74 protein-coding genes and 3 pseudogenes (2 of these 77 running past the window's edge) are annotated in these 115,343 nt (G+C 72.4%); 31 read left to right on the forward strand and 46 right to left on the reverse strand.

What is annotated here, in order from left to right; translation table 11 throughout:
- The 6 genes from ACZ4Z1_RS08075 to ACZ4Z1_RS08100 all read left to right on the forward strand — a co-directional run.
- On the forward strand, positions 1-753 hold the 3' portion of the coding sequence (locus ACZ4Z1_RS08075) for an oxygenase MpaB family protein (protein WP_468485732.1). 144 nt of this gene lie to the left of the window's left edge; the window shows 753 of its 897 coding nt (coding positions 145-897); its start codon lies off the left edge, out of view; it ends in the stop codon at positions 751-753.
- Positions 754-882: 129 nt separating this feature from the next.
- A complete protein-coding gene (locus ACZ4Z1_RS08080) occupies positions 883-3,783 on the forward strand; it encodes an alpha/beta fold hydrolase (protein WP_468485733.1) in 2,901 nt (966 codons plus the stop codon).
- A gap of 89 nt (positions 3,784-3,872) precedes the next feature.
- Entirely contained in the window at positions 3,873-4,799 is a 927-nt protein-coding gene (locus ACZ4Z1_RS08085) for an NAD-dependent epimerase/dehydratase family protein (RefSeq protein ID WP_468485885.1), read from the forward strand.
- 25 nt (positions 4,800-4,824) lie between these two features.
- Positions 4,825-6,246 (forward strand): methyltransferase, encoded by a 1,422-nt coding sequence (locus ACZ4Z1_RS08090; protein WP_468485734.1) that lies wholly within the window; start codon positions 4,825-4,827, stop codon positions 6,244-6,246.
- A 118-nt stretch (positions 6,247-6,364) separates the two neighbouring features.
- Complete coding sequence (locus ACZ4Z1_RS08095; protein ID WP_468485735.1) at positions 6,365-7,555, forward strand: FAD-dependent oxidoreductase; 1,191 nt, start codon at positions 6,365-6,367, stop codon at positions 7,553-7,555.
- 490 nt (positions 7,556-8,045) lie between these two features.
- On the forward strand, positions 8,046-8,417 hold the full coding sequence (locus tag ACZ4Z1_RS08100; RefSeq protein WP_468485736.1) for a hypothetical protein: 372 nt from the start codon (positions 8,046-8,048) through the stop codon (positions 8,415-8,417).
- A 31-nt stretch (positions 8,418-8,448) separates the two neighbouring features.
- Here ACZ4Z1_RS08100 and ACZ4Z1_RS08105 read toward each other — a convergent pair whose 3' ends face one another.
- The 3 genes from ACZ4Z1_RS08105 to ACZ4Z1_RS08115 are packed head-to-tail and all read right to left on the reverse strand — an operon-like array spanning position 8,449 to position 10,095.
- Entirely contained in the window at positions 8,449-8,655 is a 207-nt protein-coding gene (locus ACZ4Z1_RS08105; RefSeq protein ID WP_468485737.1) for an alpha/beta hydrolase, read from the reverse strand.
- A gap of 16 nt (positions 8,656-8,671) precedes the next feature.
- On the reverse strand, positions 8,672-8,845 hold the full coding sequence (locus ACZ4Z1_RS08110) for a hypothetical protein (RefSeq protein WP_468485738.1): 174 nt from the start codon (positions 8,843-8,845) through the stop codon (positions 8,672-8,674).
- Positions 8,842-10,095 carry a serine hydrolase domain-containing protein gene (locus ACZ4Z1_RS08115; protein ID WP_468485739.1) on the reverse strand — a complete coding sequence of 418 codons (1,254 nt, stop codon included), beginning with the start codon at positions 10,093-10,095 and terminating at the stop codon, positions 8,842-8,844. Before ACZ4Z1_RS08115 ends, ACZ4Z1_RS08110 begins: the two co-directional genes overlap by 4 nt.
- Positions 10,096-10,350: 255 nt before the next feature.
- Between ACZ4Z1_RS08115 and ACZ4Z1_RS08120 the strand changes: the two genes are divergently transcribed.
- Positions 10,351-11,964 carry an amidase gene (locus ACZ4Z1_RS08120; RefSeq protein ID WP_468485740.1) on the forward strand — a complete coding sequence of 538 codons (1,614 nt, stop codon included), beginning with the start codon at positions 10,351-10,353 and terminating at the stop codon, positions 11,962-11,964.
- A 273-nt stretch (positions 11,965-12,237) separates the two neighbouring features.
- Here ACZ4Z1_RS08120 and ACZ4Z1_RS08125 read toward each other — a convergent pair whose 3' ends face one another.
- On the reverse strand, positions 12,238-12,660 hold the full coding sequence (locus ACZ4Z1_RS08125) for a MarR family winged helix-turn-helix transcriptional regulator (RefSeq protein ID WP_468485741.1): 423 nt from the start codon (positions 12,658-12,660) through the stop codon (positions 12,238-12,240).
- A gap of 176 nt (positions 12,661-12,836) precedes the next feature.
- Here ACZ4Z1_RS08125 and eno point away from each other — a divergent pair, with 176 nt between their 5' ends.
- From eno to ACZ4Z1_RS08145, 4 genes are all read left to right on the forward strand, one after another.
- Positions 12,837-14,144: a phosphopyruvate hydratase gene (gene eno, locus ACZ4Z1_RS08130; RefSeq protein WP_468485742.1), complete on the forward strand. Its 1,308-nt coding sequence runs from the start codon at positions 12,837-12,839 to the stop codon at positions 14,142-14,144.
- 334 nt (positions 14,145-14,478) lie between these two features.
- On the forward strand, positions 14,479-15,327 hold the full coding sequence (locus ACZ4Z1_RS08135; RefSeq protein ID WP_468485743.1) for an endonuclease/exonuclease/phosphatase family protein: 849 nt from the start codon (positions 14,479-14,481) through the stop codon (positions 15,325-15,327).
- 124 nt (positions 15,328-15,451) lie between these two features.
- A complete protein-coding gene (locus ACZ4Z1_RS08140) occupies positions 15,452-16,126 on the forward strand; it encodes an alpha/beta hydrolase (RefSeq protein ID WP_468485744.1) in 675 nt (224 codons plus the stop codon).
- Positions 16,127-16,151: 25 nt separating this feature from the next.
- On the forward strand, positions 16,152-16,493 hold the full coding sequence (locus tag ACZ4Z1_RS08145; protein WP_468485745.1) for a hypothetical protein: 342 nt from the start codon (positions 16,152-16,154) through the stop codon (positions 16,491-16,493).
- A gap of 364 nt (positions 16,494-16,857) precedes the next feature.
- Here the strand turns inward: ACZ4Z1_RS08145 and ACZ4Z1_RS08150 are convergent, their stop codons facing one another.
- From ACZ4Z1_RS08150 to ACZ4Z1_RS08175, 6 genes are all read right to left on the reverse strand, one after another.
- Positions 16,858-17,943, reverse strand: coding sequence for an NAD(P)-binding domain-containing protein (locus ACZ4Z1_RS08150; RefSeq protein WP_468485746.1), 1,086 nt, complete (start codon positions 17,941-17,943; stop codon positions 16,858-16,860).
- Positions 17,944-18,094: 151 nt separating this feature from the next.
- Entirely contained in the window at positions 18,095-19,303 is a 1,209-nt protein-coding gene (locus ACZ4Z1_RS08155; RefSeq protein WP_468485747.1) for an LLM class flavin-dependent oxidoreductase, read from the reverse strand.
- Positions 19,300-20,466, reverse strand: a complete 1,167-nt coding sequence (locus ACZ4Z1_RS08160) for an ABC transporter substrate-binding protein (protein WP_468485748.1) — start codon at positions 20,464-20,466, stop codon at positions 19,300-19,302. The genes ACZ4Z1_RS08155 and ACZ4Z1_RS08160 overlap by 4 nt, the downstream gene beginning before the upstream one ends.
- A gap of 75 nt (positions 20,467-20,541) precedes the next feature.
- Entirely contained in the window at positions 20,542-21,300 is a 759-nt protein-coding gene (locus ACZ4Z1_RS08165) for an ABC transporter ATP-binding protein (protein WP_468485749.1), read from the reverse strand.
- Positions 21,273-22,157 (reverse strand): ABC transporter permease, encoded by an 885-nt coding sequence (locus ACZ4Z1_RS08170; protein ID WP_468485750.1) that lies wholly within the window; start codon positions 22,155-22,157, stop codon positions 21,273-21,275. The genes ACZ4Z1_RS08165 and ACZ4Z1_RS08170 overlap by 28 nt, the downstream gene beginning before the upstream one ends.
- A 243-nt stretch (positions 22,158-22,400) precedes the next feature.
- Positions 22,401-22,484 carry a putative leader peptide gene (locus ACZ4Z1_RS08175; protein WP_358970165.1) on the reverse strand — a complete coding sequence of 28 codons (84 nt, stop codon included), beginning with the start codon at positions 22,482-22,484 and terminating at the stop codon, positions 22,401-22,403.
- A gap of 166 nt (positions 22,485-22,650) precedes the next feature.
- Here ACZ4Z1_RS08175 and ACZ4Z1_RS08180 point away from each other — a divergent pair, with 166 nt between their 5' ends.
- Both ACZ4Z1_RS08180 and ACZ4Z1_RS08185 read left to right on the forward strand, forming a co-directional pair.
- Complete coding sequence (locus ACZ4Z1_RS08180) at positions 22,651-23,073, forward strand: YjbQ family protein (RefSeq protein WP_468485751.1); 423 nt, start codon at positions 22,651-22,653, stop codon at positions 23,071-23,073.
- Between the two features lie 532 nt (positions 23,074-23,605).
- Entirely contained in the window at positions 23,606-24,250 is a 645-nt protein-coding gene (locus ACZ4Z1_RS08185; protein WP_468485752.1) for a hypothetical protein, read from the forward strand.
- 68 nt (positions 24,251-24,318) lie between these two features.
- On the opposite strand, the gene ACZ4Z1_RS08190 is transcribed toward ACZ4Z1_RS08185, so the two are convergent.
- The 3 genes from ACZ4Z1_RS08190 to ACZ4Z1_RS08200 are packed head-to-tail and all read right to left on the reverse strand — an operon-like array spanning position 24,319 to position 29,227.
- The gene (locus tag ACZ4Z1_RS08190) at positions 24,319-25,749 is read right to left on the reverse strand and encodes an MFS transporter (RefSeq protein WP_468485753.1); all 1,431 of its coding nucleotides are present in this window, start codon (positions 25,747-25,749) and stop codon (positions 24,319-24,321) included.
- Complete coding sequence (locus ACZ4Z1_RS08195; RefSeq protein ID WP_468485754.1) at positions 25,746-27,758, reverse strand: PEP/pyruvate-binding domain-containing protein; 2,013 nt, start codon at positions 27,756-27,758, stop codon at positions 25,746-25,748. The genes ACZ4Z1_RS08190 and ACZ4Z1_RS08195 overlap by 4 nt, the downstream gene beginning before the upstream one ends.
- A complete protein-coding gene (locus ACZ4Z1_RS08200) occupies positions 27,755-29,227 on the reverse strand; it encodes an ATP-grasp domain-containing protein (RefSeq protein WP_468485755.1) in 1,473 nt (490 codons plus the stop codon). Before ACZ4Z1_RS08200 ends, ACZ4Z1_RS08195 begins: the two co-directional genes overlap by 4 nt.
- Before the next feature lie 382 nt (positions 29,228-29,609).
- Here ACZ4Z1_RS08200 and ACZ4Z1_RS08205 point away from each other — a divergent pair, with 382 nt between their 5' ends.
- Entirely contained in the window at positions 29,610-30,917 is a 1,308-nt protein-coding gene (locus ACZ4Z1_RS08205) for a PAS domain S-box protein (protein ID WP_468485756.1), read from the forward strand.
- A 74-nt stretch (positions 30,918-30,991) separates the two neighbouring features.
- Here the strand turns inward: ACZ4Z1_RS08205 and ACZ4Z1_RS08210 are convergent, their stop codons facing one another.
- Complete coding sequence (locus ACZ4Z1_RS08210; protein WP_468485757.1) at positions 30,992-33,337, reverse strand: FUSC family protein; 2,346 nt, start codon at positions 33,335-33,337, stop codon at positions 30,992-30,994.
- Positions 33,338-33,633: 296 nt separating this feature from the next.
- Here ACZ4Z1_RS08210 and ACZ4Z1_RS08215 point away from each other — a divergent pair, with 296 nt between their 5' ends.
- Positions 33,634-34,299 carry a SpcZ gene (locus ACZ4Z1_RS08215; protein WP_468485758.1) on the forward strand — a complete coding sequence of 222 codons (666 nt, stop codon included), beginning with the start codon at positions 33,634-33,636 and terminating at the stop codon, positions 34,297-34,299.
- A 55-nt stretch (positions 34,300-34,354) separates the two neighbouring features.
- Here ACZ4Z1_RS08215 and ACZ4Z1_RS08220 read toward each other — a convergent pair whose 3' ends face one another.
- From ACZ4Z1_RS08220 to ACZ4Z1_RS08240, 5 genes are all read right to left on the reverse strand, one after another.
- Positions 34,355-35,227 (reverse strand): TauD/TfdA dioxygenase family protein, encoded by an 873-nt coding sequence (locus tag ACZ4Z1_RS08220; RefSeq protein ID WP_468485759.1) that lies wholly within the window; start codon positions 35,225-35,227, stop codon positions 34,355-34,357.
- 110 nt (positions 35,228-35,337) lie between these two features.
- Entirely contained in the window at positions 35,338-36,072 is a 735-nt protein-coding gene (locus ACZ4Z1_RS08225) for a hypothetical protein (protein ID WP_468485760.1), read from the reverse strand.
- Positions 36,035-37,090, reverse strand: a complete 1,056-nt coding sequence (locus ACZ4Z1_RS08230) for a GSCFA domain-containing protein (RefSeq protein WP_468485761.1) — start codon at positions 37,088-37,090, stop codon at positions 36,035-36,037. Before ACZ4Z1_RS08230 ends, ACZ4Z1_RS08225 begins: the two co-directional genes overlap by 38 nt.
- 77 nt (positions 37,091-37,167) lie before the next feature.
- Positions 37,168-46,494: an amino acid adenylation domain-containing protein gene (locus ACZ4Z1_RS08235; protein WP_468485762.1), complete on the reverse strand. Its 9,327-nt coding sequence runs from the start codon at positions 46,492-46,494 to the stop codon at positions 37,168-37,170.
- A gap of 2 nt (positions 46,495-46,496) precedes the next feature.
- On the reverse strand, positions 46,497-50,555 hold the full coding sequence (locus ACZ4Z1_RS08240) for a non-ribosomal peptide synthetase (RefSeq protein ID WP_468485763.1): 4,059 nt from the start codon (positions 50,553-50,555) through the stop codon (positions 46,497-46,499).
- A 743-nt stretch (positions 50,556-51,298) separates the two neighbouring features.
- Here ACZ4Z1_RS08240 and ACZ4Z1_RS08245 point away from each other — a divergent pair.
- On the forward strand, positions 51,299-54,331 hold the full coding sequence (locus ACZ4Z1_RS08245; RefSeq protein WP_468485764.1) for a non-ribosomal peptide synthetase: 3,033 nt from the start codon (positions 51,299-51,301) through the stop codon (positions 54,329-54,331).
- A 6-nt stretch (positions 54,332-54,337) separates the two neighbouring features.
- Here ACZ4Z1_RS08245 and ACZ4Z1_RS08250 read toward each other — a convergent pair whose 3' ends face one another.
- The gene (locus tag ACZ4Z1_RS08250) at positions 54,338-55,399 is read right to left on the reverse strand and encodes an ATP-dependent DNA ligase (protein ID WP_468485765.1); all 1,062 of its coding nucleotides are present in this window, start codon (positions 55,397-55,399) and stop codon (positions 54,338-54,340) included.
- An 88-nt stretch (positions 55,400-55,487) separates the two neighbouring features.
- Between ACZ4Z1_RS08250 and ligD the strand changes: the two genes are divergently transcribed.
- Positions 55,488-56,492, forward strand: a complete 1,005-nt coding sequence (ligD, locus tag ACZ4Z1_RS08255; RefSeq protein WP_468485766.1) for a non-homologous end-joining DNA ligase — start codon at positions 55,488-55,490, stop codon at positions 56,490-56,492.
- A gap of 165 nt (positions 56,493-56,657) precedes the next feature.
- The gene (locus ACZ4Z1_RS08260; protein ID WP_468485767.1) at positions 56,658-57,791 is read left to right on the forward strand and encodes an FAD-dependent oxidoreductase; all 1,134 of its coding nucleotides are present in this window, start codon (positions 56,658-56,660) and stop codon (positions 57,789-57,791) included.
- Between the two features lie 36 nt (positions 57,792-57,827).
- Here the strand turns inward: ACZ4Z1_RS08260 and ACZ4Z1_RS08265 are convergent, their stop codons facing one another.
- Positions 57,828-58,745: a hypothetical protein gene (locus ACZ4Z1_RS08265; protein ID WP_468485768.1), complete on the reverse strand. Its 918-nt coding sequence runs from the start codon at positions 58,743-58,745 to the stop codon at positions 57,828-57,830.
- Positions 58,745-59,326: a SigE family RNA polymerase sigma factor gene (locus ACZ4Z1_RS08270; protein ID WP_468485769.1), complete on the reverse strand. Its 582-nt coding sequence runs from the start codon at positions 59,324-59,326 to the stop codon at positions 58,745-58,747. The genes ACZ4Z1_RS08265 and ACZ4Z1_RS08270 overlap by 1 nt, the downstream gene beginning before the upstream one ends.
- Before the next feature lie 295 nt (positions 59,327-59,621).
- Between ACZ4Z1_RS08270 and ACZ4Z1_RS08275 the strand changes: the two genes are divergently transcribed.
- The gene (locus ACZ4Z1_RS08275; protein ID WP_468485770.1) at positions 59,622-60,431 is read left to right on the forward strand and encodes a GH12 family glycosyl hydrolase domain-containing protein; all 810 of its coding nucleotides are present in this window, start codon (positions 59,622-59,624) and stop codon (positions 60,429-60,431) included.
- Between the two features lie 74 nt (positions 60,432-60,505).
- Here ACZ4Z1_RS08275 and ACZ4Z1_RS08280 read toward each other — a convergent pair whose 3' ends face one another.
- From ACZ4Z1_RS08280 to ACZ4Z1_RS08295, 4 genes are all read right to left on the reverse strand, one after another.
- Positions 60,506-61,099, reverse strand: a complete 594-nt coding sequence (locus ACZ4Z1_RS08280; protein ID WP_468485771.1) for a hypothetical protein — start codon at positions 61,097-61,099, stop codon at positions 60,506-60,508.
- Between the two features lie 279 nt (positions 61,100-61,378).
- On the reverse strand, positions 61,379-62,095 hold the full coding sequence (locus ACZ4Z1_RS08285; RefSeq protein WP_468485772.1) for an HAD family hydrolase: 717 nt from the start codon (positions 62,093-62,095) through the stop codon (positions 61,379-61,381).
- A gap of 12 nt (positions 62,096-62,107) precedes the next feature.
- On the reverse strand, positions 62,108-62,599 hold the full coding sequence (locus ACZ4Z1_RS08290; RefSeq protein WP_468485773.1) for an Lrp/AsnC family transcriptional regulator: 492 nt from the start codon (positions 62,597-62,599) through the stop codon (positions 62,108-62,110).
- Between the two features lie 113 nt (positions 62,600-62,712).
- Positions 62,713-64,005, reverse strand: coding sequence for a YeeE/YedE family protein (locus tag ACZ4Z1_RS08295; RefSeq protein ID WP_468485774.1), 1,293 nt, complete (start codon positions 64,003-64,005; stop codon positions 62,713-62,715).
- Positions 64,006-64,644: 639 nt separating this feature from the next.
- On the opposite strand from ACZ4Z1_RS08295, the gene ACZ4Z1_RS08300 reads away from it, so the two are divergent.
- Positions 64,645-66,150: an FUSC family protein gene (locus ACZ4Z1_RS08300; RefSeq protein ID WP_468485775.1), complete on the forward strand. Its 1,506-nt coding sequence runs from the start codon at positions 64,645-64,647 to the stop codon at positions 66,148-66,150.
- 108 nt (positions 66,151-66,258) lie between these two features.
- Here ACZ4Z1_RS08300 and ACZ4Z1_RS08305 read toward each other — a convergent pair.
- Positions 66,259-67,126, reverse strand: a pseudogene (locus ACZ4Z1_RS08305) (MFS transporter); the annotation flags it as partial.
- A gap of 369 nt (positions 67,127-67,495) precedes the next feature.
- On the opposite strand from ACZ4Z1_RS08305, the gene ACZ4Z1_RS08310 reads away from it, so the two are divergent.
- Positions 67,496-68,539, forward strand: a complete 1,044-nt coding sequence (locus ACZ4Z1_RS08310) for a lactonase family protein (RefSeq protein ID WP_468485776.1) — start codon at positions 67,496-67,498, stop codon at positions 68,537-68,539.
- 181 nt (positions 68,540-68,720) lie between these two features.
- Here the strand turns inward: ACZ4Z1_RS08310 and ACZ4Z1_RS08315 are convergent, their stop codons facing one another.
- The 7 genes from ACZ4Z1_RS08315 to ACZ4Z1_RS08345 all read right to left on the reverse strand — a co-directional run bounded on the left by ACZ4Z1_RS08315 (position 68,721) and on the right by ACZ4Z1_RS08345 (position 75,316).
- Entirely contained in the window at positions 68,721-69,590 is an 870-nt protein-coding gene (locus ACZ4Z1_RS08315) for a sirohydrochlorin chelatase (protein WP_468485777.1), read from the reverse strand.
- Positions 69,591-70,070: 480 nt separating this feature from the next.
- The gene (locus tag ACZ4Z1_RS08320; RefSeq protein ID WP_468485778.1) at positions 70,071-71,081 is read right to left on the reverse strand and encodes an N-acetylglucosamine kinase; all 1,011 of its coding nucleotides are present in this window, start codon (positions 71,079-71,081) and stop codon (positions 70,071-70,073) included.
- Positions 71,074-72,144: an LURP-one-related family protein gene (locus ACZ4Z1_RS08325; RefSeq protein WP_468485779.1), complete on the reverse strand. Its 1,071-nt coding sequence runs from the start codon at positions 72,142-72,144 to the stop codon at positions 71,074-71,076. The genes ACZ4Z1_RS08320 and ACZ4Z1_RS08325 overlap by 8 nt, the downstream gene beginning before the upstream one ends.
- A gap of 22 nt (positions 72,145-72,166) precedes the next feature.
- Positions 72,167-72,844: a uracil-DNA glycosylase gene (locus tag ACZ4Z1_RS08330; protein WP_030019129.1), complete on the reverse strand. Its 678-nt coding sequence runs from the start codon at positions 72,842-72,844 to the stop codon at positions 72,167-72,169.
- 194 nt (positions 72,845-73,038) lie between these two features.
- On the reverse strand, positions 73,039-74,136 hold the full coding sequence (locus ACZ4Z1_RS08335) for a WD40/YVTN/BNR-like repeat-containing protein (RefSeq protein ID WP_468485780.1): 1,098 nt from the start codon (positions 74,134-74,136) through the stop codon (positions 73,039-73,041).
- 268 nt (positions 74,137-74,404) lie between these two features.
- Positions 74,405-74,674 carry a GlsB/YeaQ/YmgE family stress response membrane protein gene (locus ACZ4Z1_RS08340; protein WP_468485781.1) on the reverse strand — a complete coding sequence of 90 codons (270 nt, stop codon included), beginning with the start codon at positions 74,672-74,674 and terminating at the stop codon, positions 74,405-74,407.
- Positions 74,675-74,803: 129 nt separating this feature from the next.
- Positions 74,804-75,316 carry a VOC family protein gene (locus ACZ4Z1_RS08345; protein WP_468485782.1) on the reverse strand — a complete coding sequence of 171 codons (513 nt, stop codon included), beginning with the start codon at positions 75,314-75,316 and terminating at the stop codon, positions 74,804-74,806.
- 402 nt (positions 75,317-75,718) lie between these two features.
- Between ACZ4Z1_RS08345 and ACZ4Z1_RS08350 the strand changes: the two genes are divergently transcribed.
- Positions 75,719-76,819 carry an NADH:flavin oxidoreductase/NADH oxidase gene (locus ACZ4Z1_RS08350; RefSeq protein WP_468485783.1) on the forward strand — a complete coding sequence of 367 codons (1,101 nt, stop codon included), beginning with the start codon at positions 75,719-75,721 and terminating at the stop codon, positions 76,817-76,819.
- Between the two features lie 205 nt (positions 76,820-77,024).
- Complete coding sequence (locus ACZ4Z1_RS08355) at positions 77,025-78,479, forward strand: glyceraldehyde-3-phosphate dehydrogenase (RefSeq protein WP_468485784.1); 1,455 nt, start codon at positions 77,025-77,027, stop codon at positions 78,477-78,479.
- Between the two features lie 122 nt (positions 78,480-78,601).
- Here ACZ4Z1_RS08355 and ACZ4Z1_RS08360 read toward each other — a convergent pair whose 3' ends face one another.
- Complete coding sequence (locus tag ACZ4Z1_RS08360) at positions 78,602-78,760, reverse strand: hypothetical protein (protein ID WP_468485785.1); 159 nt, start codon at positions 78,758-78,760, stop codon at positions 78,602-78,604.
- A 98-nt stretch (positions 78,761-78,858) separates the two neighbouring features.
- On the reverse strand, positions 78,859-79,035 hold the full coding sequence (locus ACZ4Z1_RS08365) for a hypothetical protein (protein ID WP_468485786.1): 177 nt from the start codon (positions 79,033-79,035) through the stop codon (positions 78,859-78,861).
- Between the two features lie 513 nt (positions 79,036-79,548).
- Here ACZ4Z1_RS08365 and ACZ4Z1_RS08370 point away from each other — a divergent pair.
- From ACZ4Z1_RS08370 to ACZ4Z1_RS08380, 3 genes are all read left to right on the forward strand, one after another.
- Positions 79,549-80,640, forward strand: a complete 1,092-nt coding sequence (locus tag ACZ4Z1_RS08370; RefSeq protein ID WP_468485787.1) for a glutamate--cysteine ligase 2 — start codon at positions 79,549-79,551, stop codon at positions 80,638-80,640.
- A 147-nt stretch (positions 80,641-80,787) separates the two neighbouring features.
- A complete protein-coding gene (locus tag ACZ4Z1_RS08375) occupies positions 80,788-81,630 on the forward strand; it encodes an SDR family NAD(P)-dependent oxidoreductase (protein ID WP_468485788.1) in 843 nt (280 codons plus the stop codon).
- A gap of 61 nt (positions 81,631-81,691) precedes the next feature.
- A complete protein-coding gene (locus ACZ4Z1_RS08380) occupies positions 81,692-81,904 on the forward strand; it encodes a chemotaxis protein CheB (RefSeq protein ID WP_468485789.1) in 213 nt (70 codons plus the stop codon).
- 67 nt (positions 81,905-81,971) lie between these two features.
- On the opposite strand, the gene ACZ4Z1_RS08385 is transcribed toward ACZ4Z1_RS08380, so the two are convergent.
- From ACZ4Z1_RS08385 to ACZ4Z1_RS08425, 9 genes and pseudogenes are all read right to left on the reverse strand, one after another.
- Positions 81,972-82,211: a chaplin gene (locus ACZ4Z1_RS08385; protein ID WP_361147609.1), complete on the reverse strand. Its 240-nt coding sequence runs from the start codon at positions 82,209-82,211 to the stop codon at positions 81,972-81,974.
- 352 nt (positions 82,212-82,563) lie between these two features.
- Positions 82,564-84,414, reverse strand: a pseudogene (locus ACZ4Z1_RS08390) (glycosyl hydrolase); the annotation flags it as partial.
- A 207-nt stretch (positions 84,415-84,621) separates the two neighbouring features.
- A pseudogene (locus ACZ4Z1_RS08395) lies at positions 84,622-85,074 on the reverse strand (discoidin domain-containing protein); the annotation flags it as partial.
- A gap of 44 nt (positions 85,075-85,118) precedes the next feature.
- The gene (locus tag ACZ4Z1_RS08400) at positions 85,119-86,687 is read right to left on the reverse strand and encodes a glycoside hydrolase family 13 protein (protein WP_468485790.1); all 1,569 of its coding nucleotides are present in this window, start codon (positions 86,685-86,687) and stop codon (positions 85,119-85,121) included.
- 58 nt (positions 86,688-86,745) lie between these two features.
- Positions 86,746-87,627, reverse strand: coding sequence for a carbohydrate ABC transporter permease (locus ACZ4Z1_RS08405; RefSeq protein ID WP_468485791.1), 882 nt, complete (start codon positions 87,625-87,627; stop codon positions 86,746-86,748).
- Positions 87,627-88,577 carry a carbohydrate ABC transporter permease gene (locus tag ACZ4Z1_RS08410; RefSeq protein ID WP_468485792.1) on the reverse strand — a complete coding sequence of 317 codons (951 nt, stop codon included), beginning with the start codon at positions 88,575-88,577 and terminating at the stop codon, positions 87,627-87,629. The genes ACZ4Z1_RS08405 and ACZ4Z1_RS08410 overlap by 1 nt, the downstream gene beginning before the upstream one ends.
- Positions 88,577-89,950 (reverse strand): ABC transporter substrate-binding protein, encoded by a 1,374-nt coding sequence (locus ACZ4Z1_RS08415; protein WP_468485793.1) that lies wholly within the window; start codon positions 89,948-89,950, stop codon positions 88,577-88,579. Before ACZ4Z1_RS08415 ends, ACZ4Z1_RS08410 begins: the two co-directional genes overlap by 1 nt.
- A 139-nt stretch (positions 89,951-90,089) precedes the next feature.
- On the reverse strand, positions 90,090-91,100 hold the full coding sequence (locus ACZ4Z1_RS08420; protein ID WP_468485794.1) for a LacI family DNA-binding transcriptional regulator: 1,011 nt from the start codon (positions 91,098-91,100) through the stop codon (positions 90,090-90,092).
- A 159-nt stretch (positions 91,101-91,259) separates the two neighbouring features.
- Complete coding sequence (locus ACZ4Z1_RS08425) at positions 91,260-91,676, reverse strand: cysteine/serine endopeptidase inhibitor (protein ID WP_468485795.1); 417 nt, start codon at positions 91,674-91,676, stop codon at positions 91,260-91,262.
- Positions 91,677-92,067: 391 nt separating this feature from the next.
- Here ACZ4Z1_RS08425 and ACZ4Z1_RS08430 point away from each other — a divergent pair, with 391 nt between their 5' ends.
- Positions 92,068-92,310: a hypothetical protein gene (locus tag ACZ4Z1_RS08430; protein ID WP_468485796.1), complete on the forward strand. Its 243-nt coding sequence runs from the start codon at positions 92,068-92,070 to the stop codon at positions 92,308-92,310.
- Between the two features lie 58 nt (positions 92,311-92,368).
- Here ACZ4Z1_RS08430 and ACZ4Z1_RS08435 read toward each other — a convergent pair whose 3' ends face one another.
- Complete coding sequence (locus ACZ4Z1_RS08435; RefSeq protein WP_468485797.1) at positions 92,369-95,968, reverse strand: BTAD domain-containing putative transcriptional regulator; 3,600 nt, start codon at positions 95,966-95,968, stop codon at positions 92,369-92,371.
- 442 nt (positions 95,969-96,410) lie between these two features.
- Here ACZ4Z1_RS08435 and fabD point away from each other — a divergent pair, with 442 nt between their 5' ends.
- The 4 genes in view from fabD to ACZ4Z1_RS08455 are tightly spaced (at most 3 nt apart) and all read left to right on the forward strand, a layout consistent with a single transcriptional unit that may run on beyond the window.
- On the forward strand, positions 96,411-97,286 hold the full coding sequence (gene fabD / locus ACZ4Z1_RS08440) for an ACP S-malonyltransferase (protein ID WP_468485798.1): 876 nt from the start codon (positions 96,411-96,413) through the stop codon (positions 97,284-97,286).
- Between the two features lie 3 nt (positions 97,287-97,289).
- Positions 97,290-97,580, forward strand: a complete 291-nt coding sequence (locus ACZ4Z1_RS08445) for an acyl carrier protein (RefSeq protein ID WP_468485799.1) — start codon at positions 97,290-97,292, stop codon at positions 97,578-97,580.
- Positions 97,568-99,562: an asparagine synthase (glutamine-hydrolyzing) gene (asnB, locus tag ACZ4Z1_RS08450; RefSeq protein ID WP_468485800.1), complete on the forward strand. Its 1,995-nt coding sequence runs from the start codon at positions 97,568-97,570 to the stop codon at positions 99,560-99,562. Before ACZ4Z1_RS08445 ends, asnB begins: the two co-directional genes overlap by 13 nt.
- A protein-coding gene (locus tag ACZ4Z1_RS08455; RefSeq protein ID WP_468485801.1) for an SDR family NAD(P)-dependent oxidoreductase crosses the window boundary here: on the forward strand, positions 99,559-115,343 show its 5' portion. Its footprint extends 4,339 nt past the window's final position; the window shows 15,785 of its 20,124 coding nt (coding positions 1-15,785); it begins with the start codon at positions 99,559-99,561; its stop codon lies off the right edge, out of view. The genes asnB and ACZ4Z1_RS08455 overlap by 4 nt, the downstream gene beginning before the upstream one ends.

Here is a 115,343-nt window from a genome sequence, read left to right on the forward strand (position 1 = left end):
TTCCTGCTGCTCCTCCAGGGAGCGCACCCCGGCATCGGAGCCGCGACCCAGGAGCACCCCAATCCCGTGGGCGCCGGGCCGTGGCAGCGGCTCGACCAGCGGATGACCTCCGTGTTCACGCTGATCTTCGGCGGCCCCGCGGCCTTCGCCGAAGCCGGCCGGCTGCGCGAGAGCCACAAGGGCATCAAAGGCGTCGACGGCCACGGCAAGCGCTACCACGCGCTCAACCCGGAGGCCTACTGGTGGGTGCACGCCACCCTCTACCGCGCCCTCGTGCTCTCCCAGCAGTGGTTCGGGCGCCCGCTGAACCCCGCCGACCAGCGGCGGCTGTACGCGGAGTGGCGCCGCCTCGGGCTGATCCTGGGCCTGCGTGAGCATCACATGCCGCCGACGCCGGACGGCTTCGACACGTACTTCGCCACCATGGTCGACGAACGGCTCGGCGACAACCGTACGATGCGCGACCTGCTGAGCATTCTCGACGTGTCCGCCCTGCCGCCGCCGAGCTGGTGGCGGCTGCCCCGGCGGGACTGGCAGCGCCTCTGCCGGACCGCCGAACCGATGGTGTACGCGCTGGTCGTCGGATTCCTGCCCGACGTGCTGCGCGACCGCCTCGGCCTGCGCTGGACACGGGACGACGAACGGCGGCTGCGCCGGTTCGCCGCTGTCGTCCGCACGACGGCGCCGCTGGTGCCGGAGCGCTGGCGGCTGCACCCGGTCGCGTACCGGTTCAAGCACTCGAAGCGTCCGTAACGCTTCCGAGCGGCATCTGGAGAACGTCCGGACAGCCCTGTTGCTGTCGGGCCTTCGGCGGAGCCCGCCGTACGCCGGCACCCCCTCGGCCGCCGAGAACCCAGCACGTAGTCGGAAAGGATCACAGTCATGCGCGAATTACCGCCGCACACCGCGGCCGAGAGGGCGGCCACGCCCGGCCTGCCCGGTACCGGACCCGGTGACTGCCTGGTGGACCTGCTGCTGAACGCCGCCGAAAACCACCCCGCCTCCGGTGTGCTCTGCCTCGCCGACGACGGAGCGGACGCGGCACCCCTGCTCACGTACCCCGAACTGCTCCAGGCGGCGAGCCGTACGGCGGGCGGACTGCGGGCCGCTGGACTGGGGCCCGGGGACCGGGTCGCGCTCCTCCTGGAGCGCGCCGAGGACTTCATACCCGCCTTCTGGGGCTGTGTGCTGGGCGGTTACGTGCCCTGCCCGCTGGTACCGCTGAGAACGGACGCCGAACGGTGGGCCGCGCAGCTGACGCATGTGAACACCCTGCTCGACGGGCCCCTGCTGGTGACGACCGGAAGCCTGAAGGGCGAACTGCCCGAGGTCCCGGGGCTGGCGGTGACCTGCGTGGACGACCTGTCGTCGGCCGACCCCGCGGCGGACTTCCACCGCGCCGCCCCGGACGACCTCGCGCTGCTCGTGCTCACCTCGGGATCCACGGGCGCCGCCAAGGCCGTGATGCTGACGCACGGCAACCTGCTGGCGTCGATGCGGGGCAAGAACGGCCACCATGAGCTGCGCCCCGACGACACCACGCTGAACTGGATATCGTTCGACCACGTGGCGGCACTGCTGGAGTGCCACCTGCTGCCGCTGTCCGTCGGCGCCACCCAGGTCCACATCGGTCCGGAGGCGATCCTGGAGGAACCGCTGCGGTTCATCCGGCTGATCGACACCCATCGCGTCACGGTCACCTTCACCCCCAACTTCCTGCTCGGCCACATCAACAGCGCGCTGGAGCGGCCGCCGGCCGGCTTCGCCCCCGACCTGAGCTGCCTGCGCCACATCGTGAGCGGCGGCGAGGCCGTCGTGTGCGCGACCGGACTCGCCTTCCTCGACCGGCTGGCGCCGTACGGCCTGGACCGCGGCGCGTTGTGGCCCGCCTTCGGCATGACGGAGACCTGCGCCGGCAGCATCTACTCCCGGGAGTTCCCCGCGGCGGACGCCGGGCAGGAGTTCGCGTCCCTGGGAACCGCGGTCAGCGGCCTGGAGATGCGCACGGTCGACGACGATGATGTGCCGCTGACCGACGGCACGGCCGGTGAGCTGCAACTGCGCGGCCCCATGGTGTGCACCGGTTACTACAACAACGACGGGGCGACCCGGCAGGCGTTCACGGACGACGGCTGGTTCCGCACCGGCGACCTGGGCACGCTGACCGACGGCCGGCTCACGCTGGTGGGGCGCAGCAAGGACAGCATCATCATCAACGGCGTCAACTACTTCAGCCACGACCTGGAGACGGTGCTGGAGCAGCTCGACGGTGTCGAGCCGTCGTACGTCGCCGCCTTCCCCATCCGCCGGCCCGGCAGCGACACCGAGCAGCTCGTCGTCGCCTTCGCGCCGTCGGCACCGCTCGACGCGGCCCTTCCGGGGGCCGAGGCCACCGACGACCGTTCCGAGGCCGACGACCGTACGGGGACAGCCGACGACCAGGCGGTCACCTCCGGCGACCGCGCCGAGGCCGAACTGCACCGCCTGCTCGTCGCGGTCCGCGGCGGCATCGTCCTGCACTGGGGGTTCCGACCGACGCTCCTGCTGCCGCTGCCGGCCGACGCCTTTCCCAAGACCAGCCTCGGCAAGATCCAGCGCGCGCTGCTGCGCAAGCGTCTGGAGAGCGGCGAACTGGCAGTGTACGAGCGGCATGTGGCCGAGCTGACCGCACGCCGGCTCGGAGGGCGTGCGGCGCCGGAGGGCGACACCGAGACCACACTGGCCAAGATCTACGCCGAGCTGTTCGATGCCGACTCCGAAACCCTCAGCGCCACCGCGAGCTTCTTCGAACTCGGCGGCACCTCCCTGGACATCCTGCGCCTGAAGAGCCAGGTCGAGCGCACCTTCGGCATCACGAACCTGCCGGTACTGGACATCCTGCGCGCCCCGTCCGTCCGCGATCTGGCCCAGCGGCTCGACGCCGGCCAGAAAGCCGGCCCCGCCGCGTACGACCCGCTCATACCGCTGCAGACCACCGGCAGCAAGACCCCGCTGTTCTGCGTGCACCCCGGCGTCGGCGAAGTCCTCGTCTTCGTCAACCTGGCCGCGTACTTCACGCAGGAGCGGCCGTTCTACGCGCTGCGGGCCCGCGGCTTCAACGCCGGGGAGAGCTACTTCACCGAGTTCGACGAGATGGTGCAGTGCTACGTGCGGGCCATCCGCGAGCGGCAGCCGCACGGCCCGTACGCCGTCGCCGGGTACTCCTACGGCGGAGCGGTGGCCTTCGAGATCGCGAAGGTGCTGGAGGCGCAGGGTGAGCGGGTCGACTTCGTCGGGATCTTCAACCTGCCGCCGCACATCAAGCCGCGTATGGAAGAGCTGGACTTCATCGAGGGCGCGGTCAACCTGGCGTTCTTCCTCGACCTGATCGACAAGGAGCAGTCCGAGCGGCTCCCCGCCGAGCTGCGGGCCCTTCCCGCCGGCCGCGACCCCCTCGAAGAGCTGCTCTCCTACGCGCCCGCCGGGCGGCTGGCCGAACTCGACCTGGACCTGCCCGCGTTCGCCGCATGGGCGGAACTGGCACAGTCGCTGCTGACCATGGGCCGTACGTACGAGCCGGGCGGCAGCGTGGAACGGCTCACCGTCTTCTACGCCATCCCCATCCGCGGCACCAAGGAGGACTGGCTCAACCTCCAGCTCAAGAAGTGGGACGGCTTCAGCCGGAGCCCGGTGACGTACATCGACGTACCCGGCGAGCACTACACGCTGATGGGGCACCAGCACGTCGCCGCCTTCCAGGACATCCTGCGCCGGGAACTGGACCAGTCGCTCGGCGGCAACTGAACCCGGCCCTACGACGTGCCGCCCAAGCCCGCAGTGCCCGGCGGCCCGTACGCGAACGCGAACGCGACCACAGCGAAGGAGAATCCGTGCTGACGGGAAAGAAGATCCTGATAACCGGGGCGACCGGACAGGTGGCGCGGCCGGTGGCCGAGGCGCTGGCCCGGGACAACGATGTCTGGTGCCTGGGCCGCTTCGGCGACACCGCGGCCGAGCGCGCCCTGACCGACCAGGGCATGCGCACCCGGCGCTGGGACATGGGCACGGACGGCCTCGACGGGCTGCCGGACGACTTCACCCACGTACTGCACTCGGCCGTGCACCGCGGGGACGGCAGCGACTTCGAGGACGCGGTGGCGGTCAACTCGGTGGCCACCGGGCGCCTGATGACCCACTGCCGTCGCGCTGAATCGTTTCTCTTCATCTCCACCGGCGCGATCTACGCCTCCCAGGGGCTCGACCACCACTACACCGAGACCGACCCGCTCGGCGGCCGCGCCCCCTGGCTGCCCACCTACCCCGTGGGCAAGCTCGCCGCCGAAGGCACCGTACGCGCCTTCGCCGCGACACTCGGCCTGCCCACGACCATCGCCCGCCTCAACGTGGCCTACGGGCCGTACGGCCACGGCGGCGTACCGGTACTGCTGTACCGGCAGCTGCTGGCCGGCCGGCCCATCGAGATGCCGCCCGGCGGCCAGCACCTGTGCAGCCCGATCCACACCGACGACATCGCCCGCCAGGTGCCGCTCCTGTGGGACGCGGCCGGTGTGCCCGCCCAGGTCGTGAACTGGGGCGGCGACGAGGCCGTGGGCGTCCGGGACCTGATGACGTACGTCTCGGAGATCACCGGGATACCGGTCGAGTTCACCGAGACCGGAATCTCCCGCGAGACCAACGCCTTCGACAACACACGGCGCCGCGCCCTGATCGGCGACTGCCGGGTCGACTGGCGCACCGGCATCCGCCGCACCCTCGCGGCGCACTTCCCGGACACCGCACTCGCCACCCCGCAGCCATGACCACAGTTCCTGGAGGAAGCGCACCATGCCCACGCACACCGAGACCATCCGCTCCGCCTACGCCGCGTTCCACCGCCGCGACCTCGACGGCGTCCTCGCGTTCTTCGCCACCGACATCCTGTGGACCCACCCCGACGGTATGGACGCCTACGGGCTCGGCGGCACCAAGAAGGGCCACCGGGAGGTCCGGGAGTTCATGGCCCGCGTACCGGGCGTGTTCAGCGAGATGCGCCCCGAACCGGAGGAGTTCATCGAGTCCGGGGACCGGGTCGCGGTCTTCGGGCGGCACCACATGCGCGGCGCGCGCAGCGGAGTGAGCGGCACCGTGAAATTCGTGCACTCCTGGCGTATCGCCGACGGCAAGGCGACGCACTTCGAGGACTACTTCGATTCGGCGCAGGTGGTGGGGTTGCTGGAACCGGCGGGCCCCGCCGGCGACCCGGCCGGCGACATCCTCCGGACCGGCCTGGGCTTCTGGAACTCCAAGGTGCTGATGTCCGCCTGCGAACTGGGCGTCTTCACCGAACTGGCCCGCGCCGGAAGGCCCCTGGACGCCGACGAACTCCGTACCCGCATCGGAATACACCCGCGCGGCGCCCTCGACTTCTTCGACGCCCTGGTCTCGATGAACCTGCTCGACCGCGAAGCGGGCCGCTACCGCAACACCGGCACCGCCGACGCCGTCCTGGACAGCAGCAAGCCCGAGCACTACATCGGCGCCATCCTGGAGTTCATCAGCGAACACGACTACGCGCCCTGGGGACACCTCACCGAGGCGCTGCGCACCGGCGCGCCGCAGACCAACGTGCCCGAGGACGGCAGCGACCCGTTCGAGGAGCTGTACGCCGACCCGGAGCGGCTGCGACGGTTCCAGCGGGCCATGACCAGCGGCTCCCTGCCGACCATCACGGCCCTGACCGAAGCCTTCGACTGGTCGCGGCACCGCACCGTCGCCGACATCGGCTGCTCGGAAGGCGCCCTGCTCGCCCACGTCCTGCGCGCCCACCCCCACCTCACCGGCACCGGCTTCGACCTGCCGCCGGTCGGCCCCACCGTCGACGAGACGGTGGCCGCCACCGGTCTCGGCGACCGCATGACCTTCGTACCCGGCAGCTTCCTGACCGACGAACTGCCCCGCGCCGACGTGCTCGTCCTCAGCCAGATCCTGCACGACTGGGACCTGGACACCAAGCGGATGCTGCTGCGCAAGGCGTACGACGCACTGCCCGACGGCGGTGCCGTGGTGATCGCCGACGCGCTGATCGACGACGAACGCCGGCACAACACCTTCGGCCTGCTGATGAGCCTGCACATGCTCGTCCAGAGCCCCGGCGGCTTCGACTACACGGGCGCGGACGGCATCGGCTGGCTGAAGGAGGCCGGCTTCCGCGACTGCCGGGTCCAGCCGCTGCCGGGGCCGCGCTCGCTGGTCGTGGGCGTCAAGTGACCGGTGGCCTGTACGCCCCGTACCGCGGCGGCGCCCCGTACCGCCCGTACTGCTGCGGCGACCCGCACCGGCCGCACCCGCCGCACCGCGTCCGCAGCCGGCACGAAGGAGCCAGACCATGACCACAGCCCTGATCGTCGGCGGCGGCATCGCCGGCCCCGCCACCGCGATGGCCCTGCACAAGGCCGGCATCCGGTCCGTCGTCCACGAGGCGTACGACATCGGCGCGGACGAGGCAGGCGCCTTCGTCACCCTCATGGAGAACGGCCTGGACGCGCTGCGGGCCATCGACGCCCTGGACCCCGTGCTGGACCGTTCCTTCCCCGCCGCCGGCGTGGACTTCATGAGCAGCTCAGGCCGTGCACTCGGCCGCGTCACCCTGGGGAACGGGCGGCCCGGCGAAGCGACCCCGCGCACCCTGCGCCGCTCGGCGCTGTACCGCGTGCTGTACGAGGAGGCCGCCCGGCGCGGCATCAGCGTCGAACACGGCAAGCGGTTCGCAGGAGCCACGACCACCCCCGACGGCCGGGTGGTGGCCTCCTTCGCGGACGGCAGCACCGCGGAGGGCGACCTGCTGATCGGGGCCGACGGGCTGCGCTCCACCACCCGGCAGGTGATCGACCCCGACGCGCCCGGCCCCCGCTACACAGGCCTGAACACCGTCTTCGGATACACCCGGGACAGCGCCGCCCCGGCCTCGCCCGACGGCTACCGCATGATCTACGGCAAGCGGTCCTTCGTCGGCTACACCACTGCACCGGACGGCGAGACCTGGTGGTTCGTCAACATGCCGGGCCCCGAACTCACCCACGCCGACATCACCGGCACCACGAGCGACCAATGGCGGGAACGCCTGTTGGCCCTCTTCGCCCAGGACACCACCCCCGCCGCCGACCTCGTCGCCGCCACCGGCCCCACCATGATCAGCAGCAACACCTACGACCTGCCCCGGCTCCCCGTCTGGCAGAACGGGACGATGGTCGTCATCGGCGACGCCGCACACGCGGCCGCACACGCCGGGCAGGGCGGCTCCATGGCACTGGAGGACAGCGTGATCCTCGCCCAGTGCCTGCGTGACGTCCCCGGCACCCCGCAGGCGCTGAAGACCTACGAACACCTGCGCCGGGACCGTGTCGAACGCGTGGTGGCACTGAGCGCCCGGATGGGAGACGACAAGATGCCGTCCCGCCTCAAACGGGTCCTGCGTGACGCCATGATGCCCCGCCTGCTGGAACGCGGCCGCCCCGGAACGCCGGGCTGGCTGGCCGGACACCGCATCGACTGGGAGACGCCGGTGGGGGCGGCGTAAGGGCCGAGGCAGGCCGTGCCCGGCACCGGATCGGCCGGCGATCGCGTCGGCCGATCGGGTGGCGCCGCGGCCGGCGGTCGATTCAGGCGACAGGCTTGCCGGGCACGGCGTCCCTGAGCGCCGCCTGCCCCGCCGACCGGGGTTTCGCGTGGGGGAACGTTCCGAGTACGGCGAAGACGAACCGGTCCGTCGTCCCGGCCCGGCCCGACGGGCCCGGCCACCCGGCTCTCCCGGCCCTGTTGGCCCTCACCCGCCGGATCCTCGCGGACGGGAGGGCCGACGAGGCGATGAGCTCGTAAGTGGTGCGGGGCTGATGCGGAGTTCCGAAGATGACCGATGCGCTCCTGACCGGGCTGCTCGCGGGTTACGGGCAGAGGTCGGGTGAGAGAGGTGATCGCATGGGTGAACGCCGCGCCCCGACCATGGCGGCCGGCAACTCGTCAGTGCGGCCGTACTCGTACTCATCGCCCTGCGCGGCCCGGTGACCGCCGTGCGCGCCCACCGGGCCCCGGCGAACAGGCCGCCGGCCACCGGCACGTCACCGTCGCGTACGTGCACCAGCCTGGTCGGCCTGACGCTTCTCAACCCGGTGACGATCGCCTACTCCGCCGCTCTGGTCGTCGGCCGCCAGGCCGCTTCACCCTCGGCCGCCGCAAGTGCTGTCTTCGTGACCGCCGCCTTCGCGGCCTCGCTGAGCCGGCAGGTCCTCCTCGCCTCGGGCGGCGCCCTGCTCGGCCGACTCCTCACGGGCGAGCGGGGGCGCCTGACCATGGCCGTCGTCGGCAACAGCGTGATCCTGCTGCTGGCCGCCCGTCTCGCCTGGACGGCCATGGTCAGACACACCCGATACGGCCGGGCCTGAGGGGGCTACGGAATGAAGCTCTCCCGGCGGTCTACTTGGCGCAGGTCCGGTCGTTCGCCGGCGGAGTGCCGGTGGCCAGGTACTGGTTGACCTCGGCGTCCGCGCAGGCGCTGCCGTGTCCACCGTGGATGCCGTGAGAGTTGGCGCCCTGGAGGGTGACCGGCTTGGAACTCGGCAGCAGGCCGTGCAGCGCGACACCGCTCCGGTCCGTGGTGCGCGGATCGCCGGTGGCGGCCACGATCAGGACCGGGACGTCACGCCGTACTCGGGTGGGCTCTTCGCGCGGCCGGCCCCAGCGGGGCGTCGTGCCGGGCCCTCGCTGCCGCGGGTGCGGTGGCCGCGGCCAGGGTGGGGGAGACACCGAGGCAGGTGGCGAGAGTCAGGCCGACGGCCGTGGTGCGGCGCGCGGCCGGTCTGGGAACGGTCATATGGACTCCCCGGGCCGACGGTCCCCGCCGGGGGCGCAGAAGGCGGTCTCGGCGGTGGCCCGGTAGTCGGCTTCGGCCTGTGCGGTGCCGGGGACCGCGGTGAGGGCGAGGGCGATGCTGCGGCCACCGGGGCCGACAGCGCCCAACGCGCGGTGTCCGCCGGGCACCGTCCCGCTGTGCCCCCACCACCAGCCGCCGCACTCCAGCGGTGTGGCGATCAGGCCGAGTCCGTACCGGGCGCCGGGCCACAGCCGTTCGGGGTCGGCGGCCACGGTGTGCTTCATCTCGGCGAGCCAGCGCGCGGGCAGCAACTCCCCGCCGAACAGGGCGCGGAAGAAGCGGTCCACGTCGGCGGGTGTGGAGACCAGCGCGCCGCCCGCACCCCCGAAGGCCATGTTCCACGCGGTGCCGTCGGCCAACGGCGCGTCCGGCTCGTCGGTGGCCTGGAAGTAACTGTGCGAGTGCGAACCGCGTATGCGCGTACCGTCCCCGGGCCAGTAGGTGTCGCGCAGACCGAGAGGCTTGAGGACCCGACGGGTCACCTCCGCCTCGATGCCGTGCCCGGTGACCTTCTCGACGATGAGCCCCGCGAGGAGATAATTGGTCGTCGAGTAGTGCCACGCCTTCTCGGGGCGCGGCATCTTCAACGCGGTGGCGATCAGCTCGCGGGGCTCGAAGTGGCGGAACCGCCACTGCTCCAAGGGCAGCTGGACGAGGGACGCGGTGTAGTCGGGGAGACCGCTGGTGTGCTGGAGCAACTGCCGTACGGTGATCATGCGGCCGTCGTACCCGGCACCCCGGATCAGGCCGGGCAGGTAGCGCTCGACCGGTGTGTCCAGCCCGATCCGGCCTTCCGCGGCGAGCTGTAGGACGACCGTGGCGGTGAACGTCTTGGTCACGCTGCCGATCCTGTACCGGTCTTCGGCACGCATCGGACGCGCGGTCTCCCGGTCGGCGACCCCACGGGCGGCGTCCCACCGGCCGCAGCCCGGGTCGGTCACCTCGGCGGCGACACCCGGTATCCCGTGCCGGGTGACGAGTGTGTCCAGGGAGGCGGTGAGCGTGCCGCGCGCCGCCTCACAGGCCGGTGACCCGGCCGGCCGTCTGGCGGTGTCCGACGCGCCCGTCGCTCCCGCCGCAGGGGCCGCGAGGGCCAGTACGACCGACGCCGTCGCCAACGCCGCCGCGCACCGGCCCGGTCGGCGGATCCCGGCGGACGATTTCTTCGCAAGCTTCTGTGTGTGTCTCACATCGTCAGACGCTAGAGACACAAGCGTTCTTATTCACTGCGGTTTTCCCCACAACACCGGCGTACCCAGCCCCTTGTGCATCTCGACCGGATCGCGCCGCATCAGCCCGCCGTACCCCGGCCCCGGCATTTACGCAGGTCACTCTGGCAACTCCGCGCATCTCGGGCCGACACGACCGGTCCACCCGAAGCCGTCCGTGGGGGCGCGCAGTTCGGCCCTTGCGCCGGAAGTGCCCCGTGTAGTCCGCTGTCTCTCATGGTGAAGCGGAGCATTGCCACACTGATCGCCGTCCTGGCCACCGGTTCCCTGGCCACGGGCGCACCCACCTCACGCGCGGAAGCCGCCGAGCCCGCGACGGACAGCCCGCCCCCGTCCGCCGGCTCGTCCTTGCTGCCGGGCATCGACCTCGACACCGTGACAATCCCGGAACTGCAGACACGTATGGCGGACGGCTCGCTGACCTCCGCGGCGCTGACCCGGGCCTACCTACAGCGGATCAGGACCGTCGACCCGAAGATCAACGCGGTCCTGCGCACCGACCCCACGGCCCTGCGCCAGGCGGCCGCCAGCGACGCCAGACACCGGCGCGGCGACACCCTGGGACCGCTGGACGGCATACCCGTCCTGCTCAAGGACAACGTGGACACCCGCGACCTGCCCACCACGGCCGGGTCACTGGCACTGGCCGGCCGCCCGCCGGCCACCGACGCCGCCCTCGTGACGCGGCTCCGCAAGGCGGGCGCGGTCATCCTGGGCAAGACGAACCTGTCGGAGTGGGCGAACTTCCGCTCGACGAAGCCGACGTCCGGCTGGTCGGCGGTCGGCGGGCAGACCCACAACCCGTACGTCCTGGACCGCAACCCGTGCGGGTCGTCCTCCGGTTCGGCCGCCGCGCTCGCCGCGTCGCTGTCGCAGGTGGCGATCGGTACCGAGACGGACGGTTCGATCGTGTGCCCGGCCGGGATGAACGGGGTGGTCGGCCACAAGCCCAGCCTCGGACTGGTCAGCGGAGCCGGCGTCGTACCGATCTCCGCCGAGCAGGACACCGCGGGGCCCATGGCCCGTAACGTCACCGACGCCGCGCTCACCCTCGCGGTGCTCAGCGGCGGCGGCACCGGGGACCACGAGGACGCCGCCCGCGCACTCGCGGACGTGGCGCGGCAGCACCCCGGCGCGCTGCGCGGCAAACGGATCGGCCTGTGGCGGCTGCCGTCGCTCGGCGCCGAGGTGGACGCCGTGATGACCCGTACGGCCGCGAAGCTGCGCAAGGCCGGCGCCGAGGTCGTCGAGGTGACGCCCCCGTACCAGCAGCGGCTCGCCGAACTCGAATTCCCGGCCCTGCTCAGCGAGTTCCACCGGGACATCGACGCCTACCTCGCCACCCGCAAGGGGCCGCGGGACCTCGCCGAACTGATCGATTTCAACCGCACCCACCCGGCCGAACAGACCTGCTTCGCCGGTCAGGAACTGTTCGAGCAGGCCCTCGCCGCTCCTCCCACCACCGATCCGAAGTACCGGGCCATGCGCGCCGAGCTGAAGGACCTCTCCCGGCGGTCCATCGACGAGACCCTGAGCGCCCACCACCTGGACGCCATCGCCGCGCCGACGAACCCGCCCGCCTGGACGACCGACTGCGCGCGAGGCGACAACGACGTGATCCCGTCCTCCACCCCCGCGGCCGTCGCCGGCTACCCGTCACTGTCCGTCCCCGCCGGAACCGTGCAGGAACTGCCCGTCGGCCTGCTCCTGACGGCCGGCAACCACCAGGACGCGAAGCTGCTGGCCCTGGGGGCCGCGGTGGAACACCGGCTCGACGCCTGGCGGGCACCGCGCTACCTGCCGTCACTGGGCAACGGCGACTCCCGGTGACACCGACCCACCGCCGCCTGCGCGCCTCGGCCGTGTCCGTACGCACGAGGAGCTAGCGCCCCGGCAGGCGGCGTCAGCCCGTGAAGCGGTGCCCACCGTTGAGCGGGTGCGTCACCGGGGTGCGTGCTCTTGATGTGCCGGCCGGAAGTCCTCGTACTGGACGTACTTGGGCTTTCGGCCGGTGCGGCGAAGGGGTACCCCTGTTTGAGCGGAGCCGCGAGCCTGGGGGCGCGTGCCGGGCGGCGCGCCGGGCGAACCTTGTCTGTCGGGGCGTCAGCGCGTGGCGAGCCGTTCCAGCAGAGCGGCGCTCCGTGCCAGCAATGTCCGCTCCTCCTTCGTGAGTTCGGCCTCGATGGCCTGCGCGAGCCAGCCGGCCCTGCGGCCGCGCTCCGCTTCGAGCGCGGCCCGGCCCGCCTCCGAGAGTTCGACCAGCGACTTGCGGCCGTCCGTGGGGTGCGCCCGGCGTGTGATCAGCTGCTGTTCCATGAGCAGCCCCACCGCCCGAGCCATCGACTGGGGGCGTACGCGCTGATCGGCGGCGAGGTCGCTGGTGGTCATGGCGCCGTTGCGGTCGAGTGCGCCGAGCACGGCGACCTGGCCCAGCGGGATGCGGTCCTCGTGTTTGACGCGTCGGGTGAGCTTGCTCATCGCGGTGCGCAGTTCGGCGGCGATGGCGGCGGCTTCCGAGGTGGGCATAGGGCATTTTACCCCGTTGATCAGCAAAGCTGTGCACCTGACCTGCGCAGCAATACTGTACAGCAATTCTGTACAGCAAAACTGTGCAGCATTGCTGTATGGTTTCGTGCTGTCGGGCTCAGCGCCAGCGTTGTCGCAGCCGGGGCCACGGCACACGACAACGGGAAGGACCTCCCATGTCCGCAGCGGCAGTCGCCACCGTCAACGCCGCCATCGAGACCGTCACCGCCCGCCGGATCATCGACAGTCGTGGCAACCCCACGGTCGAGGTCGACGTCGTCCTGACGGACGGGTCCCTGGGGCGCGCGGCTGTCCCCTCCGGCGCCTCCACCGGCGCCCGGGAGGCCGTGGAACTGCGCGACGAAGACTCCACGCGCTGGCACGGCAAGGGCGTCGACCGAGCGGTGGACCACGTCAACGGGGAGATCGCGGCGTCCGTGCGCGGCCGGGACGCGGCGGACCAGGCGGGACTCGACGCCGCGCTGGTCGCCCTGGACGGCACCGCCACGAAGTCCCGGCTCGGCGCCAACGCGGTCCTCGGCGTCTCCCTCGCCGCCGCCAAGGCCGCCGCGGCGGCCCACCGCCAGCCCCTCTACCGCTACCTCGGCGGCGCCGACGCCCGCCTCCTGCCGCTGCCGATGATGAACATCGTCAACGGCGGCGCCCACGCCGACAATCCGCTGGATTTCCAGGAGTTCATGATCGCGCCGGTGGGCGCGGACACTTTCGCCGAAGCCGTCCGCATGGGCAGCGAGGTCTTCCACACCCTGCGCCGCGATCTGCTGGCCGCCGGGCACTCCACGGGCGTCGGCGACGAGGGCGGCTTCGCGCCCGCGCTGCGTACCGCCGAGGAGGCCCTCGACTTCGTGATGACCGCCATCGAGCGCACCGGCTACCGCCCCGGCACGGACATCGGCCTGGTCATGGACCCGGCGTCGTCGGAATTCTTCCGCGACGGGATGTACGACTACGCGGGCGAGGGGGTGCGCCGCACCCCCTCCGAGCACGCCGACCACCTGGCCAAGCTCATCGACGCCTACCCGGTCGTCTCCATCGAGGACCCGATGGCGGAGAACGACCTGGACGGCTGGCGCGAGCTGACCGCCCGCGTCGGCGATCGCTGTCAGCTCACCGGCGACGACGTGTTCTGCACCAACGAGACGCTGCTGCGCGAGGGCATCCGCACCGGCGTCGGCAACTCGGTCCTGGTCAAGGTCAACCAGATCGGGACCCTGACCGAGGCGCTGGCCGCGGTGGCCACCGCCCACCAGGCAGGCTGGACGGCTGTCATGTCGCACCGCTCGGGCGAGACCGAGGACACCACCATCGCGGACCTGGCGGTGGCGACCGGCTGCGGTCAGATCAAGACCGGCTCGCTCTCCCGCTCCGACCGCACGGCGAAGTACAACCAACTGATCCGCATCGAAGAGGAACTGGGCGACTCGGCGCGCTTCGCGGGGCGCTCCGCACTGCGTCGGGCGTGAACAGCGGGCAGGAGTAGAGACCACGCGGGCCCCCGGTCGTGGTCGGGGGCCCGCTCAGGTGCCGGTGAGACACCTCTTTCTGGGCCGTGCCTTCCCCCTCCCCGTGTGACCTGAACCTTCTTGGTCCGGTGGGTCCGGTGGGCAGGGTCGGACCGGTCGGCACGACCGGCCGAAGGGATGGCCAGGGCAAGCGGCTGCTGCGCATCATTCGCAGGGGCACCGGGCCAATGGCGACCTGGCGGCGGGGCCAGACGGCACCGCTGTCCACGCAGGGCATGCCGGGGCCGAGGATCGCCGAGGGCATGGCCGACGACATCAGCCACGAGGGGTGTGGATGCGCGTACTGACATGGAATCTCTGGTGGCGGTTCGGCCCGTGGCAGGCGCGGCGCGAAGCCGTCCTCGCCGTGCTGCGCGACCTGCGGCCCGATGCCGTCGGGTTGCAGGAGGTCTGGGCCGACGGAGTGGAGAACCTCGCGCAATGGCTGGCGGACGACCTCGCCATGTCCTGGGCGTGGGCCCCGTCGCGAGCGCCGCAGCGCTGGCAGCGCAGGATCGGCGACCCGACGATCGGCCTCGGCAACGCCGTCCTCAGCCGGTGGCCCCTCCTGGACCAGGACGTGGCCCAACTGCCCGCGGCCCCGGGTGACGACGACGGCCGCCTAGCCCTGTACACCCGCCTGGACACCCCCACCCACCCGGTGCCGTTCTTCACCACACACCTGACGTCGGACGTCGACGCGTCCGCGGTGCGCTGCGCACAGGTCGCGGCGCTCGCCCGCTTCGTAGCGTCCCGTCGCTCCGGGACCGACTTCCCACCCGTGATCACCGGCGATCTCAACGCCTGGCCGGACTCGGACGAAGTGCGGCTCCTCGGCGGCTACAAGACCGCTCCCGCCGCCCCCGGCCAGGTCTTTCTCGACGCCTGGGAGTACGCGGACCCCGCGCAGACCTCGGCCACCTGGGACGCGGCCAACCCCTACCTCGCGGGGCGTCACGAGCCCAGCGTACGCATCGACTACCTTCACGTCGGTCCGCCCGGCCCCGGCGGACTCGGCCACGTCGAATCCGTCCGGCGCGTCGGAGACCGGGCGGTGAACGGCGTCCAGCCGTCCGACCACGCGGCCGTCCTCGCCGAGCTGAGCACCGCGGACGGCACCGACCAGTCCGCTGTGCCATGGTGACGGACGAGGCCGAGACGGACGACGCCGACGCCGTCCGTCGTCCACCATGCCGGGAGTTCCTATGGGTGCAGCCGTACGCAGAACCGTTCACGCCGCCGACGGCGAACATCTCAGCCTCTGCACCGTGACCCCGGAAACGGAGTGCGCCGGGGCCCGCGGCGTGGTCATCATGCACGGCGCCGGTGCCGGCGGCAAAGAGCGGAACCTGCCGCTGGCCGAGGACTTCGCCGCGTACGGACATCCTGCCGTCGCGCTGGACTTCTCCGGACACGGGGAAAGCACGGGCCGGCTGCCCGACCTCAGCCTCAGACGACGGCGCGACCAGGCCGCGGCCGTCATCGACGAGGTCTTCGACGCCGGACGCCCCTTGCTGCTGGTCGGGTTCAGTATGAGCGGCCAGACCGTCGCCGACCTGGTGGACCTGTACGGCGGACGGGTGGCGGCCGTCGTCCTCTGCGCGCCGGGGATCTACGGGAAGGACGCCTGGGATGTTCCGTTCGGCGCCGGATTCACCGAACTGATCCGGCGCCCGTACAGCTGGCGTGACAGCCAGGCCCTGGAGACGTACGCGCGGTTCGGCGGCCGCGCGCTCCTCGTCGTACCGGAACGGGACACGGTCATTCCCGACGGCGTCACCGAACTGATCCGCACCGCGCTGGACACCCGCGCCGACCTCTCCCAGCTCCGGCTCGCGGGCGCCGACCACCAGCTCGGCAGCTGGCTGGCCGCCCGGCCACAGGCACGCAAGGACATCATCGGCACACTGCTGCGACTGCCGTCCGCCGCCCGGAGCTCGTGACACGACCCTTCGCGACACTTGGCGGATGGACATTTACGAGGGCACCGCATGGCTGGAGTGGTGGGCCAATCGCTCGACGTGCCCGGGCTCGTTCGGTGTGCGCGTCACGGCCCGCGTCACCGGCAGCGACTGGACATGTGACGCGACCCTTGACGGCCGCTTGCCGGAGGCCGACCAAGAGGCTTTCGACTTCCTGATGGCCCTCGACCTGCTCTTCACCCTGCGCTTCGACGAGGGCGCCACGATCCTGGTCAACGCCGGTGCGACGGGTGACAGCGGCCGTCTCGCCCTCACCGTCTACGAGCCGTTGCAAGGGGAGCCAGCCGGTTCGAGACGGCCGACTGGCGCCGGCCTGACGGCCATCTAACGCTTACCTAACGGTGGCCATCCAACGCTCACCCGACGATGGCCACCGGACGAGCCCTGGGAACGACGGCCGACCGACGGCTGACCCTTGCCGACATCGAGGTGACCGGCCCGTACCAGAGCCGGTGCATCGGACGCACGCTGATGCGCCACGCCGTCGGGCCGCTGATGCCCCAGCCGAACACAGCGCCCAGCGGTGGTGGCCGATGAAGTACTGGTAGTGATCGGCGTGGGGGCCGCTGAGCCGGCGCCTGGGCGAGCAGGCCGTCGGCCTCGGCGAAGCGGAAGCTCGTACCACTTCCAGCGCGTCAGATCACTCTCAGTGCGCCAGGTGACTCTCAGCGCGTCAGGCAACGCTCATTGCATCAAGCCACGGGCGTCCGCTCAGCTCCCAGCAACTGCCTGATGTCCCGCACGGCGGCGCGTCCGGCGCGGTGGGCGCCGATGGTGCTGGCAGAGGGGCCGTAGCCGACGAGGTGGACGCGGGGGTCGCGGACGGCGCGCGTGCCGTCCAGGCGGATGCCGCCGCCGGACTCGCGCAGTCCGAGAGGCGCCAGGTGGTCGATGGCGGCGCGGAACCCGCTGGCGTACAGGGTGGTGTCCGCCTCGATGGTGCGCCCGTCGGACCAGGTCGCGCCGGTCTCGGTGAGGCGGTCGAACAGCGGCAGCCGCTCCAGCACCCCGCGTGCGCGCGCCTGCCGCATCGCCTCGGTCACCGGCAAGCCTGTCACGGACACCACGCTCTGCGGCGGCAGTCCCGCCCGTACCCGTTCCTCGACCCGTGCGACGGCTGCCCGCCCCTGCTGTTCGTCGAACGGACCCTCGCGGAAGAGCGGCGGGCGGCGGGTCACCCAGGTGGTCGCGGCGGCGACCTCGGCAATCTCCATGAGCTGCTGGACGGCCGAGGTGCCGCCACCGACGACGATCACGCACTGCCCCGCGAAGTCCTGCGGCCCGCGGTAAGCGGAGCTGTGCAGCTGCCGGCCGCGGAAGGTCTCCTGCCCGGGGAAGCGCGGCCAGAAGGGCCGGTCCCAGGTGCCGGTCGCGTTGACCAGGGCCCGGGTGGCGTACGTACCTTCCGAGGTCTCCACCAGGAGCCGCCCTTCCGTACCGTCACGCACCGCCCGGGCGTCCACCGGCCGGTGCACCCGCAGCCCGAAGGTGCGCTCGTACGTGTCGAAGTACGCGCCGATCACCTCGGAGGACGGACGGTCCGGGTCGGCGCCGGTCAGCTCCATACCGGGCAGCGCGTGCATGCCGTGCACCTTCCCGTACGTCAGGGTGGGCCAGCGGAACTGCCACGCGCCGCCCGGCCGCGGCGCGTGGTCCAGCACCACGACGTCCCGGTCCGGCTCGTACCCCACCCGCCGCAGGTGGAAGGCGGCGGCCAGGCCCGCCTGCCCGGCACCGGCCACCACGACTTCGGTCTTTCGCACCCCGGTGTGGTTCATGCTTCTACCAACCTGGGCGGGGGCCGGAATCTTCCGGGTTCCGAGCGGTCTCCCCGCCCCGGGCAGGCAGCTTTGGGCCGTTCCCTCCCCAGGCAGCCCCCAGTCCGGGCAGTCTCATGGCCCGGCGGCTCTCCCGCCCCAGACAGCCCTCTCAGCGGCCCCCCGCGACCAGCAGCGGCGCCCCGCCCGGTGCGGAGGCCGGACGACGTCCGTCGGCCGCCGGGCCGCCGGCCGGCGGAGCGGAACCGGCGGGCAGCAGTCCCCGGGCGGCCAGCTCCGGCCGTACGCCCTCGCCGAACCAGTACGCCTCCTCCAGATGCGGATAGCCGGACAGCACGAAGTGCTCGATGCCGAGGGAGTGGTACTCCTCGATCCGGTCGGCCACCTCAGCATGGCTGCCGACCAGCGCCGTCCCCGCCCCGCCGCGTACGAGCCCCACACCCGCCCAGAGGTTCGGCGCGATCTCCAGCTTGTCCCGGGAACCGCCGTGCAGGGCCAGCATCCGCTGCTGGCCCACCGACTCGCTCCTGCCCAGCGCCTGCTGCGCGGCGGCCACGGTGTCCGCGTCCAGATCGCCCAGCAGCCGGTCCGCCGTGGCCCACGCCTCCTTCGCCGAGTCGCGCGAGATGGTGTGCAGCCGGATGCCGAAGCGGACCGTACGCCCTTCCTTCGCGGCGAGGCCCGCTATCCAGTCGATCTTCTGCTTGACCTGCTCGGGCGGCTCGCCCCAGGTGAGATACACATCGACGTTACGGGCGGCGACCGGCCCGGCGGCCCCTGACGAACCGCCGAAGAAGATCTCCGGGAGCGGGTCCGGCGGCAGGGCGGTCAGACCGCCCTCCACCTGGTAGTGCTCCCCGTGGAAATCGAACGGGGCGCCGCCCCACACCCCCCGTACCACCTGTAGGAACTCATCCGTACGGGCATAACGCCGGTCGTGGTCCAGCGCGTCACCGAACCGCCGCTGCTCGGTGGAGTCCCCGCCGGTCACCACGTTCAGCAGCAGCCGGCCCCCGGAGATCCGCTGGTACGTGGCGGCCATCTGCGCCGCCAGCACCGGCGAGATCACCCCGGGCCGGAAGGCCACCAGGAACTTCAGCCGGTCGGTGACCTGGGTGAGAGCCGTCGTGGTCAGCCAGGCGTCCTCGCACCACGTCCCCGTCGGCGTGAGGACCGCCTCGAAGCCCAGGTGTTCGGCGGCCTTGGCGATCTGCGCCAGATAGTCGATGTCGGGCGCCCGCACACCGCTGACCGGGGTGATGCGGTCGCGCCGGACACCGCCGTCGGTGTACGCGTGCCGGTCGACGAGGGTACGCCCGTCACCGCCGGTCGGCAGGAACCAGTGAAGATGCACGGTCACGATGTTGAGCCGGCCTTTCCTTGAGAGCCATGAGCATTTCCAGAGCCTTGGGAACCTTCAGAGGCGGGGGCGCCCTCGGGCCCATAGGTACGCGGCGCCGTGCTCGAAGGCGGCAGGCTGCCGTTGAAACGGGTGTCGACGAAGGACGAGAAGTCGAAGCGGCCGGGGATCAGCTTCAACGCGGCGAAGGTGTCGGCGATCCGCTGCTCGGAGGCGACGGCCGGCCGGTCCAGGGCCACCGTCACCGCCGTACCCCGCGTACGTCTGACCGCTGCCAGGGCCACGTCCCGGGGCAGGCCGGTCTCCGCGGCCCACACCCGCGCGAAGGCGTCCGGATGCCGGTGGACCCAGTTCTGCGCCCGCCGCAGCCGGCCGACGTAGTCCTTGAGTGCCGCCGACTTCTTCGCGTCGTCCAGGGCGGCGGGCGCGGCGACCTGGAAGCTGAGACCGTTGACGACACCCTCGCCGGTGGTCAGGACCCGGGCGTCCGTCCGGCCGAGGGCCTGCGAGGTGTACGGGTCCCACACCGCCCAGGCATCCACCCTGCCCCGGATGAACGCGGCCAGCGCGTCGGCCGGCTGGAGGTGGTTCAGCGTGACGTCCTTCGGCGACAGCCCGGCCTTCCGCAGGGAGGCGACGAGCTGGTAGTGCGCGGAGCTGCCCTGCGCCACCGCGATCGACTTTCCCTTCAGCTGCGCGGGCCGCGTGATCGGCGAGTCCTTCTTCACGAGGACCGTCTCCCCCGCGGAGGAGCCGTGCGTCGCAGCGATCACCTTGAACTTCGAGTTCGCCGCCGCGGCGAAGACGGGCGGCGTGTTGCCGACCGCGCCGACGTCCACGGCCCCGGCGTTGACCGCCTCCAGCAGCGGCGGACCGGAGGTGAAGGTCGACCACTGGATCCGGTAGGGCAGGTCCTTCAGCTCCCCGGCCGCCCGCAGAACCGCCTCCGAACCCCCTTTCTGGTCACCGGCATTGAGCGTCACCGACCCCTTGCCGTCCGTCCCGCCACGCGTCCCGCCCCCGCTCCCCGAACCGCCGGCCCGGGACGCCCCACCGCACGCGGCGAGCGACAGGAGGAGGGGGAGCAGGAGGGCAGGGAGCAGCAGAACGATCGGGGAGCGGCGCCGTGGAGTGGGTGGAAGCTGCCGGTGACGCGAATCCATACGAGGTCCGTTTCGTAGCTTCTTGATGTGTGCGCGGTGTGTGTGGTGTGCGCGGGATCAGGGTGCGTCGGGGGATCAGCTCTCCACCCCCAACCGGTCCAGCAAACGGGCGCGCAGGGCGGCGAACCCGGGACCGGTGACCTCGCGCGGACGCGGCAGGCCGACCTCGCTCTCGTACGCGATCACGCCGCCCTCCATCACCAGCACGCGGTCGGCGAGCAGCAGGGCTTCCTCCACGTCGTGCGTGACCAGCAGCACCGCGCAGCCGCGCTCCTGCCACAGTTCGGCCACCAGCTTCTGCGCCTTGATGCGCGTCAGCGCGTCCAGCGCGCCGAACGGCTCGTCCAGCAGCAGCAGATCGGGTTCGCGTACCAGCGCGCGGGCCAGGGACGCCCGCTGTGCCTCGCCGCCGGACAGCGTCTTGGGCCAGGCGTCCGCACGGTGCCCGAGGCCGACCTCCGCCAAGGCCCGTTCCGCCACGCCGCGTTCAGGACTGCCCGGCAACCCGAGCACTACGTTGCGCCACACCCGCTTCCACGGCATCAGGCGAGGCGCCTGAAAGGCGACGGCCTTACGCCGCGGCACCAGCACCTGCCCCTCGATCTCCCGGTCCAGCCCGGCGAGCACCCGCAACAGCGTCGACTTGCCGCAACCACTACGCCCGAGCAACGCCACGAACTCGCCCGGCGCCACATCCAGCCGCAGCCCGTCGATGACGGCCCGGCCCCCGAAGGTACGCCCGAGCCCCCGCACCCGTACGGCAGCATTCCCTGACGCCTCCCCTCCCGCTTCTCCCGCCTTTTCCCTCACTGCCCGGTGAACGTCGGTCGCCATTGCAGCAGCAGCCTTTCGAGAGTGCGGACGATGAAATCGGCGAGCAGCCCGAGGGCCGCGTACACCACCAGGCAGACCACGATCACATCGGTACGGAAGAACTCCCGGGCCTGGTTCATCAAAAACCCCAGCCCGTCATCGGCGTTGACCTGCTCGCCGAAAACGAGCGCCAGCCAGGCGGTGGCGAGCGAATAGCGCAGCCCCGTCATGGCGCCCGGCAACGCCCCCGGCAGTACGACATGCCGGATCAGCCCCCAACGCCCCAGCCCCAGCGACGTACCGGCCTCCACCAAATGCGCGTCCACACCCCTGATCCCGGCGTACACATTCAGATACAGATGAAAAGCCACACCGAGCGAAATCAACGCGATCTTCGGCGCCTCACCGATGCCCAGCCAGATGATGAACAGCGGGACAACACCCACCCACGGGACGGACCGCAGCATCTGCACCACAGGATCGACGAGGTCCTCGCCCGCCCGGGACAGCCCGGACGCCAACGCCAGCACCACCCCGGTGACCGCGCCCACGACCAATCCGACGGCGACCCGTTGCAGCGACACGGACATCGCCGAGGGCAGCGTCCCGTCGCTCACCAGCGTCCCCGCCGTACGGGCGATGGTCCCCGGCGAGGCGAGAATGTCACTCTCCAGCACCCCGCTCGCGCTCAGCACCTGCCACAAGGCGAGCAGCGACACCGGCACGACGGCCCGGCGCAGCCACCGCGGCACGCTGCGGCGCCGGGCCGACACCGGCACCACGGGAACGAGCTCCGGCCCGGTACGGGACGGCCCGGCCACCGCCCGCCCAGCACGAGGCGGCGCGACGCCGGGTGACGCGACCTGATCAACAGTCATGAGCACTCCAACTCAAAGAGCGGCAGCAGCCCCCTCCCGCGGCGCGGCAGCGCAGCACGGCGTACGCGCCACGACTGCACCGGGCCGGACGTACGACAAGGGAAGGGACACACCGAGAACACGCCGGGCGGCGCCGGCGCCGGGAACCATCAGAAGACCGCCGCCGCCCCGATCAGCGGCACGCACGGCGTCGGCGACATCGGGAATGCCGACCGGGCATGAAGCGTCAGCGACGCGAAGACATCAGCACCCGCGGCGACACGCGGAGGACGCCACCCGCAGCAGGTCGATGTGACCGCGCGTGGTGAGCCGGGCTGACGTAGACATGTCGCAGAACGTAGCGGCGCACCTGAAGGCGGGTCAAACACCGTCTCGCCTGCCGGACCATTGTTGCGCGGGCATTGCAGGCGAGACGGGTGAGCCGTACGGGTCGGGTGCGGTCCCGCCCGCCGGCGTGTCGGGTTCAGCAGACCGAATCTGAGAGGATCGGGATATGGCTGCAAGTTTCACGACGCGCGAGATCGACGTCAGGACCGGCTCACAGGAAGTGGTCTACGACCTGACCCGTGAGTGCACGTCCTTCCTGCGGGAGGTCGCCCACGGCCAGGACGGGCTCCTCAATGTGTTCGCGCCCCACGCGACCATGGGCGTGGCCTTGATCGAGACCGGAGCCGGCAGCGACGACGACCTGCTGGCCGCTCTCCAGGACCTCCTCCCGGCCGACGACCGCTGGCGCCACCAGCACGGAAGCCCCGGCCACGGCCGTGACCACGTCCTGCCCGCCCTGGTACCGCCGCATGCCACGCTGCCCGTCGTCGACGGCGAGCTGGCACTGGGCACGTGGCAGTCGGTCTGCCTGGTCGATCTCAACAAGGACAACCCTCATCGGCAGGTGCGGTTGTCGTTCCTTGGCTGAGGGGGCGGCCCACCGGCGGAACCGGGTGTGCGGCGTGGCTCACGGACCATACCGTTCGGGTATGTCCCGCCAAGCTGTCCCGGCGCGGAACTTCCATACGATCCCGATGAGCAGGGGTGCGGTCGTTCAGCCGCTTCCTTCCCGGCAACGACTCGTGCGGTAGCGGCCGGAGGAACTTCCTCTCGGTGTCCGGCAGTTCATGTCGACCTATGACCCGGCCTGGGCGGGAGCCGGTTCGAGGTGCCCCCGCCGGGCCAGCGTCGAGCCGACGACCGCTGCCATCACGCCGAGTGTGGCGTAGATGAGCGTGACACCAGGCATGCGGGAGTCCCGGCGGGCCTGGCCCCCCGCCGGGACCTGCGAGGGTGAGTGGCGCGTGCCGTTCAGGGGTATGGCGGGAAGCAGCGATGACGGGGGAGAGGGTCTCTTCCGGGTGTGCGAGGGGCCGTAGGGGCGCTTCGCACATCTGTTTGTCACGCAGCTGGCATGGGCGCGTCCTCGTGACGCGTCGAAGAGGAAGGCGCCGAACGCCATGCAGAGAACCCCCTCCCGTGGTTTCTTCCGTACCGGTCTCGCGTTGTCGGCCGCCGGGGTGGCGTCGGCCGTGCTGGGCACTGCGGCGAGTGCGGCCGTGCCCGCGGACGTGTCGCACGGCGTTCCGGTCGGGGCGCGGACACCGTCGGCGCGCGGCTGCGCCATCGTCTACTTCGATCTGGGCGAGACCCTGGTGCACACGGCCGCGGACTCCAGCATCAGCTATCTGCCGGGCGCGGCCGCATACCTGCGCACATTGCGGGAGCGGCACATCAAGGCCGGGCTGATCACCAACGTGCCGTCCTCGTGGGGCAAGACGGACGCCGAGCGCGCTGCCGCCCTGAAGAGGGAAGTCGACGGCGCATGGAAGGGGCCCGTCCCCTTCGCCTGGGAGGACTTCGGCGACCGGATCCTCACCCCGCGCACCGAGGCGGAGCGCAAGCCGGCGCCCGTCCTCTGGAAGCGCGCCAAGGCCCAGGCACACGGCTGTCGCCTCGTCTACGAGGCCGAGAACGCCAAGGAGACGTACGTGGCGGCCTCCCTCGGTTACGTGGCCTATCGGGTCGGACGGCCCTACCGTCCCGCCTACCTCCCGGTCGGAGTGGTCGAGCACCTGGCGCACGGCTACCGCCGGCCCGCTTGAACAGTTGCGTGTGCGCCGCCTGCGCCCGTACGCCCGCGCTCCGAGGTGGGCGCGGGCGTACGCCTGTCCTAAACGGGGGCTTTGGGATGAGCGTCCGGCGTGCCGGACGCCGCGCTTCCCGGATGCCGTCGACGGGAGCCCGGCTCCTCTGCCGCCTCAGAAGCCGGCCGCTCCGCCGCCTCCAGGGCCGCAACCCCCTCCGTCATCCCATCCGCACCGCGCCGCGTCCTGGCGCTGCGCAGGACCAGTTGGAAGGCGGCGAGCAGCACCGCGGTCGCCAGGGCGCTGTGCCAGAGCAGGGCGTCCAGGTGCCCTGCGGAGAGATAGGCGCCCACGGCGACGGCCGCCAGTGCGCACACCGCGCGGTCCACGATCGACTCGACCGACAGCAGCGTCGCCCGTGGGGCGCCGGCCGGCACGGCGTCGTTGACCAGCTTGCGCTGGATGGGATAGGCGAAGCCGGCCGCGGCGGCGAACACGCAGAGGAGAGCGACGACCGCCCAGGGCCCGCCGAGGGTGATGCCCGCCAGGGTGCCCGCGAGGACGAGGCTGAGGACGGAGACCCAGGCCACCGGTGACAGGCGGCGGCCCAGCCACTGGGGGCGTGCCGAGCCCACGGCCTCCGCCACCGTCATGGCGGCGAGTACCCCGCCGTGCGCGGACTCGCCGATGCCGTGGTCGAGCAGGATCGGCTGGAAGAGGTTGACCTGGCAGATCCTGGACAGGGTGAACACGGCCACGCCCTGCACCATGACCAGCGCCAGCCATGGCGAGGAGACGACGCAGCGCAGCGCGGCCTTCGCGTCGCCCAGCGAGGTGCCGCGCCCGCCCCGTGGTGTCCGGGGCTCTCCGGTCCGGCCCGGCGAGGTCGTAGCGCGTACCTTGGAGGGCGTTGCCGATCGGGGCAGGGCGATGACGCAGATCAGGGAACCCGCCGCACTCAGGGCGCTCAGGAGGTACGGGGCCGGGTGGACTAGGGTCATCAGCGGCCCGACCAGGGGCCAGCACAAGATCTTCGCGGCGAGTCCGAGTGCCCGGGCGGTCCCCTCCGCCTTGAGGTAGTGCTCCTCGCACCGCTCGGCGCGCAGTCCGTCGTACAGGTAGGCGCTGGCCGCGCCCGAAGTGAGCGAGCGGCCGGCGGCGATGGCGAGGAAGTGGACGAGGAATCCGGTGTACGAGGAACTGACCACCGGGGCGAGATTCGCCGCCGTCATCACGACGGCGCCGGCCCGCAGGCAGTTGCGGGTACCGATACGGTCGGCGATCAGCCCGGTCGGGATCTCGAAGAGGCAGAAGGCCACGTAGTAGATGCTCTGGATACCGAAGATCTGCCCGTCGGAGAGTCCGGCGTCCTTCTGGTAGGCGTAGAACACCGGCATCCACCACAGCAGGTTGAACAGCAGCTGGAAGCCGTAGTTGAGCCGGATGATGCGGCGGGCGGTGCCGGTCAGGGGCGTGGCCGCGGGCCGCGCGGCGGAGCGCGGGAGGCGGGGGCTCACAGCGCGTAGGGGCGGATCTGGACCAGGCGGAAGTCGCCCTGGTCGGTCAGCAGCCACTCGATGTCCAGAGGGTGGTCCACGTCGGGCGCGCTGAAGTGGGACTGGAGCAGCCGGCCGGTCAGGGACAGGTCCGCGAGCCGGGCCCGCGTGGCGGCGGGCAGCCCCTCGCTCCAGGAACCGAGGGCGACGGTGCGCCCGCCGCCCTCGACGGTGTTGTAGAGGTACTGCTGCGGCAGCACCTCTCCCTCGACGACCTGTTCGGGCGAGCCCGGCGAACAGTTGAGGTAGATGTTGCGGAAGTCCTCCCGCCGGGTGGGGTCGCAGGTCACCAGGACGCCGCCGAGCGCGGCGGGGACGTACTCCTGGATGATCACGCCCATGTAGGTGTCGTCCAGGGATATGCCCACCTGGTGGCGCAGCCGCACACTGCGCGGCGAGAGCAGGGAGGCCCACACCTGCCGCACGGCGTCGAGGAGTTCGCCGGTGCCGCGGACGGTGGTGACGGAGTCGTAGACACCGGCCGCTGAGAAGCCCGGCAGGTCCTCGGCGTTGGAGGAGGAGCGCACCACGAGGCGGCCGCCCGCGGCGAGCGGGGCGGGGAAGGCCCGGGTGATCTTCCCGGCGACGGAGTCGGGCATCGCGGTGTGCCGGATCAGGTGCTGGATCTGCAGGCAGAGCGAGTCGAGGACGTCCATGGCGTCGAGTTCGAGCGCCATCTTGAGCTTGCCGATGCCTTGCTGGAGTGCCGGGGAGGAGGTGAGGAAACGGTGCAGGAGGGAGAACGGCAGGGCCACACCCTCGGGGGCCTCGACGGTGGCGGCCACGAAGGAGGCCGCCGCCGCGCGGAGTTCGGTGGCGGAGGGCGCGCTCAGGCCGAGCCGGGTCGCGAGGTGCCCGTACAGGTTCTTACGGGGCGGGCGGGGGCGGCCGTAGAACGCGGTGAGGTCGGCCGTGCGGCTGTCGAGCACGTGGTGCAGCTCTCCGAGGTTGGCCGCCTTGGTGCCGTAGCGCTCCCGGTCGTCGCTGCGCAGCCGGTGCAGGGAGAGTACGGGCGCGTCCTCCAGGAGCGGTGGTTCCAGACGGATGCGCTGTTGGTGCCAGGCAGGGGCCCGCAGTTCGGGGGCCTGCTCCAGCCGCTCCAGGGTGATTTCGTCCTCGCGGACCCGGTAGCGGACCCAGGCCCCGTTCAGACCGTTCTTCTCGACGAGCTGGTCCAGGTCGCGGACGATCGCGTTGGGGATGCCCCATCCGGAGGCGAGGACGTTGGTGTGGGACAGCGGGGTGATGGGCGCGGTGTTGATGAACCCGGCCACCCTCCGCACGCCGTCCGGCAGGCAGGGCATGGCGACGATGTCCGACCAGCCGAGCCCGCCGGCGGCCGCCTCGTACTCCGCCACGGTCCGGAAGCAGCGCAGCCGGCCCGTGGCTTCCCCGGCATTGAGCGGCACGCGGACCCGGGAGCCGAAGAGTTCGTGACCGAGAATGCGCGGCACCCGCTGCTCGCTGACCGACGCCAGTGCCTCCTCCTGGCCGTGGTTGGCGGGCTTGAGCAGGAGCGGCAGCCTGCCGTCGACGCGTTCCCGGACGAAGGCGTAGAAGAACTCCAGCAACTCCCCGTGCATGGTGTCGGCCTCGGTCGTCTCCAGCACGAGGAAGGTACGCTCGCGGCCCTCCCGGTCCTCGTCGGTGTGCAGGGACAGCACCCCGAGCAGGAAGCGGCGCTCGGGGTCCATGTAGACGGACGCGTTGAACGCGTCCAGTCGGGCATCGAGTTCGCCGAGGTCCATGCCGAGGACACGGGTGGCCACGTAGTTCACGTGGAAGGGGTGTGCGGCCGTGTCGAGCAGGTGCCAGGTGGCCTCGGCGCGGTCGACGACGACCTTCAGGTACGGGTGGCCTGCCAGGACCCCGGACAGCGTACGGAACAGCGGCAGCGAGAGGTTCTCACCGACGACCGTGCGGTCGGTCGCGGGATCCGCGACGCTGACGGGTAGCTGAGTGGTGGTCATACGGCGACTCCCTCGGACGGTGCGGCCGGCCGGAGGTGCGGGCGGGCGGGGGATGGAGACGGTGCGGCCGTCGACCGGGACCGGGCGGCCGGGGGCCCGGTCCGGGGCGCGGCGGGTACGGCGGGCGGCAGTACGTCGGGCAGCGCGTCCACCAGAGCCGTGAAGTCACGGAGCACGGTGCGCGCGTCGGCGGCGGAGAGCAGGCACAGGGCCGCCATCGTGTTGGCCCCGCCGGCGGGGTCGTAGACCGGCACGGTGCTGCCGTCGGGCAGGGAACTCTCCGGTACCACCGAGAGCGTGCTGCCCTCGCTCAGCGCGACGGTCTCCTTCACCACGGGGAAGTCCCACAGCCTGCGGTCCCGCCAGGCATCGCCGTGGCCGTCCACCGCGAGGACGACGAGGGAACCCGCGGCGCCCCGTGCCTGCTTCGGGCCGAGGACCCGCTCGGGCCAGGCGACCGGGCGGCCCAGGAGGTGGTCCACGAGCATGCCGACGACGTCGAGCCCGAACACCTCCTCGATCTGCGGGACGGTCATCGCGCCGCCGAACCGGGCGGCCGTCTCGATCAGCCACATGCGCCCGTCGGCGCCGAGCTTGATCTCGGTGTGGGTGCCGCAGTCGCGCAGGCCGAGGGCGTCGACGGCCTCCCGGGCCAGCTCTACGACGCGGTCCTGGAGGTCCGTGGGAAGCGACGCGGGGGTGATGCCGGCGCGCTCGGTGAACGGCCGCACCGTCGGCATCCGGCCGCTGACGCAGACCGGCCGGAAGACGCCGCCGGTCACCACGCCCTCGACGCTGACGTAGTCGCCCCAGCCGGGCTCGTCGAACCAGCCCGCGGTGTCGCCGGTCACGATCTCCTCGACCACGAAGTGGCCCGCCGCCTCGGCCACATGGAGTTCGGCGTAGCCCAGCCGGGCGGACAGGGCCATGGTCTCGCGCGAGCGCCGCCAGGCGGCGTCGGCCTCCTGTGGGGATCCGATGATCTGATGGGCGGTGGAGCCGGCGCTCCAGGCCGCCTTGAGCAGCAGAGGAGCGGTCAGGGCGGCGACGGCCTCGTGGAGGTCGGCCTGCGTGGTGACGGGACGGAACGCGGGCTGCGGCAGGCCGTGCCGGTGCCAGGTGTGCCGCATCATCCGCTTGTCGCGGGCGAGCGCGGCGGCGTCTCCCGCCCCGGCGAGGCCGAGCGCCTCACACGCCTCGGCGACGGCCACGACCGCGTACTCGGAGAAGGTGAGAACCGCGTCCGCGCCGACCGCTTCGGCTCGCGAGACGATCAACGAGACCAGGTCGGACCGCTCCGCGTCGGTGGGCAGCATGACGGAGGCGCACAGATGTCCCGCGGACGCGGTGACCGCCGGCGCAAGCTCGCTGAGCGCCAGCAGGTGCACGTCCGCCCTCGCGGCTGCCCGGGACAGGACATGGCCGAGCGGCGGACCACCCTTGGCGTGCACCAACAGCACCGTGCTCACTGAAGTTCGTCTCCCATCACTTGTCTGTTCGCTCGTCCGTCCGGGGCCTCGGGCCGTGGACCGGCCCCGCTGCCCGGCCTGGCGCCGCTCGCCGGGCGTGACCGGGACGCAGCGACGCAACCCGCGTAGAACACGTCGGGTAACCGGCGGCACACACAAGGGAATCAGAAGGCGGGGGCCGGAAGTGCCGCCGGAGGCAGGTGCCAATCAGGCAAATGCCAAAGTCGTGGACATCGTTGGAGTGCGCGCGAAGGCTGTGGATCACCTATGGCAAGCTGCCCCGGGGACGCGCTCACGTATCGCAGTCGGCCGATAACCGAGCATGGCCGGACTCGACATGGGATAGGCATCGCCATGTCACCTCCCGCCGCCCGGTGGGAACATGGACGGAAAGGCCGTCGTGGACGATCCCGCTCTCAGAGCACTGCTGGAGCACCTCCCCGTGTCCTGGTGGGAGGCCGACGAGCAGGGGCGCATCGTGGAGCGGGGCGGCGGGGCCTTCGCCGATCTGCCCACCGCGCAACGCTTCCTGGACCGCGCGCGCCAAGAGTTGTGCGCCCCGGGAGACGCCCTCGAAGACAGCCACCGCCTGGTCCAGTTCGACGGCCGGGCCTTCAACGTGAGATGGCCCCAGGACGGGAGACGGGGCTGGACGCGCGGGCTCGCGATGGAGGCCGGTGCGCAGTCCGCCGGCGGCCGGCCGTACGCCGCTTTCGCGGACTTCGCGGACTTCGCTCCGGCCGCGGCCTTCCTCCGCGACCACGAAGGCCGCTACCTATGGGCCAATCACGCCTACGCGCATCTTTACGGCACCACGCCGGAGCAGGTCGTCGGCAGCCGTATCGAAGACCTCGACACCCCCTCCGACGCCGCTCAGTTCCGGGCTCTGGACCAGGAGATCCTCCGCCGCGGCAAGCCGGTCCGCCACCACCTGCGCTACCACCGCTCGGACGGAAGCACGGGGCAGGCGGCCGGCCATCGCTTCCCGGCCCAGGAGAACGGCCGGACCTGTGTGGCCGGGATCTATGTCGACATCACCGACCACGTCCGCGCGACGAGCCAGCGCCAGGAGGCCGAGGAGAATCTGCGCGCGCTGCGGGACCACAGCGGTCTGCCCTGCGCGCTGCTCTCGGTCAGCGGCCGTATCGAACAGGCGGGTACGGCCGCCGCCGAACTGTTCCGGACACGCCTGTCCGACCTCGTCGGCCGTCGTGCGCACACCCTGCTCGCCGCCACTCCCGACCTGCGCCCCCTGCGTCGCGCCTGGGAGGGGCTGATCACCCGCCGCATCAGGCGGGCGGAGACCTCCGCCGTACTCCTCGACAGCGAGGGGCGCCAGCGCCGCGCGCAGCTCCACCTGACCACGGTGAGCGGGCCCGCCGGCCGCGTCGCGCACGTGTGGGCCGTCGTCACCGACCAGAGCATCGCCCACGAGGCCCACCCGCCGCTCACCGCCGCGCAGGTCCGCATACTGTCCCTCCTCGCGGGCGGCAGCACCAACGGCGAAATAGCCACCTCGCTGAAGCTCTCCCGGCAGGCGGTCGACTACCACCTCAGCCGGCTCCGGGACCTGCTGGGCGCCGAGACCAGGCCCGCCCTCGTCGCCCGTGCCTACGTCCTCGGCATCCTCGCCCCCCGCGCCTGGCCCCCGCGCCCGGCCGCGACCCGTGACCCGCTCAGCCCACGCTGAGATGCGCGGTCGCACCGGTGGCCGGGGGCTCGGCCGCCGGGACGCGGCGAAGCCGGCTGCTTGCCGGCATCGCGTCAGGCCCGCGTCGACTCCGCCCCTCGCCGCTCCCCGCTCTTGCCCTTCCCTTCCGGCCGCCCCGCCACCGGCACTCCCAGCGGCCGTGCCAGGCCCGAGACGCCTTCGTCCAGGCGCTGGAGATGCCGGAGGACCCGGTAGGTGACCGTGCCGGGGTTCGGGGCGCCGGAGCCGTCGGATTCGAGGAGGGAGATGATGGTGGCGCCGGAGGTGACCTTGGCGTCGGTCTTGGTGCCGCGTACGTGGGCGGTGATGGTTTCTATGTTGTGGGCGATGCGGCGGCCGACGCGTTCCAGGCGGGGGTCGGCGGCGATGGTCTTGCTGTAGGGGAGCAGTTCGGCGGTGGCCGCCAGGGAGCGGGCGTGGTAGGCGCTGGTTTCCAGGAGGGCGACGAGGTAGCGGACGGTCTGGCGGCGTACGCGGAGCGGGCTGATCGGGTGGGTCAGCGGGCGGGTGGAGGCGCGCAGTTCGTCCAGGGCGGTGTCCAGGTCGCGGGAGAGGCCCAGCAGGTCGGCGGCGGGGGCGCCGCTGAGCTGGTCGACGGAGGCGGAGACGACCTCGTCGAGTTTGGTCAGGACGGTGCCGAGGAGGTCGTCGGTGCGCCGGTCGGTGTGGACGGGCAGGACGACGGCGGCGGCGATGATGCCGCAGGCGGCGCCGAGGGCGGTCTCCTCGATGCGCAGGATGAGGACGTCGAGGCTGTAGGTGTTCAGGAGGGTGTAGAGCAGGCCGAGCATCGCCGTGACGAAGAAGGACATCAGGGCGTAGGAGAGGGGGGCAGTGAAGAACATGGCGAAGACGAAGAGGAGGATCAGCGCGAACGCCGTCCAGGTGTGGTTGCCGACCAGGCCCGCGAGCCCGACCCCGGCGACCACGCCGAGGACCGTACCGAGCAGCCGCCGGTAGCCCTTGATGATGATCTCGCCCGTCGAGGCGGTGTTGAGGAAGACGACCCAGCAGGTCAGCACGGCCCAGTACCAGCGCTGGGAGGACAGGAACTCGCCGCCGATGATGGCGAGCGTGGAGCCCACCGCGATCTGGAACGCGGCCCGGGTGGTGGGGCGCTGGAGGCCCTTGCGGTCGTCCTCCTCGGGCTCATCGGCGCCGCCGGCCAGCGCGACGTCCTCGGCGTCGAACTCCTCACGGGAACGGGTCGTCGCGGGCGTGTCGTCGGACTCGTCCTGCGGCCCGTCCAGCGCGAGCCGCAGGCCCAGTACGGAGCGGGCGGCCTCACCGATGCCGCGGAAGACGTCCTGGACGGCGATCGAGGCGCGCGGCAGGTTGTCCTCGTCGCGGTAGCCGAGCAGCCGGTTGCGTACGTGGGCGACGGCCGTGCCGGGCTGGTCGGACGCCCCCCGGGACACCAGCAGGTGCAGGGCGTTGAGGTCGCGGCGCAGGGTGACGGTCGCGGCGTCCTCGGCCGGCATCTCGTTCTTCGCGGTCGGCAGCGGCGCCTGCGGCAGGTGGAGGGTGAGGGTGTCCGCGCGCTCGGCGGTGCGCGCGTTGAGCAGCAGGACGCCCAGCCGTTCGGTGGCGATCTCGGCGTCGGCGATACGGCGTTGCAGCAGCGCGGCGCCGGCCGCGTCGCGGGTCCCGTCCTCCAGCCGGCCCTGGATCATCAGCGCCGACTCGTGCAGTCGCGCGGTGTGCCGCCGCAGGTCGTCGAGGACCTTGTCGAGCTGTTCGGGGCGGGCGTCCAGCAGCTCGATGTGGGTGGCGACCAGCTGGGCGACCCGGGCCCGGAACGCGCCGCGCAGCCACCGCAGGATGCGCTGCGGCGTCTCCGGTACGACGGTGAAGCGGACGACGGCGCTGCACGCGAAGGCGATGGCCAGGGTCAGTGCGAGGACGGGCAGGGCGGAGACGGTGGCGCCGACGAAGAGGGAGACGAAGTAGGTCTGGAAGCCGATCAGGCCCAGGGCGGTGCCGCGGTCGCCGAAGCGGCGGCAGTAGACGGCGCCGAAGATGAGGGCGACGAAGAAGACGTCGCCCGCGATGACCTGGCTGTGCAGCAGCGCGCCGAGGGAGATCGCGGCGAGCGCCACGGGGAGGCCGAGCGCGAGGGTGACCGCCTGGCCGCGTACCTGCTTCTCCTTGATCGCGAAGGTGGCGACCATCGCCGTCATGGCGCCCGCGACCAGGTGCGTGACGTCGGTGCCGACCACGGCCAGGACCACGAGGGTGAGCGCGATCGCCGCCACCGTCCGCAGCCCCGCCATCAGCCGCAGCAGTCCGGGGTCGGACGCCGCGAATCGGTCCCACACGCCGGTCAGGCTCCGTCGTATCACTGCCCCCACGCTGTCGTACTCTCCCGTCTCTGCCGTGAACTGCCAACGCTTCAGCATCCCATGGCCGGAAAATGTCCGGCGGCGGTTACGGGGGCCGGCTGGTGTTTGTGGCGGGGTTGTGACGATCCTCGGAAATGTGCCGACAGCGTGCCGGGATACGGTGAGGTCCCCTGCGAAGGTAAGAGGAGAGGCTGATGAGCTCGTCGCCGGTCGCCGCTGAGGCGTATTCGTGTTTTCGCGCGCAATGGGAAGCCGGTGGGGCCGGTCGGGCGGGCGGGACCGGTGGGGCCGGTACGGGCGGTGACGGCCCGGGGAGCGGGGGCGGGCCGGGCGCGCCCGCGTGGCTGACGCAGATGGCTGAGGCGCTGTTCGACGGGCAGGACGCCGGGGTGGCCGAGGGCTGGGCGCGGCGGGTGTTCGCCGAGGTGGAGCGCCTAGGGGGACAGGTGCCGCTGGATGTGGTGCACGACTGGCAGGTGCGTACGGCGCTGCCGGCGCTGGTGGCGGCGAGCGTCCGGCGCGGCGGTACGGGCGCGGCGCTGGAAGCCGTACGCGCGTTGCACGAGCGGGCGCGGGCGGGGGACCGGGCCACGGAAAGCGAGTGGGCCGCGGCGCTGGAACCGGCGTTGCGGGAGGTTTACCGGCTCGCTTATGCCTATGCCGACGCCTTCGCCACGGCGGCGGCCAATGCCCGTGCTTATGCGGCGGCCAATAATTACGGCGAGGAGAAGACCGCGGAGTTCGCGGAGTATTACGCGAAGCTCAACACCGGTGCCAATGCACGGTCGTTCGCCGACGCCCACGCGCTCGCGAATTCACGGGCGTCGGCGGCCGCGTACGCGGGCGAGGACGCGCGGGCCGCCGCCGAGGCGTACCTGGGCGCGTACGTCCATGCCTGCGCCCTGGCCGAGGCCAACCGGGAGGTGGCCGACGGGCAGGAGGACGAGCGGCGGCGGGCGGCGTACGGGCGGCTCGCGGAGGGGCTGGCGGACAGTCTGGCGAGGGCGGCAGCGGCCTGAGCTGTAACGGTTCTCCGCCCCGGGGCCCGGTGCCCCGGGGCGGATGCCGCGCGCGTCACGCCTGCGGACGGTGCCCCTTGATCGCGACCCGCCGCCCGTAGCGCGTCTGCGGGTAGTAGTCCCACGTCGCGTGGTGCTGCAGGCAGCGGTTGTCCCAGAAGACCAGCGTCCCGGGGGCCCAGCGCACCCGGCAGTGCAACAGCGGCGTCCGGGCGATGTGGTCGAAGAGCAGGTCGAGTACCGCCCGGCTCTCGCCGCGGGAGAGCTGCGGGATGTGCGAGGTGTAGGCGCCGTTGACGAACAGCAGCCTGCGGCCGGTCTCGGGGTGGCGGGCCACGACGGGGTGCTCGGTGACGGGCACGACGTAGTCGGCCGGCGGGGTCTGGCCCTGCCAGGGGAGGATGCCGTCGTGGACGGCGGTCAGGCCGTCGAGGAACTCCTTCATGGCCGGGGACAGCAGCTCGTACGCCAGGTGCATGTTGGCGAAGAGGGTGTCGCCGCCGCTGCCGCCCTCCGGCACGCGCAGGATGTGGAGCATCGAGCCGAGCGAGGGCTCCTCGTCGGCGGTGCCGTCGGCGTGCCAGCCGTTGCCGGCCACGGCGCGCGACTCCTTGGTGGTGCTGATCTCCAGCACGTACGGGTCGGCACCCTCGGCCGGGGCCGCCACCGGGTGCAGCTCACCGAAGTGGCCGGCCAGCCGCTTGTGGTCCTCGGGTGTCATCGTCTGGTCGCGGAAGACCAGGACGTGGTGGGCGAGGAAGGCGCGCCGGAGTTCGTCCACCTGGCCGGGGGTGAGCTCCTGCGACAGGTCGATGCCGGAGATCTCGGCGCCCGTGAGCGGGGTGACCGGGTCCACCGAGATCGTGTCGTAGACCTCCGGCTTCCTGGTCGTGATGCGCTCGATGGCGTCCAGTGCGTACTGCTCCATTGCGCCCCTCCTGGGGTGGTGCGGGTGGTACGGGATGGTTCGGGGGACCGGAATGGCCGGTCCGGAGAACGGGGTGAGCCGGGGAACGGGATGTGTCCGGTGACCGGGCGTCACAGGCCCCGGGCCAGCAGGTCGGCCAGGATGAGCCGGCCGAAGGCCAGGTTGCCGTGGATCATGTCGTTGGTCTCGCAGAGTTCGGGACGCTGGAGTCCGGACGCGTCGGTGACCCGGTCGCGCAGGTCCACGACCTCCACGCCGAGTGCGGTGACGGCGCGCCGTACGACGTCCTGCGCCGCCATGAAGACCTCCGGGTCGGACAGGCCCGGCACCCGTTGCGGCGGCAGCGCGGCCAGCACACGCAGGCCCAGGCCGCGGGCGTGCTCGTAGAAGGCGAGCGCGTCGCGGACCGTCGCGCGTACCAGGTCGCCGAAGAGCCGGCTCTCCAGGAAGCCGGGTGCGAAGCCGCCGCCGCGCACCCGGTAGATCCGCCAGTTCTCGGTGGTCGCGACGAAGTGGGCGCTGAAGCCGAAGGTGCACACCAGCGGGACGGCCAGCTCTCCGAGGCCCGCGATGCCCAGTTCGTCCAGGAAGCGGCGGTAGTACGTGTCCGCCTCGGGCTTGCGGAAGGTGACGTCGGTGCCGCGCAGGTCGAAGAAGTCCGCGTTGAAGTCGCGTCCGGCGCCGATCGGCCCGCCGCTGAAGGGGATGCCGGCCGCCTTCGCCGCCCGCCCGACGGGCCCGGCGTGCGAGTCGCCGAGCAGCAGGAACCTGGCGGGGGCGGCGGGCGCCGGACCGGCCCCGGCCGTATCAGCCCTGGTTGTAGTAGTCGAGTACGGCGTCGTCACACCAGAAGTCCTCTCCGGTCGTGGGCTGGGCGGGGACGGCAGCGGTGGCGGGGCGCGGCCGCTCGGCCGGGACCTGCGCGAGCGCGTCGAAGAACTGGCGCATGACGAAGGCGACGCCGTCCGGCGCGACGGTGCGCAGGTTCGGCTCGAAGAACCGCGCCTTGAAGGGGAAGCCGGTGACGATCTCGTACGCGGGGAAATAATCGACGTACTCGTGTTCCTGGGCCAGCTGCCCGGCCACGGCGCGCAGCACGGACTTCGAGTACGTGGTGGCGGTCAGGGCGTGGCCGCCGGTGGCGGTCGCGGTCAGCGGCACCGGTGAGACGGTCAGCAGCACGCGCAGCCCCGGGTTGGCGGCACGGGCCAGCGCGATGGCGTGCGACAGGTCGCGGTGGACCTCGGCGAAGGTGAAGTTGTGGAACGCGTACCGCCCGTCGTCGAAGGCGCCGCGCACCGTGCCGGGGCAGACCGGCTGGACGGTGCCGTCGTGGCGGCCCACCCACGCCTCGGTCAGGCCCAGCGTGAAGACGAAGCAGTCCGCCTCGGCCACGGCGCCGCGCAGCGCCGCCAGGGTCGTCTCGCGCGACGCCCGTACCGCCTCGGCCGAGGGGTGCCCCTCCGGGTCGACCGACGGGCGGTACGGGTCGTACCAGCGGCCGTCCTCGGCCCAGACCTCGTCGGGCGGCGCGGTCTCGCCGTGTGCCCAGGACAGCCACTGCCGCAGCATCGCGGCGGTGTAGATGTTGCCGGTACGGAACGAGAACACGCCGTAGTGGCGGGCCAGCCGCTCCTCCTCGGTCAGCCCGGGCGGCGCCGGTTCGGCGTCCCGCCAGTTCATGCCGCGTTCGAGCAGGGCGCGGCCGATGTGGCGGGCGAAGCAGGAGCCCGCGGTCAGTACGACGTCGTCCTGGCCGATGGGGAACTTCGGCGTCCACAGGCCGTCGATGTCCGCGGGGTCCGGTTCGGCCACGGCGGTGCGCCAGAAGGAGCGCGGCGGCAGGGATCGGTACGGGTTCATGGTGGTGGCCTCGGGGCGGTGGGCGAGTGGTTGACGAGCGGGCGGCGTCGGGGCGCCGTCTCGTGTCGGGTCCGGCATCAGCGACCGTCCGAACCGGTCGGCGCGGCGGCGTCGACCGCGTCCGCGACGGCCTGGACGTACGGGGGCCGGACGATGCCGTAGTGCGTGGTGTCCAGGCTCTGCCAGCCGCGCAGGTCCGGCAGGTGCTCCCGCCACCTGAGCTGCTGCGATTCCGGCGAGCCCAGGTCGGGCAGCCCGTCGACCGGCTGGTCGGCCAGCCAGAGGCGGCTGGGCGTGCCGGCCAGCCGGGGCGCTTCGTGCTGCGCCATGGCCGCCACGTTGGCCCGGCAGCAGCGCGCCAGCCGCTCGGCGTACGCCTGGGCCTCCCGGCTCGCCGGCGCCTGCGCGCCGCCCTGCCCCAGCTCGTGCGCGAAGACCGCTTCGAGCTGCGTCTCGTCGTACGCCCTGAAGTGCGGCGCGGCGTCCGGCGGCGGCGGGTCGAGCAGGTGGAGCGCGGCGGCCGGGTGGCCCGCCGCCTCCGCTTCGGCCGCCATCGCCTGCGCCACCCACGCGCCGAAGGACCAGCCGGCCAGCTGCCGGCGCCACGCGCTGTGCGGGAAGCGGGTCTGGAGGGCGGTGTGGTAGCGGCGGGCGCGTTCGGTCAGGGACCAGGCCGGCAGGTCGGGCCGGCGCAGCGCGGGGTCGGCGATCAGGCAGACGGTGAAGCGCGGGTCGAGGGCCGACACCAGCGCCCGGTACGCCTGGATGTCACCGCCTACCGGGTGGACCAGGCACAGCAGGTCATGTCCGGTGCCCTGCTGCCAGACCTCCAGGGTCACCGGGTCGTCGTCCCCGGCCGGACCGGTGTCCGCGTACGGGCCGGACGCCTCGGAGGCCCCGGTCACCGGGAACGTTTCGGCTCCCGGCCGCGCGCCGGCCTTCTCCAGCACCTCGTTCAGGCTGACCTGGTGGCTGAGCTGGGACAGTTCCAGGTCGACGCCGAACTGTTCCGTCACCTTGCCGATCAGGTCGAGCATGGTCAGGGAGTCGGCGCCCTGGTCGTAGAGCGAGGCGTCCCGGTCCAGTGCGTCCAGGCCGAGCCAGCGGCCGAGCCAGTCGGCGAGTCCGGTGGCGGCCGCGTCGGAAGTGGCGGCCGCGTCGGACGCGGAGGGCGTGCGGGTACCGGGTCCCTCCGGCGCGTGCGCCGGGGCGGTCTCGTAGAACACGCGGGCCTGTTCGACCGGTGTGGTGGAAACCAGCAGATGCGGAAGTTGCAACTGAAGTGCCCGCGCGAAGAGTTCCTGGCCTTCCTTGACCGCCAGGCCGACGGCGAGGTGGGCCTGGTGGCGGTCGTCCGACTGCAGGGCGTCCCGCGCCATGCCGACCTCGCTCCAGATGTCCCAGTCGATGCCGATCCGCAGGGTCGCCTCGGTCTCGTCGGCCCGGTGCCGGGCGAAGCCGTCCAGCAGACCGTTGGCGGCGGCGTAGTCGAACTGGCCGATGCCGCCGAACATGGCCGCCATCGACGAGCAGTACGCGGCGAACGCCGGCCGGTGGCGCCCGATCAGCCGCTCGACCAGCAGGGCGCCGTGCAGCTTGGCGGCCATGGCCTGCCGCATCGCCGCCGCGTCGCGCCGGGTGACCAGGCCGCCGGCCGCCGTGCCCGCGGCGTGCACCACACCGTCGATCCGGTGGGTGACGCCGTCGATCCGCTCCAGAACCGTGTCCGGCGGCGTCGTGGCGAGGTCGGCCTCGACGAGTTCGACGCGGTCCGCCCACGAGGTCAGTTCGGCGGGCAGGCGCGGCTGCCGGGAGAGCAGGATCACCCGGCAGTCGGACTGGTCCAGCAGCCAGGCCGCGATGCTGCCACCGATGCCGCCGGTGCCGCCGAGGATCAGGTACGTACCCGGCTCGTCCGGCAGCGCGGAAGGAAGCGTCGGCGCGGGTGCGGGCACCGGCAGCAGCGCCTGCTGCCACCAGTACCCCTGCCGCAGCGCCAACCGCCTGGGCGGCGCGTCCGGACCGTCGTCCCACGCCGGGACCGCGGCCAGGTGGGGCGCCCAGTCGGCGAGGCCGCGGCCGGGCAGGTCCAGCCAGCGGCTGTCGACGGCGCACTCCTGGGACGGCACCTCGCAGGCGCCCGCCAGCAGGCCCAACTCCGGCCGCCGCACGGGCCCCTCGACGGGCTGGGCCCCGTACGACAGCCACCAGGGCCGCAGCAGTGATGCCCACGGCGTGCCGGCGACGGCTTGCAGCAGAGCGGCGGGTGTGTCGAGGCATGCCCAGCGGGAGCGCGCCAAGGCGTCCTCGTCCACCGGGCCGTCGACCGCCAGCGGCAGCGCGTGCAGCCAGTCGACGCCGGTCTCGCCCGGGTCGCCCAGTGCGTCGAGCAGATGCCGCAGCGAGGCCGGGTCGGCCGGGTCCACCTCGTACGCGTCGTCCGCCAGCCGGGCATACGTGTCCGCCGCGCTGACCCGTACCACCCGCAACCAGGCGGTCTCGAAGGGGCGCAGCGCCTCGGGCGGCAGCGGCTCGGCCGACATGACCACCAGCAGCCCGCCGGTCGTGCGCGGTGCGGGGGCGGTGACGGCGCGACTGAGCCGCACCCAGTGCGGCTGGTGCAGCCAGTCGGTGTCCGGGAGCCGCTGGGGGAGTGCCCCGGTGGTGGCCTGGTCCGAGGGCCCGTCGGTGTCCGGCGCGGCGCGCTGGAAGTCGTACTCGGCCAGTTCGAACGCCGGGGGCGGGAAGTCCCACGGGGCCTGTGCCGGTCCTGCGGGCCAGCGGATCGCCTGCCCGGCCAGCCAGGATTCGGCCAGTTCTTCGGGGGAACGGCCTTCGGCGGGCAGCGCCGCTCCGGTTGCGTCCGCGTCGACCGGTGTCAGGTCGGTCCCCGCGACCGTACGCAGCCACGCCACCGCGCTCGCCGCGTCGGCGCAGACCGCCGCGGCCCGCCACCGGTAGGACGGGCGGCCTGCCTGGAGGTGGCGCAGCACACGGCCGTACTCCTCCGGCCGGTCCTGGAGATATTCGGCGATGCGCGCGGCATCGGCACGCAGACCGGCCTCGCTGCTGCTGGACAGCGGCAGGCAGGGCACGCCCGAAGCGCGCACACCCGAAGGGCACTCCACCGTCTCGCCTGCCTCCAGGACCAGATGGGCGTTGGTCCCCCCGATACCGAAGCTGCTGACGGCCGCCACCCGGGGCCGCCCGTCGGGCCAGGGCCGCGCCTCGGTCGGAATGGTGAACGGCGCGGCATCCGTACCGATCTGCGGGTTGAGCCGGTGGAAGTCGACATTGGGCGGGATGACGCCGTGGTGGACCGCCAGGGCGGCCCGTACCAGGCCGATCACGCCCGCGGCGGCGCCGAGGTGCCCGATCTGGCTCTTCACCGAGGCGAGGGCGCAGCGGTCGGCCCCGTCCAGGCCGAACGCCTGGCGCAGCGCGCCGACCTCGACCGGGTCGCCCAGCGCGGTGCCGGTGCCGTGCGCTTCGACATAGCCGAGGTCGGCGCCGGTACGGCCGCTGCGGCGCAGCGCGGCGCGGATCACCTCGCGCTGTCCGGCCAGCGAGGGCGCGCTGTAACTGAGCTTGGCGGCACCGTCGTTGTTCAGCGCCGAGCCGGTGACCACCGCGTACACGGTGTCGCCGTCCCGCCGCGCCAGCCGCAGCGGCTTGAGCACCACCACGCCCACGCCGCTGGCGCCGATCGTGCCGCTGGCGTCGTCGCTGAAGGGGCGGCAGTGCCCGTCCTTGGAGAAGATGTGCTGCGGCCGGTAGCGGTAGCCGCCGGTGAGCAAGGTGTCGACCAGGACGCCGCCGGCCAGCATCACGTCGGCGTCGCCCTGGCGCAGCAGACCGGCGGCGACGTGCACCGCCACCAGCGAACTGGCGCAGGCCGCCTGCACGGTGAACGCCGGACCCGACAGGTCGAGGTGGTAGGCGACCTTGGTGGCGAGGTAGTCCTTGTCGTGGTGGAGTGCCATCTGGAAGCCGTCCGGCAGGTACGCCGGGTCGGCCTCGCGCAGTACGGACCGGTAGTACGTGTTCTCGCCGCAGCCCGCGACCATGCCGACGCGCTGTCCGGCCGGGTCGGTGATGCCCGCGTGGGCGAGGGCCTGTACCGAACTCATCAGCAGGTGGCGCTGTTGCGGGTCCATCAGCCGGGCTTCCTGGCGGCTGATGCCGAAGTGGTCCGGATCGAAGTCCAGCAGGCCGGACATCTGACTGCGGGCGCCGACCAGGCCGTCGGCGGCGTCGAAGTGCTCGATGCCGCGTTCGCCGTTGCGCACCAGGTCCCAGAAGGCACCGAGGTCGTCGGCGCCGGGCAGCCGTACGGCCATGCCGACCACGGCGATCGGCTCGTCGGCCGCGCCGGACGCCGGTGCGTCCTGGCGGGCCGTTCCTGGGCGGCCATCGAGGAACCGCGCCAGCCGCCGGACGGTGACGTGCTCGAACAGGTCGGGAATGCTGAACGACAGCTCGGGCTCGGCGGTGCATCTCAGGTGGAAGCGCATCAGGTCGAGGCTGGTGGCGCCCGCGTCGAAGAACCGCTCGTCGGGTCCGACGGGCGAGCCGGTCACCTCCTCGAACAGCTCCGTGAGCCGCGCCTCGACCGGCGACAGAGCCGCAGCCGCTGCGGCTGCCGAGGCCGTGCCGCGCTGACGCAGCTCCTCGCCCGGCGCGGTCAGCGCCCGGCGGCGGTCCAGTTTGCCGCTCGGGGTGAGCGGGAGGGACGTGAGCCGCCGGAAGCGGTCGATCCGTACGTACGGAGGCAGCAGCGGTGCCAGATGAGCGGCCAGGTCCTCCGGTGCCGGAGACTCGCCGCGGCATTCCAGACAGGCCGTCAGCCGGTCGCCGTCGCGCAGGACGACCGCGTTGACCACGCCCGGGTGCTGGAGCAGCGCCGCTTCGACCTGCCCCAGCTCCAGCCGGTGGCCGCTCAGCTTGATCTGCTGGTCGTCGCGGCCCAAGTAGTGCAGCAGTCCGTCCCGGTCGAAGCGGGCCAGGTCGCCGCTGCGGTAGAAGGTGCCGAGGCCGGGCAGTTCGACGAAGCGGGACGCGTTGAGCGCCGCGTCGCCGAGGTAGCAGGGTGCGGCCATCGGGCCGCCGATCAGCAGCCGTCCGGGGCAGCCCGGCGGTACGGGCGCGTCGGCCTCGTCGACGACCCGCAGCCACGCGTCGGCGACGGGCCTGCCGATGGCCGGGCGCTCCGGCCACCGCGAAGGGTCGCCCTCCAGGCAGAGGCTGCTGACCACATGGGTCTCGGTCGGCCCGTAGTGGTTGAACAGGCGCGCGCCGGGCAGCCCGGCGAACCAGCGGCGGATCGCGTCCGTGCACAGCAACTGCTCGCCCGCGGTGACCACTTCGCGCAGCCGGGACGGGAAACGGCCCAGCCGCACGCCGTGCTCGGCCAGCAGGTGCAGCGCCACGTACGGCATGAAGATCCGCTCGACGCCGGCCGTTTCGAGCTGCTCCAGCAGGGTCGGCGCGTCCTGCCGCCAGCCCGGCCGTACGAGATGCAGGCAGCCGCCGCCGCACAGCGTGCCGAAGATCTCCTGGAACGACACGTCGAAGGACAGCATGGAGAACTGCTGGGTGACCGCGCCGCCCGCCAGGCCCCCGGCCTCGGCCTGCCACTGCAACAGGTTGCACAGCGTACGGTCGGGCACCTGCACGCCCTTGGGGGTTCCGGTGGAGCCGGAGGTGAAGAGCGTGTACAGCGGCCGCCGTCCGTCGTGGGCGGGCTCGCCGTACGCGGGCACGTCCGGGGCGGTGTCCGGAAGGGCGACCGGGTGGCGCGGCAGGTCCGCCGGGGCGATCGTGTCGACTGCGGCCGTGCCGTCCGGCGGTACCAGGATGCACAGCGGGCGCACCTGGTCCAGGATCTTCCGCAGCAGCTTCGGCGGGTAGGACGGGTCGAGCGGCACGATGGTGAGATTGAGCCGGGCCAGCGCCAGCAGTGCCACCACATGCTCGGCGGAGGGCCGGAAGTACAGCGCGACGCAGTGCGGCCGGCCGTCGTCCTCCGGAGGCAGCGGGTGGGCCGTCCGGAGTTCGGTGGCCAATGCGGCGGCGTACGCGCCGAGTTCGGCGTAGGTGAGGCTGCGGCCGTCGGTGACCAGCGCGGGGGCGTCGGGCGTCAGCCGGGCCTGGCGGGCGAAGCCCTCGGCCACGGTGGTGAAGGCCGGGGGAGTGGGAGCGCCCCGCCCGGGCTCGGGCAGCGCGCCGCGGTACGGGCCGACCAGCTCGGCGAGGGTGGCCGTCCCGCCGTCGGCCAGGCTGTCCAGCCCCTGCCGGAACAGGGCGGACATGGCCTCCACCTCGTCGGCGTCGAAGTGCTCGTCGGCGTACTCCCACAGGCAGTCGAAACCCGCCTCGTGCTCGACCACGGACAGCGTCAGCGGGCACTTCGCCTCGGCGGGCACCGGCCACTCGGGGCGGGAGGTGCAGCCGGGCAGCGCCAGTGCGCCGAAATCGGTGTTCTCCAGGACGAAGAGGAAGTCGAACGGCGAGCCGTCGGTACGGTTCCCCCGGTCGGCCAGGACATCGGCCAGCGCCACGTCCTGCCGCTCCAGCACCTCCTGTACGGCGGCCCCCTGACGCAGCAGCTGCGCGCGCAACTGCTCACCCGGCGCCAGGTCCAGCGGCAGCAGCACGGTGTTGGCGAACATGCCGACACTGTTCTCGAAAGCCTGCACCGGCCGGTTGGCGACCGGCCCGGCGATCCGCGGACGCGAGCGGCCGGTCACGCCGTACAGGCTCCAGGCGAACACGCCCAGCAGCAGCTGGAAGCGGGTGAGCCCCAGCTCGGCGCAGAGCCGGTCGAGCGCCGCGCGGCGGCCCGGGTCGAGCTGGGTGCGCAGCAGCCGGCCGTTGGTACGGGCCCGGGGGCGGACGGGGGCCAGGACGGGGTCCAACGGGTCCGCGTCCTCGTCCGTACCGCTCAGGCGGTCGTGGAGCGCGGCACGCTGCTCCTGGTATGCGTCCGTTGCGAACCACTCGGCCTGCCAGCCCGCGTAGTCGAGCGGGGTCGGCGCCACCGCGGGCTCCGTCGTCTCCGTGCCGCTCAGCGCGGCCGCGTAGTCGGCCGAGAGGTCGTGGAAGAGGACGTTGAGCGACCAGCCGTCGACCGCGATGTGGTGCAGGTGCAGCAGCAGGACGCCGCCCCCCGGCCGCGTCAGGAACGTGGCTCGCAGCAGTCGCGGGCGGGCCAGGTCGAAGGGGGCGGCGAAGAGGCGGTGGGCGGCGGGTCGCCAGTCGGACCCGTCGGCCGCCGGAGCACCGGGCCCGGTGGGCGCAGCTGTTCCGGGCGCGTCGGTCTCCGTCAGCGGCTCCGGTGCCACCCACGGGTCGTACGCCTCACCGACCACCTGCCGCAGTCCCTCCGGCGTGGCCTCGAAAGCCGTCCGCAGGGCGGGGTGACGCGCCACCAGCCGGCGCAGCGCCTCCCGCAGCGCGGCGGTGTCCACCGCGCCGTTCAGCCGGAACGCCATCGGGACGTTGTATGCGCAGGACTGCGGGTCGCGCTGTTGCAGGAGCCAGAGCCGCTGCTGCTCCGAGGTGGCGGGGGCGGAGCGGGCGCCCGAGGGGGCGGAGAGTTCCGGGTACGGCGAGTCCGCCCCGTCGCGAGCCGCCGTGACCGCAGCGGCCAGCTGCGCGAGGTCGCCCTGAAGTACGGCCGCTTGGGGCAGTTCGCAGCCCCAGCGTCGCCGGGCCTCGAAGCGCAGCCGCAGTGCCTTCAGCGAGTCGCCTCCGTTGGCGATCCAGCGGTCGCCCAGCCGCAGGCCCGGTACGCCCAGTACCTCGCCCGCCAGCTCCAGCACCTCGCGCTGCCAGGGCGTGACCGCCGCGTCCTCCGCCGTCTCCCGGCGCTGCCAGGGACGGACGTCGCGACGCAACAGTGCCGTCGCGTCGACCTTGCCGTTGGCGTTCAGCGGCAGCTCCTCCACCAGGTACACATGGTGCGGGCGCATGTACGCCGGGAGGCCGTCCGCCAGGTGCCGGTCGAAGGCGTCGAACGACAGCTCGTCGCCGAGCACCAGGTAGGCCAGCAGTTCGTTGACGCCGTGCGCGTCGCGGCGGGTGCACACGTAGGACTGGCGCACCGCCGGATGGGCCTCGATCTGCCGCTCCAGCTCACCCGGCTCGATCCGGAAGCCGCGCACCTTGACCTGGCGGTCGGCGCGGCCGACGTAGCTGATCAGGCCGTCGGCGTCGCGGCGTACGAGGTCGCCGGTGCGGTAGTGCAGGGCGGCGCCGCCGTCGTGCCAGGGCAGCCGTACGAAGCGGCGCGCGGTCTCGTCGGGCAGGTTGCGGTAGCCCGCCGCCAGCGCCTCGCCCGCCAGGTACAGCTCGGCGGTCTCGCCGGGCTCGGCGACGCGGGTGCCGTCGGCCACCACCAGGGCCTCGGTGCCCGGCAGAGCCCGCCCGATGGGCACCACGTCCGCGGCGAAATCGCGGGGGGCGGGGTGGCAGAGGGCGAAGGTGGTGGCCTCGGTGGGGCCGTAGATGTTGTGGAGCCGGGTGGTGCTCGCGGGGTTGTCGCGGTACCAGCGGCGGACCAAGGCGGCGTTGAGGTGTTCACCGCCGATGAGAATCTGGCCGACGCCGGAGAAGCAGTCCGGCACCTTGTCGGCCACCGCGTTGAACAGCGCCGTCGTGATGAACATGGTGTCGATGCGCTCGCGCCGCAGCGCGGCCGTCAGCAGGTGCGGCGTCTGCACCTTCTCGTCACTGAAGATCACGCAGCAGCTGCCGGTCAGCAGCGGCACCCACACCTCGAAGCTCAGCGCGTCGAAGGCGGGGTTGGCGAGGCAGGCGTAGCGCGCGCCCTCGTCCAGCCGGATGTACCCCGGGCGCGCGAGCCGCAGGATGCCGGTGTCCCGCACCTCGACGCCCTTGGGGCGGCCGGTGGTGCCCGACGTGTAGAAGATGAAGGAGGCGGTCGGGGCGCTGGGCAGTGGCAGCGGGGCGTCGTCGCCGTCGGCCGGGCCGGCGGCGAACAGTTCGGTCACCGGCAGGGCCCGTATGCCGTCCGGCAGCCCGTCGGGCGCCGTGCCACCGTGCAGCACCGTCCCGCTCGCGGAGTCGGTCAGGATGTGGCGACGCCGCTCGGGCGGGCTCAGCCGGTCCAGCGGTACCACCACGGCGCCCAGCCGGAGGATGCCCAGCATCGCGCATATCAGCTGCCACGAGCGCGGCAGACAGACCGCCACGGCCTGGCCGGGCCGTACACCGTGCCGGTGCAGGGCCCGGGCGACGGTGGCACTGGCGGTGTCGAGTTCCGCGTAGTCCAGGCGCCGGTCGCCGTCCACGACCGCGAGGGCGGCGGGGGTGCGGCGGGCCTGGACGAGAACGCTCCCGGCCAGACCGGGGGAGGCCGGGAAGGCCGATTCGGGTTCCATCATCACTCCTGCGCCTGTGCTGACTCGGCTTCCGGCCCGGTGGGCAGCGACGGCCCGCAGGCCGTACCACCGGAGGGCGGGGGAGAGGCGGCCGGGCCGCCGGAGGGTGGCGAGGCGGCCGGGAAGCGGGCCAGCTCGGCCTCGATCAGCGCGGCCACCCGCAGCACCTCGGTGCTCTCCAGCATTTCCCAGTGGTCGCAGTACGCCGGTTCCACCACGAAGCCGCCCTTCGCGCGACGCTGCCAGAAGTCCCGTACGCCGTGCAGGAAGGGGGTGTCGGTGCCGTCCTCGACGGCTTGGACGAGGACCGTGCGGGCCGTCGTCGGCGGAGCCGGGTAGACGCCCGCGGTCTGCCGGTTGTGGTTGTAGATGCGGAAGTACTGGTCGATCTGCTCGTCGTCGATGCCGGGGTACATCCCGTTGAACTTGACCAGCTTGTCGCGGAACTCGGCCATCTCCACCGGCGCGGTCGCAGCGCGGTCGGCCGGCTCGTCCGAGCCCTGGGTGTCGAGCAGGACGACGCTGACGTCGCCGTGGCCGGACTCGGCCAGCAGGCGTCCCATCTCGTGGGCGACCAGGCCGCCGTACGAGAGGCCGGTGAGCACCAACGGGCCGTCCAGCAGAGGCTCGATCAGCTTCAGGTACGCCTCCGCCATCGCCTCGACCGTCGGCAGGAACGTCTCGCCGGGGTTCACGCCGGGCGACTGGATGCCGTGGACGCCGCACGACTCGGGCAGGGCCTTGGCCAGCGACAGGTAGCAGAAGGCGGTGCCGCCGGCCGGGTGGACGCAGACCACCCGCTGCCGCCCGTCGCCCGCGCGGAACTCGATCAGGTTGCTGTCCGGCCGGTCCGGCGCGCCGCGGCGCAGCCGCCCGCCCAGCGCCTCGATGGTCGGGTGCAGCATGATCTCGCGCACCGGCAGGGTGACGCCGAACTCCTCGCGGACGGCGTGCGCCAGCTTGATCGCGGAGATCGACGTACCGCCGATGTCGAAGAAGCTGTCGCGGATGCCGATCCCGGACTGGACCAGCACCCGCTGCCATATCCGGTACAGCGCCAGCTCGATGTGGTCCCGGGGGCTCGCCAGGTTGACCTGTACGGGGCCGCCGGCCCGGGCCTGTTCCAGGAGGGCCGCGCGGTCCGGCTTGCCGTTGGGGGTACGCGGCAGCTGCGGCAGTTCGACGAAGAGCGCCGGGATCATGTAGCCGGGCAGCTGCCGCGCCAGCGTGGCGCGCCAGGTGTCGGGCTGCTCGGGCGCGGCGTCACCGCGGCCCAGGAAGGCCACCAGACGCGCCTCACCGGCCGCGTCCCGGTCGGCCAGCACGACCGCCTCACGCACGCCCGGCCCGTCGAGCAGCGCCGCCTCGACCTCGCCCAGCTCGATGCGGAAGCCGCGCAGCTTGACCTGGTGGTCGCGGCGGCCGACGAATTCGGCGTTGCCGTCGGGCAGCCGCCGGGCCAGGTCGCCGGTGCGGTACATCCGCTCGCCGGGCGCGAAGGGGTCCGCTACGAAGCGCTCGGCGGTCAGGCCGGGGCGGCTCACGTAGCCGCGGGCCAGGCCCGCGCCGCCGATGTAGACCTCGCCGGTCACTCCGGCGGGCACCGGCTCCAGGCGCTCGTCGAGCAGCCGGATCCGGGTGCCGTCCAGGGGGCGGCCTACCGGGCACGTCCGGGGCAGCGGCAGCGGGTCGGTGTAGCCGGTGCTGAAGACCGTGGTCTCGGAGGGCCCGTAGCCGTTGAGCAGGCGCAGCTCCGGCAGGAGCGTCCGCATCCGGTGCAGGGCCTGCTCCGGTACGGGCTCCACGCCCGTCAGCAGCCGGCGCAGCGGCAGGCCCGCCAGCCGCTGCTCGGGCGCCTCGTCGATCCACTTGATGAAGGCGGGCGGCAGGAACGCCTGCGCGATGCGGTGGGTGCGCAGCCACTCCGTCAACGCTTCGGGGTCGGCGCGGAGTTCCCCGGGCACCGGGTGCAGGACGCCGCCGGTGGTGAGCGGCAGCAGGATCTCGAACACCGAGCAGTCGAAGCCGATGCTCGACCACCACGACGCGGCCTCGCCCGCCCCGGCGTCGAACCGTGCGAGCCAGTGGTCGAAGAGGCTGCCGACGTTGCCATGCGTGACGGCGACGCCCTTGGGCCGCCCGGTCGAACCCGAAGTGAAGATCACGTAGGCGAGACGGGAGGGCCGGCAGGCGATGCCGGGCGCGTCGTCCCGCTGCCCCTCCGCCTCGACGGCGGCGAGCGGCTGCCACCCGTCCGACGGCACGGCCGCGTCGCTCAGCACCAGCGCGGGCGCGGCGTCCTCCACCATGCGGGCCAGCCGCTCGGCGGGCAGGTCCGGATCGAGCGGCAGGTACGCGGCCCCGGCCTTGAGGACGCCGAGGATGCCCACCACCAGAGCAGCGGAACGCCCGGCGTGCAGCCCGACCACCTGGTCCGGGCGCACCCCGCGGGCGATCAGGGCGTGCGCGAGCCGGTTGGCGCGCCGCTCCAGCGTCGCGTAGTCGAGCTGCTCGCCGTCGCACACCAGGGCCGCCCGGTCGGGGTGTGCGCGTACGCGGCTCTCGAAGCGCTCGACCAGGCCGGGCCGGCGCCCGGCGCTGCCGGCCGCCTCCCAGTCGGCCACCAGCTGCCGCCGCTCCGGGGCGTCGAGCAGCGTCAGCGCGCCGGCGGGCCTGGCGGGGTCCGCGGCCATCTGCGTCAGGACCCGGCGGAGATACCGGCCGTACCGTTCCACGGTTTCCGCGTCGAACAGCGCACGGGCGTAATCCAGACTGCCCACGATACGCCCGTCCTCTTCCGCCAAAGACAGTGTCAGATCGAACTTCGCGACATCGTACGGCGAATCCAGCGGCGTCACCTCGATATCAGGCAGTGACAATTCGCCCTCCTCGCTGTTCTGCCACGCGAACATGGTCTGGAACAGCGGGGTGTGGGCGGGACTGCGGGACGGATTGACCAGTTCGACCACCTGCTCCCACGGCAGGTCCTGGTTTTCCAGTGCCTTCAGGGCGGTGCCGCGTACCCGCTTGAGGAGTTCGGCCACCGTCGGCCCGCCGGAAAGGTCGATGCGCAAGGCCAGCGTATTGACGAAAAAGCCGATCAGGCCTTCCAGTTCGGTCCGGCGGCGATTGGCCACCGGCGTGCCGATCACCACGTCGGTCCGGCCCGACAGCCGGGAGAGGACCAGGGACCAGCCCGTCAGCACCGTCATGAACAAGGTGCTGCCGTTGCGCCGGCTCGCGTCCTTGAGGGCGGCAGTCAATTCCGCGCCGAATTCCAGGGGCAGCTTTCCGCCGCGGTAGTCCTGTTCGGCCGGTCGCGGCCGGTCCGTCGGTAGTTCCAGCAGTGCCGGAGCGCCGGCCAGCGTCTTCTTCCAATGGTCGGCCTGTTTGGCCGGTACGCCTTCGGAGAGCCACTTCCGCTGCCATGCGGCGTAATCGGCGTACTGCACCGGAAGCGGCGGCAGCGGATCGCTCTTGCCGTCGCGGAAAGCGGTGTAGAGCTCGGCGATCTCCCGCGTCATCACCGTCATCGACCAGCCGTCGGAAGCGATGTGATGGGCGGTCAGCAGCAGTACGTGGTGGTCGGCGGCCAGCACCACCAGGCGCCCACGGACCAGCGGGCCCCTGGCCAGGTCGAACGGCGCCGCAGCCTCGTCCCGCTGGAGAGCTTCGAGCCGCGCTTCGGCGTCGGATGTGGTGTCGGCCCCGGTCAGATCGTGCACTTGCAGGGCAAAACCCACGTCCGCCGGGCCGATCTGCTGGGAGGGCTCACCCGCTACGGCCACCAGGCGCGTACGCAGCACTTCGTGACGGGCCACCAATGCGTCCAGCGCGCGGGTCAGCGCCGCCCGGTCCAGCGGCCCGCGCAGACGGAATGCCTGCGGCATGTGGTACGCCTCGCCGGCGCCCCGCATGTGCGCCAGGAACCACAGCCGCTGCTGCGCGAAAGACAGCTCCAGCGGTCCGGTACGGCTGGTCAGCGGTTCGACAGCGGTCTGCTTCCGCGTCGTCCGGGGGTGTTCGGAAGTCGATGCGCGGAACGTGTGGTTCGCCGGCAAAACTGGCTCATCTTCTCTGCGAGGAGGTCTTTTCGTACGACGGCCGAATGCCTGCCTCCGGCCGGCCCGAATACCGATCGGTAAGGGGGCGAAGTGGGGATGGCCGGCGGTATCGGTTCGGGCGCCGCGCAGGCCGCGGCGGACGGCATGGCCGAACGCGCGGGCCGGGCCCGTTGTACGGGTGGCCCGGAGTTCGCTCATGCGCGCCGGAACGGCTCGACGTGGGCGGAAACCCGGGGTGAGGGGGTGATGCGGTGCTATTTCGTTCGCGGCGGTGCGGAGCGGGCGGAGCCATCGGACTTCCGTCGGGAAGTGCCGGTCACCCGGCAGGCCGGTACGGCCGGTACACCACCTCAAGTGGCCATGGTGCGCACTCGCTTTCCGGGCCGCAGGTCGTACGGCCCCGTGCACACGGCGCCTCCGATTCGGGCACCGTGCTGGACGCTTTGTAACCCGCAGATGATCGAACAGCGTTGCGGAGCGTGTCAATGGTCGTTTCTTCCCCGTTTGGCCGCGGCGCCGGTCCGGTCCGCGGGGCTGCGAGAGCCTGAACGGCCCGGTGACACGGCCCTGATGGAGTGTGGCGGGACCGGCTGTGGCGCCTCGGCGAACTGCGCGGAAATCTTGCGGGAAGCGCCGAAGTTCGAGCAGAAAGTTGCATATCCCAGTCGGTGTGAGGCAGATTGAGAGCGCTTCCAACGGCGGAGGTCGCCCTCGGCCGCAGTGCTGAAGAAAGCTGTCCGATGTCCGACGCCGCAGCAAGCCCGCACTCCCCGGTCCAGCCCCGCCGGGAACCCCGCCCCGCCTCGGCGGCGCAGAGCGGCATCTGGTTCAACGAACAGCTCGACGACTGCGGCGCCGTGCACCACGTGCCCTTCACCCTGCACTTCGACGGCGCGCTCGACACCGCCGCACTGCGCCGTGCCTGCGAGGCCGTCCTGCGCAGGCACCCCGCCCTCACCAGCGCCGTCGAGAACCGCGACGGCGTCCCCTTCCTCGTCCCGGCCCCGGCCCGGCCCGAGTTGGTGACCGAGCGCGCGGACGAGGACGCCACCCGGCAGCACATCCTGACGCCGTTCGACCTCGCCGAAGGCCCGCTGTGCCGCCTGGTCCTGCAGATCATCGGCCCCCGCGCGCACCGGCTGCTGGTGGTCGCCCACCACCTGGTCTTCGACGGGCACTCCATGGAGGTGTTCGCCGCCGACCTCGCCGCGCACTACGGGGCGGAGGCCGGTCACGGCACCTCCGTACCCCCGGATCCCGCGCCCGCCGAACCGGCTGCCGCCGAGGACGCGCGGATCGCCGCCGCACTGCCCGCGGCCCGCGACCACTGGGCCCGGCACCCGCTCGGCGACGACGACCTGGTGCTCCCCGGCCTGGACCGTCCCGCCCACGGGACGGGCCCCGGCGACTTTCTGGCCTTCCGCCTCCCCGAGGACCTGCGGGACCGGCTCGGCCCCCTCGCGGAACGGATCGGGGTGACCCGCTTCGAGGTGGTCGTCGCCTCCCTGCACGCCCTCCTCTTCCGCTACGGCAACGGCGCACCGGTCACCGCCCTCGACCTCGGCACCCGCACCCCGGAGCAGCGCGGTCACATCGGCGTCCACGTCAACGAGCTCCCCTTCGTCTCCGCTCCGGAACCCGGCCTGGCTTTCGCGGAGTTCGCCCGCGCGACCCGGGGCGGCCTGCGCGAGCTGTACCGCGTACGGGACGTGCCGCTCGGCCGCGTCGGCGCCGGCGTCAAGCCGGGGGTCGCCCTCGCGCCGGTCTCCCTGACGTACCGGCGCCCGGGGCCCGTCCCGGAGTTCCCCGGACTCACCGTCACGGCGGACTGGACGCCCTCCAATCACACCGCCCGCAACGCCCTGCGCATCGAACTGGTCGACGGGCCCGACGGTTTCGACGTCCTGCTCCAGTACCCGCCGCGGTCCCTGGCGCGCGAACACGCCGAGAGCGTGGCGCGGCACTGGCTGACTCTCCTCGGCCACACGGCCGTCCACCCGGACACACCGCTGGCCGGCCTGCCGCTCCTCGACGAGGCCGAACACGACCGGCTGCTGACCCGCGTCAACGACACGGCCGTGGCGTACCCGGCCCGGACCGTCCCCGAGATGATCGCGGAACAGGCCGCCCGCACCCCCGACGCCGTCGCCGTCGTCCACGCGGACCGCAGCCTGACGTACGCGGACCTGGACGCCGGCGCCGAACGCCTCGCCGCCCGCCTGCGGGACAAGGGCATCGGCGCGGGAGCGCTCGTCGCCGTACGGGCGAGCCGCTCCGAACGCCTCCTCGTAGGCATGCTCGGCGTCCTCAAGGCCGGCGCGGCCTACATACCCCTGGACGCGGAATACCCTGCCGAGCGCATCGAGTTCGTCCTCGCGGACGCCGACGCCGCGCACGAACTGGGCGACGCCGACCTCCTGGCCGACGACCTCGCGGCCGTGAACGGGCAGCAGACCCCCGACGCGCCGCGCCACCCGGCCCCCGCGCCCGGCGACCTCGCCTACGTCATCTACACCTCCGGCTCCACCGGCCGCCCCAAGGGCGTGCAGATCGAGCACCGCTCCCTCACGAACCTCCTGCTGTCCCTGCGCGACCTGCTCGGCTCCGGCCCCGGCCACCGCTGGCTGGCGCTGACCTCCGTCTCGTTCGACATCTCCGGTCTGGAACTCTTCCTCCCGCTGGTCACGGGCGGCACGGTGGTGGTGGCGGGCGCGAGCGACACCCGCGACGGCGCGGCGCTGACGGACCTGATCACCCGGCACGGCGTCACCCACGTCCAGGCCACCCCGACCGGCTGGGCGATGCTCCTCGACCACGGCTTCGACGCACCCGCCGTCACCGCGCTCGCCGGCGGCGAGGCCCTGCCGCCGGCGCTCGCGCAGCGGCTGCGCCCGCGCGTCGGCCGGCTCCTGAACGTCTACGGTCCGACCGAGACCACGATCTGGTCGACGTACGACGAGATCGGACCGGAAGCCGGTCAGGTGACGATCGGTCGCCCGCTGGCCAACACCCGCGTGTACGTGCTCGACGAGCGCCTGGCGCCCGTACCGGCGGGCCTGCCCGGCGACCTCTACATCGCCGGAGACGGGCTCGCTCGCGGCTACGTCCGTCGGCCGGAGCTGGACAGCGAGCGCTTCCCGCCCGATCCGTACGGCCCTCCGGGCAGCCGGATGTACCGCACCGGTGATCGGGCGCGCCACCGCGGCGACGGCCGCCTGGAGTTCCTCGGCCGGACCGACGACCAGATCAAGCTGCGCGGCTACCGGATCGAACTCGGCGAGATCGAGTCCCGGCTGCTCGCCCTGGACGGTGTGCACCGGGCCGCGGCCGCGGTACGGGACGGCCGGCTCGTCGGCTATCACGTCGGCGACGCGGACGCCGGACAGCTGCGGCGGGAACTGGCGGCGGCGCTCCCCCCGTACATGGTGCCGGAGGTCTTCGTCGCCCTCGACGCGCTGCCCACCACGCCGAACGGCAAGCTCGACCGGTCCGCGCTGCCCGCGCCGCCCGAGGACGTCACCGTAGAGCCGTCAGCGGCGGACAGCCCCCTGGAGGCGGTCCGGGAGATCTGGCGCGAGGTCTTCGGCCTCCCCGAACTCACCGATACCGACGACCTCTTCGACCTCGGTGGTCACTCCATCACCATGACCCAGATCTCGACCCGGATACTCGACCGGCTCGGAGTCGAGGTGCCGCTCTCCGCGTACTTCGACACGCCGACCGTCGAAGGCATCGCGGCCGTGGTCGCCGAGCTGCAGGAATACTGCGACTGAGGGGCATCACGCCCCGAGGACCTCCGACAGGTCGTAGCGGACCGGCTCGTCCAGTTGCGCGTAGGTGCACGACGCCGGTTCGCGGTCGGGGCGCCAGCGCCGGAACCGGGCGGTGTGCCGGAACCGGTCGCCCTGCATGTGGTCGTAGGCGACCTCCGCCACACGTTCCGGGCGCAGTGGAACCCAGGACAGGTCCTTCTTGCCCGTCCACCGGCTCGGTCCGCCGGGCAGCCGGCCCGCCGCCTGCGCCTCCTCGCTGGTCCACTCCTCCCAAGGATGGCCCGCGACGGACTCCATCCGCAGCGGTGCCAGCTCCTCCATCAGCTCCTGGCGCCGGCGCATCGGGAAGGAGGCGCAGACGCCGACGTGCTGGAGCCGGCCCCTGTCGTCGTACAGCCCCAGCAGCAGGGACCCCACGACCGGGCCGCTCTTGTGCGGGCGCAGGCCCGCCACGACACAGTCGGCGGTCCGCTCGTGCTTCGTCTTGACCATCACCCGCCGGCCCGGGCGGTACGGCATCCCGGGCGGCTTCGCGACGATTCCGTCCAGCCCGGCCCCCTCGAACTGCGCGAACCAGTCGCGGGCCACGTCGAGGTCGTCGGTGGCGGGCCCGGTGAACACCGGGTCGGCCGCGTCGCGCAGCGCCGTCGTCAGGGCGTCCCGGCGGTCCCGCTGCGGTACGGGCATCAGCGACTCGTCACCCAGGGCCAGCAGGTCGAACGCGACGAAGGACGCCGGGGTCACCTCCGCCAGGTGGCGTACCCGGGAGTCGGCGGGGTGAATGCGCTCCAGCAGGGCGTCGAAGTCCAGCCGCCCCTCCCGGGCGATGACGATCTCGCCGTCCAGCACGCACCGCGGCGGCAGCTCCGTCCGCAGGCCCTCGATCAGTTCGGGGAAGTAGCGGGTGAGCGGCTTGCCCGAGCGGCTGCCCAGCTCGATCTCGTCCCCGTCGCGGAAGACGACGGCCCGGAAGCCGTCCCACTTGGCCTCGTACTGTATGCCGGGCGGGATGTCCGGGGCGGCCTTGGCCAGCATCGGCTCCACCGGGGGCATCACGGGAAGATCCATGAGGGCGATTGTGCGGCGGGGCGCGCGGACCGGCGGCGGTACGCGCCGCTGACAGGCGGGGCCTGCCCGTACGGCCTAGCGTGGGTGCATGGCAGAGTCGCTGGAGCTGACCGCCGGCGGGCAGACGGTCCGGGTGTCCCACCCGGACAAGGTCTACTTCCCGCAGCGCGGCTTCACCAAGGCCGACGTCGTCCGCTACTACCAGAGCGTCGGCGACGGCATCCTGCGCGCCCTCAAGGACCGGCCCACCACTTTGGAGCGCTACCCCGACGGAGTGGAAGGCGAATCGTTCTTCCAGAAGCGGGCGCCGAAGAACCTCCCCGACTGGATCCCCACCGGCCGGATCACCTTCCCCAGCGGCCGGTACGCCGACGAGATCTGCCCCACCGAGCCCGCCGCCGTCCTGTGGGCGGCCAACCTCGGCTGTCTGACCTTCCACCCCTGGCCGGTCCGCCGGGGCGACACCGAGCACCCGGACGAACTGCGCATCGACCTCGACCCGCAGCCGGGCACCGGCTACGCGGACGCGGTACGGGCCGCCCTCGCCCTGCGGGACGTACTGGACGGCCTCGGCCTCACCGGCCGGCCCAAGACCTCCGGCGGCCGCGGCCTGCACGTCTTCGTGCCCATCGCGCCCGACTGGACCTTCACCCAGGTCCGGCGCTCGGCGATCGCGGTGGCCCGGGAGCTGGAACGGCGCGACCCGGAGCGGATCACCACCTCCTGGTGGAAGGAGGAGCGCGGCGCCAAGATCTTCGTGGACTACAACCAGACCGCCCGGGACCGCACCATCGCCAGCGCCTACTCCGTACGGCCCTTCCCGCACGCGCCGGTCTCCGCACCCCTGCGCTGGGAGGAGCTGGCCGACGCCGTACCGGAGGACTTCGACATCGGCACCATGCCGGCCCGCTTCGCCGAACTGGGCGACCTGCACGCCACCATGGACCGGTACCCGTGCCGCCTGGAGGCCGCGCTCGAACTCGCCGACCGCGACGAGCGCGAGCACGGGCTCGGAGACCTCCCGTACCCGCCGGAACACCCGAAGGTGAAGGGCGAACCGAAGCGGGTGCAGCCGAGCCGCGCCAAGAAGTGACGCGCACCGAGGTCCCGGCGGGGCCTTTCCGCGCCTGTTCTCCGTGTCGGCCACCTGTCGGCGACTGTCGGTCGGACGTCAGCGGCTCGTCGGCGTGGTCCGGCACGCTCGCAGTGATCCTGCCGGGCGCCCGTCCGGCAGGCGTGCGACAGGCAAGGAACCACCATGACCACTCACGTCACGATCATCGGCGCCGGCCTCGGCGGCCTCACGCTCGCCCGCGTCCTGCACGTCCACGGCATCCCGGCCACGGTCTACGAGGCGGAGCCCTCCCCGGCAGCTCGCGCGCAGGGCGGGATGCTCGACATACACGACTACAACGGTCAGCCGGCCCTTGAGGCGGCGGGCCTGACGGACGCGTTCCGCGGCCTCGTCCTGGAGGGCCGCCAGGCGATGCGCGTCCTCGACCGGGACGGGACCGTCCTGTACGACGAAGCCGACGACGGCACCGGTGGACGTCCCGAGGTAATGCGCGGCGAACTGCGCCGGACCCTGCTCGCCTCGCTCCCGGCCGACACCGTCCGGTGGGGGCGCAAGGCCAGCGGCGTCCGGGCCCTCGGCGAGGGGCGCCACGAGGTGACGTTCGCCGACGGCAGCACCGTCACCACCGGACTGCTGGTCGGCGCGGACGGCGCGTGGTCACGTGTGCGGCCGCTGCTCTCCGACGCCACGCCCGAGTACACCGGCAGGTCGTTCGTCGAGACCTACCTGTTCGACAGCGACACCCGGCACCCGGCCACCGCGAAAGCCGTCGGCGGCGGATCGTTCTTCGCGCCGGCGCCGGGCAAGGCGATCCAGGCGCACCGGGAGAGCGGCGACACCCTGCACGCCTACGTGGCGCTCACCGAGCCGCTGGACTGGTTCGCCGCCGTCGACTTCACCGATGCCGCCGCGGCCACCGCGCGGATCGCGCGGGAGTTCGACGGCTGGGCGCCGGAGCTGACCGCACTGATCACCGACAGTGACACCGCCCCGGCCCTGCGACCCCACTACGCCCTGCCGGTCGGGCACCGGTGGGACCGGGTGCCGGGGGTGACCCTGCTCGGCGACGCCGCGCACCTTTCCGCGCCGAACGGCGAAGGCGCCAACCTGGCCATGCTGGACGGCGCCGAACTCGCCGTGGCCCTCGCCGCCCACCCCGACGACATCGAGGCCGCGCTCACCGAGTACGAGCAGGCCATGTTCCTCCGCGGCGCCGAAGCGGTCACGGAAGGCACCCAGCTCCACGAGGTGCTCTACGGCGACAACGCGCCCCAGAGCTTGATCACCGCGTTCATGGAGAACAAGCAGATCCCGTGAGCCGCCGGCCGGGCGGGAGGGCCCTCCTTTCGGACGTCAGAAGGCCCCCCGCACCCGCAGTTCGCCACCCGGCGCCTCGGCCCTCGCCGCGTACGTGTCGTCCTTGGCGTCGCGGCCGCCCTCCGCGTGGTTGTACTGCCCCGCGAAGACATGCCGCCCGGCGGGCACGGTCCGGCCCGGTTTGAGCGTCCACCGGTAGACCAGTACGCCGTCACGGTCACCCACGGACACCGTGAAGTCGGCCGAGGGCAGCGTGCTCCAGTGGCCGGTGTCCGCCACGCCGGCGGTCCGGGCGATCCGCAGCTCCACGGTGAGCGCGGTCAGCGGCTGCCCGGTCTGGAGCGTGACGTTGCTCTGCGCCCAGTAGGCGTTGCTGTGCGGGTCCACGGAGCCGTCCGACCACAGCGGGCCGTCCTCGGTACGCGGTGGGCCGTCATCCGTGCCTCCGGACGGCGGACGCGCCCCGGAGGAGGCACCGGGCGTCGGGGACGCCGACGCACCGCCCGTGTCCCTGCCCCCATCGACCCCACCTGTTTCACCGGCTTCACCGGTGGCGCCACCGGTCCCGCCGGGCCGCTCCGTCCTCCCGGGCTCACCGGAGGGCGGTTCGGCCGGGGTGGCCGAGGCGCGGGGCGGGGGCGTGGGGGAGGCGGGCCGGTCCTCTCCCGGACCGGCGGGACCGACCGGGCGCGTCGTCACCTTCCCGGGGCCGGGCGACTGCACGACCGACGCCACCGCGTAACCACCGGCCACGAGCGCCCCCACCGTCGCGGCGGCCGCGAGGGCCACCCGCGGCCACGAGCGGCCCGGCGCGGCCCGGCGGCGGCGTGGCTCCGTACCGCTGTCGGCGGAGTCCGTCATGCCGCGCTCCACCCGCGCGAGAATCCGGGCCCGGTCCGGGCGGTGCGCCCGCGCCGCCCCACGCAACTGCTCGCGCACGTCGTCGTCCGCCATCACTTCCTCCTCCCCGCGAGGTCGTCCACGGCCCCCGCGCCCAGGTGCCGCTGGAGTTCCGCCATGCCCCGGGAGGTCTGGCTCTTGACCGTACCGACGGATATGCCCAGGGCGAGAGCGGTGTCCCGTTCCGACAGGTCGAACGCGTGCCGCAGCACGACGCACGCGCGTTTACGGAACGGCAGCCGCTCCAGCGCCTGCCGGACGTCCACGACGGCGGCCACGTCGGGGCCGTCCGACCGCTCGGAGCGCTGGGACCAGAACAGGGCGATACGGCGCCGCTCGCGCACGGTGCTGCGGATGCGGCCGCGGGCCATGTTGGCGACCACACCACGGGCGTAGGCCACCGGGTGCTCCGCGGCGCGTACGCGGTCCCACCGGTGCCACAGGGCGAGCAGCGCGTCCGCCGCGAGGTCGTCGGCGGCGTCCGTCTCGCCCGTGAGCAGGTGGGCGAGGCGGGCCAGTTCGGCGTGATGGCGCTCGAAGAAGGCGTGGAACTCCGCGGACGCGTCGTCGGTGCCGGGGGACGAGGCGGTGTCCGGGGAGGGACCGGTCCCCGGGCCACTGGGGGAGGCGCTCATGCTTCTCGGAGGGGCGGCGGACGAGATCATGCCAACCATTCGGGGTGCGGAGGCTGGGGCGGCCGGTGACCGGTGGGGGAGGGAAGGCTGACCACGGGGCGGGCTCTCTCGGTCGGGAACACTCTGTCAGCCCCTCAGTTGCCGCCGGTCGAGGGAAGGTTGCCGACGACTGCCACGAGTTTCTGCGAGGTGGCCAGGTGGGCTGAAGGCCGGGTCCGTAACTGGCCGGGAGGAGCAACCAATGAGCCCGCGGCGGCAACCAGGAGGCACTGTCCCCGAACCGAGAGGCCGCCCCATGCCGACCCCTGGCCGTCACCGCTCCTCCCGCAAGCGCTTCCTCGTCGCGCTGCTCGCCGCCGCCACACTCGGAGGCGGAACCTTCCTCGCCCTCGACACCACCGCCGGCTCCGCACGGGCCGCGGACGGCTGCGCGCCGAACACGTCCACGCCCATGGGCAAGTACTGGCTCAACAACAACACCTGGGGAGCGGACACCGGTTCCGGGTGGAGCTGCACGTGGGCCACGTACCAGTCCGGCAACACCATCGGCTGGGGCACCACGTACGACTGGTCGGGCGCTCCCGGATCGGTGAAGTCGTACGCGAGCAGCGTGCTCGGCTGGCACTGGGGCTGGAAGTCCGACGCCACCGGCCTGCCCGTGCGGGTCTCCGCGAAGAAGCCGATCCGCGCGAAGTGGTCCTACCAGGTGAAGGCGGCCAGGCCGGGCGCGTACAACGTCGCCTACGACCTGTGGCTGCACGACCGGCCGGACACCGACTGGCAGAGCCGCCCCAAGCACGAGGTCATGGTCTGGCTCGCCAAGGGCGGTGACGCCGCGCCGCTGGGCACCCGGCAGCAGCGGGTGAAGATCGCCGGTGCCTACTGGGACCTGTACGTCGGCAGGACCGGCTGGAACGTGTACTCCTTCGTCCGCGTCGGCGACACCACGACGTCCGACCTCGACCTCGACGACTTCCTCCAGGCCCTCGTACGCCGGGGCGCGGTGGCGCCGAGCGACTACGTCAGCGGCGTGGAGGCCGGTACGGAAGCCTTCACCGGCAAGGCGCAGCTGGACACCACGGCGTACTCGGTCGACGTCGGCTGAGGCGGGCGGAGCGGCGGCAGGGCTTCCCACGGGCGGATCGCGTGGGAAGCCCTGCGCCTACGGAGTGTTCGGAGTTACGTGCACGCCGTCCCCGCTCGCACGGGGGAGGCGGGCGAGCGGCGATCGGCGAACGGCAGCCGCTCCACCGGATAAGCCTTCGGGTATTTGCGGTTGATGAGGTCCAGATTGTTCGCGAGCCGCACGTCCGCCGTGACGAGGGGCAGGCTGAGCATCTTGGTCTGGCCGACCACCTGCGTGTCCTTGGCTTCGAGGTTCTGCCCTGTCTCGGCGGCCCGGGCCCGCAGTTGGGTGAGGACCGGCTTGCTCGCGTACGTGGCGCTCTTCTTTCCCGTCCGCTTGTCCAGGAAGGTGTTGAGCCAGGCGCGCTCGTGTTTGCCGCCCGCGCCGAATTCCTTGTACACCTGCGGCACGATGCAGGGTCTGCGCTTTCCCATGGTGGCGTCCAGCCTTTGCAGGTACGCCGTGGAACGCTTCGCGTGGATCAGGACGCCGGTGTCCAGGGAGACGTACTCCTTCGGTGCCCGGGGGGAGGTGCGGGACCGCTCGGAGGGCGTGGCGGCGGGCGCGTCCGCCACGGACACCGCCGTCGCTGTCACCGCCAGGCAGACGGCTATCAGGGATTTCGTCACGGGCTTGGTCTGACGCATGCTTTCCTACCTGCTTTCCCGCCTCGCGTCGAGGCGCGTTCTTCCGGTTGTGGCGCGGGTGGCAGGAAAGGGGTGCCCGGCCGGAAAGCGCTGAGCGTGAGCCGGCGGTGATGTCGCACGAAACGGTGAATGCGGCGCGGGGTGCGCAAGCCGCTGCCAGGCGTTTCCGAACGGGCGCCGGGCCGGTTCGCCGGCTCCTCAGGGGCGGCGTTCCGGAATCGGCGGCACTGCTGCACATGGCGGAGCGCACGCACCGTGACCTTTTGGGCAGCAGGGCGTCTAACGGTCCGCCCGGCCCCCGTTCCCGCCCTCCGTGACCCACCGGTACGCGGCCTCCGCCGTGAATTCCTTCTGGCCGCCCGCAAAGAACAGCCCGGCGCTGCCGAACGCCGGGTCCGTCACCGTCTCCGGCACGTACGGGATCGCCACGCACCGCATCCCCGCCCGGCGGGCCGCCTCCGCGCCGGGCGGCGCGTCCTCCAGCACCACGCACGTCTCGGGTGCCGCGCCCAGCCTGCGTGCCGCCTCCAGGAAGACGTCGGGCGCGGGCTTGCCGTGCGCGACCTCCTCGGCCGAGACCAGGACGGTCAGCTGCGCGTCCAGGCCGGTGGCCGCGAGCACCGTCTCGATCGCGGACCGCGAGGAGCCGGAAGCCACCGCCAGCGGATGCCCGGCCGCGTGCAGCAGCTCCACGAATGTCCGCATCTCGGGGAAGACCTCGGTGTGCGCCCGCGCCAGTTCCAGGTAGGCGCGGTTCTTGCCGGCCAGCAGCTCGTCGAGGGGCGCGTCGATGCCGTACTCCCGCTTGAGGATGTCCAGCGTCTCGCGGGTGCCGATGCCGATGAAGCGTGTGTGGTGCTCCCAGGTGAAGCCGGTGACGCCGTACCGGGCGAGCGCCCTGCGTCCCGCCTCGTAGTAGTTCGGCTCGCTGTCCACGAGCGTGCCGTCGAGGTCGAAGATGACGGGAGCGGGGGAAGCGCTGGTGGAAATGGTCATGGACTCAGCATGTCAAGGCGCTTGCCGGCGCGGTCCGGCGGCACCGCCCACCGCTTCGACCAGCGGCAGCATCCGGTGCGGCACCCGTTCCCGCAGGGCCACCTCCGTCCGCGTGCGGACCACGCCCGACATCTTGATCAGCCGCTGGATCACGTCCTCCAGGTGGGCCGCGTCCCGCGCGACCACCCGCGTCAGCAGGTCACCGCCGCCGGTCGTCGAGAACGCCTCGATGATCTCCGGCACCTCGGCCAGTTCGTCGGCGACGTCCTCCAGATGCCCCTGGGTGACCTCGATGTGCACGAAAGCGAGTACGGGATGGCCGAGCGCGGCGGGCGACAGGCGCGGCCCGTACGCGGTGATCACCCCGTCCCGCTCCAGCCGGTCCAGACGCGCCTGGACGGTGCCCCGGGCGATGCCGAGGATACGGGCGTACTCCCGCACGCTGGTGCGCGGCTGCTCCAGCAGCAGCCGCAGGATCTTCGCGTCGAGCGTGTCCACGGCCATGGGCCAACGGCCTCCTCAGGAGCAGTGCGGGGCCCGACGACTGTACCAACGGCTCAGCCGCCGGAGCATGCGGTGGTCAAACCGCCGCCGGGAGGCGCCCCGTCCGCCGCCCGTCAGCAGACCCCGTCACCGGGCTTCGGGTTGGCCAGCCGGAAGACGGGCCGCAGCTTCAGGCCGGCCCAGGTGCCGAGCAGTGCCGTCGCGCCCCAGATCCAGCCGTGCAGGCTGCCGGAGGCGATGCCGGCGAGGTAGGCACCGATGTTGCAGCCGCCGGCCAGCCGGGCGCCGATGCCCATCAGGACGCCGCCCGCGACCGCCGCGACCGCGGTACGCCACGGAGTGCCCCGGTGCAGGGCCCAGGTGCCGCCGAGTGCGGCGGCGATCCCCGCGCCGATCATGATGCCGATGTCGGTCAGGCTGGTCCTGTCGGCCAGCACCGGGCCGGACAGCGCCTGCGCGTTCGCGGGCTTCTGCCAGTACGACCAGGTCTCCGGGTGCCCGCCGAACGCGCTCACCAGCTTCGCGCCCCACAGGCTGAACGCGCTGGTCACACCCCACGCCCCGCCGGACACGAGCAGCACGCCGCCGCCCAGCGCCGCCAGCACCGCCGCGCCGGCGGCCAGCGGCCACGAACCGCGCAGGACCCGGGCGGCCGCGGACTTCGCCGACGGCACCGGGCCGGTCGGCGGCGGGTTGCGGCGCGCCTGGACCGCGCGGCTGATCACCACGACGACGGCCAGCGCCAGGATCGTGACGGCCCACGACCCGAACCAGCCGATGTGGTCGGCGAACACCACCGGCTCGTACGCCGGAAGGTCCTTCCACAGGTCGAACTGCCAGGCGGCCAGCGTGGAACCGGCGATGAAGCCGCCCAGTGTCAGCACGATGGAGGTCTGCCCCGAACCCACCGCGAACAGCGTGCCGGAGGCGCAGGCGCCACCCAGCTGCATCCCGACGGCGAACACGAACGAGCCGAGGAGCAGCCCCACGCCGAGCGGCCCGCCCGAGGGCTCGGGCGCCGAGCCGAACAGTCCGGTGCCGGTGCCGATGACCAGGGCGAACAGGGTGGCCGTCGTGCCCAGCAGGAGCGCGTGGGCGCGCAGCCCGGTCCCGTTCCCCACCGCGACCAGCTGCCGCCACGCCGAGGTGAACCCGAACCGCGAGTGGAACAGGGCCACCCCCAGTCCGAGCCCGAGCAGCAGCAGGACGCCGGGCTTCGCGCCGTACGAGGCGAAGACGTGGCCCGCCAGTGCCACGGCGATCAGCAGGCCGACGGCGAGCGGCAGCCGGCGTACGGGCGGGGCCGGGGGAGCGGCGGGCCGGGGCCGGGAGGTGGGGGAGGGGACGAGCAGGGCCGTGGAGGGGCGGGCGGCTCCGACGAGCGGATCAGGGGGTGCTGTGGTCACAGCGGGCTCCGGGAGGTGAGCGGTGAGCGGTGAACGGCGGGCTGAGCGCGGAACGGGGCGGCGCGGCACATGGCGGTGCCCGGGGCGCGGGAGGCGCACGTCACCCCGGGAACGCCGGGGCTCAGGGGCGGGAAGCGGTGATCACGGACGTCGGCGCCTGCGGTACGGCGCCGACGGCAGGCTTCAGCGGGGACAGAGCCCGTCGTCGACGCACCAGGCCGAGTTCGCGAAGAGCGCGAGACAGAGGAGGCGGGCGGGTGCGGACATGGCGTCGAGGGTAATGCGTGGGAGCTGCACGTGGTTGCGGTGTTCCGGCATCCGGACAGGTGGATGAGACGTGGGCGCGGAAGCGGGGCGAAACGAGCAGACGGGCGGCCTTCCGCGCCAATGGCCACCTCCTGGCACAGCGGTCAGCGGCCGTGCTGTACCAATGGCACAGAATTCTGCGGCTCTGTTGAGCCAACAGTAGTGTTGATGTTGTCATAGGCGGGTCGATGGCGCTGCGGATTCCCGCGGCGCCTTTTTGATGCGGAGACGCAGCGCCGCACCGCGGAGCTGCGCCGCAGAGCCGAAGCGCGGCGTCGCGGCGCGGAGCTGGACGCAGCGAACGACAGAGCTGACCGCAAAGGGGTGGAAACCGTGTTGAAGAGGGTGTTCGTGGCGCCGGACCCGGGGCGGCTGCGGCTGCGCAGCGCCGCGCGGGCCGTCGTGGGCGTCGGGCTGGCGGTGGCCGTGTGCGCCGTCGCGGGCCACTCGCTGGTCGGTGCCGTGGTGGGCGGGGTCGCCGCGCTGCTCGCCCTCTTCACCGTCGCGGACACGACGGTCCGCGGCCAGCTGGTCTCCACCGCCCTGCTGCCGCTGGTCGGCTTCCCGGTGCTCGCCGCGGCGGCGGTGCTGCACGACTACCCGCTGGTACGGGACACGGCCTTCCTCGCCACCGTCGGCGTGGGCGTCTACGCCCGCCGGTGGGGCCCGCGCGGCAACGCCCTCGGCATCTTCGCGTTCATGTCCTTCTTCGAGGCGCAGTTCCTGCGCACGGTGCCCGAGCAGCTGCCGGAGCTGTACGCCGCCACCGCGCTCGCACTCCTCGCCTGCTCGGCCGTCCGCTTCGGACTGTGGTGCTACGAACGCCGTACGCCGCCGCCGGCCGTGCCCGTCCTGCCCGGCGGCAAGGGGCTCGCCCGTGCGACGACCCGCCAGGCGCTCCAGGCGACCGCCGGCGGGGCCATCGCCCTCGCCGCAGGCCAGCTGCTCTCCCACGAACGCTGGTACTGGGCCGTCGGCGCCATGTGGTGGATCTTCGTCAACACCGCATCGCGCGGCGAGACCGTGGTCCGCGGCTTCCGCCGGATGCTCGGCACGCTCCTCGGCATCCCGGCCGGCCTGCTGATCGCCGTACCGCTGCACGGAGCCCTGGCGCCCACGGCCGTCCTCATCGCGGTCTGCGTCTTCTCGATTTTCTACGCGTCGCCGGTCTCGTACACCTGGAACATGCTCGCGGTGACCCTGATGGTCGGCCTGTTGTACGGACTGCTGGGCGTCCTCGACCCGGGGCTGCTCGCGCTGCGCCTGGCGGAGACCGGCGTCGGCGCGCTCAGCGCGGTGCTGGCCGTCCTGGTGGTGCTGCCCGTCACCACGCACGCCACGACGGACGCCTGGATCCAGCGCGCCCTGCGCTGCGTGCACCACTGCACCGCCGAGGCCGCGGCACGCATCGCGGGTGCGGAGAGCGCCGACCCGGCCCCGCTCGTCGCCGAGCTGGAGGTGCTGCTCCGCCGGGTACGGCTGTCCCTCGCCCCGCTGGTGCACCCGCTGGCCCCGATGCGGGCCCGCAAGGAACGGGCCCGGCAGGTGCTGGCGCTGCTGGACGACTGCGCCCGCGAGGTCCGCGGGCTGGCGTCCATCGCCGCCGACCCGGTGGCGTCCCACGACGCCCGGCTGACCGCCGCCTGCCAGCGCGTGGAGGCAGCCGTGGAAGCGCTCACCACGCCGCACCAGTCCCGCGAGTTCACAGCCGCCACGGCCGCCACCTCGCACGCGCCCCTGGAGCCTGCGCTCGCCCACCTCCACGGTCTGGAGCGCGCACTGGCCGAGCTGGCCGCGCCGCTGCGCAGTTCCCCGCGCTCACCGCTGGCCGACGCCTGACGGAGAAGCGCCCGTACAGAGCCCGCACGTCGCCCGAACCGCGCCGGTCCGCCGCCGCGGACTGATCCTGCCGGGACCGGTCGCCTTCCAGGCTGCCGGTCTCGCTCGTCAAGACCGCCGTCTCACCTGGGCGATCACCGCGTTCGCCGCCGCGAGCAGCGCGGTCGCGCCGCCGGCCACCAGAGCCACCGAGGGCGACGTACGGTCCACGACGGCACCGCCGGTCGGCGCGCCGACGGAGATGGCCGCCTGGAACGAGGCGGTGAAGAGCACCGACGCCGCCTCCGGGGCGTGCGGGGCCGCCCGGACGAACCAGGTCTGCGAGGCGACCGGCACGGCCCCGTACGCGGCGCCCCAGACGATCAGCAGGACGACCGCCCCGGCCTCCCACCGGCCCGGCACCGGCAGGAGCAGGGTCGCGCCCGCCAGCGGGGCCGCGGCGGCCCCGAACGTGGCACGGGGATGCCGCGCGCCCTGTCCGCCGGCCAGGAAATTGCCCGCGATCCCGGCCGCGCCGTACATGAGCAGAAAGACCGTGACGGTTTCCGGCCCCACTCACGTGACCTGTTCGAGGAATGGCGTCACAAGGTGTACGTCCCGAAGTGCGCCGGCACCACGAGAAACGTCATCAGCAACGCGAAACGGGCGGTGGTACTCCGGAACATGGCGGCCAGGACGGTCGGACGGGTGACGTGCACGACCGGAAGCGGCGGCGCCACCAGCGACAGGGCGGCGAACACCCCGAGCGACAGGGCGGCCATGACGAAGAATGCCGTACGCCAGCCCGCGAGATTTCGAGGAACGTACCGGCGGGCACACCGAATACGGAACCGAGCGGAACCGCCGCGAAAATGACCGCCGTCGCCTTCGCGGCCGATTCCTCTCGTACGAGGCGTTCCGCCAGGCCCGCCCCGACCGACCGGAACCCGCCGACGGTGACACCGACCAGCACCCGCGACACCAGCATGAGCCCATAGGCCAGGGGAGGCCGGGATGGGCTGAACAGGGCAGGGGCGTTGGTGGCGGGAACTTCCGCCGGCGCGGCGGGCGCCGTGCATTCGGCGTCGGTGGATGGGGACATGTGCGGGGCCATATGTGGACACGTATTCCGCCCTGCCTTTCGGCCTTGGTGCGCTGCGCGTGGTGCGCACGAGTCCAGCAGCCGCCACCGGAGAGGGCCGGCAGCATTCCGACACGGAAGTGGCGGCCGAGGAAGCTGTCGCATTCCTGTGAACCCGGTTCCGGGCGGGCCCGCGCCCGGCGGCAGGCTCCCGTCGGCCTGTTAGCGTCAGCGCGTACAACTCCGTACGGCACACAGGGCGGACGAAGGGCAGGCGGGACGCCGATGAGGACGACAGGCAGCGGACGGCGGGCGTACATCGGGTCGTTCACGTCGGCAGGCGGGCGCGGCATCGTCACGGCGGCGGCCGACCCGGAGACGGGCGCCCTGACTCCGCTGCACGCCACGGCCGAGGTGTCCGACCCGAGCCACCTCGCCCCCACGCCCGACGGACGCCACCTGTACGCGGTGAGCGAGACGTCCGACGGCGCGGCGGCAGCCTTCACCCTCACGGAGAACGGTCCGGTCCCGCTCGGCGCCCCCGTACCGGTGCGGGGCGCCGCCCCCACCCACCTCACCCTCTGGGCCGGACACCTTCTGACCGCCAACTACACCTCCGGCAGCGTCAGCGCGCTGCGCGTACGGTCCGACGGCAGCCTCGCGGAGCCCGCCGCCGTGCTCCGGCACGAGGGCCGCGGCCCGCACCCCGACCGCCAGGAAGGCCCGCACGCGCACGGTGTGCTGCCCGACCCCTCCGGCGGTTGGCTGCTCAGCGTCGATCTGGGCACCGACTCCGTACGCATCTGCGAACTCGACCCGGCGAGTGGGGAACTCGCCGTACGCCACGAGGTACGGCTGCGTCCCGGCAGCGGGCCCCGGCACCTCGCCTTCCACCCGCGCGGCGGCCACGCGTACGTCATCAACGAACTGTCCTCCACGGTCACGCCGTGCCGCTGGGACGCCACCACCGGCACTCTCACGCCACTGACCGAGACGGCGATCCTCCCCCCGGACGCGGGCGAGAACCACCCCTCCGAACTGGTCGTCTCACCCGACGGACGCTTCGCCTGGGCGGCGAACCGGGGCCACGACAGCATCTCGGTCCTGGCCCTCGACCCGTCGGGGGAGAGCTTTTCCCTGGTCACCACCGTGCCGTGCGGCGGGCACTGGCCGCGCGACCTGGCACTGCACCCGGACGGCCGGCACCTCTACGCCGCCAACGAGCGCTCCGGGGACGTGGCCTGGTTCTCCGTCGACACCACGACCGGGGTGCCGGAAGCCGGCGGCTCGATCGAGGTTCCGGCCGCTTCTTGCGTGGTGTTCGCCTGACCGGCCCGGTGGGACCCGGCTGCCGCACACCGCAGGCCGCACACCGTGTGCTGCGTGCCGTCAGGCGTGTGCCTCGCCGCCGTCCGCCGTACGGAAAGGCCGAAGGGCCGCTCCCGGCGCGGGGAGCGGCCCTTTCACGAAGGTGACGACGGCGACGGCACCGCCGGACGTGCGGACAGGGTCACCGCACCGGCGCGTGCTGCCCCGCCGACTGCAGCGTGATGCCCAGCGCCGACGCGTAGTTCGACAGCACCAGGCGGCCGACCGTGCCGTACGCGCCCAGCGGCTCCGCCGCCGCGCAGCCCGCTTCCGCTGCCGCCGCCCCCACCAGGCCGTCGGCGATCTCGGGGCCGATCAGGTACGGAGCCAGCGCCAGCTGCTGCGAGCCCGAGGAACGCAGCTCCTCGGCCGTACGGGCGATGGCGCCCTCCTCGTCCAGCGCGGCGGCCATCACCGGCACGGCCAGGCGGGCGGAGAGCAGCATGCCGGTGATTCCGGCGGCCTGTACCGCCTCCTCGCCGCCGACGGTGGCGAGGACGATGCCGTCGGCGGCCGTCGCGACCGTGAACAGGCGCGCCCGGTCGGCACGCGCCAGCCCGGCCTCGGAGAGGCGTACGTGCAGGGCCTCGGCGAGCAGCGGGTGCGGGCCGAGCACATCGGTCAGCTCGGCGGCCGAACCGCTGTTCATGATGGCCTGGCGTATCCGGCGGAGCAGCGCGCTGTCCGGGCCGGCCAGCAGCGGCACGACCACCGCGGGCGGACCCTGCTGCTCGGGCTGCGAACCGTCACCCGTACGCGCCTTGTCTTCGCGGGCGGCCTGGGCGAGCACGGCCTCCAGCGCCGGGTACTCCGCGTCGTCGCCGTCCACGTAGCCGATCCGGGCGTCGAGGCCGGGCAGCTCGGAACGGGCGATGCTGGTCACCTCGGCCGCCAGGCCGCGCGCTGCGGCACAGGGGGTGCCGGGCACGGCGAGGACCAGGGCGGGCGCGCCCTCGGGCGCGGCGACGGGTTCCGGTCGGCGGTGCCGACCGGACTGCCGGGGACGCGGCATTCGTACAGGCAGGCCGGATGCGGCGCCCGGGCTCGAAGAAACTTCGTCAAAACGGGGCGAGCCGGGTGCGGGCCCAGTGGGGGAACTCATGGCGTCGCATGTTAACGCCTCAGGGGTGCCCCGCGCGGCGGGAGGGTTCGCTCGGGAGGTATCCGTCCCGAATTGTCCCGCGCGCCGTATGGGCAGGTCAGAGCCCGAATCGAGCGTCGGTACGAGCCTGCCGGAGCCCCCGGGGCGGGGGCCGGGCCCTTCGGTGCCCCGGGGCGTCAGGGCCCGTCGTCCCGTGGCCGCCCGAAGTGGCGCCGGAGCGATTCATCGGGCATCCGCGACGACTTACGGAATTTACGGGCATACGGCTATACGGCATACGGCTATACGTCTTTACGGCTGTCACGGCGCCCGTCGGCGCCCGCGCCGCACAACGCCACGCCGTGCCGCGCGCACCGCGCCATGCCGCACCGCGCCATGCCGCACCGCGCCCTACCGCGTCACCCGCAGCAACCTCTCGTCCGCGGGCAGCAGCAGCCGGTCGGTGGCCAGCGCCGCGGCGACGCGCAGCGCCCCGCCCAGGGGGTCGCCCTCCGCCTCGACCCGACGGGCGTGCGGCAGCAGCTCGTCGAACGCGGTGCGCAGCGGGGCCAGCAGGGGCTCGCCCAGGTGCAGGAGGCCGCCGGTGAAGGCCACCACGCTGCCTGCCGCTGTGGGGCAGACGGCCGCTGCCGCCTCCGCCAGGTGCCGCGCGGCCCCGGTCAGGATCGCCGCCGCCACGGGGTCGCGTCCGGCGCACGCTGCGACCTCGGGCGCGAACGACGCCAGTACGGCAGTCCGGTCGGCGCGTGGGTAGAGCAGGCCGGGCAGTTCGCCCGCCGGGCCGAACAGCGCCTCCATACGGGCCAGCAAGACGGCCGACCCGCCCCTCCGGCCGTCGTGGGCGCGCAGCGCCGCCTCAAGTCCCGCCCTGCCGATCCAGGCGCCGCTGCCGCAGTCGCCCAGCAGGTGCCCCCAGCCGTCGGCGCGCCGCCAGCCGCCGGTGGGGCTGAGGTCCGTGCCCATCGCCATGACACCGGTACCGGCGGCGACGACGGCGCCCGGCTGCTGGCCGAGCGCCCCGGCGTACGCGGTCACGGCATCGGCGGCCAGCGCGAGCCGCCGTACGCCGAACGCCTCCGCCAGCGCCCCGGGCAGCTCGGCGCGCAGCTCCGTGCCGAGCGTCGCCATGCCCGCGGCGCCGACGCACACGGCGTCGAACCGCCGGGCGCCGGTGTCCCGCATCAGATCCTGCGCGGCCGGCACCAGCTGTTTGAGCAGCTGGTGGGCGTCCATCCCGTTCGGTCCGGTGCCGATCGGCTCCTGAGAGGTGTATGAGGCGAGCGGCCGCGCCTTGCTCTCGTCCGCGCGGGCGACGGCGATCCGCAGGCCGGAGCCGCCCGAGTCCACGCCGAGGACATGGCCGGACGCCGGGCCCGCCGCACCGCCCCTGATCTCAGCCAAACCCGCGCGCGTCCTGCTTGAGGGCGGTGTCCACGGTCAGCGCCGTGGCGACGACCAGGCTCCGCAGCGGCTCGGGAAGCTGGGAGTGGATCTGCAGGACGTAGTTGTCCGCGGTGGTGAACATCGTCTTGGCCAGGCCCTCCCAGGTCTTGGTGATCCGGGCGACCTCGTTGTCGGTGTGGTCGACGATCGCGAAGTTCCAGGCGCGCCAGTTCTCCGCCTTGATGGCGCCGATCTGCTGCCCGCCCGCCATCATCGCGAAGTTGATCTTGCCGATGGCGTTCTGCTGCACGATCTCGCCGACCGGCTGTCCGTCGGGCCGCTCCACCAGCACCTTCGACTTGATGAACTTCGCGGGGCGGGTCAGCGCCAGCTGCGGCTGCCCGTAGGCGTCCCGGATCTCCAGCCGGTGGGTCATGTACTGGTCGAGGCTGGAGACGATCCGCAGCACCTTCTTCGCGGTGCTCTGGCCGACCTGGACGACCGTGCCGAGGGTGTTGCCGTGCTGGTCGAAGACGCTGTACTCGTTCGTCACCTCGATCAGCTTGGCCTTCTGGTTCACCACCAGGACCGGCTCGGTGAACAGCGTCCCGCCGCCCTGTGCGGTGGGAGCGACACCGGCCTGCTGCTGCACCTGGTACTGCACCTGTCCCGGGTTGCCGCCCGGCTGCCCGTACCCGGCCTGCTGCCCTGCCGGCACCGGCTGGCCGGCCTGCGGCGCGTACTGCTGCGGCATCGGCTGCCCGCCGGCACCCTGCTGCTGGGGCGCGTATCCCTGCCCGGGACCCTGCCCCGGCCCCGGCTGGCCGTACGACTGCCCACCCTGCTGCTGAAGGCCGCTCTGCTGTCCGGCCTTCACGTACGACGGCTGCTGCTGCGCTTGCTGCTGCTGGGCCTGCTGCGGCATTTGCTGGGCCGCCTGCTGCGGGGCCGGTGTCTGCGCCTGGGTCTGCCGGCCCGCGTGCGTGTGCTCGGTCCACCGGGTTCCGTCCCACCAGCGCAGCCGGTCGGGCGTGCCCTGCGGGTCGGCGTACCAGCCCGCAGGGATGTTCGCGTTCGTCATGCGGGCACACTATCCCGCAGGGTCAGGGCAGTCTCCAGTCCACCGGCTGAGCACCCTGGCGCACCAGCAGGTCGTTGGTCCGGCTGAACGGGCGCGAGCCGAAGAATCCCCGGTCGGCCGACATGGGGGAGGGGTGCGCCGACTCCACCGACGGCAGGTCACCGAGCAGCGGCCGCAGATTGCGCGCGTCGCGGCCCCACAGCACCGAGACCATCGGGCGGCCCCGCGCGACCAGTGCCCGGATGGCCTGCTCGGTGACCTCCTCCCAGCCCTTGCCCCGGTGCGCCGCCGGTTTGCGCGGCGCCGTGGTCAGCGCCCTGTTGAGCAGCAGAACACCCTGCCGCGTCCACGGCGTGAGATCACCGTTGGACGGCCGCGGCAGGCCGAGGTCCGAGGCCATCTCCCGGTAGATGTTCTCCAGGCTCCCCGGCAGCGGGCGGACGTCCGGCGCGACGGAGAAACTCAGCCCCACCGCGTGCCCGGGAGTCGGATAGGGGTCCTGCCCGACGATGAGCACCCGGACGTCGTCGAAGGGCTGTTGGAAGGCGCGCAGCACATTGCTGCCCGCCGGGAGGTAGGTACGCCCCGCGGCGATCTCCGCCCGCAGGAACTCGCCCATCCTGGCGATCTGTCCGGCGACCGGCTCAAGTGCCTTGGCCCAGCCCGGTTCGACGATTTCATGAAGAGGTCGTGCAGCCACGCCTGTCACCCTACTGGCCGCAGGGTGATCCTCTTCAACCGATGGCCTGATCCACTCCCCGGTGCAACCGCTCGTGCACCCCCTTTCCGATCCGCCCTCGCCCCTGGCCGTTCACCTGACGCGCACTCAGCAGGCGCTCCCGCTCGCCACACCCCCGCTCCTCCCGGCCCCGCCTCCCGGCCCCGCCTCCCGGCTCACCCGACCGCGGCTGCCCGTACGCACAGCACGTCCGGCAGGTGGGAGGCGAGCTGCTGCCAGCTGTCGCCGTCGTCCGCGCTGGCGAAGACCTCACCGTTACGGTTGCCGAAGTAGACCCCCGCGGGGTCGGTGTCGTCGACGCAGAGTGCGTCCCTGAGCACCGTGCCGTAGTGGTCCTCCCGGGGGAGGCCGTCGCTGAGCGCCTCCCAGCTCGCGCCGGCGTCCTCGGTGCGGTACACCCGGCACCGGTGCTCCGCCGGGACACGGTCCATGTCCGCGGTGATGGGGAAGACGTACGCCACGTCCGCCCGGCGCGGGTGGGCCGCTGCCGCGAACCCGAAGTCGGACGGCAGGCCGCCGCCGATGTCGGTCCACCGCGCGCCCGCGTCGTCGCTGCGGTAGACACCCCAGTGGTTCTGCAGATAGAGCCGGTCCCGGTCCACGGAATCCTGCGCGATCTTGTGGACGCACTGCCCGAACTCCGGATCCGGGTCCGGCAGGAACACGGCCTTCACGCCGCTGTTCGACGGGGCCCAGCTCCGGCCGCCGTCCTTCGTGCGGAACACACCGGCCGCGGACACCGCGACCGTCACCGCGTCCGCGTCCCGCGGGTCCGTGATCACCGTGTGCACCGCCAGGCCGCCCCCGCCGGGCACCCACCGCTCACGGGTCGGGTGGTCCCACAGGGAGCGTACGAGCTCGAACGTCTCGCCCCCGTCCGCCGACCGGAACAGCCCGCCGGGCTCCGTGCCCGCATACACCACGTCGGGGGCGGCCGGTCCGGCCGGGTGGATCTGCCACACCCGCTCCAGTGAAGTCCCCGTGTCCGGTGGGTACTTGACGGGCGGCCGGGGCGGCTCCCGCCAGGTCTCGCCGAGGTCGTCGGAGTGGAAGACCGAGGGGCCCCAGTGCGCGCTGTCCGCGCCGGCCAGCACCCGGGGCGTCGGACGGCGGGTGTCGATGCCGATCGAATACACCGCCTGGGCGGCGAAATGCGGCCCGCTCAGCTCCCAGTCACCGCGCCGCCGCCGGCCGATGAAGAGCCCTTTGCGCGTGCCCACCGCGAGTAGTACATCTGCCTTGCCGGATGCCATGTCGAACACCTCCGGGACGCCGTTGTCTCAGGTACCGCTCAGTCTGCACCCGACCACTGACAACGGCCCTCCGGCACGGAATTCCCGCAGGTCGGAACGTATGTGCCCGCCATCGCGCCCGGCGGGAGGAGGCGCCCCGGCCACCGGCCCGAGCGCGCGGGAGCCGACGCAGGAAGGCGCGGAGAGACGCAGAAAGTCGCAGAAAGGCGCAGGAAAAAAGACCGGTCCCCCGTCGCCGGGGGACCGGTCTCTTCTGTGTCTTGCCGCGTCAGTGCCGTTGGTTGCGGCCGATGGTCATGCGGTAGATCGCCAGGACGATCACCGAGCCGATGATGGCCGCGATCCACGTCGAGAGGTGGAAGAAGCCGTTGATCGACTCCACCCCGAAGATCACCTTGCCGAGCCAGCCGCCCAGCAGACCACCGACGATGCCGATCAGCATGGTGACGAGGCATCCACCCGGGTCCTTACCCGGCATCAGCGCCTTCGCGATCGCACCTGCCAGCAACCCGATCAGGATCCACGCGATGATTCCCACGGCAGCTCACCTCGTTCACAAATAAGATCAAAACGCTTCGACTCTGGTGTTTCCCACTTTTGCGGATCGAAACACTGCAAGCGCATCGGTCCTCTGTGCGGCGCCTGCGCCCGGCCCTCGCCGTGGCTCTCAGGGCCGCCACCGGCGCCGGCGCGTCGTCCGCTCGTACGGCTGAGGGTCGGGGTAGGTCAGCAGTTCCAGCGTGCTGCCCCAGGGTGTGCGCAGATACGCGAACCGGTTGCGCGCCCCCTCCTCCGGGCCGGGCAGCGGCTGCGGCGGCCCGAGGGGTTCGGCGCCCGCCTCCTCGGCCTGTGCCACCGCGGCGTCCAGGTCGTCCACGTAGCAGGCCACGTGCTGCCACCCCAGGTCGCAGGGGATCGCGGGTGCCTGCTGCCGCGGCCCGGTGAACTCGAACAACTCGATCCCGGGCCCGTTCGGCAGGGCCAGCATGCGCATGGCCGCCTGCGCGGTGCCCGGCGGCACCCCGAGGCGCCGCTCGACGCCCTCGCCTCCGTTGGGGCCGTCCTCGCGCGGCAGCGTGTCGTACAGCACGTCCGCGTCCAGCGCCGCGACGAAGAAGGCGGTCGCCGCGTCGATGTCGGGAACCGTGACGCCAATGTGGTCGATGCCGCGCGTGGCCATGAGTGCGTCCTCCTCGGGGTGCCGCGGTGCGGGACGTGACGGGGGCGCTCTGCGGGTGCCCCGGGGGCGCCAAAAATCGCTCGTACGGGAAGTGCCGGGGCCCCTATCGTGAGCCAGTCGGTCCAGGGCGCTGCTCCGGGCCGAGCGGCCGGTCGCGGCGGTACGGGGGTACGTCGCGAGCCGGCGGTGCAGCGGCGTGGAACGACGTGCGGGGCCGGACCCACCAGGGGCCGGCCCCGTTCGCGTACACCGACGAGGGATTGCCCGTGCCGCCGGGCCGAACCCCGGCCCCCGGACCCCTGGCCTCAAGTACGAGAACCTTCGTAGTTTGACAGGCCCCGTACTACGAGAGCTATCGTACGAAGCGTCAAAGAGAAGCACCACCGAACGCGGGAGTCCGTCGTGAGCGCACTGTTCGAGCCCCTCACCCTCCGGTCGCTGACCATTCCCAACCGCATATGGATGGCTCCCATGTGCATGTACTCGGCGGCACCGGACGGTCCTGAGCAGGGCGCGCCCAACGACTGGCACTTCCAGCACCTGGCCTCGCGGGCCGTCGGCGGCACGGGGCTGATCATCACCGAGGCGACGGCGGTCAGCCCGGAGGGGCGCATCAGTCCGTACGACCTGGGACTGTGGAACGACACGCAGACCGCCGCCTTCCGGCGCATCACCGACTTCCTGAAGGCGCACGAATCCGTCCCGGGCATCCAGATCGCCCACGCGGGGCGCAAGGCGTCGACCGAGCGCACCTGGGTGGACCGCGGTGCCCCGCTCGCCCCGGGCGAGGGGCACGGATGGCAGCCGGTGGGCCCGAGCCCGCTGGCGTTCGACGAGGCGTCCACCGTTCCGGAGGAGCTGTCCGCCGAGCAGATCGAGGAGATCGTCGGGCAGTTCGCCGCGACCGCGCGGCGCGCGCTGGAGGCCGGCTTCCAGGTGGCGGAGATCCACGGTGCGCACGGCTACCTGATCGGCGAGTTCCTCTCACCGTTCACCAACCGGCGCACGGACGCGTACGGCGGCTCGTACGAGAACCGCACCCGGTTCGCGCTGGAGGTCGTGGACGCGGTGCGGGCCGTGTGGCCGGAGGAGCTGCCGCTGTTCTTCCGGATCTCGGCGACGGACTGGCTGTCGGAGAACGCGGACGACGAGCGTGAGGGCTGGACCGCCGACGACACCGTGCGTTTCGCCGCCGACCTGAAGGCGCACGGGGTGGACCTGCTGGACACCTCCACCGGCGGCAACGCGCCCGGTGTGAAGATCCCGGTGGGCCCCGACTATCAGGTGCCCTTCGCCGAGCGGGTCAAGAAGGAGACCGGACTGCCGGTCGGCGCCGTCGGCCTGATCACCGAGGCCCAGCAGGCCGAGAAGATCATCGTGGACGGCCGGGCGGACGCCGCCCTCATCGGCCGCGAGCTGCTGCGCGACCCGTACTTCGCCCGTAACGCGGCCCGCGAGCTCGGTGCCGACGTCCACGTCCCGAACCCGTACCACCGCTCCTGAACCGCCAGGGCGCGCCGTGCCGGACATCATCCGGCACGGCGTGTCCGCGTGCGGTGTCCGTCGCGGGGAGGCTGCGCGACGGAATCGGCTTGTCATGGACGCGTCATAGATGTGCCCATGGATATGGCCCTGCCCGGGACCCCGTGCACAACGAAAGAGCGGTGGGGTTAGCATCTGAGCACCGCCTAGCTCGAAAGATGGACCTGTGACTGTCAACGAGGACTCGTTCACAAACTGGAAGAACCGCGAGGAGATCGCGGAGTCGATGATCCCGATCATCGGGAAGCTGCACCGGGAGCGGGACGTCACGGTCCTGCTCCACAGCCGCTCCCTGGTGAACAAGTCGGTGGTCAGCATCCTGAAGACACACCGCTTCGCGCGCCAGATAGCCGGCGAGGAGCTCTCGATCACCGAGACGTTCCCGTTCCTGCAGGCTCTCACCGCCCTCGACCTCGGTCCTTCCCAGATCGACATCGGCCGGCTCGCCGAGACGTACAAGGCCGACGACCGCGGTCTGACGGTGGAGGCGTTCACGGCCGAGGCCGTCGCGGGCGCCACGGGTGCCGACAAGATCGAGCGCCGTCAGGGACGCGACGTCGTCCTCTACGGTTTCGGCCGCATCGGCCGCCTCGTCGCCCGCCTGCTGATCGAGAAGGCCGGCTCCGGCAACGGTCTGCGGCTGCGCGCCGTCGTCGTCCGCGGCGGCGGAGGGCGGGCCGACGAGGACCTGGTCAAGCGCGCCTCGCTGCTGCGGCGCGACTCCATCCACGGCCAGTTCCAGGGCACGATCACCGTCGACGAGGCGAACAGCACCATCGTCGCCAACGGCAACGAGATCAAGGTCATCTACGCCGACGACCCCACCGAGGTCGACTACACGGCGTACGGCATCAAGGACGCCATCCTCATCGACAACACGGGCAAGTGGCGCGACCGCGAGGGGCTGTCGAAGCACCTGCGCCCCGGCATCGACAAGGTCGTCCTGACCGCGCCGGGCAAGGGCGACGTCCCGAACATCGTGCACGGCGTCAACCACGACACGGTCAAGCCGGACGAGCGGATCCTGTCCTGCGCGTCCTGCACCACCAACGCCATCGTCCCGCCGCTGAAGGCGATGGACGACGAGTACGGGGTGCTGCGCGGCCACGTCGAGACCGTCCACTCGTTCACCAACGACCAGAACCTGCTGGACAATTACCACAAAGCCGACCGTCGCGGCCGCTCGGCGCCGCTCAACATGGTCATCACCGAGACCGGTGCCGCCTCCGCCGTCGCCAAGGCGCTGCCCGACCTCAAGGCGAAGATCACCGGCAGCTCGATCCGGGTCCCGGTCCCGGACGTCTCGATCGCGATCCTCAACCTCCAGCTCGCGCGCGAGACCAGCCGCGAGGAGGTCCTCGACCACCTCCGCGACGTGTCGCTGACCTCGCCGCTCCGGCGCCAGATCGACTTCACCAGCGCGCCCGATGCGGTCTCCAACGACTTCATCGGCTCGCGCCACGCCTCGATCGTCGACGCCGGCGCCACCAAGGTCGAGGGCGACAACGCGATCCTCTACCTCTGGTACGACAACGAGTTCGGCTACTCCTGCCAGGTCATCCGCGTCGTCCAGCACGTCTCCGGGGTGGAGTACCCGACCTACCCGGCTCCGGTGGTCTGATCCCGCCGGGACCGCCCGAGACGGTGACCGGACGACCCGGCCACCCGGCTGTACGGCGGCAGCGGGACGGCAGTCGGCCCTGAAGAGGGTTCAGGCTGCCGTCCCGCTGCCGTCTCCGGCAGCTACCGCCGGCCGTCACCGTACCGGCGGTGCGACTCGCCGGTCTCCTGATCGTCGCGAGCGGCCATGGACCGTGTGCGCCGTACGCCGGCCTCTATGACGAAGAGCACGAGCCCGCCGATGAGCACCGAGGCGAGCAGCAACACCACCACATATTCCACATACATCTCCTACCCGGCGCCCACGGTGCTGCAACGAGCTTCCGTGGTGTGCGCCGCCGGGCCCCGGCCCCCCGCGCCCGGGCCATGCCCCACCGCCGTCATGTCGGCACGTGAAAGCTGTACGCATGGCCGCAGGCGTCGCAGGCGAAGCGGCCGTTCAGTCCGTCGTTGGCCGTCTGGCAGCGCGGGCACGGAGCGGTGGTGAAGTACTCCGGCCACCGCCCGGCCGCCTCCTCGGTGCCCGCGCCGCCCGGCCCCGTATCACCCTCTGTCATCCGGACGCTCCACAGTTGCACGACCATCCGCCGTCCGGTCCCTGAATGACCTGAGCACCACACCGGCTGCAATACATGACAGCTCCTCAACCCGCACCACAGCACCCCGCGCCCAGACCGAGTACACCTATCTCAACATCGCCACGCCGTTATTCGGAGAATGTCCGGAAACAGCGTGGCGTACCGGATACGGGACACCGCACGGTCCCCTGGAGCACGTCGCGGCGCCGACTGCCCCACCAGGAGCCCCACGACGGAACCAGCTTCCCGACCGGCAGGCTGCTTTCGGCCACGCCCCGGACGGCGCCGGCGAACTGCCCGGTCACGACCCGCGTACGCCGCCGTTCGGATACGCCGACTCCCGCGTACGCCGTGGCCCAGCCGGCCCCGGCCGTAGGCTGACCGGCGCCGGGACACCGGCCGGTCCCCCCGTGCCCGGGACGCCACCGGGCGTGAGCGGCCGGAGCCGGGGTACGCGAGCGGCATTGCGGAGGCGGAGAAAGGGTGGACGACGTGCGCAGTGTGGGTGTGGAGGAGGAGCTTCTGCTGGTGGACGCGCGGACCGGGGAGCCGCGGGCCGTGTCGGCGGCGGTCCTCGCGGCGGCTTCCCGTGACCCGCTGGGCAACGAGGACGTCTTCGAGAGCGAGCTGCACCGGCAGCAGGTGGAGTTCGCCACCCGGCCGCAGACGGACATGGCCGACCTGGCCAAGGAGATCCGGCGGTGGCGGGCGGAGGCGGCGCGCCACGCCGAGGGCGTACAGGCCTCGGTGGCCGCGCTGGCCACCTCGCCGCTGGAGGTGAGTCCGACCATCGGCAGCGGCGAGCGCCACCAGTGGCTCGCGGAACACTTCGGGCTCACCGCCCAGGAACAGCTGACGTGCGGCTGCCACATCCACGTCTCCGTGGACTCCGACGAAGAGGGCGTCGCCGTACTGGACCGGATGCGGCCCTGGCTGTCCGTCCTCCTGGCGATGAGCGCGAACTCGCCGTTCTGGCAGGGCGAGGACAGCCGGTACAGCAGCTACCGCAGCCGGGTGTGGGGCCGCTGGCCGTCGGCCGGGCCCGTCGAGGTGTTCGGCACGGCCGACCGTTACCACGAGCAGGTCGCCGACATGACGGCCAGCGGCGTGCTGAAGGACGAGGGCATGGTCTACTTCGACGCGCGCCTGTCCCGCTCGTACCCCACCGTCGAGACCCGGGTCGCCGACGTGTGCCTGGACCCGTCCACCACCGTGCTGCTGGCCACCTTGATCCGCGGCCTGGTGGAGACAGCCGTACGCCAGTGGCACGACGGTGTCCCGCCCACCCGCCACACCGTCGCGCTGCTGCGCCTGGCGGCGTGGCGGGCCGCCCGGTCGGGGCTGGAGGGCGAGCTCATCCACCCCGTCACGATGCGTCCGGCCCCGGCCGAGGCCGTGATAAGGGCCCTGTTCGACCACGTACGTGACGCCCTGGAGGACAGCGGCGACCTCATGCACGCGCAGGAGGCGCTGGCCGCCCTGCTGAAGACCGGCAACGGGGCCCGCGTGCAACGGGAGTTGCTGCGCAGCACGGGCAGCCTGCGGGGCGTGGTCACCGAGTGCGTACGCCGCACGCTCGACTGACACGGGCCGGCGCGAGCCGCACGCACCGCGCCATTTTCACCGTAGCCGAGCGGAGGCCGGAGCACATCGGCCCGGCGGCCGATGCCCTGCGGCCCCGCGGTCCCTAGCGTGTGGCACTGACGCGGCCAGGCCGCGATCGGAGGGGACATGGACGACCTGAGGAACAGGACCGCCGTGGTCACCGGTGCCGCGAGCGGCATCGGCCGGGGAATGGCCGAGGCATTCGCCGACGAGGGCATGCGGGTGGTGCTGAGCGATGTGGAGGAGGCGGCGCTCCACACCACGGCGGCGGAGATGCGGGACGGCGGCGCCGACGTGCACGCCGTCGTCACCGACGTGGCGAAGGCGGAGGACGTCACCGCGCTCGCCGAATCCGCCCTGCGGACGTACGGCGCCGTACACGTGCTGTGCAACAACGCGGGTGTCTACACGGGCAGTAAGCCGAGCTGGGAGAGCACCCTCGACGACTGGGCGTGGGTCCTCGGCGTGAACCTGATGGGCGTCGTGCACGGCATCCGCACCTTCCTGCCCGTCATGATCGAGCAGAACGAGGACGCGCACATCGTCAACACCGCGTCGATGGCCGGCCTGCTGCCGGGCGGCTCGCTGTACGGGGCGACGAAGACCGCCGTCGTCTCCCTGTCGGAGACGGTGCACCTCGAACTCGTCGAGGCCGGCAGCAAACCCCGGATATCCGTGCTGTGCCCCGGGCTGGTCGACACGAACATCTACCATTCCCAGCGCAACCGGCCGGCCCGCTTCTCCGACGCAGGACCGGTTCCGGGCAACTGGTCGGTCGACGCGGCCCGGCAGGCGTTCAAGGATTTCGGGGTCCGCCCGCGTGTCATCGGCGACGAGGTGGTGCGGGCAGTTCGCGAGGAGCGCTTCTACGTCCTGACCCACCCGGAATACCGGGACCACATCAAGCACCGGACACAGCGGATACTCGACGGGGAGAACCCGACGGTGCTGTCCCCGCCCGGGAAGTGAGCGGGGCCCGGGCGTGGGGCGAGGCAGCCGCCCCACGTGTGGCCGTCCGCCGGATGTCCGGGTGGGGCCGACGCTGGTCGTACACCACTTGAGTCCGCGCCACCGCACGCTGCTCGACACGATCGTCCAGCGGCGTACGCGGGTGCCGGTCGCGCCGACCCGGGACGGCGAGCGGGCCGTGGCCGGACGGGTCCACCCGGCCCCTCCCGACCGGCATCTGCTCATCGGGCGAGGCGCCCGCCCGGCACAAAGGAAAAGTGCGGGACGGCCGTGAAGCCGTCCCGCACCGGGTGACGCACGCCGTTCCGCCCGGGGGCGGGTGACGCGTCAGCCCGTCAACATCAGTCGTTGACGCAGGTGTTGCCGAAGGTCGGGTTGAGCAGCCCGACGATGTTGATGCTGTTGCCGCAGACGTTGACCGGTACGTGGACCGGGACCTGCACGGTGTTGCCGGAGACGACGCCCGGCGAGTTCAGCGCCGCGCCCTGAGCCCCGGAGTCGGCAGTCGCGAGGCTCGCGCCGCCCAGGATGATGGCGCAGGTTCCTGCGGCGGCAACGGCAGTCTTGATGGCACGCGACATGGAATGTTGCTCCTCGTACATCGAGAAAAAAAGGACAGGCGGCCTGGCGGGGACAGACGGTGCCCGCCGCCACGGCTGGTGGGCCGCCGCACTCCAATCAACCCGATGCGGCGCTGTTTGTCGCGAGGAACGGAAGGTGTTCACTCTATTTAGGGTGAATCGAATCAGCGTATTAATTCGCCAGGTCAGGGCCTGGTTCGCAGTTTCCGCCGGGGCCCGCGGCACGACCCGGGCGGAACGGCCGGGACGGGCGGCCGGCGCTCGGCCGGCCGCCCGGAATGGCAGGCCACGCCTGCTCGCCACACATCAGCGTCACCGGAGCTGCGGCGGGCCCGGACCGGGGAGGGGGCTCTCAGGTCACGTTGATCGTGAAGGTGGAGGTGGTGTTGCGGATGTTCTCCGCGTTGTCGCGGAGGGTCAGGCCGCGGAAGGTCGCCTGGCCGACGGCCGGGCCCGGGCCCTGTTCGTTGGCCCAGATTCCGTAGCCGGACTTGTGGCTGTACTCGTCGCCGCTCTTCTTCGCGCCGGAGATGGTCACGTCGCTCAGCTCCGTGTCCTGGACCGGGTTCTGCGGCTGCTGGCCGACGTAGTTCGTCTGGAACATGATGCCGTGGTACGTCGGGTCGGTGATCCGGGCGCCCTTCACCCGGATCGCGCGGAAGGGCTTCGACGCGGAGTAGAGCCAGATGCCGGGGAAGGTCTGGCCGTTCCAGAAGTGGCCGCCCGCGCGCTCGATGCCGAGGTTCTCGAACGTGGTCTGTCCGGGGCCGAAGCCGTTCATCGGGATGTTGAAGTCGAGCGAGGAGACGGTCACGCCGGAGTAGACCAGGGTGTCCGTGACGCGGATGTTGCGGAAGGTGTTGAGCTGGCCGCCGTAGACCGCCAGTCCTGCGGCGCGCCAGGTGAGCTTGGAGGTGAGGTTCTCGTAGACGTTGCCGGTCTGCTCACCGCCGCCCGCGTCGAGCGCGGAGAACAGCGCGAAGGAGTCGTCGCCGGTGGCCCGGGCCTCGTTGTTGGTCACCAGGTTGTCGCTGGAGCCGTTGGTCATGTTCAGGCCGTCGGCGAAGGTGTTGCGGATGCGGTTGTTCTTGAGCGTCATCCGGTCGGTGCCGGCGCCCCAGTAGAGGCAGACCATGTGCTCGGCCCAGATGTTGTCGATGGTGATGCCGGAGATGTTCTGGAAGTCGAAGACCTTGCCGGGCCCGTCGATGCGTGAGGTGTAGTTGCCGAAGTAGGCGAAGCCGGCGAACGTCGAGCCGCCGGCGCCGTCGGCGGCACGGAAACCCACGTCGGTGTTCTGCTGGCCGGCCGGGGCGTGGAAGCGGGTGAACCACGGGCCGGCGCCGATCACTTTGACCGGCTTGAGGTAGACCTGGAACTTGCTCGACGTCTCGTAGTCGCCCGGCGGCAGATAGACGCCCTTGATCTTGCCGGTGGTGTCCATCCGGGCCCGGTCCAGCGCGTTCTGTACGTCCTGGTGACCGAAGCCGGTGGGTTGGACGAATGCCTGGGGGTCCGGGTTCGGCGCTGCGGAGACGTTTTCGACGTCGATGAAGTCGATGGCGTACGAGGAGGTGTTGTCGGCGTCCTTCTGGAGCCGGATCCTGCTGCCCGCCGGGACGGTGCGGCCGAGGTCGAGGTGCGCCTCGTCGTAGATGTGCCGGGCCGGTCCGGCGCCCGGGTCGTTGACCGGGGCCGCCTCGGGGCCGTACAGCCAGGCGTACTTGGAGGTCAGGTCGAAGGGCTTGGCCTTCTGGCCGTCCACGTAGACGTTCAGTTTCGCCCGGGTTCCGCCGCCGCCCGGTGCGTCCGGGATGGAGAAGCGCGTGACGAGGGTGTTGGTCGTGACCGGGGTGGTGAACTCGACGTACTGTCCGGTCTGCTTGAGGGTGACGGCCTTGCGGCCCGACGCCTCGCCCGCCAGGTCGCCGATCTTGCGGTTGGGGCCGACCACCTGCGCGCCGCCGCCGGTGGTGCCGGATTCCGCTTCGATGGTGGTGTACGGCATGGTGGCGCCGGTGGCGGCCTTGGTGCGCGGGGCACGGGACGCGGGCTTTTCGCGCGGCACGGCGAAGGCGGCGTGCGGGGAGCCCTTGCCCGCCGCCACGGTGCGGGTGGCCGTACGGCTGTCGGGGGATTGGTTGCCTGCCGCGTCCCGGGCCCGCACGGTGTAGGCGGTCTTGTGCGTCGTGCCGCCCGGTGCCGTGGTGTCCTGCCAGTGCGTCGCCGTCGCGGGCAGCCCGGTGCGGAGCCGGCCGTCGGCGTAGATGTCGTATCCGGAGGCGCCCGGGGTGTGGTCCCAGCTCAGTGTGGCGCCGTTCAGGCGTACGTGGTCCGGGGACCGAGGGGGAGTGGTGTCGCCCGTTGCCGCGCCGTATACGGACAGTTCGCCGAGCCGGTGTGCGCCGACGACGCGGACGTGGCGCAGCGGGGTGCCGTCCAGGGGCAGGGTGACCTTGCCCTTGCGGGCCCGGGTGTCGGACAGGTCGACGAAGTCGCGGCCGTTGACGGAGCCCTGGAGCCGGACCTGCTGGGCCTCGCCGGGCAACTCGATCTCGACCCGGTCCAGGCGGCGGGTCGCGCCGAGGTCGGCCTGTATCCAGTGGGCGGTGCTGCCCTTCGCGTACGAGGCGGGGTCGCCGTCGTGCGCGCGAGCGGCACCTTGTCCGCTGAGGTGGGCGGGGAGGGGAGCGGCGTCGGCCCCGACCACGCCGTTGCCCGGCGTACTGCCCGGTACGGTCGCGGCGGAGGCCGTCTGCCAGCTGGAGACGAGCAGCCCGGCGCCGAGCAGGGCGGCCAGCGCGGGTCGCCAGGCTCTGCCGCGCGGAGTGGTGTGCCTCGGGGTGTGATGTGTGGTGCCCATGATGTTCCCTTCTGTGGGGAGAGGGGGCGGCGGCCGTGCTCGGGTCAGGTCCGGAGCCAGACCGCTGTGTCCTGCGGCAGCGCGCCCTCGGGTGTCAAGGGGCCGCTGGCCAGCAGAAGTTCGGAGTGCTCGGGGAGCTGTACGTCCGGTGTGCCGAGGTTGACCACGCACAGGACGGTGCCGCCGCCGTCCGGCGCCGTCCGTGCGAAGGACAGCGCGTGCGGCGTGTCCGTGGGCAGCCAGCGCAGCGGGCCCGCGTTCCGGAAGGAGCGGCGCACCCGGAGCGCGGTGCGGTACAGCGTGAGCATCGAGTCCGGGTCGGCTGCCTGCCGTTCGACCGCGTGACGCGCCCAGCCCGCCGGGCGCGGCAGCCAGCTCGGACCGTCGCCGTCGGCGCTCCAGGGCAGCGGGACCCGGCAGCCGTCCCGGCCCGGGTCCACGCCGCCGGAACGGGCGTACATCGGGTCCTGGATCAGCTCTCGCGGGATCTCCGCCTCCGGCAGGCCCAGTTCCTCGCCCTGGTAGAGGTAGACGGAGCCGGGCAGGGCCAGGGTGAGCAGCGCGGCGGCGCGGGCTCTGCGGGTGCCCAGGGTGAGATCGGTGGGGGCCCCGAACCGCTTGCGTCCGAAGGCGAAACCGGTGTCTTCGGGCCGTCCGTAGCGAGTGACCGTACGGGTCACGTCGTGGTTGGCCAGCACCCAGGTGGCGGGGGCACCGACGGGGGCGTGCGCGGCCAGCGTGAGGTCGATGGAGGCCCGTAGCCCGGCCGCGTCCCAGGGGCGGGCCATGAAGTCGAAGTTGAAGGCGGTGTGCAGTTCGTCGGGGCGCAGGTAGCGGGCGAAGTGCTTCCCGTCCGGCAGCCAGATCTCGCCGATCAGCACGGCGCCGTACTCCTCGGCCAGCCGCCGCCAGGAGCGGTAGATGCCGTGCAGCTCCGGCCGGTCGTGGAAGGGGTGCGGGCCGCCGTCGCGGGGCATGTCGGGCAGCCCCTCGGCCTTGGCGAGCAGCGCGGCGGAGTCGATCCGTACGCCCGCGGCGCCGCGCTCGAACCAGAACCGCAGCACGTCCTCGTGCTCCTGGCGCACCGCCGGGTGGCTCCAGTTCAGGTCCGGCTGCTCGGGGCTGAACAGGTGCAGGTACCACTGGCCGTGCTCCGTACGTGACCAGGGGACGCCGCCGAACTCGCCCACCCAGTCGTTCGGCGGATCAGGGGACGGCGGCCGGAAGTGGAACAGGTCCTGCTCCGGCGATCCCGGCCCGGCGGTGAGCGCCGCCCTGAACCACGGGTGCTGGTCCGAGACGTGGTTCGGCACGATGTCCACGATGGTGCGCAGCCCCAGCTCGCCCGCCTCGGCCAGCAGCCTCTCCGCCTCGGCGAGGGTGCCGAAGGCCGGGTCGACGGTGCGGTAATCGGCGACGTCGTAGCCGCCGTCGGCGAGGGGCGAGAGGTACCAGGGGGTGAACCACAGGGCGTCCACGCCGAGGTCCGCCAGGTACGGCAGCCGGGCGCGGACCCCGGCCAGATCACCGGTGCCGTCGCCGTTGCCGTCGGCGAAGGAGCGGACGTACACCTGGTAGACGGCGGCGTCGCGCCACCAGTCCGTGCGGGACAAAGGAGAGGTCCTTTCGTACGGGGCGTCCTGGGCGTCCGGCGGGCGTTCGAAGGGGGCGTCAGCCCTTGAGGCCGCCCGCGCCGAGACCGGCGACGATCTGCCGCTGGAAGACCAGGAACAGCGCGATCAGCGGCAGCGAGGCCAGCACCAGGCCCGCCACCAGGCTGTTGAGCGGGGTGTCCTGGGCGACCCGCTGGAGGAAGACGCTGAGGGGCTGCTTCGCCGGGTCCGGCAGGACCAGCAGCGGCCAGAGGAAGTCCTTCCACGCGGCGACGACCGACAGGATCGACACCACGGCGAGGATCGGCCGGGACAGCGGCAGCACGATCCGCCACATGGTGCTCAACGGGCCGGCGCCGTCGATCCGGGCGGCGTCCAGCAGCTCGTCCGGGACGCGGTCGAAGAAGTTCTTCAGTACGTAGATGGTGAAGGCGTTGGCGGCGGCGGGCAGCCACACCGCGCTCGGGCTGTCGATCAGGTTCCTGTTGAACAAGGGGACATCGATGACCGTCAGGTAGAGGGGCACGAGCAGCGCGGTGGCGGGCATCATCAAGGTGACCAGCATCAGCCCCAGCACCGCGTTCCCGAAGCGGGGCCGCAGCTTGGACAGCGCGTACGCCGCCGGTACCTGCACCGCGAGCTGGATCAGCCAGGCGCCGCCCGCCAGCAGCACCGTGTTGAGGAAGTAGCGGGTCAGATCCATCTCGCGCCAGGCGCGGGCGTAGTTCTCCGGGTGCCAGTCGGCGGGGACGTAGGCGGGCGGGTTCTGTGCCAGTTCGGCGGGGGACTTCATCGCGCCCGTCACGGCCCAGTACAGCGGCACGAGGAACGCGACGGTGAACAGCGCCAGCGCCACGGCCAGCACCGACCAGTAGACCAGCTTCCCTTTACGGGTGCGCAGCACGGCGGGGCGGATCAGCGTGCGGGCCGAGGCGGCCATCAGTCCTCCTTGGCGCCGCGCGTCACGCGCAGGTAGAGGGCGGAGAACGCGGCGAGGACGAGGAGCAGCAGCAGGCTGAGCGCGCTCGCGGTGCCGAAGTCGTTGTAGACGAAGGCGTAGCGGTAGACGAGGAACATCACGGTGACCGTGGAGTCGTCGGGGCCGCCGCCGGTCATCACGTACGGCTCGGTGAACACCTGCATCGTCGCGATGATCTGGAGCAGCAGGAGGACCAGCAGCACGAACCGCGTCTGCGGGATCGTGACGTGCCGCAGCCGCTGCCACAGGTTCGCGCCGTCCAGCTCCGCCGCCTCGTACAGCTCGCCCGGGACGGTCTGGAGCGCCGCGAGGTAGATGAGTGTGGCGGTGCCCATGTTGGCCCAGGTGGAGACGATCACCAGGGAGACCAGTGAGGTGGCGGAGGAGTCGAGCCAGGCGGAGGTCGGCAGGTGCAGGGTGCGCAGGACCTCGTTGAGCAGTCCCGGGCCCGGATCGTAGAACCACTTCCACATCAGTGCCACGACCACCGGCGGCAGCATGACCGGCAGATGGACCAGGACGCGGAAATAGGCGCGGGCGTGCCGGAACTCGTTGAGCAGCACCGCGGTCAGGAATGGCACGAAGAAGCCCAGCACCAGCGCGTACGCGGTGAACAGCGCGGTGTTGCGCCACGCGGTGGCCAGCAGGGGATCGTTGAACAGCTTCGCGAAGTTGGCCAGGCCCGCCCAGGTGCTGCCGGTGGCGAAGTCGACGTGCTGGAAGGCCAGGACCACATTGCGGATGATCGGCCACCACGAGAACAGCGCGAAGATCATCAGGGCGGCGCACAGGAACCCGTACGCGGTCAGGTGCTCGCGTACCGAGCGGCGCAGGCGGGCGGCGCGCCGCTCCCGCTCCGCGGCCGCCGGCGACGGGGACAACGGTTTTTCCAGCAGGGGTGCGGTGGCCATCAGAGCGCGCTGTAGATCTGGTCGACCTTCTTCTCGGCGGTGGCGAGAAGCGCGTCGATGCCGGCGTCCTCGTCGGTGAGGACCGCCTGCATGGCGTTGTCGAGCGCGGCGTAGACCTGCTGTGCCTCCGGGGGCTCGATCACCCCCGGGACGCGGGGGGCCGCGTCCATGAACGACTGGTAGTTGCCGACGGGTACGTTGGCGTGCTCGCGTTTGGCCTTCTCCACCCGGTCGCGGACGGCGCCCTTCCAGGTGTCGGGGGTGGGCGGCATGGGCAGTCCGATGGGCAGCTTGGCGTCCAGGTTGTCCTGGATGTTCTGTTCAACGATGTCCGGGTCGAGGAACTTCCACTGGAGCCACTTGATCCCGGCCGCGGTCTTCTCCGGCGCGGCCTTGGGGTTGATCATGTAGCCCTCGCCGCCGATCAGGGTCGACCTGGCGTCGGGCACGGGCGCGAGGCCGTAGTCCTGGTATCGGCCGCCGAACTGCTTGGCGATGACGGTGATGTTGTCGGCCGCGGCGATGTACATCCCGAGCTTGCCGCTGCCCATCATCCGCTGCACGTCCTCGGCCTGGAGCAGCTGTCTGCTGCCCATCGAGCCGTCCTTCCAGCGCATGTCGTGCAGGTCCTGGAGGGTGGCCCTGCCTTCCGGCGAGTTGAACGCGGCCTTCCACCTGCCGCCCTGCTCGGTGGCGATCCGGCCGCCGCGGGAGTACAGCTCGGCGGTGAAGTGCCAGCCGCCCTGGTTGTTCTTGGAGAAGTCGGCGTACCCGGCGGTGTTGTCGCCGAGCGCGGCGATGCGCTTCGCCGCGGCACGTACCTCCGCCCACGTCCGCGGCGGCTGGTCCGGGTCCAGACCGGCCTTCTTGAACAGCGCGCGGTTGTAGAGCAGGCCCATCGAGTAGTTGGCGGTCGGCAGGCCGTACTGGCGGCCCCGCTCGTCCTGGAACACCTTCATCAGCGCGTCCTGGATGTCGGCGCGGTGCGGCATGTTCTTGACGTGGCCGGTGAGGTCGGCCGCCTGGTTCCTGGCGATCAGGCCGCGGGCGTCGGTGAAGTAGACGTAGAAGACGTCCTCCAGCTTGCCGCCCGCCAGCTTGGCGTTGAAGGTCTTCGGGTCCATGAAGCCCTCGTGCGGGACGATGTCGATGCCGGGGTTGGCCTTCTCGAACTGCGTCACGTGCTTGTCGAAGAGCGCGCGCTCGAAAGGCTGCGTGGTGGGCGGCTGTCCGTTGACGGTGAGCCGTACCTTCCCGCCCGGCGCACTGTCGGCCTCGTCGCTGGTGCTGGTGCCGCAGGCGGCGAGCGCGGTCAGGGACACGACGGTGGCGCAGGCGAGCGTGCGCCGGCGTCTTCTCGTGGTGGATGCCATCGGTGGACCCCTCTGAGCGTGAGCGAGGCGGCGAGCGATGGCGCACACTCAAGCACCGGGGACAGGGGAGCGCAATATCGCGTCCGGAACCTGCAAAAGAGTGACAGCGTGGAGCCGGCTGGTGCGCGGACCCCTTGGGCTACCTTGCGGCGACGGGCCCCGTCGAGCCCCGTACGACCAGCTCCGGCTCGAACAGGATCTCGTCACGGACCACTTCCCGGCCGTCGATCTGCGCCGTCAGCAGCTGGACCGCGGCACGGCCCATGGCGTCGATCGGCTGCCGTACGGTCGACAGCGGCGGCTCCGTGACGGTCATCAGCGGCGAGTCGTCGTACCCCACCACCGACACGTCCCGCGGCACCCGCAGCCCCCGCCGGCGCGCGGCCCGCACCGCGCCCAGCGCGATGATGTCGCTGGCACAGATGATGCCGGTCACCCCGGCGGCCAGCAGGCGGGAGGCGGCCGCGTGGCCGCCCTCCATCGAGTACATCCCGCGCACCACGTACTCCTGAGGCAGCTCCGCGCCCGCGGCCCGTGCCACCGCCTGCCCGGCGGCCAGCTTGCGCCGTGAGGGCACGTGGCCGGACGGGCCGAGCGCCAGACCGATCCGCTCGTGCCCGAGCGAGGTGAGGTGGCGCCAGGCCTGCTCCACCGCGACCGCGTCGTCGGTGGAGACGCAGGGGAAGTCGAGCCCCGGGATCGGCGCGTTGACCAGCACCACCGGCAGGTTCCTGGCGTGCAGCAGCCGGTAGTGGTCGTGCGGCGCGTCCGCCTGGGCGTACAGCCCGCCCGCGAACACCACACCGGAGACCTGCTGCTGGAGCAGGAGGTCCACGTAGTCCGTCTCCTGGATGCCGCCCGGCGTCTGGGTGCAGAGGACGGGCGTCAGTCCCCGCTGGGCGAGCGCGCCGCCGACGACCTCGGCGAAGGCTGGGAAGATCGGGTTCGACAGCTCCGGCAGCACCAGCCCGATGAGCTTGCCGCGCTCCCCGCGCAGTTGGGTCGGCCGCTCGTAACCGAGCACGTCCAGTGCCGTGAGCACCGCCTGCCGGGTGTTTTCCGAGACGCCCGGCTTGCCGTTCAGGACCCGGCTGACGGTCGCCTCGGAGACGCCCACCTTCTTCGCCACCTGCGCAAGTCGTCGCGTCATATCCGCAACACTAGCGCAAGCTCTGCAAGCCGTTTGCGTTGCCGCCGGAAGCCGGAGCGGGTCCGACGACGGGCGCAGCGGCGCGAGAGCGCCGGGGGCCGTCGGACCCGCTCCGCCGCGGCCGGCGCCGTCGTCTCAGAACGGCCGGCCGCGGCCGGTTCAGCGGACGAACTTCCAGCTGACGTTGGGCACCATGTCGGTGCCCGGCGGTACCAGCTTGCGGAAGGCCGCCTGACTGAGGTCTATGTGTGTCGGTGCGCAGGAGGGGCACTTGTCCCTGACCGGCACGGTGATGGTCCGGCCGTTGTAGCTGACCTGCACCTTGACGCCCGAACAGAGCGGGTCGTTGTTCGGGTTGGGCGAGGTCCAGTAGGAGGCGGAGACGGCGACCAGGTCCTGGGAGGTGGCGTCGATATGGGTGCCGCAGGCGCCGTAGCCCCTGTCGTTGTAGTAGGTCATCTTGCCGTTCATGGTCTGGCCGATCGGCACGGCGTGGGCCGTTCCGGTGCCGACGGCGAGGCCGGTGGCGGCCATCACGCCGCAGACCGTGGCTCTCCAGCGTCTGGATGTGCGCATGATTTTCTCCTCATCGGAGTGCGTCCGGGTTCCGGGTCGGTTCCGGGGGGTTTCTCGGGCAGCAGCCGTTGCCGGGCAGCGGGGCGCGCGGCGTCGGGCAACGGCGGGGAGTCGCCGGCGCGTTGTCGTCGGCGGCGCGCGCCCGGTTCACGGGCGCGGCGTCTTCCCGGGGCGACAGCCCACGGAGCACTCCCGAGCACATGAGTGTCATGGACCGCGGCCGCCTCACAACCCCCAATGGGGGTAGATGTCCTGAAGTCGCGGATATGCGCGGCGGGTTTGGCCCGGAACGGACGGTACGCGTCCGGACGTCGGCCGGTACCTCGCGCGGTGGAGGCCGATCGTCCGTGCGGATGGCCTCCCGTCGTCGTGCTCCGGCCACGAGGGAGCCATGACGGCCTCGGGCAGCACGCATGGACGACGAAGAGACAGCCGTGCCGACCGAGCGGAACCGCCGCGCCGCCACCGCCTGTGGCGGCCGTGGTTCATCGCCGGCGGCCTGGCTTTCGCCGCCGCCACCCTGCGGTACGTCCGCCGGCCGGATGCCCGCAGCGGTGTGCGGCTGCACGGTGCTGTGGAGGCACTGGGCGCGTTGCTCCTGTCGTTGCCGTCGATGATCACCGGGACCGGCTGACGGGCCTTCGTGCTCTCTCCCCGGGTTTTGGGCTTCATGTGTTCCTTCGGGGTGGGGGTCAGCCCAAGAGGGAGAGGTCGGTCAGGTGCCGGTCCAGGAGGGTGTGCAGGAGTGTGGTGGAGGGGAGGGCGGGGTGGAGGTAGACGTGTTCGCGGCGGTGTTCGATGACGGCGAGCATCTTGCGGAGGGTGGCGGTGGCGTCGTCGCGGCGGCCCGCGTGGTGCTGGGCCTGGGCGAGCAGGCCGAGGTGGAGGGGGAGCCGTAAGTGGGAGCGGGAGGGACGGAGTTCGGACAGGGAGGTGTGCATCAGGGCGAGTCCCTCGTCGTCGCGGCCCAGGTGGGTCAGGGACCAGCCCTCGGTCAGGCGCAGCATCGCCTTCCAGTACAGGAGCCCGTGCTCCTCCGCCAGCCGCGCTCCCTCGGAGGCGGAGGCGTGCGCCGCGTCGGCGTCGCCCTCCCAGGCGGCGAGGACCGTGTTCACGTACAGGGCGAAGGCCCGGTCGGAGGGCCTGCTCTCGTACGCCGTCAGGCCCAGCAGCTGGCGGCGGCGGGTGCTCGCCGTGTCGCGGTCGCCCAGGATCCAGTGGGTGAAGGCGTCGTAGGACCGGCAGGAGACCCGCGGGTCGTGCTGGAACGTACGGGCCAGCGTGCGGCCCTCGCGGGCGAAACGATCCGCCAGCCCGACGCTGCGCTCCAGCTCCGCCAGCGCCTCCGGCAGCCTGCCGCGTACGTGCAGCGCGATGCCCTTGCCGTACGCCGCGCCGAGCAGCGCCACCGGATGGCGCGTACGGCTGCCGATGTCCCGCAGCAGCCGGGAGAACTGCCGGGACTCGTCGTAGCGGCCGGTGACCAGGAACGCCGAGCACAGCGCCCACAGCACCGACGGGTCCTCGGGCGCGCGGGTGACCGCCGCGAGGGCGCGGCCCCGGCTGAGCGCCGCTTCCGCCTCGGTGTCACCGTACCCGCGGACCGTGGCGAGCAACTGCCCGAGCTGGATGTACAGACGCTGCTCCAGCGCGCGGGCCGACGCGTCGTCACGGGGCAGCAGGCCGGCCAGGTGCACGGCCCGGCGCAGCCACGTCTCGACCTTCTCGTACGCCAGCTGCTGCTCGGCCTGTTCGGCGGCACGCAACAGCCGGGGCAGGGCCTGACGGGCGGGCAGCGCGTCCTGTGCGTGCCAGGTGTGATGGGCCAGGCGCTCGGACTCCTCGTCGCCCGCCTGCCCGCCGACGCGCGCGCTCAGCGACTCGGCCACCCGGGCGTGCAGCCGTTGGCGTTCGTCGCGCGCGAGTACGTCGAGGAGCGTCTCGCGGACCAGCGCGTGCACGAAGTGCAGCCGCCCGGGGTGGTGCGGGTCCTCGCCGAGCAGGCCCGCCCGGATCGCCGCCTCCAGGGAGGGAGCGACCGGTTCGTCCTCGGTGGCGGTGCGGTGCAGCAGGTCCGTGTCGACCTCGGTGCCGATGACGGCACACAGCCGCAGCGCCCGCAGGGCCGGCTCCGGCAGGGCGGCGAACCGCTGCCGCAGCGCCTCGCGCACCCCGGTCGGTACCTGTGTCAGCAGGACGTCGGTGGCGTCCGCGTCGTGCAGCCGCCGTACGTCGCCGAGCAGCGACAGGAGCTGCATGACGAAGTACGGGTTGCCCTTGCTGCGCTGGTGCAGCGCCTCGACGACGTCCGCGCCGACCCCGCGCCCGGCCTGCGCCTCCACCAGGGACGCGACGGCGCTGCGGGACAGCCCGCCGAGCCGCAGTGTCTCGGTCCTGGGGCCCCGGAGGATGTCGGCCAGCACCCGGCGGATCGTGGCGTCGGAGTCGGCCTCGAAGTCCCGGGCGGTCAGCACGATGCTGATCCGGTGCCCCTGGCGGCGGGTGCCGAGCAGCCGCAGCAGGTCGAGGGAGGCGGCGTCGGCCCAGTGCAGGTCCTCCAGGAGCAGAACCAGCGGGCGTTCGGCGGCCAGCGCGAGCAGCACCTCGCACACCGCGTCGTGGGTCAGGAACCGCGCCTGCGCCCAGTCGTCCTCGTGGCCCTGCCCGCCGGGCCCGGCCGCCCGCTCGGGCATCACCGGGGCGAGCAGCGTGTCGAAGGGCGCGGTCGCGGTGCGGAAGGCGTCCGGCCGGGTGGCCGACAGGTGGCGCAGCACCTGTGTCCACAGCCAGTACGGCGGTACGCCCTCGCCGGGGAAGCAGTGGCTCCAGGTCACGTCGAGCGCGTCACCGGCGGCTTCCAGCGCCGGGGCGAGTTCCATCAGCAGCCGCGTCTTGCCGACCCCGGCGGCGCCGAGTACGCACGCCACGTACCCGTGTCCGGTGGTCGCGCCGGCCGACGCGGTGACCAGGCGGCGCAGCTCCTGGTCCCGTCCGGTGAACGGCCAGGGCGCCGCGGTGCCTTCGGAACGCGCGCAGTCGTCCGGGGCGGGCGCCGGGCGGGCAGCCGTCGCCCGGCCGACGCCGTGCACGCGCCGCGGGCCCGCCGCCCGCGCACCCCTGGCCGGGCCCGACACCGTCGTACTCCGGTCCGGTGCACCCGCGCCGGGGCCCCGGGCGGGCCGGTGTGCCCCCGTGGCACGGACCGGCGCGGCCGCGGCTTCCTGCGGACGCGCGGGGGTGTCCGACGTGGAATGCGGCGCAGGAGGCTTCTTCATCAGGGATGAGCCGGGGGAGCTGGACGAGATGGGGGAGGCGGGGGAGTTGGGTGAGGCAGGCGGTACAGGAGCGGTGGTGGAGCCGGAAGAGCCGGGGAAACCGGGCGACTCGGGGGACGCGCCGGGAGAGCCTCCGCCGTCCGGGGCGGCCGCCGGCGCGGGACCGGCCACCGGGCCGTCGTCGCCCAGCTCCTGGCGGAGGATGGCGGTGTGCACCCGCTGGAGTTCGGCGGCGGTGTCCACGCCGAACTCCTCCACCAGGTGGCAGCGCGTCCGCTCGTACACCTCCAGCGCCTCGGCCTGCCGTCCCAGGCGGGACAGTGCCGTCATCAGATGCCCGACCAGGCGCTCCCGGGTCGGGTGGCGGCGTACCTCCAGGACAAGTTCGGCCGCCACCTCCTCGGCAGCCCCGAGCCCGAGCCGGGCCTCCGCGCAGGCTTCCAGCGCGGTGAGCCGGACCTGCTCCAGGCGGGCGGTCTCGTCGGAGAGCGGCGGCTGGGAGCCGAACTCCGTGTAGGGCGAGCCGCGCCACAGCTCCAGGGCCTCGGCGAGCAGGTCGCGGGCGCCGCGCGGGTCGCGCCGGTCCAGGAGTTGCCGCCCGTCGGCGACCATCCGCTCGAAGCGGAACGCGTCGACCTGCTCCGGGGCGAGCTGGAGCACGTACCCGGGTGCCTGGTAGCGCAGGACGGACGAGGTGCCCTGGCCGGCCGCCGGGGCGAGCACCCGGCGCAGGTGGGAGAGGTGGCTCTGGAGGGTGGCGACGGGGTGCCGGGGCGGCCCCTCGCACCAGAGCTCCTCGATGAGCAGTTCGGTGGGCACGACTCTGCCGAGGCGTATGAGGAGCAGGGCCAGCAGGGCCCGCCGTCGTGGCGGGCCGAGCGGCAGGTCCTCACTGCCGAGCCGTGCCGACATCGGGCCGAGGACGCGCAGCACGGGGCCGGGTGCGGCCGGCCGGGGCCCGATGGGGCCGGCGGGTTCCGGCAGCGGTGTGGGGGGCGGGGTGTGGGGTGGGCACATGTCGGTCCCATTCGTTCTAGCGCCGGCGGCTGTGCAGGGGGAGGGTACCGGACGGTAACCGGGTCCATCCGGAACGTGATCATGGCATATGTGGCGAGACGTTCAAAAGATCGGCAACCGGCCAACGGCAAGGATTCGGCAAGCGGAACGACAAGAAAGCGGAAAGCCGCCGCGGGGTGGCCGGCAAGCGTCCGCCAGCGTCCGGACCAGGGGCCCGCAAGGGGGCTGACGCACGATGGCGACAACCGCCCGGCGGCCCGGCCGACAGCCGTCGCCGTCCCCGGGTGGGTGCGTCGCACCGAACCGGTAACCACCTCGCGAACAGGGACGACATGCACACAGAAGGCCACGACAGCAGCGCCGGCCACCACACGGCGCACCGCGGTACGGACCGTGCCGGGCAGCCGGCCGTCCAACGGCCCGCGACCGTCTGAGGGGTGCCGTGCGTTTCGCGATCCTCTTCCCCGGCCAGGGGGCGCAGTTCCGCGGTATGGGGGTGGACGTCTTCGGACGGTATCCCGGTCTCACCCGGTTCGCCTGCGACCTCCTGGAATACGATCTCGTCGCGCTGTGCCGCGACGATCCGGACGGTCTGCTTTCGCAGACGCAGTACACCCAGCCCGCGCTCTACACCGTCAACGCGCTGCTCACCTTCGAACGTACGCGGCGTGAGGGCCGACCGGTCGACTGCTTTCTCGGGCACAGCCTCGGGGAATACAACGCCCTTCTGGCGGCGGGCGTCTTCGATTTCGAGACGGGCCTCAGACTCGTCAAGAAGCGCGGTGAACTCATGGCCGCGGCGTCCGGCGGCGGAATGACCGCCGTCCTGCACACGTCCGCGTCCCGGCTGGCCGAGATCCTCGCGCAGGACGGCATCGACGGCATCGACGTGGCGGGCTACAACACCGACGAGCAGATCGTCGTGGCCGGCCCGTCCGGGGCGCTGGACACCGTCCACGCCGCGCTGGAGCGCAGGAAGATCCGCTTCGCCCCGCTCCGGGTCAGCGCCCCTTTCCACTCCCGCTACATGGAGCCCGCCCGCGTCGAATTCCAGGAATTCCTGCGGAAATTCACCTTCGCGGACCCGGACCCCGCGGTCATCGCCAACGTCACCGGACGGCCGTACGAAAAGGGCGCCCTCGTCTCCACACTGAGCGCGCAACTGGTCGAACCGGTGCGCTGGACGGACAGTGTCCGCCATCTCCTTTCCGCCGGCCCCGGAACGGAATGCGAAGAGATCGGCGGAAAGTCACTGCTGCGCATGGTGGAAAAGATCCGGACCGCCACCCCGCCCGCCCCTCCCCGAACCAGGACCTGAGACATGGACAGAACACAGAAGATCCAGCAGTTCATCGAAGAGCGCTTCCTCGTCGAGTTCGGCGGTGAGGTGACGGCCGAGACGGACCTCTTCAAAGCGGGCGTCATCGACTCGTTCGGCTACATCCAGCTCATGTCCTTCATCGAGGACGAGTTCGCGCTGCGGATCTCCGACGACGACCTCCTCGCCGACGTCTTCGTCTCGCTCGCGGATCTCGACGCCTTCGTCGCGGGTGTGGCCGAAAAGCGCGCCCGGGCCGGCGTCGGACGGGAGGGCGTACCGTGTGCGGACTAGCCGGATTCATCGCCCCCTCCCTGCCGGCCGCCGACGCGCCCGGGGTCATCACCTCGATGCTGGCGCACATCCGGCACCGGGGCCCGGACGAGGCGGGGTACTACCTCGACGAGGGCGTCACCATGGGGGCGGTACGCCTGTCGATCGTCGGGCTCGCCACCGGCGCGCAGCCCATGGCGGACCCCACCGAGCGGTACTGGATCTGCTTCAACGGTGAGCTGTACAACCACGTCGAGCTGCGTGAGGAACTGCGCCGGCTCGGCAGACCGTTCCGCACCGACTCCGACACCGAGGTGGTGCTCCAGGCGTGGATCCAGTGGGGCGAGGCGTGTCTGCCGCGCTTCAACGGCGCCTTCGCCCTCGCGATCCGCGACGCGCTCTCCGGGGACCTCGTCCTCGCCCGCGACCGGTACGGCAAGCGCCCGCTGTTCCACACCGACCACGGTGACGCGTTCCTCTTCGCGTCGGAGATGAAGGCGTTCCGCGCGTTCCCCGGGTTCGGGTTCGCGCTCGACCCGCGCGAGCTGGCCTCGATCTACGCGCTGTGGACCCCGCTGCCCGACCGCACCCCGTTCCGGGGCATCCGCCAGCTGCCGGTCGGCGGCGTGCTGACCCTCCACGGGGACGGCCGCCGCAGCCTGCGTACGTACGAGGAGCTGCGGGTCGACGCGCCGGCCTTCACCGGCTCGGAGGCGGAGGCTGCCGCCCATGTGCGGGAGGTGCTGCGCACCAGCGTCGAGCTGCGGCTGCGCAGCGACGTGGAGGTCGGCGTCTATCTCAGCGGCGGCCTCGACTCCTCCATCGTCACCAAGCTGGCCACCGACCTCTCGCCCCACCAGGTGCGCACCTTCTCCGTGCAGTTCGAGGAGGCGTCCTTCGATGAGTCGGACAGCCAGCGGGTGGTGGCCGATCACCTCGGGACGCGGCACTCCGCGATCTCCGTCACCGGCGCGGACATCGCCGAGGGCTTCGAGTCGGCGGTGTATCACGCCGAGGTTCCGGCGTTCCGTACCGCCTTCGTGCCGATGTACCTGCTGTCGCGCCATGTGCGGGACGCCGGGATCAAGACGGTCCTCAGCGGCGAGGGGGCCGACGAGGCGTTCCTCGGGTATTCGCTCTTCCGCGAGACGCTGCTGCGCGCTTCCTGGGACGACCTGGACGAGGACGAGAAGCAGCGCAGAATCGCGGGACTCCATCCGGAGCTGAGCCATTTCGGTCCCGCGCACCGCAAACACCTCGCGGGCCTGTTCCGTCAGTTCTCCACCGAGAGCCTGCCGGGGCTGTTCTCCCACGAACTCCGGTACCAGAACGGGCGATTCGCCGTACGGCTCCTCAAGGACCGCGAGGAACCGTTCGCGGATCTCATCGCCATGGTGCGCGCGGACCCCGGATACGCGGTGCTGTCGCCGGTGCAGAAGGCGCAGTGGCTCGAATACAAGACCCTGCTGGCCGGCTACCTCCTGTCGACGCAGGGGGAGCGCATGAGCCTGGCCCACAGTGTCGAGAACCGCTGCCCGTTCCTCGATCCCGCCGTCGTCCGCGCGGCCGCTTCGGTGAACCTGCGCTTCGACGACGGATTCGAGGAGAAGGCGATCCTCAAGAAGGCGTTCCGCGGGGAACTGCCGGATTCCAGTCTGACCCGGCCCAAACAGCCCTATCGCGCACCGGGCGCCGCCGTGTTCAAGAAGCAGCGCCCCGACTATCTCGACCTGGTGCTCTCCGACGCGGAGCTGGACAGGCTCGACTGCGTCGACACCGCCTTCGCGAGAAAACTCGTCAACAAGATCATGACCACCCCCGACGAGCAGATCAGCACCAAAGAGGACCAGGCGTTCGTCTACCTGCTCTCGACCGCCGTCCTCCACCAGCAGTTCGTCCTGAACCGGGAAAGGCACATGGGCACCCCATCCGAAGCCCGACTGACGTTGCGTACGACCGTGGACCACCGCCGGGCGCGGCTGAGCGCCGGAGGAATACGATGAGCACACCGCAGCCCCCGCACCCGGACGACGTGGCGGTCATCGGCCTCGCCCTGCGCTTTCCCGGCTCCCAGAACCTCCAGGAACTGTTCGGCCACCTCGTCGAGGGCCGGTCACTGATTTCCGAGGTGCCGCCCGAACGCTGGGACAAGGAACGCTATTTCGGCGAGCCGAAGAGCGGCACCGACCGCACGAGCAGCATCTGGGGCGGCTTCATCGAGCACGCCGACCGCTTCGACGCGTCGTTCTTCAGTATCTCGCCGCGGGAAGCCGAGAGCATGGACCCGCAGCAGCGGTTCGCGCTGGAACTCGCCTGGCAGGCGATCGAGGACGCCGGTTACCGGGCGAGCACCTTCGCCGGCACGAGAACCGGTGTGTTCATGGGCGTCTGCCACGCGGACTACGCGGAACTCATGGAGCGCGAAAAGGCGCCCACCGACGTGTACTTCCCCACCGGCACCGCGTATTCCGTCATCGCCAACCGCGTCTCGTACTTCTTCGACTTCCAGGGCCCGAGCATCACCAACGACACCGCGTGCTCCAGCTCGCTGGTCTCGGTCTACGAAGCGGTCTCCGCGCTGCGCAACGGTGAGTGCGGCCTCGCCCTGGCCGGCGGTGTGAACCTGATCTGGTCACCGAAGCACTTCGCCGCCTTCAGCCAGGCGAGCATGCTGTCGCGCACCGGCCGCTCCCGCGCCTTCGACCAGGACGCCGACGGGTACGTACGGGGTGAGGGCGGCGCCGTCCTCGTACTGAAACCCCTGGCGCGGGCCCTGGCGGACGGCGACCAGGTGCACGCCGTGATCAAGGGCATCGCCACCAACCACGGCGGGCGGACCAGCTCCCTGACGGTCACCAACCCGGCCGCGCAGGCGGACCTCGTCGAGGGGCTCTACAAGAGCGCCGGCATCCGCCCCGACTCGGTGACGTACATCGAGGCGCACGGGCCCGGCACCCCGGTCGGCGACCCGATCGAGGTGATCGCGCTCAAGCGGGCGTTCCGCAACCTGCACACCGCGTACGGCACCGAGGCGCGGCCGGGGAGCTGCGGCATCGGGTCGGTCAAGACCAACATCGGGCACCTCGAAGGCGCCGCGGGCGTCGCGGGGATGGCCAAGGTGATCGGTGCCCTCGCCTGCCGGACGCTGCCCGCGACGGTCAACTTCGAGCGGCAGAACAAGCTGATCAAGCTCGACGGCAGCCCGTTCCGCATCGTGCGCGACACCCAGCCCTGGGACGCGCCGCCGCCGGGACCCGACGGCGGCCCCGCCCCGCGCCGCGCGGGCGTCAGCTCCTTCGGCTTCGGCGGCACCAACGCGCACGTCGTGCTGGAGGAGTACCTTCCCGTCTCCGGCGACGAGGAGCGTCCTCCCGCGTCCGACGACGAGCCTGCCGCGGAGCCCGGAGGACCCCACCTCGTACCGCTCTCCGCCAAGACCCCGGACCGGCTGCGTGCCGTCGCCCGCGCCCTCCGCGACCACCTGCGCGCACCGGCCGCCGAGGGCGGCCCGACCGCCGCGCTGCGTCCCGTACAGCGGCTCGCCGACATCGCGTACACCCTGCAGACCGGCCGCGAACCGATGGCCGCACGGGTCGCGTTCCTCGTGAGCGACCGCGCGGAACTGGCCGCGTCCCTCGACGCCTTCCTGGACGGCACACTCGCCGGCTCCGCCGTGCACACCGGCGCCGGTACGGCGGCCGGCGACGCGGCCGGGCTGCTGGAGAGCGCGACGCGCTGGGCCGAGGGAGGCTCCGACGAGGACTGGGCGGCGCGGTACGCCGCGCTGGACGAGGGCGCCCGTCCGCGTCGCGTACGGCTCCCCGTCTACCCGTTCGCCCGTGAACGCCACTGGTTCCGCGTCCCCACGGAGGACCCCGCGCCGGACACCCGGACGGCCGCGGACGCGGCGCTGCACCCGCTCCTCCACCGCAACACCTCCAGCCTCTTCGAGCAGCGCTACACCTCCGCCTTCACCGGCCACGAGCCCTTCCTCGCGTCCCACCAGGTACGCGGCGCACGCGTCCTGCCCGCCGCCGCGTACGTGGAGATGGTCCGCGCGGCGGTGGCGGCGGCCGTAGGACACGGCGACGGGCAGCACCGGCCCGTCCGGCTGCGCGACATCGCGTGGCTGCGCCCGCTGGCCGTGGACGGCGCCCCCGCCGAGGTGCACGTGGGGCTCTTCCCCGGGGACGACGGCGCGGACGACGGCGGTGCCGTCTCGCTCACGGTCTACACGGGCCCGTCGGCACTCGACCCGTCGGCCGTGGTCCACTGCTGGGGCACCGCCGAGGCGGACGCCCCCGAGGAGCCGCCGGCCCTCGACCTCGACGCGCTGCGCGCTGCCTGCCCCACCCCGCACGAGCCGGCGGACGCGTACGCCGCCCTGCGTGACCAGGGCCTCCAGTACGGCCCCGGGATGCGCGGCATGGCCGAACTCCGGCTGGGCGGCGCGGAACTGCTCGCCCGGATCGATCCGCCGCGGGCCGCCGGCGAGAGCGCGGAGCACGTGCTGCCGCCCAGCGTGCTGGACGCGGCTCTCCAGGCCACGCTGGTCCTGATGGCACACACCGCGTCCGGCCCGGCCGAAGGCCCGGCGATGCCCTTCACGCTGGACCAGGTGGACATCTACCGTCCCTGCGCCTCCGGCACCTGGGCCTGGGTACGGCGCAGCGGCGACAGCGGCGGGGCCGACACGTTCGACATCGACCTCTGCGACGCCGAGGGCGTCGTCGGCGCGCGCCTGCGGGGACTGGTGCAGCGCACGGCGCCGGCCGACGACGTACCGGTGCAGGCCGGGGCCCCGGCCGTCGGGGGTGGCGCGCCGCGCGTCGTCGCGGGCACCTGCCGCTGGGCGGACGCACCGCCCGCCACGGACGGGCCCGCCGGCCCCACGGTGCACGGCTTCCTCGCCGGGCGGGCCGCCGGCCACGCCGCGGCGGCCGCGAGCGCCGCCGGCTGCCCCGTGACCGCGCTGCCCGCCGTCACCGCCGACCGGGTCGCCGACGGCGTGGACGCCGTACTCGGCCTCCTCGTCGAGCGGATACGGGAAGTCCTCGGCGCCCGGCCGGACCGGGCCCACCGCTTCGTCGTCCTCGTCGACGACCGGGTGCCCCGGCACTACCACGCGCCGCTCACCGGCCTGTTCAAAACCGCGGCCCTGGAGAACCCGCTCGTCGGCGGACGCCTGGTGCGCGTCGCCGGACTCGACACCGCGACGCCCGAGCGGATCGCCCGCCTCCTCGCCGAGGAAGGCGCCGACCCGTACGACGCCGGCGAACTCCGGCACGCCGCGGACGGGACCCGCCAGGAATGGCGGCCCGTGGACGTCGTGCTCGGCGACGGGCCGTGCGTGCCGCCGCTGAAGGGAGGCGGCGTCTACTGGGTGACGGGCGGGCTCGGCGGGCTCGGGCAGCACCTGGCCCGGTACTTCGCGCGGCGCCCCGGCGTCACCGTCGTACTGAGCGGCCGGGCGGAGCCCTCGGAAGCGGGCGATGCCGCCCTCGCCGCGCTCCGCGAAGCCGGCGTCGACGCGCATTACGTGGCCGCCGACGTCACCCGCAAGGACGATGTGGAGCGCGCCGTCCGGACCATCACCGGCGAGCACGGACGGCTCGACGGCGTCGTGCACGCGGCCGGCGTCCTGCGCGACGCGTACCTGCTGCACAAGGACACCGCCGACGTCCCCCTGGTGACGGCGCCCAAGGTCCGCGGGGCACTGCACCTAGATGCCGCGACCCGCGACCTCGCGCTCGACTTCTTCGTCGTCTTCTCCTCCGTGGCGGGCGTGTACGGCAACTCCGGGCAGGCCGACTACGCGGCGGCCAACGCCTTCCTGGACGCCTTCGCGCAGCACCGGCAGGCCCTCGCCGGCGTCGGGGAGCGCTCGGGCCGTACCGCCGCCGTGAGCTGGCCCCTGTGGGCCGACGGCGGCATGACGGCCGACGCCGTGACGCGCGCGACGATGCGGGCGGAACGCGGCTGGGAGCCGCTGCCGACCGAGGACGGCCTACGGGTCCTGGGACGCGTCCTGGACGACGACGCGCCCGCCCACGTCGTCGTCGCCTTCGGGACCGACGCCACCGTCGCCCCTGAGCGCCGCCTGCCCGCCGCCGGTCCGGCACCGGTCACGTCCGGCGCGTCCGGTATGTCCGGTGGGTCCGCGGCCGTTCCTGAGCTGGGCGACGCCGAACTGCTGGAGCGTACGGCCGACCTGCTCAAGCACCACCTGGGCGAGGTGCTCCACCACGACCCGGCCGCGATGGACCCGGCGGTCAACCTCGTCGAGTACGGGATCGACTCGCTCAGCATCCTGGAGATGACCGCGCGCCTCGAAGCACTCTTCGGGCAGCTACCGAAGACCATCTTCTTCGAGTACCTCACGATCGAAGGTGTTGCCGGGTACTTCGCCGAGACGCATCGCGACAAGCTCCTGGCCGTACTGAGCGCGGCGGACGGGCCGGAGGGCCGGGAGGGTGCGGAGGGCCGGGCGGCGGCGGTGGGCCGGGATGCGGCGCAGGCGCCGCGGGCCGGGGAACCGCCCGCCCCGCGCGCACGGTTCGCGCGCACGGCCCCGGCCCGTACCGCCCCGGCCCGGAGCCACTCCGCCCGGCCCGCCGCACCCGCACGCGGGGACCGCCACGACATCGCCGTCATCGGCATCTCGGGCACCTACCCCGGTGCGGACACGCTCGACGAGCTGTGGACGCTCCTCGAAGCAGGACGTCACACCTTCGAAGAGGTCCCGCGCGACCGCTGGGACCACGACGCGATCTACAGCCCCGACCGGAGCGTCCCCGGCAAGAGCGCCATCCGCACCGGAACGTTCCTGCGCGACATCGACCTCTTCGACCCGCGCTACTTCCGCATCTCCAAACGCGACGCGGAACTGATGTCCCCGGAGGTCCGCCTCTTCCTCCAGACCGGCGTGGAGGCGCTGGAGGACGCCGGGTACTCCCGCGAGACGCTGCAACGCGAGTACGACGGCGACGTGGGCGTGCTCGTCGGCGCCATGAGCAACCACTACGGGCTGCACGGCTTCCAGAACAGCCTGCTGCGCGGCTCACCGGCCAGCGGCAGCTACACCGGGACGCTGCCCAACATGCTGTCGTACTTCTACGGGTTCACCGGCCCGTCGATCTTCCTCGACACGATGTGCTCCGGCTCGTCCACGTGCGTGCACCAGGCCGTCCAGATGCTGCGGGCCGGCGAGTGCCGGATGGCCGTCGCCGGCGGCGTCAACCTGCTGCTGCACCCGTACAACCTCGTCACCTCCTCGCACGAGCACTTCACCACCGCCACCTCCGACGTGATCCGCAGCTTCGGGCTCGGCGCGGACGGCACGATCCTCGGAGAGGGCGTCGGCGCCGTCGTCCTCAAACCGCTCACCGAGGCCGAACGCGACGGCGACCACGTGTACGGCGTCATCAAGGGCACCGCCCTGTCCAACGCGGGCGCCCGCAACGGCTTCACCGTCCCCAGCCCGCACGCCCAGGCCCGCGCCATCGAGAAGGCGGTCCAGGACGCGGGCATCGACGCCCGCACGGTCAGCTACGTCGAAGGGCACGGCTCGGGCACCTCGCTCGGCGACCCCATCGAGGTCAAGGCGCTGACCACCGCCTTCCGCAAGCACACGAAGGACTCCGGGTTCTGCGCCCTGGGCTCGGTGAAGTCCAACATGGGACACCTGCTGCACGCGGCCGGCATGATCGGCTTCGCCAAGGTGCTCCTCCAACTGACCAAACGCACCCTCGTCCCCTCGCTGCACAGCGCGGAACTCAACCCCGACATCGACTTCTCCGGCACGCCCTTCCGCGTGCAGCGGGAACTCGCGCCCTGGGAACCGGCGGTCACCAAGGACGGCGGCCGCACCGTCGTCCACCCGCGGCGCGCCGGACTGACCTCCATCGGCGCGGGCGGCATGAACTCGCACATCATCATCGAGGAGTACGTCCCGGACACCGCCGCGGGCCCGTACGCCACCACCGACGGCCGCGACGAACTCCTCGTCTTCTCCGCGATGACCGACAGCGCGCTGGAGTCGACCCTCGCCCGCTTCCGTACCTACCTGGAGCAGTCCGACCCGGCCGACCTGCCGTCGATCGCCCACACCCTGCGCGTCGGCAAGAACGAACTGCCGCGCCGTTGGGCCTGCTTCGCCAAGGACGTACAGGGCGCCCTGGAGGCCGTGGACCGCCGGCTCGCGGGCGACCACGACCAGGACGCGGCGCTGGCGACCGACGACCCGCGGGCCGCGGACGCCCGTGAACTGGCGACGGCGTGGACCGGCGGCAAGAGCGTCGACTGGGCCCGGCTCACCGGATCGCGCCGACTGCGGCGCGTCCCGCTGCCGGCCTACCCGTTCGAGCGGGTGCGGTGCTGGGTGCCGCAGGAGGACGGCGCGCCGTCCGTGCTCGCACCGCTCGCCCTGCGCGACAAGCTCCACCCGTTCCTCGGCCGCAACGAGTCCGACCTCGACGGACTGCGGTACGGCCTCGACGTGCGCCTGGACGACCTGAGCGACTACGGCTACCAGCGGGACAAGGAACCCCGCGTCGTGCCCACCTTCGCCGTCGACCTGGCGCTCGCCGCCGCCAAGGTCTCCGGCTTCGCGGCCACCCCCCTGGTACGCGCCCTGCGGCTGCCCGCGCCGGTCGCGTGGGACACCACCGAGCGGCTGGTCACGACGCTCATCGAACCCGCGGGCGAGGGCGCGGCGACCGGCGCGGTGTTCGCGCAGGACGCGTCGGGCGCCCGCACGCTCGTCGCGGCCTTCGAGGCGTACGACGCGGACGAGGTGTACGACGCGCACCAGGCGGTCCCGCCCGCACGGATCACGCACGCCGAGCTGCGCGACGGCGTCCGGGCGCTCGGCGCGGAAGAGATCCGGGCGGAGTTCGCCGAAGGCGGCCTCGTCCACCCGGCGCTGCTCTCCGGGGTCGCGGGCGCGTACTGGCTGCGTGACGGGCGGCTCGTCCTGGACGTCACCGTGCCGGGACTGCGGCGCGACACCGTACGGCGCAACGTCACCGTCGCCCCGCACGTCCTCGCGGCCGTCACCCAGGGCCTCCGGCTCGACGCGAAACACCGCGGCCTGCCGCACTGGCAGGAGGCGCGGCCGTACCGGATCGCGCAAGTGCGCGTCCTCGGCGCGGCGGGCGACGGCGAAGTGGCGCACGTCGTCCTCGTGCCGGACACCGCGGCCGCCGGTGATGGGCCGTTCCAGGGCGATGTCCACCTGCTGGACCGCGACGGCAAGACGCTCGCGGAATTCGCGGGCATCAGGTGTGAGGACGACGGCGTACGCGACGACGGGCCGCGGGTGCTAGAGCCGCGCAAGCGGCGGAGCGCCGCGTACGCGGAACCCGAGGCGCCCGGCGACGGCCTCACCGCCTTCGCCGTCGGTGAGCTGCGGTCCCTGGCGTCCGGCATCCTGAAGTACGAGCCGGCGGAACTGGACGCCCACACCGGCTTCGACGCCTTCGGCTTCGACTCGGTCTCCTTCGTCACCTTCTCCCGGCTCATCGAGGAGCGGTTCGGCGCCGAGGTGACCCCGGCGGCCTTCTTCGACGTGAACACCTTCGACGCGCTGGCACACCACCTCGTCGCGGAGTTCGGGGAGCCCGTACGGGCCGCGTACGAGCGGTCGCGGGGCGATGCGGCGGCATCCGCAGGGGCGATTACCGTCACCCCTGGGCCGACGGCTTCCGCACGGCCCACGCCGGAACCCGAACCCGCTTCACCCGCCGACCCGTCACAGCCCATCGCCGTCATCGGCGCCGCCGGCCGCTTCCCCGGCGCGCCCGACCTCGACACCTACTGGGCCAACCTCGTCGCGGGCCGAGACTCGGTCACCGCCTTCCCCCTCGACCGTTACGACGCGACGTACCGGCGTATCGCCGAGGCCGCCGACTTCCCCCGGCACGCCGGCGTCCTGGACGACGTGGACGCCTTCGACGCGGAGTTCTTCCGCGTCTACCCGCGCGAGGCGGAGCTGATGGACCCGCAGCACCGCCTCGCCCTGGAAACGGTCTGGAGCGCCCTGGAGGACAGCGCCTACACGCCCGCCGGCCTCCCCAGGAACACCGGCCTGTTCCTCGGCGTCTCGGGCACCGACTACGCGACACTGCTCACGACGTACGGGGTGGAGCCGGACGCGTTCACTTCGACGGGCAACGCGCACTCGATGCTCGCCAACCGCATCTCCTACGTCCTGGACCTGCGCGGGCCCAGCGAGCCGGTCGACACCGCCTGCTCCAGCTCGCTGGTCGCCGTCCACCGGGCCATGGAGGCCATCCGCTCGGGTGCGTGCGACGCGGCCGTGGCCGGCGGGGTCAACCTGCTGCTCAGCGTGGACACGTTCGTCAGCGCGCACCGCGCCGGGATGCTGAGCCCGGACGGCCGCTGCAAGACCTTCGCGAGCGACGCGGACGGTTACGTGCGCGGCGAAGGCGTCGGCGCCGTGGTGCTCAAGCCCCTGGCCGCGGCCGAACGCGACGGCGACGCGATCCTCGCGGTGCTGCGCGGCAGCGCGGAGAACCACGGCGGCCGGGCCAACTCGCTGACCGCCCCGAACGCCGACGCCCAGGCCGAACTGGTCACCACGGCGATGCGCGGCACCGACCCCGACACCATCGGCTACATCGAGGCACACGGCACCGGCACCGCGCTGGGCGACCCCGTCGAAGTACGGGCCCTGCGCACCGCGTTCCGCAGGATGGGCGCCACCACCCGGGCCGCCTGCGGACTCGGATCGGTCAAGACGAACATCGGGCACCTGGAGGCGGCCGCCGGGATCGCGGGCCTCCTGAAGGTCGTCCTCGCGATGCGGCACGGCGTCCTCCCGGCGACGCTGCACTGCCGCGAGATCAACCCGTACATCGAACTCGACGGCGGCCCGTTCCGCGTCGTGCGCGAGAACGAGCCGTGGCCGCGCCCGCGCGTGGCGGACGGCCGGCCCGCGCCCCGCCGCGCGGGGGTCAGCAGCTTCGGCTTCGGCGGCGCCAACTGCCATGTCGTGGTGGAGGAATACGTGCAGGACGATGCCGGTACCGAGGCCCCGGAGGCCAGCGAGACAGTGGACACCACAGCGACCACGGACGTGCTCGTGCCGCTCTCGGCACGGACGCCGGACCAGTTGACCGAGGCCGCGGGAAACCTGCTCGCGTACCTCGAAGGACCCGAGCCGGCCTCTCTGCGCTCGGTCGCCTGGACCCTTCAGGTGGGACGCCAGGCGATGGCCGAACGGGTCGGCTGGGTGGCCGGCTCGCGCGAGGAACTTGTCGGCAAGCTGCGCGCGTTCGTCGCGGGCGGTGAGCGGCCGGAGAACGAGGCGGCACGCAGCCAGGTACTGGCGCGCTGGACCGAGGGCGCGGACGTCGACTGGCGCGCGCTGTACGGGCCGTGCGTACCGAAGCGGGCCCACCTGCCTGCGTACCCGTTCGCCCGGCAGCGCTACTGGATACCCGGCACGCGCTCCGAGAGCGCGCCTGAGGGTGGCCCCGCGATCGGTACGACACTTCTGACTCCGCGGTGGACGCCACGGCCTGTGCCGTCAAAGGCCACGACCGACCGATCCGTTGACCACCGTGTCGTCGTCCTGTGCGGAGCACTCGCCTCCGCGCGCGGTGCGGTCGAGCGACGCGTACCGGGGGTGCGCTGCTTCACCGTCGAGTCGGCGAAGGAGCGCTTGGACAGCCGTTTCCGGGACGTGTCGCAGCAGGTCTTCGAGATCGTCCGCGGCCTCGTCGCCGATGAGCCCGGCGGCACCACCCTCGTCCAGGTCGTGACGCCGTCGGACGGTGACGAGGCGGTCAACCTGGCCCTCGCCGGGCTGCTCCGCACGGCATCGCTCGAACACGGCGGTACGGAGAGCCAGTTGATCGCCCTCGGCGGCGCCCGTACGGACGAGGCGGTGGCCGCCGCCGTCGTGGACAACGCCCGCGACACGGACGCGGACCTGGTCCGCTACGAGGGTGACGAGCGCTCCGTACGGACCTGGCACCCGACAGCGCCCCCCGCGGACGCGGCGGACACGCCGTGGCGCGCCGGCGGCGCATACCTGATCACCGGCGGCGCGGGCGGTATCGGCGCGGCCGTGGCCCGCCGCATCGCACGGGACGTCGACCACCCGGTGCTCGTCCTGGCCGGCAGGTCGCCGCAGGACTCCCGCATCGAAGCGCTCCTGGCCGAACTGCGCGCCGCCGGTGCCCTCGCCCGCTACGAATGCGCGGACGTCTCGCGGTGGGAGGAGGTACGCCACCTCCTCACCCGGGTCAGGGACGGCGCCGGTGAACTCTCCGGGGTCGTACACGCCGCCGGAGTCCTGCGCGACGCCTCGCTGGTGAACAAGACGGCCGAGGACTTCGAGGAAGTGCTCGCGCCGAAGACCGACGGGCTGGTCCACCTCGACCGGGCCACCCGGCACGACCCGCTCGACTTCTTCCTCACCTTCTCCTCGGGTGCCGCAATCACCGGCAACCCGGGCCAGGCGGACTACGCCACCGCCAACGCCTTCCTCGACGCCTTCGCCGTGCTCCGCAACGCGCGGGTCGCGGTGGGGGAGCGGGCGGGCCGCACCCTGTCGGTGGCCTGGCCGCTGTGGAAGGACGGCGGGATGACCGTCGACGCGGGCACCCTCGCCCACCTGTGGCGCAGTCGCGGTCTGGCGCCCATGGAGACGGCCGACGGGCTCGCGGCCCTCACCCGCGCCTGGCGGCTGGGCGCGGAGCAGGTATGGGTGTACCACGGCGACGCGGCGCGGGTACCGGCAGCTTCGGGCCGTACCGCCGCCGTACAGGCGCCGGTACGGGCCGGAGCGCCGGACCGGCCGGCCCCGGCGGACGGGCGCCCGGCGCGCGAAACCCTGCGTCTGCTGGTCGCGCTCTTCGCCCGCGTCACCAAGCTCCCCGCACAGTCCGTCGACGCCGACGGGGAACTGGGCGCGATGGGCCTCGACTCGATCCTGATCGTCCAGTTGAACAAGGAGCTGGCTGCCGTGTTCGGGGACGTGCCGACGACGCTCTTCTACGAGTTCCCGACCCTGCGCGCGATCGCCGGGCACCTGGCGGCCGAGCACCCGGACGCGGCGCGCGCCTGGACCGGCGAACCGGCGACGGCCGCCCCGGCGCCTTCCACCGGCGCGGCGGCGGACCGTACGCCGGCACCGTACGCGGCCCCCACGCCCGCCCCCGAGGACCGCGAACCCATCGCGATCATCGGCATCAGCGGCCGCTACCCGCACGCCGCCGACCCCGCGGAGTTCTGGGAGAACCTGAAGGCCGGGCGGGACTGCGTCGGGGAGATACCGGCCGACCGCTGGCCGCTGGACGGCTTCTTCGAGCCGGACCGCGAGAAGGCGGTCGCGACCGGGCGCAGCTACAGCAAGTGGGGCGGCTTCCTGGACGACTTCGCCGCGTTCGACCCGCTGCACTTCCGGATCGCGCCGCGCGACGCCTACGCCATGGACCCGCAGGAGCGGCTGTTCCTCCAGGCGGCGTGGCAGGTGTTCGAGGACGCCGGGTACTCCCGTGAGGAGATCGCGCGCCGGCACGGCAGGCGCGTCGGGGTGTTCGCCGGTGTCACCAAGACCGGTCACGGGCGGCACGGCGCGGGACGCCTCCCGTCGGGGGAGACCGTCGTCCCGGCGCTGTCCTTCGCCTCGCTCAGCGCCCGTACGTCCTACGTCCTGGACCTGTGCGGGCCGAGCCTGACCCTCGACACCATGTGCTCGGCGTCGCTCACCGCGGTCCACGAGGCGTGCGAGCACCTGTACCGGGGGGCCTGCGAGATGGCCGTCGCGGGCGGCGTGAACCTCTATCTCCACCCGCTGGACTACGTCGAACTGTGCCGCTCCACCATGCTGTCCACGGACGCCCGCTGCCGCAGCTTCGGCAGTGGCGGCGACGGCTTCGTACCGGGGGAGGGCGTCGGTTGCGTCCTGCTCAAACCGCTCTCGCGCGCCCTCGCCGACGGCGACCACATCCGCGCGGTCATCCGGGGCACGAGCATCAACCACGGCGGACGGTCCAACGGCTACACGGTGCCCAGCCCCCGGGCTCAGGCGGAGCTGCTGCGCGACGCGATGGCGCGCGCGGGCGTCCCGGCGCGCGACGTGAGTTACGTCGAGGCGCACGGCACCGGTACGGAACTCGGTGACCCGGTCGAGATCAAGGGCCTGACCAGCGCCTTCGAGCAGGACACGGCCGACCGGCAGTTCTGTGCGATCGGCTCGGTGAAGTCGGCGATCGGGCATCTGGAAGCCGCGGCGGGCATCGCCGGGCTCACCAAGGCCGTGCTCCAGCTCCAGCACCGGCAGCTCGTGCCGAGCCTGCACGCCGAGGAGCCCAACCCGAACATCGTCTTCGAGAAGACGCCGTTCTTCGTGCAGCGTGAGCTGACGCCGTGGGAGACGGCCGGGGGCCCGCGGATCGCGGCGGTCTCCTCGTTCGGCGCGGGCGGATCCAACGCGCACGTCATCCTGGAGGAGTTCGGCGAGCGGTACGGCGCCGGGCCCGCGCGGGCCACGACGGCCGGCCGCGACCAGCTCTTCGTGCTGTCGGCCCGCACCCCCGGGCACCTGCGCCGCTCCGCCGAGCGCCTGGCGGCCCACCTCGGCAGCCCCACCGGCGCGGACACCGATCCGGCCGGCCTCGCCTTCACCCTCCAGACCGGGCGCGAGGCCATGATCGAGCGCCTCGCGGTGGTCGCGGGCACGGTACGGGACCTGCGGAGCGCCCTGCTCGCGTACCTCGACGGCGAGGACAGGGCGCCGGGCGTCCACCGGGGTACCGCAGGACGCGTCCAAGGCGCCTTCGCGGAACTCGCCACCGACGACGACCTCCAGGAACTGCTGGTCCAACGCTGGGTACGGGCCGGGAAGCTGGACAAGCTGGCCGCGCTCTGGGCCGACGGGGTACCGCTCGACTGGCGCGTGCTGCACGGGCCGGACACACCCCGGCGGGTCGCGCTGCCGACGTACCCGTTCGCGCGGGACCGCTACTGGATCGCTGACCTCGACCCGGTGCGCGAGGAGCCCGCAGTGAGCCTGCCCGTCGCGGAGCGGCCGGCGGCCGTGCCCGCGCTGCCGCCCGCCGAGCCGGTGACCTCGGACCCGGTCTCCGGAGCCGCCGCGCCGCCGGCCTCCCCGGTGCCCGCCGAGCCGCTGGACGAGCGTGTCACCCGCGTGGTGCGGGAGAAACTGGCGCTGGCCCTCGCCATGGACGAGGACGAGATCGACGGCGCCCTCGCCTTCGCGGACTACGGCGTCGACTCCATCCTCGGTGTCCGCCTCGTCCACGAACTCAACGAAGCACTCGCCCTGGACCTGTCGACGAGTGTGATCTACGACCACAGCTCCGCCGACCGCCTCACCGCCCACCTGCTGACGGCCCACCGCGACGCCATCACGTTCACCGGGACGACGCCAAAACCGGCCCCAGCCCATGAAACCACCACCGAGGCGCGCCCCCGGCCCCACCGCTCCGCGCCCGCCGACCCCCGTCCCCCCATCGCCATCGTCGGCATGAGCGGACGCTTCGCCGGCTCCGACACGCTCGATGAACTCTGGGACCACCTCGTCGCCGGCGACGAACTCGTCACCGAGGCCACCCGCTGGGACCTGAGCGGCCCCGACCCCGCCGACGCGGCGCGCCGCTGCACCCGGGGCGGCTTCCTCGACCGCATCGACGCGTTCGACCCGCTGTTCTTCAACATCTCGGGCGTCGAGGCCGCCACCATGGACCCGCAGCAGCGGCTCCTGCTGGAGGAGTCGTGGAAGGCCCTGGAGGACGCCGGGTACGCGGGCCGGCAGCTGAGCGAACGCCGCTGCGGCGTCTACGTCGGCTGCTGGAACGGCGATTACGCCGAACTGATCGGCGCCGACGCCCCCGCCCAGGCGTTCTGGGGCAACACCGCCTCCTTCATCCCCAGCCGCGTGTCGTACTTCCTCAACCTCAAGGGCCCGGCCGTCGCGGTCGACACGTCGTGCTCCAGCTCGCTGGTCGCGCTCGACCTCGCGTGCAAGGACCTCTGGTCGGGCGAGACGGAGCTGGCCCTGGCGGGAGGCGTCTTCGTGCAGTCCACACCGCGTCTGTACGAGCTGGCCGGGCGCGCCAACATGCTCTCGCCGACCGGGCGCTGCCACACCTTCGACCACCGCGCGGACGGGTTCGTACCGGGTGAGGGCGTCGGCGTCCTGGTCCTCAAGCGGCTCGACGACGCGCTCGCCGACGGCGACCACGTGCACGGCGTGATCCGCGGCTGCGGCACCAACCACGACGGCGCGACCAACGGCATCACCGCCCCCAGCTCCGTCTCGCAGGAGAGCCTGCTGCGCGAGGTGTACGACGGCTTCGGCATCGACGCCGGGCACATCCAACTCGTCGAGGCGCACGGCACCGGCACCAAGCTCGGTGACCCCATCGAGTTCGGCGCGCTGACCCGCGCGTTTCGCGCGAGCACCGACAAGTCCGGGTACTGCGCGCTCGGTTCGCTCAAGACCAACCTCGGACACACCCAGTTCGCGGCGGGTGTGGCCGGCGTACTGAAGATCCTGCTCGCGCTGAAGCACCGCCAGATCCCCGCCTCGCTGCACTTCGAGAAGGCGAACGATGCGGTACCGCTCGACGGCAGCCCCTTCTACCTCAGTACCCGCACGCACGCCTGGCAGGCGCTGCCGGGCGTCCCGCGCCGCGGCGCCGTCAGCTCCTTCGGGGCCAGCGGCACCAACGCCCACGTCGTCATCGAGGAGGCACCACCGGTACCGCGGCCCCGGCCCCGCCCGCAGGCCCCTGCCCACCTGGTCGTACTGTCCGCGCACTCGCGCGAGCAACTGGCCGGGCAGCTGACGCGCCTGGCGGCGCACTGCCGCCGCGAGCCGTCACTGGACTGCGGTGACCTCGCCCACACGCTCGTCGTCGGCCGGGAGCACTTCGCACACCGCTTCGCCTGCGTCGTACGGGACCGTGACGAGCTGCTGCGGATCCTGGACGACGGGCTCGACGGGCCGCGTGCGTTCACCTTCACGGGCGGTGCAGGTGGTACCGGCACTTCCGGTGACGGCAGGGCTGCCCTGGCCGAGCGTGGCGCCGCGAGTCTGCGCGCTTGCACGGAGGGCACGTCGAGCCGTACGGACACGGCGTTCGTCACCGGCCTGAAGACCCTCGCCGAGTGCTACGTACGCGGCCTCGCGCTCGATTACGGCGCGCTGTTCGCGCCCGGCGCCTACCTGCGCGTCCCCCTGCCGACGTACCCGTTCGCCAGGGAGAGCCACTGGGCGACGGACACACCGCCCAGCCGGGCGGCAGCGCCCCGGTCCGCACCGGCGCGGACCGCGGCTCAGCCGCCCTCAGGACACCCGATGATCGGCGCGCCGTCGCCCGTGCCCGGCACACCCGGTGCGGTGCGCGCCGGTACGGTCCTGACCGGCGAGGAAGCCTTCCTCCGCGACCACCTGGTGGGCGGCCGGCGGGTCCTGCCGGGCGTCGCGCACCTGGAGATGGCCCGCGAGACGGCCCGGCACGCACTCGGCGCCGACGCCACGACGCCGCTGCGGATGCGGGACATCACCTGGGTCCAGCCGCTCGTCGCTGACGGCACGCCTGCCGAGACCGAAGTCCTCGTCACCCCGGTGGACGAGGACACCGTCTCCTTCCGCGTCACCTCCGGGACCGCCGACCCCGCGGTCTGCTCCGAAGGGCGCGTCAGCCGCTCCGGCACTCAGCGCCCGGCCCGTACCGACCTCGCGGCGCTCCGCGCGCACTGCCCGACGCCGGTGTCCGCCGAGCG

It is taken from the genome of Streptomyces sp. NPDC030165, assembly GCF_055573595.1.

What these genes read in the sequence shown, in the direction of transcription:
- ACZ4Z1_RS08430 (WP_468485796.1), top strand. Translation starts at nt 92,068, where the DNA reads ATGACGGCCTCGGGCAGCACGCATGGACGACGAAGAGACAGCCGTGCC.
- ACZ4Z1_RS08385 (WP_361147609.1), bottom strand. Translation starts at nt 82,211, where the DNA reads ATGTCGCGTGCCATCAAGACTGCCGTTGCCGCCGCAGGAACCTGCGCC.
- ACZ4Z1_RS08405 (WP_468485791.1), bottom strand. Translation starts at nt 87,627, where the DNA reads ATGGCCGCCTCGGCCCGCACGCTGATCCGCCCCGCCGTGCTGCGCACC.
- ACZ4Z1_RS08230 (WP_468485761.1), bottom strand. Translation starts at nt 37,090, where the DNA reads ATGAACCCGTACCGATCCCTGCCGCCGCGCTCCTTCTGGCGCACCGCC.
- ACZ4Z1_RS08285 (WP_468485772.1), bottom strand. Translation starts at nt 62,095, where the DNA reads ATGACCATTTCCACCAGCGCTTCCCCCGCTCCCGTCATCTTCGACCTC.
- ACZ4Z1_RS08135 (WP_468485743.1), top strand. Translation starts at nt 14,479, where the DNA reads ATGCGCGTACTGACATGGAATCTCTGGTGGCGGTTCGGCCCGTGGCAG.
- ACZ4Z1_RS08280 (WP_468485771.1), bottom strand. Translation starts at nt 61,099, where the DNA reads ATGCGTCAGACCAAGCCCGTGACGAAATCCCTGATAGCCGTCTGCCTG.
- ACZ4Z1_RS08195 (WP_468485754.1), bottom strand. Translation starts at nt 27,758, where the DNA reads ATGACCACCACTCAGCTACCCGTCAGCGTCGCGGATCCCGCGACCGAC.
- ACZ4Z1_RS08335 (WP_468485780.1), bottom strand. Translation starts at nt 74,136, where the DNA reads ATGGCATCCGGCAAGGCAGATGTACTACTCGCGGTGGGCACGCGCAAA.
- ACZ4Z1_RS08415 (WP_468485793.1), bottom strand. Translation starts at nt 89,950, where the DNA reads ATGGCATCCACCACGAGAAGACGCCGGCGCACGCTCGCCTGCGCCACC.
- ACZ4Z1_RS08165 (WP_468485749.1), bottom strand. Translation starts at nt 21,300, where the DNA reads ATGGCGACCGACGTTCACCGGGCAGTGAGGGAAAAGGCGGGAGAAGCG.
- ACZ4Z1_RS08080 (WP_468485733.1), top strand. Translation starts at nt 883, where the DNA reads ATGCGCGAATTACCGCCGCACACCGCGGCCGAGAGGGCGGCCACGCCC.
- ACZ4Z1_RS08160 (WP_468485748.1), bottom strand. Translation starts at nt 20,466, where the DNA reads ATGGATTCGCGTCACCGGCAGCTTCCACCCACTCCACGGCGCCGCTCC.
- ACZ4Z1_RS08185 (WP_468485752.1), top strand. Translation starts at nt 23,606, where the DNA reads ATGCAGAGAACCCCCTCCCGTGGTTTCTTCCGTACCGGTCTCGCGTTG.
- ACZ4Z1_RS08325 (WP_468485779.1), bottom strand. Translation starts at nt 72,144, where the DNA reads ATGACGAACGCGAACATCCCTGCGGGCTGGTACGCCGACCCGCAGGGC.
- ACZ4Z1_RS08375 (WP_468485788.1), top strand. Translation starts at nt 80,788, where the DNA reads ATGGACGACCTGAGGAACAGGACCGCCGTGGTCACCGGTGCCGCGAGC.
- eno (WP_468485742.1), top strand. Translation starts at nt 12,837, where the DNA reads ATGTCCGCAGCGGCAGTCGCCACCGTCAACGCCGCCATCGAGACCGTC.
- ACZ4Z1_RS08250 (WP_468485765.1), bottom strand. Translation starts at nt 55,399, where the DNA reads ATGGATCTTCCCGTGATGCCCCCGGTGGAGCCGATGCTGGCCAAGGCC.
- ACZ4Z1_RS08205 (WP_468485756.1), top strand. Translation starts at nt 29,610, where the DNA reads ATGGACGGAAAGGCCGTCGTGGACGATCCCGCTCTCAGAGCACTGCTG.
- ACZ4Z1_RS08410 (WP_468485792.1), bottom strand. Translation starts at nt 88,577, where the DNA reads ATGGCCACCGCACCCCTGCTGGAAAAACCGTTGTCCCCGTCGCCGGCG.
- ACZ4Z1_RS08170 (WP_468485750.1), bottom strand. Translation starts at nt 22,157, where the DNA reads ATGACTGTTGATCAGGTCGCGTCACCCGGCGTCGCGCCGCCTCGTGCT.
- ACZ4Z1_RS08145 (WP_468485745.1), top strand. Translation starts at nt 16,152, where the DNA reads ATGGACATTTACGAGGGCACCGCATGGCTGGAGTGGTGGGCCAATCGC.
- ACZ4Z1_RS08180 (WP_468485751.1), top strand. Translation starts at nt 22,651, where the DNA reads ATGGCTGCAAGTTTCACGACGCGCGAGATCGACGTCAGGACCGGCTCA.
- ACZ4Z1_RS08420 (WP_468485794.1), bottom strand. Translation starts at nt 91,100, where the DNA reads ATGACGCGACGACTTGCGCAGGTGGCGAAGAAGGTGGGCGTCTCCGAG.
- ligD (WP_468485766.1), top strand. Translation starts at nt 55,488, where the DNA reads ATGGCAGAGTCGCTGGAGCTGACCGCCGGCGGGCAGACGGTCCGGGTG.
- ACZ4Z1_RS08290 (WP_468485773.1), bottom strand. Translation starts at nt 62,599, where the DNA reads ATGGCCGTGGACACGCTCGACGCGAAGATCCTGCGGCTGCTGCTGGAG.
- ACZ4Z1_RS08425 (WP_468485795.1), bottom strand. Translation starts at nt 91,676, where the DNA reads ATGCGCACATCCAGACGCTGGAGAGCCACGGTCTGCGGCGTGATGGCC.
- ACZ4Z1_RS08245 (WP_468485764.1), top strand. Translation starts at nt 51,299, where the DNA reads ATGTCCGACGCCGCAGCAAGCCCGCACTCCCCGGTCCAGCCCCGCCGG.
- ACZ4Z1_RS08210 (WP_468485757.1), bottom strand. Translation starts at nt 33,337, where the DNA reads ATGCTGAAGCGTTGGCAGTTCACGGCAGAGACGGGAGAGTACGACAGC.
- ACZ4Z1_RS08265 (WP_468485768.1), bottom strand. Translation starts at nt 58,745, where the DNA reads ATGGCGGACGACGACGTGCGCGAGCAGTTGCGTGGGGCGGCGCGGGCG.
- ACZ4Z1_RS08150 (WP_468485746.1), bottom strand. Translation starts at nt 17,943, where the DNA reads ATGAACCACACCGGGGTGCGAAAGACCGAAGTCGTGGTGGCCGGTGCC.
- ACZ4Z1_RS08365 (WP_468485786.1), bottom strand. Translation starts at nt 79,035, where the DNA reads ATGACAGAGGGTGATACGGGGCCGGGCGGCGCGGGCACCGAGGAGGCG.
- ACZ4Z1_RS08235 (WP_468485762.1), bottom strand. Translation starts at nt 46,494, where the DNA reads ATGGAACCCGAATCGGCCTTCCCGGCCTCCCCCGGTCTGGCCGGGAGC.
- ACZ4Z1_RS08310 (WP_468485776.1), top strand. Translation starts at nt 67,496, where the DNA reads ATGAGGACGACAGGCAGCGGACGGCGGGCGTACATCGGGTCGTTCACG.
- ACZ4Z1_RS08220 (WP_468485759.1), bottom strand. Translation starts at nt 35,227, where the DNA reads ATGGAGCAGTACGCACTGGACGCCATCGAGCGCATCACGACCAGGAAG.
- ACZ4Z1_RS08345 (WP_468485782.1), bottom strand. Translation starts at nt 75,316, where the DNA reads ATGGCCACGCGCGGCATCGACCACATTGGCGTCACGGTTCCCGACATC.
- ACZ4Z1_RS08275 (WP_468485770.1), top strand. Translation starts at nt 59,622, where the DNA reads ATGCCGACCCCTGGCCGTCACCGCTCCTCCCGCAAGCGCTTCCTCGTC.
- ACZ4Z1_RS08095 (WP_468485735.1), top strand. Translation starts at nt 6,365, where the DNA reads ATGACCACAGCCCTGATCGTCGGCGGCGGCATCGCCGGCCCCGCCACC.
- ACZ4Z1_RS08445 (WP_468485799.1), top strand. Translation starts at nt 97,290, where the DNA reads ATGGACAGAACACAGAAGATCCAGCAGTTCATCGAAGAGCGCTTCCTC.
- ACZ4Z1_RS08110 (WP_468485738.1), bottom strand. Translation starts at nt 8,845, where the DNA reads ATGACCGTTCCCAGACCGGCCGCGCGCCGCACCACGGCCGTCGGCCTG.
- ACZ4Z1_RS08270 (WP_468485769.1), bottom strand. Translation starts at nt 59,326, where the DNA reads ATGAGCGCCTCCCCCAGTGGCCCGGGGACCGGTCCCTCCCCGGACACC.
- ACZ4Z1_RS08125 (WP_468485741.1), bottom strand. Translation starts at nt 12,660, where the DNA reads ATGCCCACCTCGGAAGCCGCCGCCATCGCCGCCGAACTGCGCACCGCG.
- ACZ4Z1_RS08175 (WP_358970165.1), bottom strand. Translation starts at nt 22,484, where the DNA reads ATGTCTACGTCAGCCCGGCTCACCACGCGCGGTCACATCGACCTGCTG.
- ACZ4Z1_RS08215 (WP_468485758.1), top strand. Translation starts at nt 33,634, where the DNA reads ATGGCTGAGGCGCTGTTCGACGGGCAGGACGCCGGGGTGGCCGAGGGC.
- ACZ4Z1_RS08120 (WP_468485740.1), top strand. Translation starts at nt 10,351, where the DNA reads ATGGTGAAGCGGAGCATTGCCACACTGATCGCCGTCCTGGCCACCGGT.
- ACZ4Z1_RS08090 (WP_468485734.1), top strand. Translation starts at nt 4,825, where the DNA reads ATGCCCACGCACACCGAGACCATCCGCTCCGCCTACGCCGCGTTCCAC.
- ACZ4Z1_RS08260 (WP_468485767.1), top strand. Translation starts at nt 56,658, where the DNA reads ATGACCACTCACGTCACGATCATCGGCGCCGGCCTCGGCGGCCTCACG.
- ACZ4Z1_RS08435 (WP_468485797.1), bottom strand. Translation starts at nt 95,968, where the DNA reads ATGTGCCCACCCCACACCCCGCCCCCCACACCGCTGCCGGAACCCGCC.
- ACZ4Z1_RS08315 (WP_468485777.1), bottom strand. Translation starts at nt 69,590, where the DNA reads ATGCCGCGTCCCCGGCAGTCCGGTCGGCACCGCCGACCGGAACCCGTC.